At 38.9% G+C, this 114,345-nt stretch carries 122 protein-coding genes, 3 tRNA genes, 2 pseudogenes, 1 riboswitch and 1 other annotated feature (2 of these 129 cut by a window edge); of the genes and pseudogenes, 63 read left to right on the top strand and 64 right to left on the bottom strand.

Translation table 11 applies throughout. From position 1 onward, the window contains the following. On the top strand, positions 1-95 hold the 3' end of the coding sequence (locus HMPREF3279_RS08230; protein ID WP_049371882.1) for a zinc ribbon domain-containing protein YjdM. 232 nt of this gene lie to the left of the window's left edge; the window shows 95 of its 327 coding nt (coding positions 233-327); the start codon falls outside the window, past its left edge; the stop codon is at positions 93-95. Positions 96-163: 68 nt separating this feature from the next. Here HMPREF3279_RS08230 and pheA read toward each other — a convergent pair whose 3' ends face one another. From pheA to HMPREF3279_RS08135, 19 genes and pseudogenes are all read right to left on the bottom strand, one after another. After that, complete coding sequence (gene pheA, locus HMPREF3279_RS08225; RefSeq protein WP_070868835.1) at positions 164-1,321, bottom strand: prephenate dehydratase; 1,158 nt, start codon at positions 1,319-1,321, stop codon at positions 164-166. Between the two features lie 8 nt (positions 1,322-1,329). Then, a pseudogene (ushA, locus tag HMPREF3279_RS08220) lies at positions 1,330-2,970 on the bottom strand (bifunctional UDP-sugar hydrolase/5'-nucleotidase UshA). Between the two features lie 121 nt (positions 2,971-3,091). Then, on the bottom strand, positions 3,092-4,009 hold the full coding sequence (gene lpxC / locus HMPREF3279_RS08215; protein WP_070868834.1) for a UDP-3-O-acyl-N-acetylglucosamine deacetylase: 918 nt from the start codon (positions 4,007-4,009) through the stop codon (positions 3,092-3,094). 41 nt (positions 4,010-4,050) lie between these two features. After that, a complete protein-coding gene (ftsZ, locus tag HMPREF3279_RS08210) occupies positions 4,051-5,358 on the bottom strand; it encodes a cell division protein FtsZ (protein WP_005696524.1) in 1,308 nt (435 codons plus the stop codon). An 86-nt stretch (positions 5,359-5,444) separates the two neighbouring features. After that, entirely contained in the window at positions 5,445-6,719 is a 1,275-nt protein-coding gene (ftsA, locus tag HMPREF3279_RS08205; protein ID WP_005697680.1) for a cell division protein FtsA, read from the bottom strand. 28 nt (positions 6,720-6,747) lie between these two features. Then, a complete protein-coding gene (locus HMPREF3279_RS08200; RefSeq protein ID WP_070868833.1) occupies positions 6,748-7,533 on the bottom strand; it encodes a cell division protein FtsQ/DivIB in 786 nt (261 codons plus the stop codon). Next, positions 7,533-8,453 carry a D-alanine--D-alanine ligase gene (locus HMPREF3279_RS08195; RefSeq protein WP_070868832.1) on the bottom strand — a complete coding sequence of 307 codons (921 nt, stop codon included), beginning with the start codon at positions 8,451-8,453 and terminating at the stop codon, positions 7,533-7,535. The genes HMPREF3279_RS08200 and HMPREF3279_RS08195 overlap by 1 nt, the downstream gene beginning before the upstream one ends. A 60-nt stretch (positions 8,454-8,513) precedes the next feature. Continuing rightward, complete coding sequence (gene murC / locus HMPREF3279_RS08190; protein ID WP_070868831.1) at positions 8,514-9,941, bottom strand: UDP-N-acetylmuramate--L-alanine ligase; 1,428 nt, start codon at positions 9,939-9,941, stop codon at positions 8,514-8,516. A gap of 72 nt (positions 9,942-10,013) precedes the next feature. Further along, positions 10,014-11,066, bottom strand: coding sequence for an undecaprenyldiphospho-muramoylpentapeptide beta-N-acetylglucosaminyltransferase (murG, locus tag HMPREF3279_RS08185; RefSeq protein WP_070868830.1), 1,053 nt, complete (start codon positions 11,064-11,066; stop codon positions 10,014-10,016). Between the two features lie 8 nt (positions 11,067-11,074). After that, positions 11,075-12,259 carry a putative lipid II flippase FtsW gene (ftsW, locus tag HMPREF3279_RS08180; protein WP_049366214.1) on the bottom strand — a complete coding sequence of 395 codons (1,185 nt, stop codon included), beginning with the start codon at positions 12,257-12,259 and terminating at the stop codon, positions 11,075-11,077. A gap of 15 nt (positions 12,260-12,274) precedes the next feature. Next, a complete protein-coding gene (gene murD, locus HMPREF3279_RS08175; RefSeq protein WP_070868829.1) occupies positions 12,275-13,588 on the bottom strand; it encodes a UDP-N-acetylmuramoyl-L-alanine--D-glutamate ligase in 1,314 nt (437 codons plus the stop codon). 62 nt (positions 13,589-13,650) lie between these two features. Then, on the bottom strand, positions 13,651-14,733 hold the full coding sequence (gene mraY, locus HMPREF3279_RS08170) for a phospho-N-acetylmuramoyl-pentapeptide-transferase (protein WP_005696533.1): 1,083 nt from the start codon (positions 14,731-14,733) through the stop codon (positions 13,651-13,653). Then, positions 14,727-16,097: a UDP-N-acetylmuramoyl-tripeptide--D-alanyl-D-alanine ligase gene (gene murF, locus HMPREF3279_RS08165; protein WP_049384417.1), complete on the bottom strand. Its 1,371-nt coding sequence runs from the start codon at positions 16,095-16,097 to the stop codon at positions 14,727-14,729. The genes mraY and murF overlap by 7 nt, the downstream gene beginning before the upstream one ends. A gap of 9 nt (positions 16,098-16,106) precedes the next feature. Further along, positions 16,107-17,576: a UDP-N-acetylmuramoyl-L-alanyl-D-glutamate--2,6-diaminopimelate ligase gene (gene murE, locus HMPREF3279_RS08160; RefSeq protein WP_049384418.1), complete on the bottom strand. Its 1,470-nt coding sequence runs from the start codon at positions 17,574-17,576 to the stop codon at positions 16,107-16,109. A gap of 14 nt (positions 17,577-17,590) precedes the next feature. Next, positions 17,591-19,411, bottom strand: coding sequence for a penicillin-binding transpeptidase domain-containing protein (locus tag HMPREF3279_RS08155; RefSeq protein ID WP_049384419.1), 1,821 nt, complete (start codon positions 19,409-19,411; stop codon positions 17,591-17,593). 14 nt (positions 19,412-19,425) lie between these two features. Continuing rightward, a complete protein-coding gene (ftsL, locus tag HMPREF3279_RS08150; protein ID WP_005696538.1) occupies positions 19,426-19,746 on the bottom strand; it encodes a cell division protein FtsL in 321 nt (106 codons plus the stop codon). Position 19,747: 1 nt separating this feature from the next. Beyond that, positions 19,748-20,716: a 16S rRNA (cytosine(1402)-N(4))-methyltransferase RsmH gene (gene rsmH, locus HMPREF3279_RS08145; protein ID WP_070868828.1), complete on the bottom strand. Its 969-nt coding sequence runs from the start codon at positions 20,714-20,716 to the stop codon at positions 19,748-19,750. Positions 20,717-20,800: 84 nt separating this feature from the next. Then, positions 20,801-21,259 carry a division/cell wall cluster transcriptional repressor MraZ gene (gene mraZ / locus HMPREF3279_RS08140; RefSeq protein WP_005696540.1) on the bottom strand — a complete coding sequence of 153 codons (459 nt, stop codon included), beginning with the start codon at positions 21,257-21,259 and terminating at the stop codon, positions 20,801-20,803. Positions 21,260-21,468: 209 nt separating this feature from the next. Further along, positions 21,469-23,043: a carbon starvation CstA family protein gene (locus tag HMPREF3279_RS08135; RefSeq protein ID WP_070868827.1), complete on the bottom strand. Its 1,575-nt coding sequence runs from the start codon at positions 23,041-23,043 to the stop codon at positions 21,469-21,471. A gap of 202 nt (positions 23,044-23,245) precedes the next feature. Between HMPREF3279_RS08135 and HMPREF3279_RS08130 the strand changes: the two genes are divergently transcribed. Then, the gene (locus HMPREF3279_RS08130) at positions 23,246-23,479 is read left to right on the top strand and encodes a zinc ribbon domain-containing protein (RefSeq protein ID WP_005696542.1); all 234 of its coding nucleotides are present in this window, start codon (positions 23,246-23,248) and stop codon (positions 23,477-23,479) included. A gap of 63 nt (positions 23,480-23,542) precedes the next feature. Here the strand turns inward: HMPREF3279_RS08130 and HMPREF3279_RS08125 are convergent, their stop codons facing one another. The 6 genes from HMPREF3279_RS08125 to lpcA form a co-directional block, all read right to left on the bottom strand. Beyond that, positions 23,543-24,238 (bottom strand): SIR2 family NAD-dependent protein deacylase, encoded by a 696-nt coding sequence (locus HMPREF3279_RS08125; RefSeq protein ID WP_070868826.1) that lies wholly within the window; start codon positions 24,236-24,238, stop codon positions 23,543-23,545. 116 nt (positions 24,239-24,354) lie between these two features. Next, positions 24,355-25,038, bottom strand: coding sequence for an arginine ABC transporter permease ArtM (gene artM, locus HMPREF3279_RS08120; RefSeq protein ID WP_070591419.1), 684 nt, complete (start codon positions 25,036-25,038; stop codon positions 24,355-24,357). Continuing rightward, the gene (gene artQ, locus HMPREF3279_RS08115) at positions 25,038-25,709 is read right to left on the bottom strand and encodes an arginine ABC transporter permease ArtQ (RefSeq protein ID WP_005696554.1); all 672 of its coding nucleotides are present in this window, start codon (positions 25,707-25,709) and stop codon (positions 25,038-25,040) included. The genes artM and artQ overlap by 1 nt, the downstream gene beginning before the upstream one ends. A gap of 3 nt (positions 25,710-25,712) precedes the next feature. Continuing rightward, entirely contained in the window at positions 25,713-26,432 is a 720-nt protein-coding gene (locus HMPREF3279_RS08110) for an arginine ABC transporter substrate-binding protein (protein WP_049370084.1), read from the bottom strand. Between the two features lie 11 nt (positions 26,433-26,443). After that, entirely contained in the window at positions 26,444-27,181 is a 738-nt protein-coding gene (gene artP, locus HMPREF3279_RS08105; RefSeq protein WP_049370083.1) for an arginine ABC transporter ATP-binding protein ArtP, read from the bottom strand. Between the two features lie 149 nt (positions 27,182-27,330). Then, positions 27,331-27,915, bottom strand: a complete 585-nt coding sequence (lpcA, locus tag HMPREF3279_RS08100; RefSeq protein WP_014065007.1) for a D-sedoheptulose 7-phosphate isomerase — start codon at positions 27,913-27,915, stop codon at positions 27,331-27,333. A gap of 184 nt (positions 27,916-28,099) precedes the next feature. Between lpcA and HMPREF3279_RS08095 the strand changes: the two genes are divergently transcribed. Then, a complete protein-coding gene (locus HMPREF3279_RS08095; protein WP_070868825.1) occupies positions 28,100-28,909 on the top strand; it encodes a DNA ligase in 810 nt (269 codons plus the stop codon). 53 nt (positions 28,910-28,962) lie between these two features. Here HMPREF3279_RS08095 and trxA read toward each other — a convergent pair whose 3' ends face one another. Together trxA and HMPREF3279_RS08085 are read right to left on the bottom strand one after the other, a co-directional pair. Then, positions 28,963-29,286: a thioredoxin gene (gene trxA, locus HMPREF3279_RS08090; protein ID WP_005696559.1), complete on the bottom strand. Its 324-nt coding sequence runs from the start codon at positions 29,284-29,286 to the stop codon at positions 28,963-28,965. Between the two features lie 117 nt (positions 29,287-29,403). After that, positions 29,404-30,513, bottom strand: coding sequence for a methionine biosynthesis PLP-dependent protein (locus HMPREF3279_RS08085; protein ID WP_070868824.1), 1,110 nt, complete (start codon positions 30,511-30,513; stop codon positions 29,404-29,406). Positions 30,514-30,768: 255 nt separating this feature from the next. Here HMPREF3279_RS08085 and HMPREF3279_RS08075 point away from each other — a divergent pair. The 12 genes from HMPREF3279_RS08075 to HMPREF3279_RS08020 all read left to right on the top strand — a co-directional run bounded on the left by HMPREF3279_RS08075 (position 30,769) and on the right by HMPREF3279_RS08020 (position 39,606). Beyond that, positions 30,769-30,844: transfer RNA gene (locus HMPREF3279_RS08075), tRNA-Gly, on the top strand. A 7-nt stretch (positions 30,845-30,851) separates the two neighbouring features. Next, positions 30,852-30,925 (top strand) — tRNA-Cys (locus tag HMPREF3279_RS08070). Positions 30,926-30,953: 28 nt separating this feature from the next. Then, positions 30,954-31,040 (top strand) — tRNA-Leu (locus HMPREF3279_RS08065). 75 nt (positions 31,041-31,115) lie between these two features. Next, positions 31,116-31,952 carry a ParA family protein gene (locus tag HMPREF3279_RS08060; RefSeq protein WP_005653598.1) on the top strand — a complete coding sequence of 279 codons (837 nt, stop codon included), beginning with the start codon at positions 31,116-31,118 and terminating at the stop codon, positions 31,950-31,952. Between the two features lies 1 nt (position 31,953). Next, positions 31,954-33,309: a replicative DNA helicase gene (dnaB, locus tag HMPREF3279_RS08055; protein ID WP_070868822.1), complete on the top strand. Its 1,356-nt coding sequence runs from the start codon at positions 31,954-31,956 to the stop codon at positions 33,307-33,309. Further along, on the top strand, positions 33,302-35,002 hold the full coding sequence (locus HMPREF3279_RS08050; protein WP_070868821.1) for a ParB family protein: 1,701 nt from the start codon (positions 33,302-33,304) through the stop codon (positions 35,000-35,002). Before dnaB ends, HMPREF3279_RS08050 begins: the two co-directional genes overlap by 8 nt. After that, the gene (locus HMPREF3279_RS08045) at positions 35,002-35,553 is read left to right on the top strand and encodes a DUF2857 domain-containing protein (protein ID WP_005653590.1); all 552 of its coding nucleotides are present in this window, start codon (positions 35,002-35,004) and stop codon (positions 35,551-35,553) included. Before HMPREF3279_RS08050 ends, HMPREF3279_RS08045 begins: the two co-directional genes overlap by 1 nt. Positions 35,554-35,702: 149 nt before the next feature. Further along, a complete protein-coding gene (locus HMPREF3279_RS08040; protein WP_070868820.1) occupies positions 35,703-36,926 on the top strand; it encodes an STY4528 family pathogenicity island replication protein in 1,224 nt (407 codons plus the stop codon). A gap of 223 nt (positions 36,927-37,149) precedes the next feature. Next, positions 37,150-37,905 carry a PFL_4669 family integrating conjugative element protein gene (locus tag HMPREF3279_RS08035; protein WP_005667775.1) on the top strand — a complete coding sequence of 252 codons (756 nt, stop codon included), beginning with the start codon at positions 37,150-37,152 and terminating at the stop codon, positions 37,903-37,905. A 14-nt stretch (positions 37,906-37,919) separates the two neighbouring features. Next, entirely contained in the window at positions 37,920-38,393 is a 474-nt protein-coding gene (locus HMPREF3279_RS08030) for a DUF3158 family protein (RefSeq protein ID WP_070868819.1), read from the top strand. Positions 38,394-38,638: 245 nt separating this feature from the next. Further along, positions 38,639-39,061, top strand: a complete 423-nt coding sequence (locus HMPREF3279_RS08025) for a single-stranded DNA-binding protein (protein ID WP_005687556.1) — start codon at positions 38,639-38,641, stop codon at positions 39,059-39,061. 26 nt (positions 39,062-39,087) lie between these two features. Continuing rightward, positions 39,088-39,606 carry a membrane lipoprotein lipid attachment site-containing protein gene (locus tag HMPREF3279_RS08020; RefSeq protein WP_005687559.1) on the top strand — a complete coding sequence of 173 codons (519 nt, stop codon included), beginning with the start codon at positions 39,088-39,090 and terminating at the stop codon, positions 39,604-39,606. Positions 39,607-39,821: 215 nt separating this feature from the next. Here the strand turns inward: HMPREF3279_RS08020 and HMPREF3279_RS08015 are convergent, their stop codons facing one another. Beyond that, on the bottom strand, positions 39,822-40,379 hold the full coding sequence (locus HMPREF3279_RS08015; RefSeq protein WP_070868818.1) for a plasmid fertility inhibition factor family protein: 558 nt from the start codon (positions 40,377-40,379) through the stop codon (positions 39,822-39,824). 90 nt (positions 40,380-40,469) lie between these two features. Here HMPREF3279_RS08015 and HMPREF3279_RS08010 point away from each other — a divergent pair, with 90 nt between their 5' ends. The 25 genes from HMPREF3279_RS08010 (at position 40,470) to HMPREF3279_RS07890 (ending at position 62,720) form a co-directional block, all read left to right on the top strand. Continuing rightward, positions 40,470-42,515, top strand: a complete 2,046-nt coding sequence (locus HMPREF3279_RS08010; RefSeq protein WP_070868817.1) for a DNA topoisomerase III — start codon at positions 40,470-40,472, stop codon at positions 42,513-42,515. Positions 42,516-43,399: 884 nt separating this feature from the next. Continuing rightward, positions 43,400-43,828: an STY4534 family ICE replication protein gene (locus HMPREF3279_RS08005; RefSeq protein WP_011271832.1), complete on the top strand. Its 429-nt coding sequence runs from the start codon at positions 43,400-43,402 to the stop codon at positions 43,826-43,828. 114 nt (positions 43,829-43,942) lie between these two features. Beyond that, a complete protein-coding gene (locus HMPREF3279_RS08000; protein ID WP_070868816.1) occupies positions 43,943-44,584 on the top strand; it encodes a DUF3560 domain-containing protein in 642 nt (213 codons plus the stop codon). A 138-nt stretch (positions 44,585-44,722) separates the two neighbouring features. Continuing rightward, complete coding sequence (radC, locus tag HMPREF3279_RS07995) at positions 44,723-45,193, top strand: RadC family protein (RefSeq protein WP_070868815.1); 471 nt, start codon at positions 44,723-44,725, stop codon at positions 45,191-45,193. Positions 45,194-45,285: 92 nt separating this feature from the next. After that, on the top strand, positions 45,286-45,882 hold the full coding sequence (locus HMPREF3279_RS07990; RefSeq protein ID WP_070868814.1) for a hypothetical protein: 597 nt from the start codon (positions 45,286-45,288) through the stop codon (positions 45,880-45,882). A gap of 90 nt (positions 45,883-45,972) precedes the next feature. Continuing rightward, complete coding sequence (locus tag HMPREF3279_RS07985) at positions 45,973-46,704, top strand: TraX family protein (protein WP_041175028.1); 732 nt, start codon at positions 45,973-45,975, stop codon at positions 46,702-46,704. Between the two features lie 98 nt (positions 46,705-46,802). Further along, complete coding sequence (locus HMPREF3279_RS07980) at positions 46,803-47,432, top strand: PFGI-1 class ICE element type IV pilus protein PilL2 (protein ID WP_012564935.1); 630 nt, start codon at positions 46,803-46,805, stop codon at positions 47,430-47,432. A 3-nt stretch (positions 47,433-47,435) separates the two neighbouring features. After that, positions 47,436-48,176, top strand: a complete 741-nt coding sequence (locus HMPREF3279_RS07975) for a TIGR03759 family integrating conjugative element protein (protein WP_005667801.1) — start codon at positions 47,436-47,438, stop codon at positions 48,174-48,176. Then, complete coding sequence (locus tag HMPREF3279_RS07970) at positions 48,155-48,913, top strand: transglycosylase SLT domain-containing protein (protein WP_005667803.1); 759 nt, start codon at positions 48,155-48,157, stop codon at positions 48,911-48,913. The genes HMPREF3279_RS07975 and HMPREF3279_RS07970 overlap by 22 nt, the downstream gene beginning before the upstream one ends. 15 nt (positions 48,914-48,928) lie before the next feature. After that, on the top strand, positions 48,929-49,435 hold the full coding sequence (locus HMPREF3279_RS07965; RefSeq protein WP_070868813.1) for an integrating conjugative element protein: 507 nt from the start codon (positions 48,929-48,931) through the stop codon (positions 49,433-49,435). Beyond that, on the top strand, positions 49,432-51,681 hold the full coding sequence (traD, locus tag HMPREF3279_RS07960; protein WP_065286034.1) for a type IV conjugative transfer system coupling protein TraD: 2,250 nt from the start codon (positions 49,432-49,434) through the stop codon (positions 51,679-51,681). Before HMPREF3279_RS07965 ends, traD begins: the two co-directional genes overlap by 4 nt. Then, positions 51,665-52,000: a hypothetical protein gene (locus HMPREF3279_RS07955; protein WP_005687581.1), complete on the top strand. Its 336-nt coding sequence runs from the start codon at positions 51,665-51,667 to the stop codon at positions 51,998-52,000. The genes traD and HMPREF3279_RS07955 overlap by 17 nt, the downstream gene beginning before the upstream one ends. Next, positions 52,000-52,686 (top strand): TIGR03747 family integrating conjugative element membrane protein, encoded by a 687-nt coding sequence (locus HMPREF3279_RS07950; protein WP_005687582.1) that lies wholly within the window; start codon positions 52,000-52,002, stop codon positions 52,684-52,686. The genes HMPREF3279_RS07955 and HMPREF3279_RS07950 overlap by 1 nt, the downstream gene beginning before the upstream one ends. A gap of 160 nt (positions 52,687-52,846) precedes the next feature. Further along, on the top strand, positions 52,847-53,167 hold the full coding sequence (locus HMPREF3279_RS07945) for an integrative conjugative element protein, RAQPRD family (RefSeq protein ID WP_005687583.1): 321 nt from the start codon (positions 52,847-52,849) through the stop codon (positions 53,165-53,167). Positions 53,168-53,170: 3 nt separating this feature from the next. Next, the gene (locus tag HMPREF3279_RS07940) at positions 53,171-53,416 is read left to right on the top strand and encodes a DUF3262 family protein (protein ID WP_005750915.1); all 246 of its coding nucleotides are present in this window, start codon (positions 53,171-53,173) and stop codon (positions 53,414-53,416) included. 19 nt (positions 53,417-53,435) lie between these two features. Then, positions 53,436-53,837, top strand: coding sequence for a DUF2976 domain-containing protein (locus HMPREF3279_RS07935; protein ID WP_005653541.1), 402 nt, complete (start codon positions 53,436-53,438; stop codon positions 53,835-53,837). A 19-nt stretch (positions 53,838-53,856) separates the two neighbouring features. Further along, positions 53,857-54,228 carry a TIGR03750 family conjugal transfer protein gene (locus tag HMPREF3279_RS07930; protein ID WP_011271844.1) on the top strand — a complete coding sequence of 124 codons (372 nt, stop codon included), beginning with the start codon at positions 53,857-53,859 and terminating at the stop codon, positions 54,226-54,228. A gap of 11 nt (positions 54,229-54,239) precedes the next feature. Continuing rightward, positions 54,240-54,884 (top strand): PFL_4703 family integrating conjugative element protein, encoded by a 645-nt coding sequence (locus HMPREF3279_RS07925; protein WP_047922049.1) that lies wholly within the window; start codon positions 54,240-54,242, stop codon positions 54,882-54,884. After that, positions 54,884-55,753: a TIGR03749 family integrating conjugative element protein gene (locus HMPREF3279_RS07920; protein ID WP_049370064.1), complete on the top strand. Its 870-nt coding sequence runs from the start codon at positions 54,884-54,886 to the stop codon at positions 55,751-55,753. The genes HMPREF3279_RS07925 and HMPREF3279_RS07920 overlap by 1 nt, the downstream gene beginning before the upstream one ends. 10 nt (positions 55,754-55,763) lie before the next feature. Continuing rightward, positions 55,764-57,164, top strand: a complete 1,401-nt coding sequence (locus tag HMPREF3279_RS07915; RefSeq protein WP_014064977.1) for a TIGR03752 family integrating conjugative element protein — start codon at positions 55,764-55,766, stop codon at positions 57,162-57,164. A gap of 9 nt (positions 57,165-57,173) precedes the next feature. Beyond that, positions 57,174-57,581 (top strand): TIGR03751 family conjugal transfer lipoprotein, encoded by a 408-nt coding sequence (locus HMPREF3279_RS07910; protein WP_005653518.1) that lies wholly within the window; start codon positions 57,174-57,176, stop codon positions 57,579-57,581. A 15-nt stretch (positions 57,582-57,596) separates the two neighbouring features. Continuing rightward, positions 57,597-60,467, top strand: coding sequence for a conjugative transfer ATPase (locus tag HMPREF3279_RS07905; protein WP_049370063.1), 2,871 nt, complete (start codon positions 57,597-57,599; stop codon positions 60,465-60,467). Beyond that, a complete protein-coding gene (locus tag HMPREF3279_RS07900) occupies positions 60,439-60,882 on the top strand; it encodes a hypothetical protein (protein WP_005687593.1) in 444 nt (147 codons plus the stop codon). The genes HMPREF3279_RS07905 and HMPREF3279_RS07900 overlap by 29 nt, the downstream gene beginning before the upstream one ends. Positions 60,883-60,891: 9 nt before the next feature. Continuing rightward, on the top strand, positions 60,892-61,215 hold the full coding sequence (locus HMPREF3279_RS07895) for a hypothetical protein (protein ID WP_049370062.1): 324 nt from the start codon (positions 60,892-60,894) through the stop codon (positions 61,213-61,215). Positions 61,216-61,223: 8 nt separating this feature from the next. Continuing rightward, positions 61,224-62,720, top strand: a complete 1,497-nt coding sequence (locus HMPREF3279_RS07890) for a conjugal transfer protein TraG N-terminal domain-containing protein (RefSeq protein ID WP_005653512.1) — start codon at positions 61,224-61,226, stop codon at positions 62,718-62,720. A gap of 25 nt (positions 62,721-62,745) precedes the next feature. Here HMPREF3279_RS07890 and HMPREF3279_RS07885 read toward each other — a convergent pair whose 3' ends face one another. Then, positions 62,746-63,102 (bottom strand): hypothetical protein, encoded by a 357-nt coding sequence (locus HMPREF3279_RS07885; protein WP_049370061.1) that lies wholly within the window; start codon positions 63,100-63,102, stop codon positions 62,746-62,748. A 197-nt stretch (positions 63,103-63,299) separates the two neighbouring features. Here HMPREF3279_RS07885 and HMPREF3279_RS10170 point away from each other — a divergent pair, with 197 nt between their 5' ends. Next, positions 63,300-63,470, top strand: a complete 171-nt coding sequence (locus HMPREF3279_RS10170; RefSeq protein ID WP_176747774.1) for a hypothetical protein — start codon at positions 63,300-63,302, stop codon at positions 63,468-63,470. 53 nt (positions 63,471-63,523) lie between these two features. Here the strand turns inward: HMPREF3279_RS10170 and HMPREF3279_RS07880 are convergent, their stop codons facing one another. The 4 genes from HMPREF3279_RS07880 to HMPREF3279_RS07865 are packed head-to-tail and all read right to left on the bottom strand — an operon-like array spanning position 63,524 to position 67,337. After that, on the bottom strand, positions 63,524-63,931 hold the full coding sequence (locus HMPREF3279_RS07880; RefSeq protein WP_070868812.1) for a hypothetical protein: 408 nt from the start codon (positions 63,929-63,931) through the stop codon (positions 63,524-63,526). 15 nt (positions 63,932-63,946) lie between these two features. Further along, positions 63,947-65,947: an integrating conjugative element protein gene (locus HMPREF3279_RS07875; RefSeq protein WP_005687597.1), complete on the bottom strand. Its 2,001-nt coding sequence runs from the start codon at positions 65,945-65,947 to the stop codon at positions 63,947-63,949. A gap of 14 nt (positions 65,948-65,961) precedes the next feature. Further along, on the bottom strand, positions 65,962-66,903 hold the full coding sequence (locus HMPREF3279_RS07870) for a TIGR03756 family integrating conjugative element protein (RefSeq protein ID WP_005687598.1): 942 nt from the start codon (positions 66,901-66,903) through the stop codon (positions 65,962-65,964). After that, positions 66,900-67,337, bottom strand: a complete 438-nt coding sequence (locus HMPREF3279_RS07865) for a TIGR03757 family integrating conjugative element protein (RefSeq protein ID WP_020910030.1) — start codon at positions 67,335-67,337, stop codon at positions 66,900-66,902. The genes HMPREF3279_RS07870 and HMPREF3279_RS07865 overlap by 4 nt, the downstream gene beginning before the upstream one ends. Before the next feature lie 380 nt (positions 67,338-67,717). Here HMPREF3279_RS07865 and HMPREF3279_RS07860 point away from each other — a divergent pair, with 380 nt between their 5' ends. From HMPREF3279_RS07860 to HMPREF3279_RS07840, 6 genes are all read left to right on the top strand, one after another. After that, positions 67,718-68,074 (top strand): hypothetical protein, encoded by a 357-nt coding sequence (locus HMPREF3279_RS07860; protein ID WP_044509376.1) that lies wholly within the window; start codon positions 67,718-67,720, stop codon positions 68,072-68,074. An 84-nt stretch (positions 68,075-68,158) separates the two neighbouring features. Continuing rightward, complete coding sequence (locus HMPREF3279_RS07855) at positions 68,159-68,392, top strand: hypothetical protein (protein ID WP_005653503.1); 234 nt, start codon at positions 68,159-68,161, stop codon at positions 68,390-68,392. A gap of 2 nt (positions 68,393-68,394) precedes the next feature. Further along, on the top strand, positions 68,395-68,643 hold the full coding sequence (locus HMPREF3279_RS07850; protein WP_005687602.1) for a hypothetical protein: 249 nt from the start codon (positions 68,395-68,397) through the stop codon (positions 68,641-68,643). 3 nt (positions 68,644-68,646) lie between these two features. Then, positions 68,647-68,805, top strand: coding sequence for a hypothetical protein (locus tag HMPREF3279_RS10165; protein WP_005667862.1), 159 nt, complete (start codon positions 68,647-68,649; stop codon positions 68,803-68,805). A gap of 130 nt (positions 68,806-68,935) precedes the next feature. Continuing rightward, complete coding sequence (locus HMPREF3279_RS07845) at positions 68,936-69,889, top strand: ArdC family protein (protein WP_070868811.1); 954 nt, start codon at positions 68,936-68,938, stop codon at positions 69,887-69,889. A 103-nt stretch (positions 69,890-69,992) separates the two neighbouring features. Continuing rightward, positions 69,993-70,754: an N-6 DNA methylase gene (locus tag HMPREF3279_RS07840; RefSeq protein ID WP_070868810.1), complete on the top strand. Its 762-nt coding sequence runs from the start codon at positions 69,993-69,995 to the stop codon at positions 70,752-70,754. Positions 70,755-70,795: 41 nt separating this feature from the next. On the opposite strand, the gene HMPREF3279_RS07835 is transcribed toward HMPREF3279_RS07840, so the two are convergent. The 7 genes from HMPREF3279_RS07835 to HMPREF3279_RS07805 form a co-directional block, all read right to left on the bottom strand. Continuing rightward, positions 70,796-71,293, bottom strand: a complete 498-nt coding sequence (locus HMPREF3279_RS07835; RefSeq protein WP_070868809.1) for a hypothetical protein — start codon at positions 71,291-71,293, stop codon at positions 70,796-70,798. 79 nt (positions 71,294-71,372) lie between these two features. Beyond that, the gene (locus tag HMPREF3279_RS07830) at positions 71,373-71,963 is read right to left on the bottom strand and encodes a recombinase family protein (RefSeq protein WP_070868808.1); all 591 of its coding nucleotides are present in this window, start codon (positions 71,961-71,963) and stop codon (positions 71,373-71,375) included. A 14-nt stretch (positions 71,964-71,977) separates the two neighbouring features. Further along, entirely contained in the window at positions 71,978-72,169 is a 192-nt protein-coding gene (locus tag HMPREF3279_RS07825) for a hypothetical protein (protein WP_005653495.1), read from the bottom strand. Between the two features lie 14 nt (positions 72,170-72,183). Next, complete coding sequence (locus HMPREF3279_RS07820) at positions 72,184-72,471, bottom strand: hypothetical protein (RefSeq protein ID WP_015701375.1); 288 nt, start codon at positions 72,469-72,471, stop codon at positions 72,184-72,186. A 180-nt stretch (positions 72,472-72,651) separates the two neighbouring features. Further along, positions 72,652-72,855 carry a hypothetical protein gene (locus HMPREF3279_RS07815; protein ID WP_070868807.1) on the bottom strand — a complete coding sequence of 68 codons (204 nt, stop codon included), beginning with the start codon at positions 72,853-72,855 and terminating at the stop codon, positions 72,652-72,654. 26 nt (positions 72,856-72,881) lie between these two features. Next, entirely contained in the window at positions 72,882-73,088 is a 207-nt protein-coding gene (locus HMPREF3279_RS07810; protein ID WP_070868806.1) for a hypothetical protein, read from the bottom strand. Positions 73,089-73,109: 21 nt separating this feature from the next. After that, complete coding sequence (locus tag HMPREF3279_RS07805; RefSeq protein WP_015701376.1) at positions 73,110-73,346, bottom strand: hypothetical protein; 237 nt, start codon at positions 73,344-73,346, stop codon at positions 73,110-73,112. 247 nt (positions 73,347-73,593) lie between these two features. Here HMPREF3279_RS07805 and HMPREF3279_RS07800 point away from each other — a divergent pair, with 247 nt between their 5' ends. The 10 genes from HMPREF3279_RS07800 (at position 73,594) to thiE (ending at position 82,986) form a co-directional block, all read left to right on the top strand. Next, positions 73,594-73,893, top strand: coding sequence for a hypothetical protein (locus HMPREF3279_RS07800; RefSeq protein ID WP_040976640.1), 300 nt, complete (start codon positions 73,594-73,596; stop codon positions 73,891-73,893). Between the two features lie 193 nt (positions 73,894-74,086). Beyond that, positions 74,087-75,988, top strand: coding sequence for a MobH family relaxase (gene mobH / locus HMPREF3279_RS07795; RefSeq protein WP_070868805.1), 1,902 nt, complete (start codon positions 74,087-74,089; stop codon positions 75,986-75,988). A gap of 60 nt (positions 75,989-76,048) precedes the next feature. Next, a complete protein-coding gene (locus tag HMPREF3279_RS07790; protein ID WP_070868804.1) occupies positions 76,049-76,891 on the top strand; it encodes a tyrosine-type recombinase/integrase in 843 nt (280 codons plus the stop codon). A gap of 539 nt (positions 76,892-77,430) precedes the next feature. Continuing rightward, positions 77,431-77,522: riboswitch (TPP riboswitch) on the top strand. A gap of 74 nt (positions 77,523-77,596) precedes the next feature. Beyond that, entirely contained in the window at positions 77,597-78,322 is a 726-nt protein-coding gene (locus HMPREF3279_RS07785) for an ABC transporter ATP-binding protein (protein WP_070868803.1), read from the top strand. Continuing rightward, entirely contained in the window at positions 78,319-79,056 is a 738-nt protein-coding gene (locus HMPREF3279_RS07780; RefSeq protein ID WP_070868802.1) for an ABC transporter permease, read from the top strand. Before HMPREF3279_RS07785 ends, HMPREF3279_RS07780 begins: the two co-directional genes overlap by 4 nt. 25 nt (positions 79,057-79,081) lie before the next feature. Next, positions 79,082-80,026, top strand: a complete 945-nt coding sequence (locus HMPREF3279_RS07775; RefSeq protein WP_070868801.1) for an ABC transporter substrate-binding protein — start codon at positions 79,082-79,084, stop codon at positions 80,024-80,026. Positions 80,027-80,035: 9 nt separating this feature from the next. Further along, positions 80,036-80,683, top strand: a complete 648-nt coding sequence (tenA, locus tag HMPREF3279_RS07770; protein WP_070868800.1) for a thiaminase II — start codon at positions 80,036-80,038, stop codon at positions 80,681-80,683. Positions 80,684-80,698: 15 nt separating this feature from the next. After that, on the top strand, positions 80,699-81,493 hold the full coding sequence (gene thiM, locus HMPREF3279_RS07765) for a hydroxyethylthiazole kinase (RefSeq protein WP_070868799.1): 795 nt from the start codon (positions 80,699-80,701) through the stop codon (positions 81,491-81,493). Further along, positions 81,486-82,295, top strand: coding sequence for a bifunctional hydroxymethylpyrimidine kinase/phosphomethylpyrimidine kinase (gene thiD, locus HMPREF3279_RS07760; protein WP_070868798.1), 810 nt, complete (start codon positions 81,486-81,488; stop codon positions 82,293-82,295). The genes thiM and thiD overlap by 8 nt, the downstream gene beginning before the upstream one ends. Before the next feature lie 10 nt (positions 82,296-82,305). Next, positions 82,306-82,986, top strand: coding sequence for a thiamine phosphate synthase (thiE, locus tag HMPREF3279_RS07755; RefSeq protein ID WP_070868797.1), 681 nt, complete (start codon positions 82,306-82,308; stop codon positions 82,984-82,986). 86 nt (positions 82,987-83,072) lie between these two features. Here thiE and HMPREF3279_RS07750 read toward each other — a convergent pair. The 4 genes and pseudogenes from HMPREF3279_RS07750 to HMPREF3279_RS07735 form a co-directional block, all read right to left on the bottom strand. After that, positions 83,073-84,465: pseudogene (locus HMPREF3279_RS07750) on the bottom strand (cytochrome-c peroxidase). Between the two features lie 232 nt (positions 84,466-84,697). Further along, complete coding sequence (gene hflC / locus HMPREF3279_RS07745; protein WP_070868796.1) at positions 84,698-85,585, bottom strand: protease modulator HflC; 888 nt, start codon at positions 85,583-85,585, stop codon at positions 84,698-84,700. Then, the gene (hflK, locus tag HMPREF3279_RS07740) at positions 85,585-86,826 is read right to left on the bottom strand and encodes an FtsH protease activity modulator HflK (protein WP_070868795.1); all 1,242 of its coding nucleotides are present in this window, start codon (positions 86,824-86,826) and stop codon (positions 85,585-85,587) included. Before hflK ends, hflC begins: the two co-directional genes overlap by 1 nt. A gap of 128 nt (positions 86,827-86,954) precedes the next feature. Beyond that, positions 86,955-87,665 carry a 4'-phosphopantetheinyl transferase family protein gene (locus tag HMPREF3279_RS07735; RefSeq protein WP_070868794.1) on the bottom strand — a complete coding sequence of 237 codons (711 nt, stop codon included), beginning with the start codon at positions 87,663-87,665 and terminating at the stop codon, positions 86,955-86,957. A gap of 172 nt (positions 87,666-87,837) precedes the next feature. On the opposite strand from HMPREF3279_RS07735, the gene HMPREF3279_RS07730 reads away from it, so the two are divergent. Continuing rightward, positions 87,838-89,331 (top strand): PTS transporter subunit EIIC, encoded by a 1,494-nt coding sequence (locus HMPREF3279_RS07730; RefSeq protein ID WP_070868793.1) that lies wholly within the window; start codon positions 87,838-87,840, stop codon positions 89,329-89,331. 80 nt (positions 89,332-89,411) lie between these two features. Here HMPREF3279_RS07730 and thrC read toward each other — a convergent pair whose 3' ends face one another. The 3 genes from thrC to thrA all read right to left on the bottom strand — a co-directional run bounded on the left by thrC (position 89,412) and on the right by thrA (position 94,167). Beyond that, positions 89,412-90,686, bottom strand: a complete 1,275-nt coding sequence (gene thrC, locus HMPREF3279_RS07725; RefSeq protein WP_070868792.1) for a threonine synthase — start codon at positions 90,684-90,686, stop codon at positions 89,412-89,414. 76 nt (positions 90,687-90,762) lie between these two features. Beyond that, complete coding sequence (thrB, locus tag HMPREF3279_RS07720; protein ID WP_070868791.1) at positions 90,763-91,707, bottom strand: homoserine kinase; 945 nt, start codon at positions 91,705-91,707, stop codon at positions 90,763-90,765. A gap of 12 nt (positions 91,708-91,719) precedes the next feature. Then, the gene (thrA, locus tag HMPREF3279_RS07715) at positions 91,720-94,167 is read right to left on the bottom strand and encodes a bifunctional aspartate kinase/homoserine dehydrogenase I (protein WP_070868790.1); all 2,448 of its coding nucleotides are present in this window, start codon (positions 94,165-94,167) and stop codon (positions 91,720-91,722) included. Positions 94,168-94,199: 32 nt separating this feature from the next. Beyond that, positions 94,200-94,313, bottom strand: a sequence feature (Thr leader region). 164 nt (positions 94,314-94,477) lie between these two features. Here thrA and HMPREF3279_RS07710 point away from each other — a divergent pair. After that, entirely contained in the window at positions 94,478-95,182 is a 705-nt protein-coding gene (locus HMPREF3279_RS07710) for a YggS family pyridoxal phosphate-dependent enzyme (RefSeq protein ID WP_070868789.1), read from the top strand. A 57-nt stretch (positions 95,183-95,239) separates the two neighbouring features. On the opposite strand, the gene murA is transcribed toward HMPREF3279_RS07710, so the two are convergent. From murA to galT, 12 genes are all read right to left on the bottom strand, one after another. Then, entirely contained in the window at positions 95,240-96,520 is a 1,281-nt protein-coding gene (gene murA, locus HMPREF3279_RS07705) for a UDP-N-acetylglucosamine 1-carboxyvinyltransferase (protein WP_070868788.1), read from the bottom strand. 8 nt (positions 96,521-96,528) lie between these two features. Beyond that, positions 96,529-96,786 (bottom strand): BolA family protein, encoded by a 258-nt coding sequence (locus HMPREF3279_RS07700; protein WP_070868787.1) that lies wholly within the window; start codon positions 96,784-96,786, stop codon positions 96,529-96,531. A gap of 13 nt (positions 96,787-96,799) precedes the next feature. Beyond that, on the bottom strand, positions 96,800-97,135 hold the full coding sequence (locus tag HMPREF3279_RS07695; protein WP_070868786.1) for an STAS domain-containing protein: 336 nt from the start codon (positions 97,133-97,135) through the stop codon (positions 96,800-96,802). 4 nt (positions 97,136-97,139) lie between these two features. After that, positions 97,140-97,787, bottom strand: coding sequence for a phospholipid-binding protein MlaC (gene mlaC / locus HMPREF3279_RS07690; protein WP_070868785.1), 648 nt, complete (start codon positions 97,785-97,787; stop codon positions 97,140-97,142). A 21-nt stretch (positions 97,788-97,808) separates the two neighbouring features. Continuing rightward, positions 97,809-98,315, bottom strand: coding sequence for an outer membrane lipid asymmetry maintenance protein MlaD (gene mlaD / locus HMPREF3279_RS07685; RefSeq protein ID WP_049364516.1), 507 nt, complete (start codon positions 98,313-98,315; stop codon positions 97,809-97,811). Between the two features lie 12 nt (positions 98,316-98,327). After that, positions 98,328-99,113, bottom strand: a complete 786-nt coding sequence (gene mlaE / locus HMPREF3279_RS07680) for a lipid asymmetry maintenance ABC transporter permease subunit MlaE (RefSeq protein ID WP_005696644.1) — start codon at positions 99,111-99,113, stop codon at positions 98,328-98,330. Then, positions 99,110-99,904, bottom strand: a complete 795-nt coding sequence (mlaF, locus tag HMPREF3279_RS07675) for a phospholipid ABC transporter ATP-binding protein MlaF (protein WP_070868784.1) — start codon at positions 99,902-99,904, stop codon at positions 99,110-99,112. The genes mlaE and mlaF overlap by 4 nt, the downstream gene beginning before the upstream one ends. A 72-nt stretch (positions 99,905-99,976) precedes the next feature. Further along, the gene (gene lnt, locus HMPREF3279_RS07670; RefSeq protein ID WP_070868919.1) at positions 99,977-101,509 is read right to left on the bottom strand and encodes an apolipoprotein N-acyltransferase; all 1,533 of its coding nucleotides are present in this window, start codon (positions 101,507-101,509) and stop codon (positions 99,977-99,979) included. A 74-nt stretch (positions 101,510-101,583) separates the two neighbouring features. After that, a complete protein-coding gene (gene corC / locus HMPREF3279_RS07665) occupies positions 101,584-102,480 on the bottom strand; it encodes a CNNM family magnesium/cobalt transport protein CorC (RefSeq protein WP_070868783.1) in 897 nt (298 codons plus the stop codon). A gap of 141 nt (positions 102,481-102,621) precedes the next feature. Next, the gene (gene galM, locus HMPREF3279_RS07660) at positions 102,622-103,647 is read right to left on the bottom strand and encodes a galactose-1-epimerase (protein WP_070868782.1); all 1,026 of its coding nucleotides are present in this window, start codon (positions 103,645-103,647) and stop codon (positions 102,622-102,624) included. Then, a complete protein-coding gene (galK, locus tag HMPREF3279_RS07655) occupies positions 103,641-104,795 on the bottom strand; it encodes a galactokinase (protein ID WP_070868781.1) in 1,155 nt (384 codons plus the stop codon). Before galK ends, galM begins: the two co-directional genes overlap by 7 nt. Before the next feature lie 54 nt (positions 104,796-104,849). After that, positions 104,850-105,896: a galactose-1-phosphate uridylyltransferase gene (galT, locus tag HMPREF3279_RS07650; RefSeq protein ID WP_070868780.1), complete on the bottom strand. Its 1,047-nt coding sequence runs from the start codon at positions 105,894-105,896 to the stop codon at positions 104,850-104,852. A 214-nt stretch (positions 105,897-106,110) separates the two neighbouring features. On the opposite strand from galT, the gene HMPREF3279_RS07645 reads away from it, so the two are divergent. From HMPREF3279_RS07645 to mglC, 4 genes are all read left to right on the top strand, one after another. Continuing rightward, positions 106,111-107,118 carry a substrate-binding domain-containing protein gene (locus HMPREF3279_RS07645; RefSeq protein WP_070868918.1) on the top strand — a complete coding sequence of 336 codons (1,008 nt, stop codon included), beginning with the start codon at positions 106,111-106,113 and terminating at the stop codon, positions 107,116-107,118. Positions 107,119-107,296: 178 nt separating this feature from the next. Next, the gene (gene mglB, locus HMPREF3279_RS07640) at positions 107,297-108,292 is read left to right on the top strand and encodes a galactose/glucose ABC transporter substrate-binding protein MglB (RefSeq protein ID WP_049364509.1); all 996 of its coding nucleotides are present in this window, start codon (positions 107,297-107,299) and stop codon (positions 108,290-108,292) included. 78 nt (positions 108,293-108,370) lie between these two features. Next, positions 108,371-109,885, top strand: a complete 1,515-nt coding sequence (gene mglA, locus HMPREF3279_RS07635; RefSeq protein ID WP_049364508.1) for a galactose/methyl galactoside ABC transporter ATP-binding protein MglA — start codon at positions 108,371-108,373, stop codon at positions 109,883-109,885. Positions 109,886-109,903: 18 nt separating this feature from the next. Beyond that, entirely contained in the window at positions 109,904-110,914 is a 1,011-nt protein-coding gene (mglC, locus tag HMPREF3279_RS07630) for a galactose/methyl galactoside ABC transporter permease MglC (RefSeq protein WP_005696656.1), read from the top strand. Positions 110,915-111,028: 114 nt separating this feature from the next. On the opposite strand, the gene iscX is transcribed toward mglC, so the two are convergent. The 5 genes from iscX to hscB all read right to left on the bottom strand — a co-directional run. Further along, complete coding sequence (iscX, locus tag HMPREF3279_RS07625) at positions 111,029-111,223, bottom strand: Fe-S cluster assembly protein IscX (protein WP_049366368.1); 195 nt, start codon at positions 111,221-111,223, stop codon at positions 111,029-111,031. Beyond that, a complete protein-coding gene (gene fdx / locus HMPREF3279_RS07620) occupies positions 111,223-111,564 on the bottom strand; it encodes an ISC system 2Fe-2S type ferredoxin (protein ID WP_005696659.1) in 342 nt (113 codons plus the stop codon). The genes iscX and fdx overlap by 1 nt, the downstream gene beginning before the upstream one ends. Positions 111,565-111,609: 45 nt before the next feature. After that, on the bottom strand, positions 111,610-113,466 hold the full coding sequence (gene hscA / locus HMPREF3279_RS07615) for a Fe-S protein assembly chaperone HscA (RefSeq protein ID WP_070868779.1): 1,857 nt from the start codon (positions 113,464-113,466) through the stop codon (positions 111,610-111,612). 40 nt (positions 113,467-113,506) lie between these two features. Then, a complete protein-coding gene (locus HMPREF3279_RS07610; RefSeq protein WP_070868778.1) occupies positions 113,507-114,193 on the bottom strand; it encodes a DUF2625 domain-containing protein in 687 nt (228 codons plus the stop codon). A 74-nt stretch (positions 114,194-114,267) separates the two neighbouring features. Continuing rightward, positions 114,268-114,345, bottom strand: partial view of a Fe-S protein assembly co-chaperone HscB gene (gene hscB, locus HMPREF3279_RS07605; RefSeq protein WP_070868777.1) — the end only. It continues 444 nt past the right edge of the window; 78 of the gene's 522 nt are visible here — the last part of the coding sequence; its start codon lies beyond the right edge, outside the window — the gene reads right to left on this strand; its stop codon occupies positions 114,268-114,270.

The raw sequence follows: 114,345 nt of genomic DNA, 5'->3' as shown, positions 1-114,345 counted from the left end.
GCACGAAATTCAAAAATATCCGTTTAGTTAACGGAGATCACAATGTCGATTGTGGCAAAATCATGTTGAAATCAGAGTTCTTGAAAAAAGCTTAAGAATTCTCAATAAAAAGAGCGGTCGATTTTAACGTTGTTTTAAATCGACCGCTCTTTTTTTATTTTCGTTATACCTTCGCAGGCTTCACTATTTCACTTGGATAACAACCAAGCACTTTCAGATAATTACTGAATTGCTTAAGCTCTTCCAAGGCAATTTGGGTATCTGGATGATGAATATTTCCTTCAATCTCCAAATAAAACATTTCCTCCCAAGGCTTGCCATAAATAGGACGAGATTCAAGCTTCGTCATATTAATACCGTGCTTTTTAAACACAAGTAAAGCATCCACCAAAGAACCCGCTTGTTGCGATGTTGTCATCAACAATAAAGTTTTCGTGTGAATTTGCGGTGAAACTTCTCGAGCTTGTTTTGCCACTACAATAAAACGAGTAATATTGTTTTCTTGATTCGCAATATTATGTTTTAACACATGTAAGCCGTAAAGCTTGCCGCCATCTTCATTGCCCAGTGCCGCAATATTCGGTTTATTCAAGCTTGATACAAGCTGCATTGCATGAGAGCTACTTTCGCAAAACTCAATATGAACACGCTCAAGGCTTTGAATAAATTGACTACACTGCTGGATTACCTGTGGATGGCTATAAAGCGTATCAATTTTGCTTAAATCATCTTGCTCATTCACTAAAACACAGTGCTTGATAGGATAAGCCAACTCGCCCACCAAAGATAAAGTGGTATGTTGAAGCAAATCATAAACTTCATTAATTGCACCTGACGTAGTGTTTTCTAAAGGCAGTACACCATAATCAGCTTCTCCACTTTCAACCTTTTCAAAAATTTGAGCAAAGGAGTCACAACTGATTTCAGCAAACTGCTGATTATAACGAGCCGCATAATTACGCGCAGCCAAATTAGAGTAAGAACCACGCTTGCCTAAGAAAGCAATATGTAACGTTTCTTCTCGTTGCTCATTGAGCTTTTTCTGCAAATACACTTGTTGTGTTAACACAGAATCTTCAATGATCTTTTGGAAGACTGACGTAATATACTGTGGTTCAAGCTGATAATTTTGACTTTCAGCAAACTGCACAAGCTCTTGTAAGAGTTGTTGCTCCCGCTCTAAATCACGCAACGCTTTTTGCGTCACTTCTTTACTTCTTACTACATCATATGCCAGGCGGTGACGCTCTGAAAGCAGCTTTAACAAGCTGCGATCAATTTGCGTAATTTGCTGACGAATTTCTGATAAATCTAATGCCATTTCATTCCTTATTTAAAGGTTACTTCATTATGAGGGATGTATTTCTCAGCATTAATAGGTGAATTTTTCTCAAAAAATTCTTTTAAAACATCCGCATCAATAAAACCAGTGTTTACGAAAGTTGGATTTTTTGTCATGACTGGATAACCATCTCCACCCGCCGCATTATAACTTGGTAAAGAAATACGGTAAGTTTTATTTAAATCTAATGGTTTACCTTGAATTTTCACATTTTCAACTTTCTTCTCCGCACGATTTACTGTCATGCTGATACCTGAATATTGTGCATAGGCACCAGAATCCACTTCTTTCAATGCAACTACATTTAAATAATCCAGTAATTCTTTACCGGTTAATTCAAAATAGCTCACAATGTTACCAAATGGATGGATTTTTAAAATGTCTTTATAAGTCACATCACCTTCTTGGATAGAATCACGAATACCACCTGAGTTCATGATACCAATATCTGCTTTCGCTTTTTGACGTTGTGCTTCTGCAATTAAGTGACCAAGGTTAGTTTGTTCAAAACGAATAATGGTACGATCACCCTCTAACTTACCGTTTAATTTACCCACTTTTTGGCTTAATAACGCATCACCTTTATCTTGGTAAGATTTTAAAAGTTTTTCCATTTCTGGATCTTGTGGAATCTCTTCTGCGTAATTTACGTATTCCGTTTTACCGTCTTCTTTTTTCACTTTCTTCTTCAAGTTCACTGGAATTAATTGATAATTCACTAATTTTAATTCACCATTTTTGAACTCAAAGTCAGCTCGACCAACATATTTGCCCCATTCAAAGGCCGGCATAATCCAAGTACCATTTTGGAAATCTGGTTTACATGGCTGAGTAGGTTGATAATCTTTAATCCATACGCCTTTTTCATCCACGCAAATCGGATCATGGCTGTGACCACCGATAATCATATCGAATGCGCCTTTATCTAAATTACGCGTAAGACTTACATCACCTGGTGCATTTGAACCATGTCTCGCATCATAGTAATAGCCCATATGTGTTAAAGCAATTTTTACATCCGGTTTAACTTTTTCATTTAGCTCTTTTAATGTGGCTTTTGCTACCGTTGTTGGATCTTCAAACTTCACATTATGAAGGTATTCTGGGTTGCCTAATTTTGCAGTATCCTCTGTGGTTAAACCGACCACGGCAATTTTAAGATCTTGTTTATTTAAAATCGTATAAGGCTTAACTAAGGTTTTACCTGTTTTCGTATTAATCACGTTTGCAGATAAGAATGGGAAGTTTGCCCATTTTTCTTGCATATCAAGAATTTGTAGTGGATTATCAAACTCGTGGTTACCTAATACAGTTGCCTCATAGCCCATTGCGTTCATTGCTTTAATATCAGGTTCTGCTGTTTGCATATCTGACTCAGGTACACCAGTATTAAAATCACCTGCATTTAATAAAATGAGTGAGCCACCTTTTTGCTCGACTTCAGCTTTTACGCGATTAACAATTGTTTTGTGCGCTGGAAAGCCATATTCACCTTTTGCATTCGGCCAAAAATGTCCGTGCGTATCATTAGTGTGCAATATGGTAAATTGATAGGTTTTGCCCTATTCATATGCCATTGCAGCAGAAGTTGCTAGCACAAGAGGAAGCACGGTAAATAATTTTTTCATAATAAAAATACCTCTATTTTTGACCGCTCTTTACCTTCGCATAAAACAAAAATAACAGAGCAAGATGGGAAATAAAAAAGCTATACTCCCGAAAGAAGTATAGCTTTTCAACAAAACATTGTTAGATGAGTACCTGCGCAGGTGCAACATAACCTTGTGGAACTTGTTTCTTATCTTCAAAGGTAACAAATTCCCACGCTTCCTGATCGGCAAGTACAGCACGGAGTAACTTATTATTTAAACCGTGACCAGATTTATAAGCTTTGAAATCACCGATGATGTTATAGCCACACATATAAAGATCACCAATTGCATCAAGCATCTTGTGACGAACTAATTCATCTCTGAAGCGTAATCCATCTTCATTTAAGATTCGGTAATCATCTAATACGATAGCATTATCTAAGCTGCCACCTAATGCAAGACCTTGAGATTGAAGATACTCAATATCTTTCATGAAACCAAAGGTTCTTGCTCGACTAATTTGATGTACGAATGCTTGTGCAGAGAAATCCATTACATAATTACGTACATTTTTACTAATCGCAGGATGATTAAAGTCGATTGTGAAATCTAAACGGAAACCATTGTAAGGTTTAAATTCTGCCCATTTATCACCGTCTTCTACTCGTACTTTTTTCTTAATACGAATAAATTTCTTCGGTGCATTTTGTTCTTCAATACCTGCATCTAAAAGCAAGTAAATGAATGGGCTTGCACTACCGTCCATGATTGGAATTTCAGGTGCATCAACTTCAATAATAATATTATCAATACCTAAACCTGCTAATGCTGCGTTTAAGTGTTCTACGGTTGAAACACGAACACCTTGTTCATTCACAAGTGCAGTACAAAGCATCGTATCACGCACAGAATCCGCATTCGCAGGGAAAGTCACCGGCGGATTAAGATCAGTACGGCAATAAATCACACCAGTATTCGGCATAGCCGGGCGCAACGTTAAGGTTACTTTTTTACCGCTATGTAAGCCTACACCTGTGACTTTAATGCTTTGTTTTAATGTTCTTTGTTTAATCATCTCTTTTACCTTATTGCTTCACAACAAGATTACTTCTACTCTTATTTCTCATCACGACCAAATGATGCCGGATTAAAGAAATTAGGATTATTTCTTAACTGTTCTAAACGGCTTGGATCAAGCGGTTTATTTAAGTTACCGTATTGCGGATTTTGTTCCTGTGCTGGTTCTGGCTGTGGATTATGTCTTAATGCATCTAAACCATGTAAACCAACTGGCGGTTGTGGCTGAATCGTTTCTTGTGCTACAGGTTGTTGAACTGGCGCTTGTTGTACTGCTGCTTGAGGACGAGCAATAACTACCGGCTCAGCCGCAACAACATCCCCCAAACCTGTTGCAACGATCGTGACACGAATTTCATTGCTCATTTCAGGGACTAAACTGGTACCGACAACGATAGTCGCGTCTTCTGATGCAAAGCTACCTACTGTGTCACCCACCACGTTAAATTCGTCAAAGCCGAGATCCATACCTGAGGTAATATTAACAAGAATACCTTTAGCATTAGAAAGATCGACTTTCTCTAATAAATCATTTTTAATCGCAAGACGCGCCGCTTCTTCTGCACGACCTGCACCTGGTTCACTTTGAGCTGAACCGAAACCAATCATTGCTTGGCCCATTTCCGACATAACGGTTCTTACGTCAGCAAAGTCCACGTTGATTAAACCTGGAGACGTAATCATATCGGAGATGCCCATAACAGAGTTACGTAATACGTCATTTGCAGCAGCAAAAGCATCAATTAACGTTGCATTTTTCGGGAGAACTTTTTGGATTTGTTGGTTAGGAATAATGATCATTGAATCCACGTATTGTGAAAGATCTTTAATCCCTAATTCAGCAAATTGCATACGTTTTTTGCCTTCAAAGCTAAATGGCTTAGTAACAACAGCAACAGTTAGAATACCTAACTCTTTCGCAACTTTAGCGACGATTGGTGCGGCACCAGTACCTGTACCACCGCCCATACCGGCTGCGATAAAGACCATGTCTGCACCTTCAAGCATTTTACGGATTTCTTCTTGGTCATCTTCAGCCGCTTTACGACCTACATTTGGGTTAGCCCCAGCTCCAAGACCTTTCGTTGTTGCACCACCGATTTGTACAGTTTGTTGAACTTGGCTTTTGCGTAATGCTTGCGCATCGGTATTCACCGCATAGAACACGATTTTACCGTGTTCTTCGCTATCAATTGCACTTTCGCCCAAGAAATTACCATTGAATTCTTGTTGCACCATATTAGCAACCATGTGGTTAACTGCGTTACCGCCGCCTCCACCGACACCGACAACCTTAATCAGTGCACCTGTTTGCTCTTCAAAATCACCATACTCTGGGTATAACATTTGCTGTTCTCCGTTACTGCTAATACTCTGCTAGCACATTAATAAAAGTTAAATTTTTTCTATTGTAAATGAAAAAGCCAAAATGATCAAAATTCTGATTTCACTTTATTGAAAATATTTTTAAGGCCTTTCCAGAATTTTTTGCCTAATGCTTCATCACCATAGTTACTATCCACAGGATCATTATCACTATTTTGATGATGGTATTGTAATAATCCCACCACAGTTGAATATTGTGGGCGATTCACATAATCTGTTAACCCCGTAATATTTAATGGACTACCAATACGTACCTGGCAACCAAATACACTTGATGCACAATCTTTTAAGTCTTCAATCTGTGCACCACCACCGGTGATAACCACACCCGCAATTAATTCAAATTTAATATGTTTGGTTTCTAAATCTGCTTTGAGCTTATCTAATTCGTCCTTAACAACGCCTAATAGTTCAATATATCTTGCTGAAGTGATTAAAGATAAATCACTTTTTGTTAACGCACGTGGTGCTCGACCACCAATACTTGCCACTTCAATTTTCTTATCACCATGTAAACGTGCCGGATATAATGCACTCGCATAATTCACTTTAATGCGCTCTGCCTCTGCACGAGAAACGGTACATGCATGAGCAATATCGTTCGTTACAATATTTCCTGCGTAAGGAATAACCTTGCTGAAACGCAATGAGCCATTGGTGTAAACCATCATATTCATGGTGCCTGCACCGAAATCAACTAAGCAAACACCAAGATCTTTTTCATCTTCAGTTAAAACAGAATGTGTTGCAGCAAAGCCGGAGAACACGACTTTATCAACTTGCAATCCACAACGCTCAACTGCTTTTTTCAAGTTATTTTGCCAGTCTTGGTGACACGCAATTAAGTGTACGTTTGCTTTTAAACGAACACCTTGTAAACCTAATGGATTTTTAATATTAACTTGCTTATCTACTGCGTATTCTTGTGGAATGATGTGTAATAAAGAAAGACCTTCAGGTAATTTTACTGAGCTCGCTGTATGTAAAGCATCATCAATTTCATCTTGAGTTACTTCATTTTCAGAAATAGCAACAAAGCCGCTCTCATTCAGGCTTTGAATATGTTCACCTGTAATCGCAAGAGTCACGCTCATAATTTGGCAATCAGCCATTGATTCAGCAGCCTCAATGGCACGTTGGATAGAGTTAACGACGGCATCTAAATCAGTAATACTGCCACGATCAATCCCTTTTGATGGACAACTACCGACGCCAAGTACATTTACTACGCCATCAGGAAGCACTTCCCCAACGACAGCAACAACTTTTGATGTACCAACTTCAAGACCTACAATTACTTTCGGTTCCAACTCTTTTGCCATTTTCTTATTACACCTAATGAATTATTTTTTATTTCTCTGTCAATCCAACCGCTGCTGATGCAGATGCATAGCGCAAATCCACATAATCAATTCGTTTACCTTCAGGCACTTCAATTTGTGGATAAATCGTTACAAATCGATCTAATTTTGGTTTCCAATCTCCGCGCCCAAGTTTCAATACTATATCATTATCTAGCGTAACTTGCCACGCACCACGATCATCAATTGCCACACCTTTAACCACCAAATTTTTCGCCTTAAAATCAGCAAAAATTTGATTCCAAGCCTCTAAGACCTTCAAGCTTTGATAATCCGGACCACCTAAATAAGGTAAAGCTTTTTCTTTTAGCTTATCCATCGGCAATTGGAAAACCGTTCCCTCTTTTGTGACGAACTCTGTTTTATTCCAAATGGCGACTGGCTGATATTCTGATAACCAGATACTTAAACGATTTGGCCAAATTTTACGAACTACCGCACCTTTTACCCAAGGAATCGTTTCAAGCTGCTCTTGAATTTGCTTAACGTCCTGTCCCCAGAAGCCCTTAAGTGAACCCATTTTGAGTAATACATCTTGCACATCCGGATAAGTGGTAAATTCATTTTGGCCCACTAATGCATAGGCAGTGATTTTTCTATCACCGTCTAAGCTTTCCAGCCAATTTTGCCAGTTTGAATAAACAAAATACCCTAGCCCCGCACAAAGTAACACCAAAGCAAGTTTAATCTGCAACATAAAACGGAATTTACCTTCTCCATTAGATGAGCGACCAAATTGCGTTGGCGGTGTATTTTTGCGCTTAATTACATTCATTACGCACTCAACTCCAAAATTTTCACGACGAGTTGTTCAAATGAAATACCGACTGTTGACGCAGATTTAGGGAATAAACTGTGACTTGTCATGCCAGGGTTTGTATTTACTTCGACTAAACGGAAATTACCTTGTGCATCAGTCATCACATCAATGCGGCTCCAGCCACGACAACCCACGACGTCATAAGCTCGTTTAACTAATTTCGCTAATTCTTGCTCACGCTCAGCTGAAAGACCTGCAGGGCAAAAATATTGAGTGTTATCTGAAATATATTTCGCATCGTAATCATAAAACTCACCTTCTGGCACAATGCGAACAGCCGGCAATACTTCGCCACCTAAAACAGGTACCGTTAATTCATCACCTGCTAACCATTCTTCAATCAAAATGGTGTTATCAAATTTGAGTGCGTAATCGACCGCTCTTTTTAATTCTTCGACTGCTTTTACTTTTGTTAAACCCACACTTGAACCTTCAAGAGATGGCTTAACCATCAAAGGTAAACCTAATTTTTCGACCACAGCTTGTGGGTTTAGTTCGTGAGCGTTTTCTTTGGTCACAATCTCCATATCGGCAACAGGTAAACCAAAAGCTTTCCACAACATTTTAGTACGCATTTTATCCATGGTTAATGCTGAAGCCATCACGCCACAACCAGTATAAGGTAAGCCAATTTGTTCTAATAAACCTTGCATGGTGCCATCTTCACCACCGCGGCCATGTAAAATGTTAAAGACGCGATCAAAACCATCTGCTTTTAAATTCGCGACATTATATTCTTTAGGATCGATACCGTGTGCATTATAACCTTGGCTTACTAAGGCGTTTAACACAGCGGCACCAGAATTAAGAGAGACTTCACGTTCAGCTGATGTGCCGCCTAACAACACGGCAATTTTTTCTTGTTTTAAATTCATTGTTTTATCCTGTTTTCCTTTTATTCTTCATTGAAAAGTGCGGTTATTTTTTCGATGTATTTATGCTTTCCAACGCTCTGCTAAACCACGAGAAATTTTGCTTACACTTCCCGCACCTTGGGCAAGAATTAAATCACCATCTTGAATAATTTGATCTAATACATCACCAAGTTGTTCCGTATCAGAAACTAAAATTGGATCGACTTTTCCTAGGTTACGAATAGAACGACAAAGTGCTTTACTATCTGCACCGACAATTGGCGCTTCACCTGCCGCATAGACGTCTAACATAATCAATGCATCCACTTGGGATAATACTTGCACGAATTCATCAAATAAATCGCGAGTACGTGAATAACGGTGAGGTTGGAAAATCATCACAATACGTTTATCTCCCCAGCCTTCACGTGCTGCTTTGATTGTCACGCCAACTTCTGTTGGGTGATGGCCATAATCATCCACTAAGCGTACTTTACCATTTGGACGAATAAACTCGCCTAATTGGTCGAAACGTCTGCCTGCGCCTTGGAAATCTGCAAGCGCTTCTAAAATCGCTTCATTGCCAATGCCTTCTTCTTTTGCGACTGCAAGTGCCGCGGTTGCATTTAACGCATTGTGTTTACCCGGTACATTTAATAATACATTAATACGTTCACCACTTGGACAAACTACGGTGTAATGACCTTGGAAACCGGTTTGTTCATAATCTTCGATACGATAATCAGCATGTTCACTGAAGCCATAGGTTAATACTTGGCGACCAACTTGAGGAACAAGTTCCATTAACACGGCATCATCGGCACACATCACTGCTAAACCATAGAACGGTAAGTTATGCAAGAATTTTACATAGGTGGCTTTCATTTTCTCAAAGTCACCTTCATAAGTATCCATGTGATCTGGCTCTATATTGGTCACCACAGAAACCATCGGTTGTAAATGTAAGAAAGAGGCATCGCTTTCATCCGCTTCTGCGATTAAATAACGACTTGCCCCTAAATGCGCGTTTTTACCAGCTGATTTAACTAAACCACCATTAACGAAAGTTGGATCCAGTTTCGCTTGAGTATAAATCATCGAAATCATGGCTGTTGTTGTGGTTTTACCGTGAGTTCCTGCAACCGCAATGCCATGACGGAAACGCATAATTTCCGCTAACATTTGTGCTCGCTGAATCACGGGAATACGATTTTGTTTTGCGGCGATTAATTCAGGGTTATCTTCATGGATCGCGCTTGATACCACAACCACACTCGCCCCTTGCACATTTTCAGCTTGGTGACCGATGAAAATTTTTGCGCCAGCTTGAGCAAGACGTTGAGTCACGACACCATCTGCAATATCCGAACCAGAGATATCATAACCTTCATTTAATAAAATTTCGGCAATCCCACTCATACCGGCTCCACCGATACCAATGAAATGAATTTGTTGAACCCGACGCATCTCAGGGATAATCTTTCTAATTTCGTCCGAAATATGTTTCATATTATTTCACCTTTATTTTTAACCGCACTTTTAGATTAAGGGTCTATTTACTTCCCCTTAACTTCTCTGTTCTTATTTCGCGTTCTCTACAATGACATCAGCTACACGTTTAGCCGCTAATGGTGCTGACATTTCTTTTGCCTTAATTGCCATCGCTAGCAAGGTTTCACGATCTGTTTTTTCTAAGAAATCAACTAACACATCCGCATTTAATTCATTTTGTTGAACGATTTTTGCTGCACCGACATCGGCAAGATATTTTGCATTTAAATATTGTTGTTGATCTTTATGCTGGAATGGTACGAAAATTGCTGGAGCCCCCACTGCAGCTAATTCACATACTGTTAAGGCACCAGAACGACAAATCACCACATCCGCCCAGGCATAGGCTTCTGCCATATCATCAATAAATTCTGTAATTTTGACCGAACCGGCGTGTTCACCATAAAGTGCGGTCACACTCTCAACTGAACCTTTACCCACTTGATGACGCACTTCTAGTTTATCTGCCAAACGTGCTACTACTTGTGGAATCGTTTGATTAAGTACGCGAGCACCTTGACTCCCCCCCACGACAAGCACTCTCAATTTTCCACTTCTTTCTGAAAAACGCGCTTGTGGTGATGGCATTTCAAATAAATCTTGGCGAACTGGGTTTCCTACCACTTCGGCATCTTTGAATGCAGTTGGAAAAGCTTGTAATACACGTGTCGCAATTTTTGCTAACCATTCATTGGTTAAGCCCGCTACGGCATTCTGTTCATGTAAAATAACCGGCACGCCACAAAGTTTTGCAGCGATGCCACCTGGGCCAGATACATAACCACCCATACCTAATACCGCATTAGGTTGATATTCTTTGATAATTTTACGAGCTTGCAATACCGCTCTTAAAATAGCAAAAGGGGCACCAAGTAATGCTTTAATGCCTTTACCACGTAACCCTGAAATTTGAATAAAACGAATTGGAATACCATGTTTTGGTACAAGCTGTGCTTCCATGCGATCTTTTGTGCCTAACCAGCAAATTTCCCAACCTTCTTTTTGTAAGGTTTGAGCAACCGCGATGGCGGGGAAAACATGTCCACCAGTACCACCCGCCATAACTAATAATTTTTTACTCATCAATATTCCTAATCATCTCTCAAACGCGCTTGACCACCTCGTTGTAATCTATTTTCATGGTCAATACGCAATAAAATCCCTACGGTCGCCGACATAATAATGATACTTGAACCACCGTAACTCACTAATGGGAAAGTTAAACCTTTTGTTGGTAACATCCCTAAGGCCATGCCTAGATTGACAAAACCTTGGAAGAAAATCCAGAAACTAATACCTAAAGCAAAAAAGCCACGGAAACGTTGTTCTAACATGAGTGATTCACGTCCGATTTTCATCGCTCGGAAAATCAGTAACCCTAAGAGAATCACAACCACTAAAATACCAATAAAACCGAACTCTTCACCAATAATCGCCATGATAAAGTCAGTATGTGCTTCAGGAAGATAATCGAGTTTTTGAATGGAGTTACCGAGTCCTTCCCCACTAATTTCACCACGACCAAAGGCCATCAAAGAGTTAGTCAGCTGGAATCCTGTTCCGTATGGATCTTTAAATGGCTCTAAGAAACCGGTAAAACGTTTTAAACGATAAGAGGCGGAGAGAACCAGCCATACAAAGAGAAGTATGCCTGTACCAATTAGCAAAATAAATTGCCAAAAATTCGCACCGACAATAAAAAGCATGCCAAAGGTAATAACGAAAAGTACAACGGTACTCCCTAAGTCAGGCTGAGCTAGTAAGAATATCCCTAATACGCCCATCACAATGAAAGGCTTAGCTGCACTGAATTTTTTACCACGTACTTCATCATAACGACGCGTAAAATAGCTCGCCAGGAAACAAGTTAACGCTAACTTCGCAAATTCCGCAGGCTGGAAATTTAAAATTCCTAAAGAAATCCAACGTTTAGCGCCATTAACAGAAGTCCCGATACCAAGAACCAGTATTAATAAAACAATAGCTAACAAGAAAACTTTTGCGTGCCACTTTTCCCATTGAGAAGAAGAAATTTGGAGCGTTAAATAGCAGGTTGCTAAAGAAAGCAAGACATAAACGGCATCACGTTTAGCAAAATAGAATGTATCATTAAATACACGTGCACTGTAAGGCATAGAGGCAGAAGTTACCGCTACTAAACCAATCAGCAATAGCACGACAAAAAGCCAAAACAATGCGCGATCGTAAAGTAATCCTTGCGGCGTCACTCTCGCCCATTGTTCATAATTTTGTTTAATTTTATTGATAAATTCCATTACTACCCTAATTCTTTAAGCTAATTTTGCTAAACGAGTAAACTCTTCGCCACGTTTTTCAAAAGAGGCAAATTGATCCAAACTTGCACAAGCGGGAGATAATAACACCATATCGCCTGATTTTAAATGTGGACGTAAAAATGAAATCGCTTGTTCCATGGTTTCAAACAAATGGCTTTGACTTGAAAGTGCGGCTAGTTGTTTGCCATCACGACCAAAGCAATATGTTGAAATATGAGGTTGATTGATTAAATCAGTGAGTTCAGAAAAATCAGCACCTTTGCCATCACCACCTAATAAAAGATGTAACGTACCCTCAACATATAAACCTGCTAATGCTGCAACGGTGCTACCTACATTAGTGGCTTTAGAATCATTAATCCAACGAACGCCATTCGCTTGATGTGCTAATTGGAAACGATGGTCTAAGCCTTTAAATTGACGAAGTGCGGTACGAATTGCCTCTAAACTTATGCCTACTGCTTGCGCTAATGCTGTCGCTGCTAAAATATTCATGTAATTATGACGACCAACCAAGGTTACTTCACCACAAGGTAAAATGACTTCCTCTTTTGCCATTAAGTACTGTTTACCATTTTCGGTTTTCAACCAGTAATCCGCTTGATTTTCAGCAAAAGACACTACCTTCTTAGCTTGATTTTCACCTTCGCCAAAAGTGAGTTTGTCTTCTAAATTCACTACCGCTGTTTCCGCATTATGGTAAATACGTAATTTGGCTTGGCGATAATCTTCTAAATCTACATAGCGATCCATGTGATCTTCTGTCACATTAAGCACAGTCGCTGCAGCCGCTTTCAAACTGTAAGTGGTTTCAAGTTGGAAACTGGAAAGCTCTAATACATAAAGATCGCAATCTTCATTTAATAATGACAACGCAGGGATGCCAATGTTTCCACCCATGCCCACTTTTATTCCCGCAGCTTTCGCCATTTCATAGACTAATGTTGTTACAGTGCTTTTACCGTTAGAGCCTGTAATCCCGACAATTGGCTTGGTGGCAGCTCGACAGAATAATTCAATATCCCCTATCACTTCCACACCCGCTGAAAGTGCGGTCTGAATTTCGGGTGTTTTTACTGCGAGTCCTGGGCTAATGACAATAATGTCGCTTTCAAGTAACCATTGTTGATTTAGGCTACCTGTATGTAAGGGAACATTTTTAGGTAATTTATCCGCACCTGCTGGATGTTGACGTGTATCAATCACTCGGATGTTAGCTTGTTGAGATTGAAGATATTCAACGCAAGAAAGGCCTGTTTTCCCAAGGCCTATGATGGTGATAGTTTTATTTTGATATAGAGTTGTCATGTTGTTTTTCTTCTCTCGTATTCTGGGATCACGCAGGGTGCAACAAGTGCACCCTACAAAAATTATCTTAGTTTGAGCGTTACAAGCCCCATCAACACCAACATCAAGGAAATAATCCAAAACCGAATAATCACTCGAGGTTCTGGCCAACCTTTTAATTCAAAGTGGTGATGAATTGGTGCCATTCTAAAAATACGTTGTTTTCTTAATTTGTAAGAACCCACTTGTAAAATTACAGACAAGGCTTCAACAACAAATACACCGCCCATAATCACTAATAAGAATTCTTGACGAACAAGGATGGCAACAACACCAAGTGCACCACCAAGTGCTAGAGAGCCAACATCACCCATAAAGACTTGAGCTGGATAAGTGTTAAACCATAAGAAACCTAAGCCTGCGCCTACGATTGCAGTACAGAATACCACCACTTCAGAACTATATTTGATATAAGGAATATGTAAGTATTCTGCGAAATTAACGTTACCTGTCGCCCATGCGATTAAAGCAAATGCACCTGCGACTAACGCTGTTGGCATGATAGCAAGCCCATCTAAACCGTCGGTTAAGTTTACCGCATTGCCTGTCCCCACAATTACAAAGTAAGACAACACAATATAGAATAGACCCAATTGCGGCATAATATCCTTGAAGAATGGAATCACTAAACGAGTTGCATCTGTATCATGACCCAACCAATACAACCAAATGATCGCTACTAATGCGACTACTGACATCCAGAAATATTTCCAACGCGCAATTAAACCATCGGTATTTTTACGCGTGATTTTACGGAAATCATCCACAAAGCCAATTGCACCATAGCCAAATAACACAAATAAACAAATCCAAACATAAGGATTCGTTAAGTTAGCCCATAATAACGTACTCACACCGATGGAGAATAAAATCATCACTCCGCCCATGGTTGGCGTACCTTTTTTCGCAAAGTGACTTTCAGGACCGTCATTACGCACTTCTTGGCCAAATTTTAAAATTTGAAGGCGCTTGATCACTTTCGGACCAATCCATAAAGAAATGAAAAGTGCGGTTAATAATGCCAAAATCGCACGCACAGTAATATAGGAAATGGCATTAAATGCCGTTTCATAGCGAACTAAGTATTCAGCAAGCCAAACTAACATAAGCTATCCTTTAATGAATAAATCGTCTCTTCCATTTTCATTGAGCGCGAACCTTTCGCTAATACGACGACTTTTTGGTTTTCTTGTAATTTCTGTTTAATAATATCTAACGCATAAGCTGTCAATTCAGCTTTATCTGTAAAATGTTTTCCCAAAACAGCCTCAGAAATGACCGCACTTTCTGTTCCATAAGAAAGCACTAAATCTAATTTAGCTTGTTTTGCGTGCTCGCCCACTTGTTGATGACATTTTAGGCTATCCTCGCCTAATTCTTTCATATCACCCACAAGTAGAATACGGAAAGCATCGTAACCTTTTAAAACATCAACTGCCGCTTGTAAAGAGTCCACATTTGCATTGTAAGTATCATCTAATAGCAACAGATTTTCATTCACTTGAATCGGGAATAAACGCCCTTTTACTTGAGAACGGTGTTCAAGTCCCGCTTTAACATCAGCAAGACTTGCGCCGACATTCATAGCAAGTGCGGTCGCTGCCAAGGCATTTTTTACATTATGTTCGCCTAAATAAGGTAAATTAATCTCAATGCTACCTTTTGGTGAAATTAGCGTAAACGTTGAGCCATTAGGTGAATGTTTGACATTTTCAGCTTTGTAATCGCCAGCATTAAAATATTGAATAGCATGTGAACCAATTTCTTTTTGCCACAATTCAATATAATTATGTTCGCCGTTAATAATGGCCACACCATTTGGGGTTAAACCGCGATAGATTTCACCTTTCGCACGAGCTACACCTTCAATTGAACCAAAACCTTCTAAATGTGCAGCCGCGACATTATTCACTAATGCGGCTTCAGGCTGTGCAAGATGCGTCGTGTAATCAATTTCGCCTTGATGATTTGCACCCAATTCAATAACAGCAAATTTATGTTGTTCTGTTAAGCGTAATAACGTTAATGGTACGCCAATATCATTGTTGAAATTACCATTGGTAAACAGCACTGCCTCTGCATTACCTGCAGTTTGTTGCAAAATGGATGCTGTCATCTCTTTCACCGTAGTTTTACCCGATGAACCTGTCATCGCCACGGTACGAGGATTAATTTTTTCACGTAACCATTTTGCTAATTGACCAAGGGCTAAGCGCGTATCTGCAACAACCAATTGTGGCGTGGCTATTTCGGTGTTGGCTTGTTGCACTACTAAGGCTGTCGCACCTTGCTCAACGGCTTTATCTAAGTATTGATGCGCATCAAAATGCTCTCCTTTTAACGCAAAGAAAAGCGAGTTGGCTACCGCTTTGCGCGTATCTGTATTGATATCTTCAACAACGACCTGCTCATCGCCGATAAGATCAGCATTTAAAATTTGAGCAAGCTGTTGGGTAGTTAGTTTAATCATTCTGTTTTTTTATTTTTTTGTTAAATAGGCTTCAGCCACTTCTTGATCAGAGAAATGAAGTGTTTTATCCCCAATGATCTGATAGTTTTCATGACCTTTACCGGCAATCACAATCACGTCATTTTCAACTGCATTCTCAATGGTAAATTTGATAGCTTCTTCGCGATCCGGAATCACCCCAATGTCTTCCATGCGACTAAAACCAGTAAGGATATCTGCTTCAATTTTATTTGGGTCTTCTGTACGCGGATTATCTTGGGTTACGATCACTAAATCTGCAAACTGCTCAGCCGCTTTTGCCATTAGAGGACGCTTGCCTGCATCACGATCACCGCCACAACCAAAGATACACCAAAGTTTACCTTTACAATGTTCACGCGCAGCATTTAATGCCTTTTCTAATGCGTCCGGAGTATGGGCATAATCAACGATAACTGTTGGCTTTCCTGCTTTTTTAATTAATTCCATTCTTCCATTTACTCCCTTTAACTGTGCAACAGTACGGATAAGATCATCGAAGGAATAACCTAAAGCCAATAAAACAGCCGTGGCTAACAGCAGATTACTCACGTTAAAAGCACCAATTAATGGGCTATGTAATGTTCCATTACCCCAACTTGAAGCAATATCAATTACAGCACCTTCGTGAGTAAAACGAATCTGTGTTGCATAAAGCCATTGTTTAGATATTGGATGAAAATCTGAGCGACAGCTGACAGCTATGCCATTTGGTAATTCATTTAACCAAGCTGCCCCAATTGGATCGTCAGCATTAAGAATTTGTAATTCGGGGGCTAAATCAATGAAAAAGCGTTTTTTAGCTTCTGCATACTTTTCCATTGTCTCGTGATAATCCAAATGATCACGACTTAAATTGGTAAAAATGGCGGCTTTAAATTTAAGGGCTTCAACACGGTGTTGAACTAAACCATGTGAAGATACTTCGATAGAAGCAAAATCAGCCCCTTTCTCTACAAAATCAGCGAGGTTTTCTTGGACTTCAACGGCTGAACCCGTAGTGTTTTTGGCTTCTTTGACTTGACCCAATAAACCATTGCCAATGGTGCCCATGACAGCGGCTTTATGGCCTAATAGCGTAGCCCATTGAGCTAATAATTGAGAAACCGTAGTTTTACCGTTTGTTCCAGTGACACCAACTAAAGTTAATTTTTTGGAAGGATTGTCATAAAATTGACCTGCCAATGCTGAAAGATGAGCAGATAAATGATAGTAGTGAATCACTGGTACATTATTTTGCCATTGGATGTTTAAATGCTCGTTTTCTAAATCTGTCTCTAAAACGACCGCACTTGCACCAGAAGAAATAGCTTGAGGAACAAATTGACTCGCATCAAAACGATGCCCTTTTACTGCCACAAATAGCTCTCCTTGAGTCACTTTGCGGCTATCTAACACCATCGCCTTCACATTAATGTCTGAAAGCACCGGAAGATCAAAAAGTGCGGTCAATTTTTTCATTGTTTTGCCTTTTCTTAATTCATTTTTTCAAGTTTTTGATCGCTTAAGCGAACAGTGCGTCTTGCTGTTTTTTCTGTTGGTTCTGCATCTGGCGCAATACCATTCGCACGTAATGCATAGCCCATAATGCTTGAGAAGACTGGTGCTGAAACCGCACCACCATAGTACTGCCCAGCTTTCGGATCGTTAATCAAAATAACTAATGCATAACGTGGATCGCTAATTGGTGCGATACCCGCTGTAAATGCCACATATTTATTAACATAGTGACCATTTTCAATTTTACGTGCCGTACCGGTTTTCACACCTACACGATAACCTTCAACCATCGCACGTTTATTTTTGATTGCCACTTTCTCTAACATACCCACGACGTCTTTCGTGATTTTTTCAGAGAAAACACGTTGACCAATAACTGGCGGATCAACTTTAGTGATAGAAAGTGGACGATAAATCCCGAAGCTACCTAAAGTAGCATAGGCACGCGCAATTTGTAATGGTGTTGAAGTAATACCATAACCATAAGCCACTGTTGCACGTTCGATATCTGCCCAACGTTTACGGTTTGCATTTAATACGCCACGTTGCTCACCAATTAAACCTAACTCAGTATCTTTACCTAAACCTGCATTTTGATAAGTTTCCATTAATGCTGAAGGTGGCATACGTAACGCAAGACGGCTCACACCACGGTTACTGGAGTTAATCAAAATTTCATCTAAGGTTTGTTGTGGGCGAGGTGCCACGTCGACAATTTCTTTACCACTTACGGTAAATGAACCTGTATTAATTACCTCATCACGTCTCACTGCGCCACGTTGAAGTGCGGTCAACACAACGAAAGGTTTTACGGTTGAACCAGGTTCAAATGTATCGGTAATCGCACGGTTACGTTTTAACTCGTCTTTTACATTAGCTAAGTTATTCGGATTGTAGGAAGGCGCAGTTGCCATGGCTAATACTTCACCCGTACGTACATCCACCAATACGGCTGTGCCTGATTCAGCTTTATTCTCTGTTACTGCTTTTTTGATTTCACGATACACCATAGATTGTAACTTTTCATCAATACTTAAGGTGACATCTTGTGCATCGTATTTTTTCTCATCGGCAATATGTTCAACCACATTACCACGTTTATCTTTACGAACAACACGCGCACCGTCTTTACCCACTAACATTGAGTTGAAGCTTGCCTCAACCCCCTCAATCCCTTTACCATCAATGTTGGTAAAGCCGATTAATTGGGCCGCCTCTTCTACACGAGGATAAAAACGACGTGGTTCAGTTTCTAATGAAATACCTTTAATTTTGAGATCACGGATATAATTTGCTTTGCTCGCTTCTACTTGACGCGCTAAATACAAGAAGCCTGATTTTGCATTTTTCTCAATTTTTTTCACCAACTCAGCTGGCGTCATATTTAATTCATTAGCAAGGGCTTTAATGCGTTCTTTATCATCTAATGCATTTTCTTTTAACATTAAACGTGGTTCAGCCACAATTGCACTCATCGGTACACTCACCGATAACAATTGGCCGTTACGATCTAAAATTGAACCGCGAACAGAAAGGACGTCATCTTTACGTAATGAACGTTTGTCCGCTTCACCAGAAAGGGTTTCAGAATTAACAGATTGCACATAAGCAGCACGAGCCACTAATGCGCCTAAGCCTAAGAAAATAAAACTTGTCGCAATAAGATAACGACCACGAAGAAAGCATTTCTCAAATACCATCTTCGGTTTGTTTGGTTTTACTGACGCAGGTTGAGCCAATTTTCTAATTGTTTTCTTTGGCTTTCCTGGTTTCTTAGAGGAATTAAATCTAACCATTTTATTCAAAATCCCTATTCAAAAATAACCACTTCTTGTTCACTTTGAACACGTTGCATTTTTAATGTACCGATTGCAATGGATTCAACTCTTGTATTATCACTTTCGGTTGCTTCTTGTAATTGCAAATTGCGATATTCGTTTTCAAGGGCTTGGTGTTGTAATACCAACTGTCCGTTTTCAGAAATCAAGCCTCTTGTTTGGTGGGTCATCCAAATTGTGCCCATTGCAGAAGCTAAAATTAATAAAAGTAAGACGACAATTAATTTATTAGAAGAAAAAATATCTTCAACGAGAATATGTTGTAAAGGATAACGTTCGCTATTTTCTAACATCTTATTTCACCCTTTCCGCAATACGTAATACCGCACTTCTTGAACGTGGATTCGCTGAAATTTCTGCCTCACTTGGCTGAATTGCCTTACCAATGATTTTTAATTTTTGATTACGTTGGATTTGATCTTCACGTAATGGTAAGCCTCTCGGAATATCCTCACCTTTACTTTGTTTACGCATGAAATGTTTTACCATTCTGTCTTCAAGTGAATGGAAACTAATAATCGATAAGCGCCCTTCTGGTGCCAACATATCTAATGCAGAATTCAATACACTTTCTAACTCATCTAATTCCGCATTAATATAAATTCGAATGGCTTGGAAACTACGCGTCGCTGGATGCTTATGTTTATCTTTAAACGGTACGGCTTGAGCAATTAATTCAGCGAGTTGAGAAGTACGACTTAAACATTCTGTGCCATTTTTAACCGCACTTTTGTTGAACTCTACGATGGCAGTCGCAATTCGTTTTGCAAAACGCTCTTCACCGAAGGTTTTTAACACCCAAGTTAAATCATCAACAGATACCTGTTTTAGCCACTCTGCCGCTGATAAACCTTGTGTGGTATCCATGCGCATATCTAACGGGCCATCTTTCATAAAACTGAAACCACGTTCTGCTTCATCAAGCTGTGGAGATGATACGCCTAAATCCAGCAAAATACCGTCAATTTTACCAACTAAATCGAGTTTTTGACAGATATCTGGAATGTGTGAAAAGCTATTATGTTCAATATGAAAACGAGGGTCTTGAATTTTTTCAGATTCAGCAATCGCACGAGGATCGCGATCGATAGCAATTAAACGACCATGTTCAGAAAGTTGGGAAAGAATAAGACGAGAATGACCACCACGACCAAAGGTACCATCGATATAAATTCCGTTTTCTTTCAACGCCAAACCATTCACCGCTTCGTGAAGCAAAACCGTGATATGTTCAGGTGCAGAAAAGGAATTTTGCGTAGTCATAAGTAAAAAGTAAACGTTAAATCAAAATCGATAAAGAGAAGATAGAGCGGCGCAAGCACCGCTTATCCTGCTAGTGCTGCTGTTCTATAATGACAGCATTTTTAGTTCTTCAGAAGCACCGAATTCAGCACTTGAGCCAATTTCGATATCCTCATCAATTTGTGCGTACCATTCAGTATCGCTCCAAATTTCAAATTTGTTCAACTGCCCTACCAACATTAAGCCTTTTTCTAATTTTGCGTGTTGACGTAATGGACCACTTAATAAGATACGACCTTGCGCATCCATTTCACATTCTGTGGCATAGCCGAGCATCACACGTTGTAAGCGGCGTTGATTAGGGTCAAAGTTGGAAAGTGAAAGTAGTTTTTGTTCGATTTTTTCCCATTCATCTAAAGGATAAAGTAATAAACAAGGTTGACGAATATCAACGGTACAAACCATTTGACCTTGGTTCTTTTCCATGATTTCAGCACGATAACGCGTAGGAATCGCTACACGACCCTTCGCATCTAAATTTACCGCTGCTGCACCACGAAACATTTCTCTACCTTTAAACGTCTATTTTTGTAAAAATTTGGCAGAATTTTCCACAAAATTCCACTTTTCACCACTTTGCGTAAGTTTATCGGTTGTAGCCTTAACTTGCAAGCAATTAAAACGTAAAGATTGGTAAATTTTGGCAATAAATAAACAAAAAAAACCGTTTAAGGTTTCCCTCAAACGGTTTTTCAATTTTTAACTCGATTTAATTAGTTATTGACATACGCTTCTTCGTCACGAGCACCTAATGGTTTAAGCTGGGTGAAGAATAAAACTAAGCAAAGTACTGTTAAGCCTAAGCCGATATAAACAGATAATTGATAGTCTAAACCGAAACCGATTTTGTTGTATGCAAGATAAGTAAAACATACAGTACTGATAAATGCCGCAGGGATTGTACATACCCAGTGGAATTTATTATAGCGATATAAGTACGCCGCTGCAGTCCATAACATAACCATCGCAGTGGTTTGGTTCGCCCAAGTGAAGTAACGCCATAAGATAGAGAAATCCACTTTTGATACGATATAACCAACCACAAATAATGGCACAGCAATAATTAAACGTTTAGCTAAAGTCTTTTGTTCTAAATGGAAAAATTCTGCAATAACAAGACGTGCTGCACGGAACGCTGTATCGCCTGATGTAATTGGAAGAACAACCACACCTAATACTGCAAAAATACCACCAACAAGACCTAAGAAGTGGATTGAAGAATCATAAACCACTTTAGAAGGCGAACCCGCTTTAATCGCAGCTAACAAATCTGGTAAAGAATCATAGAAACTTAAACCAACTGCACACCATACTAATGCAATCACACCTTCACCGATCATCGCACCGTAGAAAATGAAACGCCCTTCTTTTTCGTTTTCAGTACAACGTGCCATTAACGGGCTTTGTGTTGCGTGGAAGCCAGATAATGCACCACAAGAGATAGTTAAGAACAAGAGTGGCCATAATGGTAAATCTGCACGGGTTTCAAAGTTTTGGAAGAATTTCTCAAAAGACATACCGTCCACAGAACGATAGAAAGAAATTGGATCTGCTGAGCTAAGATCTGCACTTACTAAACCATATACCATACCTACAGACATAAAGAGTAATAATGCACCGAAGAATGGGTAGATACGACCGATGATTTTATCAACTGGAAGTAATGTCGCAAGAATATAGTAAATGAAGATGATACCAGTCCAAACACTGATAACTGTCGCTTTATCCATACCCCAAACGGTAATACCACCTGCTTCAGCTACTTGATGGATTTCTTCCGCATTGCTAATAGAAATGCTACCTGATGCGGCACCGAACACATCCATTGTAATCGTACCCATTAATTGAGCTGGACTTGCCACGAATACCACACCCACTAATAATAAAAGCACTACTGCTAATACGTTAATGAATGCTTTAACTGGACGACCTAAGTATTTACCTGCGAGGTTAGGCATAGATGCACCGCCATTACGCACACTTAACATTCCACAGAAATAATCGTGTACCGCACCCGCAAAGATACAACCCACCACAATCCAAAGCATTGCAACTGGTCCGTATAACGCACCAAGAATCGGACCAAAGATTGGGCCTGTACCTGCAATATTTAATAATTGAATTAACCAAATCTTAGTTTTAGACATTGGCATATAGTCAACGCCATCATTCATGGTATACGCTGGCGTTTGACGATTTGGATTGATCACAAAAATGCGCTCAATCACTCGACTATAAAAGAAATAACCTGCAAGCAATAACGCCACGCAGAAGAAAAACCACAACATAAAAAATACTCCTCAGGAATAAATGAATACCGAAATTTAGTCATATACTAGACTTCGTCGGCGATATTCTAAGTGAAAATCATCAAAATCAAAATTTTAATTTTTACATTGTTTCAATTTTGTGATCCATGTCACGTTTATCATTACGTTTTTTTCACTTACAATAGGGATATAAATTAAAATAACTAATAAAGGATCATCAATGGCTCTCACCCGCTGCCCTGAATGTCGTAAAAAAATCAGCGAATCTGCTCAATTTTGTCCAAATTGTGGTTTTTCTTTTAAAGAAGAAGATCTTGAAATTTACAAACAAAAACTCGAAGAACGACGCCAGCATAATGCCGAAATTAATCGAAAAAGCACTAAACTTCACCTTATTTGGTTGGCTATTTTTACTATCGTTATCTTATTGGCAAGTTGGCTAACTGGAGAATAAAAAGTGCGGTCAAAAAACAATGAGAATTTTGACCGCACTTTATCTTTATTGCTTAGCTACAGATTAATCTTTTATTTGATCTAACAATACGCTCACTACTTCCGGTACGCCCTTCCCCGCTTTCTCTTTTATTGCGATGACGTGCTTACGAACAAATCCTGTATTGGGATTTGGATCGATCAAGTAAACTGGCGCTTTGCTTGGCGCTTCATTAACCAAACCATTAGCTGGATACACTTGCAAAGAAGTACCAATCACTAACACAACATCCGCTTGAACTACAATATCAATTGCTTGCTCTAACATCGGCACCATTTCACCGAAAAAAACAATATATGGACGCATTGGATGCCCATTTGGATCTTTATCTTCCAATTTCTGATCGCCAAAACAATCTACAATATAGCTTTCATCAAAACTACTGCGTGCTTTGTTTAGTTCACCATGTAAGTGTAAAACATTTGAACTTCCTGCTCGTTCATGTAAATCATCCACATTTTGCGTGATAATTCTCACATCATAGGCTTTTTCTAATTCAACTAAGGCGATATGTGCAGCATTTGGCTTAGCTGCAGCCGCATTTTTTCGTCGTTGGTTATAGAAATCTAATACTTTTGCACGATTCTTTTGCAAGGCTTCAGGCGTGCAAACTTCTTCGACTTTATGACCTGCCCACAAACCATCTTCCGCTCTAAATGTGGGAATACCACTTTCGGCACTAATTCCTGCGCCTGTTAATACGACACAAATAGGTTTCATAATATCCTCCTCAGTACTTTATATTATAAGTCTGAAAAACGGATTCACTTCGAATTTATAATAAAAAATCGGGCAATTTTTAAACTGCCCGATTTGTTTCTATTTTTGACCGCACTTTATGCTTTGGCGGTATCAATACGTTCGAATGACAACACTTTATTTTCTAACTGACGAAGTAATAAAGTGGCAATGCCGGTAATGATGAGATAAATTCCACCTGCAATACCGTAGATAGTGAGTGCATCATATTCTGTGCCGTAAAGTTGGCGTGCATATCCCATGATATCCATGATCGTGATGGTAGAAGCTAATGCTGTACCCTTAAATACCAAGATAATTTCATTGGTATAAGAAGGAAGCGCACGTTTTAATGCATAAGGAATTAGGATTTTTAACGTCTGCATACGACTTAACCCTAATGCCGCACAGCTTTCCCATTGACCTTTAGAGATCGCTTTGACTGCGCCATGGAATAATTGGGTTGAATAAGCGGCACTATTCAAGGCTAAAGCTAATGCTGCACAGAACCATGCGTTGGAGAATAATCCCCATAATGGACTTTCCACCAACCATTGGAATTGACCAGGGCCAGCATAAATTAAGAAAAATTGCACTAAAAGCGGGGTCCCTGTAAATAAAACAAGGAATAAATTGACCGCACTTTTCACCAATTTATTGCCAATAGAAAGCAAGAAGGTTAGTCCCAATGCTAAGAAAAAGGCAATAAACAAAGATACGACTGTAAGCAACAGGCTAGTCGGAATGCCTTGAGCAATCACTGCTAAATACTCTTGAAACATTATTCGACTCCCCGTTCAAATCGAGTGAAACGTAATTCTAATTTGCGAATACCCGCTTGGCTGATCAACGTAATCACTAAATAAATCAACGCAGCAATACCATACCAAGTAAAAGGTTCATGAGTATTTGTATTGATGTACCCAGCCTGACGCATTAAATCATCAACACCAATTAATGACACCAATGCCGTATCTTTTAATAACACGAGCCATTGATTGCTTAAGCCCGGTAAAGCGTGTCGCCATACTTGCGGCATAATCAAATGAATGAAAGTATAAGGTCGGCTTAATCCTAACGCTGCACCTGATTCCCACTGCCCTTTTGGAATAGCTTGGATCGCACCACGTAAGGTTTGTGAAGCATAAGAGGCAAAAATCAAAGACAATGCAAATACTCCACAACCAAAGGCGCTGAATTCAATATACTCCCCCGTCAGCATTTCTACTACTTGGGTTGAACCAAAATAAATCAGTAGAACCACTAAAATTTCCGGTAAACCACGCAATAAAGCGATCACAACAGAAGCGGGTTTCGCAATAAAGACATATTTATTCGCTTCTAAAGCCGTAAAAATAATACTGAGCAATAAACCGACAATTAACGAGCAAATAGCAAGCCCTAAGGTCATTAGGGCTGCATGTCCAATTAATGTAAGATAATCATAAAACATAGATTATTTTGTCATCCATTTGTCATAGATTTTTTGGTATTCACCATTTGCTTTCACGGTTTCTAAACCTTTATTTAAGCTTTCTAGCAATTCTTTGCTTGATTTATTCACCGCAATACCTAAACCATTACCGAAATATTTTTTGTTAGTCACTTTCTCACCAACAAATTGAATTTCAGGCTCTTTAGAAATCATATCAGACAATACGGCAGTATCACCGAAGATGATATCAATACGACCATTTTTTAAGTCTAAGATCGCATCTTGTAAGCTTGCATAAGATTTTGCATTATATTGCTTGGTTTCTGCTGCGGTATATTGTTGGAATGTTGTTCCGTTTTGAACACCAATTGTTTTTGCTGAAGCTAAATCTGCTTTGCCTTTTAAAGCGACATAACTTGCTGTGCTGTCATAATACGCATTAGAAAATGAAACTTGTTTTGCACGCGCTTCAGTAATATCCATTGCAGAAATCGCTGCATCAAAACGTTTTGCTTTCAAGCTTGGAATTAATGCATCAAAAGATTGGCTTTTGAAATGACAAGTCGCTTGAATTTCTTTACAAATTGCATTCGCTACATCCACATCAAAACCGATAATTTCACCTTTTTCATTTGTTGTTTCAAATGGCGGGTAGCTCGGCTCCATCGCGAAAGTGATTTCTTGTGCATTTGCAGCAAAAGCTGAGCCCATTAACATTGCGCTTAAAAGTAATTTTTTCATGTCGTGTTTCCTTATTCTGAGTGTGAAAGATATTGTTTAAATTGTTCGGTTTTTGGATTATCAAAGCAATCTGCACTGCCCATTTCAATAATCTTACCTTGTTCCATATAGACGACCTTGGTCGCCACTTTTTGTGCCACGTTCACTTCGTGGGTCACAATCACCTGAGTAATACCTGTTTGTTGAAGTTCTTTAATAATATCAACGACTTGAGCTGTAATTTCAGGGTCCAGTGCTGCCGTTGGTTCATCAAACAACAACACTTGTGGTTTCATCATTAATGCTCGAGCAATTGCAACACGTTGTTGCTGACCGCCTGATAAGTGAAGAGGAAAACGATCGGCATGCTCTTCCAAACGTAAACGTTTTAAAAGTTCTAATGCATCTTTTTTCGCTTCTTCTTCGCTAATGCCTAATACTTTTTGGGGCGCTTCAATTAGGTTTTCAATCACCGTTAAATGCGGCCAAAGATTGTATTGTTGAAATACCATGCCCACATCTTGACGAAGTTGACGAATGGCTTTCGGATTATTATTCGCTTGAGACAAATCAAAATGATTATTCGCAATATGCAATTCGCCAGAGGTCGGCACTTCTAATAAATTTAATGTACGGATTAACGTACTTTTTCCTGCGCCACTTGGTCCAAGTAACACCACGGTATCGCCTTCTTGTGCATCAAGATTGATATCAAACAATGCCTGTGATGAACCATAAAAGAAATTCAAATTTTTAACACTAATCGCCATACTAAGTTTACTGCTATCCTCTCTTGATTTCTAAGAATGAATAAATATTACTTTTTAGTGATTAATTATGCAAGTATTTTTGTAAAAAAATCCCAAAAAACTTTTTGGGATCTTTAAATCATTGAATTTTAAACCGCACTTATCGCGAATTAGGCCTCTTTCGCCATCTCAAATTCAACTAACATCATCAAAATATGAATCACTTTGATGTGGATTTCTTGAATACGATCTGCATAACCGAAGTGTGGCACACGAATTTCAACATCCGCTAAGCCTGCCATTTTACCGCCATCTTTACCAGTCATCGCAATCACTTTCATGCCTTTTGCTTTCGCGGCTTCAATCGCATTTAAGATATTTTTAGAATTCCCAGAGGTCGATAATCCAAATAAAACATCACCTTCTTTACCCACTGCTTCAACAAAGCGAGAGAATACATATTCATAACCAAAGTCATTACTTACACAGCTTAAATGACTCACATCTGAAATTGCAATCGCAGGATAACCTGGACGATTTTCACGATAACGACCAGTGAGTTCTTCTGCAAAGTGCATGGCATCACAGTGGGAACCACCATTACCGCAAGATAATACTTTACCGCCATTTTTAAAGCTTTCGGCTAACAATTTAGCTGCTTTTTCAATGAGTTTGATGTTGTTATCATCTGAAACAAACTTATTTAATACATCTTGAGCTTCCACAAGCTCAGCTTTAATTTGATCAAAATACATTTTATTCTCCTTAAAAATTAAATTCGAAATAGCGTTGGCATTGTATAGCGTTCATTTCAAATAATCTAGCGCCCTTTTTCAGCTTACGTCTCATTATTTTGCGATATCTATCGCAAATCCAGCTAAAAACACTTCAAAAAATGACCGCACTTTTTAAACTCAATAAATTTAAAAAGGAGAGATTATGCGAGCGATTTACTTTTTACTTTACCTTCTATTCAGCCAAATAACCTGGGCGAACGAGCGTGATTTAATGCTATTAAGCACTTATGAAAACCAAGATGTTCAAGGTTGGGTGATGTCTGAAAAATTGGATGGGGTACGAGGTTATTGGGACGGCAAAACATTATTAAGTCGTCAAGGGCTACCCTTGCCTGCGCCGACCTATTTTACCGCTCAATTTCCACCTTTTGCCATTGATGGCGAACTTTTTAGTGAACGTAATCAATTTGAAGAAATTGCTTCTATCACGAAATCCTTTAAAGGTGATAATTGGGCAAAATTAACACTTTATGTTTTTGATGTGCCTAATGCATCAGGCAACCTTTTTGAACGTCTCAAAACTTTAGAAGATTATTTGAAAGATCACCCTACGCCTTATATTAAGGTTATTCCGCAAATTCCGATACGAAATAAAACACATTTATTCGAGTATTTGCATGAAATTGAAGGGAAAAAAGGTGAAGGGATTGTATTACGTAATCCTCATGCGCCTTACGAAAGAAAACGCAGTACACAAATTTTAAAGTTAAAAAGCACTTATGATGAAGAATGTACCGTGATAGCACATCACAAAGGGAAAGGACAATTTGAGAATATACTCGGATCGCTTACCTGTGAAAATCATCGTGGAAAATTCAAAATCGGTTCAGGATTTAATCTGAGTGAGCGCGAAAATCCACCGTCTATTGGTAGCACGATTACCTACAAACATCGTGGATTAACTAATTCTGGAAAACCTCGTTTTGCCACTTATTGGCGAGAGAAAAAATAAGAGCGGTCAAAAACATCACTATTTTTGACCGCTCCTTATATTTAATAACTCAATTATAGGTGTTGATTAATAAACGCCGCTAATTGATTTTTTGGTAACGCACCGACTTGTGTTGCAACAAGTTGGCCATTTTTGAAAAGTAGTAAAGTTGGGATACTACGTACACCAAATTGACCTGCAACTAATTGGTTGTCATCTACGTTGATTTTAACGATTTTTGCTTTACCTGCAAATTCAGGTGCGATTTCATCTAAAATTGGCGCAATCATTTTGCAAGGGCCACACCATGGCGCCCAGAAATCCACTAATACTGGGATATCAGATTGCACAACAGTAGTCTCAAAATCTGCATCATTAATATGTAATACTTCGCTCATTTTTGTTTCCTTATTTAATAAGGTGCTAACGAATTAACACCTAACGTTAATTAATGTTGTGCATAATAACACAAGGTATATTGGATTGCACAGATTAGTCCAATTGATAAAAACTAATTATTTTAGTTGTGCAAACGCCTGTAATAAATCGGCTTTGATGTCTTCTACATCTTCTAAGCCAACAGAAAAACGCAATAATGTGTTTGTAATACCACGAGCAACACGTTCCGCTTCTGGAATATCCATGTGGGTTTGAGTTGCAGGATAGGTAATAAAACTTTCTGTACCGCCTAAGCTTTCCGCAAAGGTAATCAATTTTATTGATTTTAAGAACGTATTTACCCAATTTTCATCTTTCAAACGGAAAGATAGCATTCCACCTTTGTTTGGATATAACACACTATCAATTTGTGGCTGTTCGCGTAAGAATTCCGCAATCGCCTTCGCATTATCTTGATGGCGTTTCATACGTAATGAAAGGGTTTTCATTCCACGCACGGTTAACCAAGAATCGAATGGCGAAAGTACTGCACCTGCACCATTTTGAATATAGGCAATACGATCACAAAGTTCTTGTCCTTTTGCAATAATCAAGCCCACCAAACTATCATTATGACCCGCAATATATTTTGTACCGCTATGAATGACAATATCCGCGCCTAAATCTAATGGACGAGATAGCACAGGAGTTAAGAAAGTATTGTCTACAATCATTAACAAGTTGTGTTTTTTCGCTAATTTTGAAATTTCTACCACATCACACTCTTCCATTAATGGATTAGATGGAGTTTCAATAAAAATTGCTTTTGTATTCGGTGTAATCGCAGCTTCAATTTCAGCTAAAGAAGCGGTATTCACATAAACGGGTTTCACGCTGTTGTTATTTTTATAGGCAAAATCCAATAAACGGTAAGTCCCACCATATACATCACTTGACACAATCCATTCATCAGGGCCTTTAAATAGGTTCATCAGCACTTGAATTGCCGCCATGCCGGAGGAAAAGGCAAAACCACGATCACCATTTTCTAATTTTGCTACGGTATCTTCCAAAACACTACGCGTTGGGTTTTTCGTACGCGTATAATCAAACCCGGTGCTTTCACCAATCCCGTGGTGGCCATAAGCCGTTGAAAGATAAATTGGCGTAGAAACCGCACCAGTGCGCTCATCACTGCGATTTCCCGCTTGGGCTAATAATGTATCGATAGAATATTGTTGTGTCATAATTTACCTCTAAAACATGCAAAAATTTGACCGCGCTTTTCTTGATTTAATGGCGAACAAAACGCTCCAATTTTGTCACAAACCCAATCACGATAAAAGTCGAAATTGAAAACTAAGCTAAAATTATATTCTTGTGTCAAATTTTGCTGTAATTTCAACCGAAACGAAGATTTTTTCAACATTTGAATTTTTTTTTCATATCTTCGATTGACAGAGTTTAAAATTTCCGTAAAATTCACCGCACTAACAGCGTATGCGGGAATAGCTCAGTTGGTAGAGCACGACCTTGCCAAGGTCGGGGTCGCGAGTTCGAGCCTCGTTTCCCGCTCCAAACTAACGGCGTGTTAGCAAAGCGGTTATGCACTGGATTGCAAATCCATGTAGCTCGGTTCGACTCCGGGACACGCCTCCATAACCACGCAGTTAGTTAATCACTCAATGCCCGAGTGGTGGAATCGGTAGACACAAGGGATTTAAAATCCCTCGCCTTTCGAGGCGTGCCAGTTCAAGTCTGGCTTCGGGCACCATCTAATTCCAAACCAATAATCAGTACCTAGTCCAATACTTAACTTTAATTTTTAATTATCGTTAGGTGAGGAATTATGGACTTCTCTTCTATTTCTAAAAAACCTTATATTATTACTGTCGCTTGTACTAAAGGCGGTTCTGCAAAAAGTACAAATGCTGCCAATATTGGGGCGTTCTGCGCTGACCACGGTTTAAGAACTCTTCTTATTGATACTGATACTCAACCAACCTTAAGCTCTTATTATGCTTTAACTGAAGAAGCTCCCGGTGGTATTTATGAGTTTTTAACCCGTCGTGATATTGAACCTTCCCATATCATTTCAAAAACATCCATTCCTAATTTGGATTTAATTCAATCAAATGACCCATCAAACAATGTAAGTCAAACTCTACGTAATGCCCCTGATGGTGCAATTCGATTTAGTCACTTAATTAAAAACATTGATAATTATGATGTTATTGTGGTTGATACTCGAGGTACTAGAGACATTACTGTCGATATGTCTGTCTTAGCAGCTGACATCCTATTCTGCCCTATTCTTCCACACATTCTTTCTGCGAAAGAATTTATCCGTGGAACTATCGGAATGTATCAAGATTTAGAAACCTTTGAATCATTTGGTTTCAAATTACCACCTCTCAAAGCTATCGCAAATTGCGTTGATAATACTAATGACGTGAAATTTGTACTCAATCAATTGCATGTCCTATTTGAAACCAATTTTGATGAAAGCAAAACCTTCCTTGATTTTTCAATCCCTGCGCATGTGGCATATAGAGAAGCTGCAACTTATTCATTGCCAGTTTATCGCCATAGCCAAGCTGAATATCCTGTTATCAAAGAACTGTGTTGCTTGTTACTCCCTCAATTCAAAACACTTTTTGATAAACCAATGAAAAAGGAAGGCTAATATGACTGATAAACTTATTGCTTCTATTGAAGCGGAAAGTGCGGTCATTGGTGCTCTCATTATTGATAATGACAAATTTGATGAGATCGCAACTTTACTGCGCTCTGATGATTTTTATGTCTCAGCTCATAAAGCATTGTTTGAAGGTGTTAGCCATCTATTAACACAAGGAAAACCCGCTGATATTTTAACTTTGGAGCAGTATTTCAAAGATAAAAAACTGATTGATCAGATAGGGGGATTAGCATACTTAGCTGACATTATTCACAATACCCCTTCTGCATCTAATATCACTGCGTATGCTGAGATTATTTCTCGTTATAGCAAACAACGTCGTTTTTTGACTCTGGGCCAGTTTATTGTAACTGAAATGCAATCTTCAAAAGATGAGATTGAATTAACTTCTTTTGAGGAAAGTGTTGATAAGCAATATACCAATATTGTCATCGAACAAGAGACGGATGGTGTTGCTGATCTTAATGCAAGTTTCGAGCGAATCCTTTCTCGCATGGAAACGTCCTCTATTAATGCCGATCCAGTTAGTGGAACACCAACAGGCATTATTGAATTAGATAGAGCAACAACAGGCGGTCAACCAGGAGAACTTATCATTATTGCAGCTCGTCCAGCAATGGGTAAAACAACCTTTGCACAAACGATTGCCGCAAGTACGTTAGATAAATTTCCTGACAACCCTATCCAATTTTACAGCCAAGAAATGCCAGCTGATCAACTGTTAGAGCGTTTTATGGCAATGCGCTCTCGCGTCAGCTTGCAATCTATTCGTCAAGCGACTGAGCTTGAAGAGGAAGAATGGACTAGCCTTGCTAATGCAATGGGGACAATTAAAAAAGACTGGAAAGGTCGTTTGTTAATTGATGATGAAGCTTCTTTAACACCTCATCGTTTACGCGCCAAAGTACGTAAAAATACTCGTCTATACGGCAAACCTAAAGCGATTTTCATTGATTATATCCAACTAATGAGAACCGGAAGTAAAACTGAAAATCGCAATTTAGAACTTGCCGAAATATCCAATGATTTAAAGAAATTAGCCAAAGAAACTGGATGCCCAATTTATGCATTATCTCAACTAAACCGAGGTTTAGAAAATCGAGCTAATAAGCGTCCAATCAATGCCGACTTACGTGACTCCGGTTCTCTTGAACAAGATGCTGATGTCATCATTCATCTTTATAGAGATGAAATCTATAACCCTGACACAGAAGATAAAGGCATTGCGGAAATCATCATTGGTAAACAGCGTAATGGCCCGTTAGCCACAGTAAAAACACTGTTTCAAGGTCAATACAGCATTTTTGAGAATTTAACGACACAGGATAGATATTATGAATAATCCATTTATTGCTAAAAATAAAAAACAACAAAGTCAATTAGACGCGATTGCGAAAGGATTAAATGTTCAACCTATTAATAATCAGTCTGCTGCTTATCAAACAACAACAGCAACACATTATCCTGCGCAATCTAAATACATTACCGTTACGTTAGATAAATTACGCCCTTATGAACACAACCCTCGTAAGACACGCAATCCTAACTTTGAAATGATTAAAGAGTCAATTCGTCGTCGTGGTCTTGATCACAAACCCAATATCACTCAACGACCTGGTGAACCTTTCTATATCATTGCTGACGGTGGGAATACTCGTATTCAAGCATTAAAAGAACTATTTACAGAGACTCAAGATCAACGTTTTTGGTCTATTGAATGCTTATATAAACCTTGGAAAGGTGAAAGTGCTGATAGCGTAGAAGCGGAATTAGATTTGCTTATTGGTCATTTAATTGAAAATGATACCCGTGCAGACTTAACCTTTATTGAGAAAGCCTTAGGTATTCAGCAAGCCAAAGAATACTACGAGAAAAAGTTAGGAAAATCCCTTTCTGCTCGTGAGCTTTCAAGTGAGTTAGAAAAAGACGGGTATATCATTCAATTTTCAATGATTGCGAAGATGGGACGTTGCATTGAGTATCTTTATCCTTATATCCCGGATGTACTTTTTAACGGTTTAGGTAATGCGCCAATTGATAAATTGCTTGCGATTCGTAATAACGCCTTAGCCATTTGGCAAAATTATCAATTTGAATTAGATGTATCCTTTGATGAAATTTGGGGAAATAGCTTATCTCGTTGTAACGATGATCAGCCATTCCACATTAAAACCTTCCAAGATCACCTTATTGATGAAATGTCATCTATGTTAGGTGACCGTGTGAGTTATGAAGTGCTTTATCTTGAAATTGATCTCGATGAGCAAAAATTCAAGAAAATGGCGCAAAAACAACACGAAATACAACAAAGCGTACAAGAAAGCATTCAAGATGTTCAAACGTTTAATACGCCACAGCCACAAGAAACCGTATTAGATACATTATCTCAACCTAGCGTAGTCACTACTCCCAAAATGACTACTACTGAAAAAAAATCAATACCTGCGCCAGGATTAAAGCAAGCAAGTGTTGAAATTTCTCCTTCATTTGAGGATGAAGCAGATAATAAAACAGAGGATGAAGAGTTTGATGAAACTAATGCTAATTCAGAAGGGCTTTCTTTTGATTTTGCTAAAAATTTAACTCAACAATTTGGCATTACTCCTGGCATGAGCATTCAGGAGCAACGCCAACAACGTGCAGAAGAAAATGGATTAGGCTTTGCTTGCGTAGGCCGTCAACCAGTTGATGATATTTGGAAAATTTATCCTGGTCGTCAGCATAAAGTAGAAGCTTATTCACTAGCACTCGACATTGCGGAAAGTGTTGGATTAACTGACTACATTGAACATGTAGTAAAAGAGCCTGTTGATTACACTTACCGCGTAAAACCATTAGATAAAGATGTGAGCGGTGTAGCACAGATGTGTTATGACTTCTTAAATTTATTACAAACAGATGTGCACCCACAGACATCTTTCACCTTATTACCGGAATATTTACTCAATACTCAAGAAATTGATGATACCACGCTAGTTAAATTATTCCGTTTAATTCGCCTCGTTCGCTATATTCGTTCAGAAGGAGATGCATAATGAGCATGTTCAGCAATTTAAACCAAGTGGTATTGAATGAGATTTTGGTTAATTTACAAGAAGGCAATATCAATGTTTGCCGGAACTATGGTTTCTCAAAACAAGAATTGCAAGAAATTGAAAAACTCAGCACAGAGGAAGTTTATGAACTGGCTAACACCAAAGCTCCCTTTGCCAAAGTTGAAATTAATCACGATGCATTTTGGCGATTAGTGGCTCGAGTACGCATGTCGTCACAAGAACGTCGCCTTATTGATCGCGCATTAATGTTAGGTGCATCCATCCAAATGCTCAATTCCTACTTCGGCTTAACCACTTCAAAAGTATCTGCTCGTCGTAGCCTACTTGGAAAACAAGAACCAATGGGACGTAAGCCAGCTGCAACCGAAGAGGAAGAAAAATTAATTTGGGACTTATGGCAAGAGCATAAAGGTGATGTTCAAACAATTGAATCAACAGAAGGACTAGAGCTGTTAATTTTAATTGCGGAAGAAACCGGTATTAATTTAACTGAAATTTGGAAACTTGTTAGCCGCTGGAATGCAGCTTAAAAAACATAACGCCCAACCTAGTGCGTTACGTTAAGTTGGGCGTTATTCATATCGTTAGTAAGGAACTTGGGAAAGTTCATTGGCTATTGTAAAGATGTTTAAGCACATTGCAACAATAAAAATGAAATATTCTCAGAGAGAATTAAATTATGGAAACAAAATTACAAGAGCATGGGTTGCTCTTTTTTGGCAACCAGCATGAAACAGTTCCAACCCGTTTGCTATTTGATCCTTATTTAACATCAAGAGCAAAATTGGCATGGCAACTTATAAAATACAAAGCAAGAGAATTTCAATCAGGCATGTTCCCATCATACGAAGTGCTTGCAAAATTACTTTCAGATAAACCTTATGATGAAGCAGAACTCTCGCGTAAGCTAGTTAGCCAAACGTTGTTATTACTTAGATTAACTCGTTGGCTAACACTTTGTGAAACTGTACGTAATGAGCAAGGTCAAGTATTGGGTAATTTTTACATCCTTCATGATGAACCTATGCCAATCATTGATACGATTCAATTAAACCATGATTACATCGCACTCCTTGAAAAATCCATTCAGCATCGAGATAACTTTGTGCGAGGTGTAGCAAACCATATTGTAGAAAACCTGCTCTCGGATAATACTCAGTGGCATTATATTTCTCACATTGACTGGATGCGAGCTCGCCTTCAAGACTATCAAAAACGTCCAAAAATGGATATTTCAGAGCAAGAAGAATCAACATTTATTCAAGAAAACTTACTAAGTTCCAATAAGGAACTCAGTGAAAAAACAGGGGAACTCAGTAAAAATCACCTTAGTTCCAAAATGGAACTCACTAAAATCAAGCAGAGTTCCAAAAGGGAACTCAGTACCCAAAATGATGATAAGTCATTGATTTCAGGCTTAGTTCCAAAAGGGAACTCAGGTTTTTCACAGTACAGTACAAGTACTAGTATTTATATAAATACGTACTGTACTGGTAATGCGGATGAAATTGACTGGCCGACTAATATTCAGTTTTCATCATTGGAAAAAACAGCAATTATGCAAGCAATGCGTGGACTTGATTTAGGAATCTGTAAAGCGATTTTATTTGAGCTTGAACAGCGTGTGATAAAAGGTGAAGTGAAAAAACCACAAGGCTATGTAGTGACATTAATCCAACGTGCACACCGTGGTGAATTTAAACCATATTTGTATGAACAATTTTTGGCTACACAAGCGCAATCATTATCATCAAAAAATCGGTTATCACAACATGATGAAACTAGCTTAGTTAATAATGTGAAAGCCGATAGCGCAATAAAACCAATGCGAGTGCAATCTGAAGAAGAGCGAAAAGCGAGAGCTGATCGCATTCGACAATTTAAGGCTTCAATTTGCAATTAAATTAGCTATACAAAAAGTGGACAGTGTAGAAGGGTTCTACAAAGTACAAAATTCAACCACTGTGCTAGGGTTGCACAGTGAACAAAATTTAACCAGTGTGCGGGGACTGCACAGTGAACAAAATTTAACCACTGTGCTAGGGTTGCACAGTGAACAAAATTTAACCAGTGTAAAGGGACTTTACAAAGTACAAATTTTAACCAAATAATAAAGGTGACATAACATGACAACAACATACAATCAACAGCTTGGGCCGTTACGTAGTGAAATTACATTTACGCTTCATACTCAGTATGCAACACGTCTTTGGAATGGTCGTGACTTAGTTAAAAATGAAGCAGGTGAAGTCGTTACATCATCAATTCTCAGTATTCCTAATGCTCTATCTCTATTGAGCCAAATTCAGCAAGCAGCCGAACAAGATGATCCTTATGCTGATGATTATCTACTTCGTTTTGAACAAAAAGTCTTAGGGTTTAGAAAAGAGATGCAAGATATGACCTGGAGAATGGTTAATCTCTACAGTGAGAAAATCCCTGAAAACTTTCAAATTGAGCGTTGCGCCAATATTGCTCCGATTCAATACCCTATTTTTGTGAATACTCAGCTGGGTTATCAATTATTGTATCTTTTGGCTGATTTTGATTCGTTAGCTCGTACAGTGATGACCGCTTCACATATTGCATTACTTACAAAAGATGATGCGTATGATTGGTTAGAATCCGGTGCTAAATTAATTCGTCGTGCATTTGGTGTGCTTGAGAATTACCGAAATTCCGGTATTACACGCCAAGATGCGCTTGAAAATAACGCTCGCTATCAAGCTGCTGTAAAACGTATGAAATATACCTTAACGCCTGACGTGCTTTCCGGTACAACACGTGCAACATTTGCTCCAACAATTAAAAAATCATCACTTGCTGAATCAGATGATAATGGCTCTGTTGAAGTCCAAATTACAGCAAATAAAACTGAATAATGGAGATTGGGATTATGGATAACGTGCTCATTCCTTCTGATATGTATAAACAATTAGGACGCACAACCCCACTTAATGACTCGCTGAAACAGTTATTCAGTGAGTTAGACTCAGTGCAACAGTATGAATTACTAGCTGAATCCCTTACTACAGTCCGTGAAGCTTTAATGTTGCAGCAGAATGAAATGTTGCAGAACGTTCGTAAAAGTGAACTTAGTGTATTACCTATTCACATGATCCGAGATAAAGCTTCATCATCCGGTGGGACGTTTTTACGCTGGCGCAGTTTTCAAGCCTCTAAGACTGGTGATGCTGTGTTAAATCCGGTATTTAATAATCCTCAGTTATCTTCAGACTTACGACAAAAACTTGTCTCAGCTGAGAAAGAACGCATTTTGATTAATCTGCAGGTCTCCGTACTAAATTTTATGATGAGACAGGTATCAAGTGCGGTAGATAAAATTAAAGAGATAGAAGATCATTTATAACATTCACATTTGTGAACGTTGGATCTTCTAGTTTGTAATCGGCTAATTTATATAGTTTGTGATCGGCTCACTAAAAGGCCTTTTAAAGGTAAGGGGACAAGCCCCTTACCTTAACGAAAAAAAGCCTTTGCCTTTCGTGGTTGTGTTAAAAAATCTCTGTGTTTTTTACTGAATTTACCCTTAAGGATTAGATGTAAAAAATGCACAATCTTGACAGTTAATTTTGTGATTTAGGAGAAATCAATATGGCTGGAATTAATAAAGTAATTATCGTGGGACATTTAGGTAATGATCCTGAAATGCGAAGCATGCCGAATGGTGAAGCAGTTGCAAATATCAGTGTAGCAACTAGCGAAGCTTGGACGGATAAAAACACCGGTGAACGTCGTGAAGTGACTGAATGGCATCGAATCGTTTTTTATCGCAAATTAGCTGAAATTTGCGGCCAATATCTCAAGAAAGGAGCGCAAGTTTATATTGAAGGACGCTTGCGTACTCGTAAATGGCAAGATCAAAACGGGCAAGATCGTTATACCACGGAAATCCAAGGTGATGTAATGCAAATGTTAGGTACTCGCCCTCAAAGTGCAGATGGTGCAAATAATTCTCAGCCAATGCCACAACAAGATGCATCGGCAAATGCTTTTGATGATTCAATACCATTCTGAACTCAATATAATTAAGGTTAATCGTGATGAAAAAAATAATTTTTGTTTTATCTGCCGTCGCTGCTTTAAGTGGTTGTGCTGAATTAAACTCATTGAATGATGCGGTTGGTAATGTTGCAGGTCAGCTCAGCAGTGTTCTTGGCGGGGGGAATAGTTCCTCTAGTTCTTCCGGTGTGGCTTACACTCAAAGTTCTCGTTCTCATCGCTATAACGTAGAGGATTCAATTACATCATCTAAAAATATTGACTCTCTTTACGTAAAAATTAAACGTAATTTAAAATTCAAAACACGGGAGGAAGCATTAAGTGGATTATCCGGGTATGAGCGTCAACGTTACGAATCGCTTTTAGATGAAGAAGGACATGCTCATGAAGCGACTCCTGGGGTCTATTATCACATGGCAAATAGCTATGTTGGCGGTCGAAAAATTGACATAACGCTTGCAAAAGAGGATGGCAAGGTTAGAATTTCCTGGATTGCATCCTCAAATGAATCTGATTTTGCTCAATTTGTTAAATCAGAAGTGATAAAAGCAATTAAATAATACGACAACATAAACATAGTGTAGGTAATCAATACCTCATTCTCCTTTGCCCCAACCTTAGTGGGGCTTTTTTTATTTCAGTTATTTTTAAATTTCGATACCGATAATAATGATTATTTTGTATGATAGATAACGAAACAAATTTGTTTTTTGAGATCCATCCAAACTTTTCCTTTTCCTCATATTGTTTAATATCTCAAACGTTTACCCCTTGGCTACAAGGGGTATTTTTCTCCTGTAATTGCAAAAAATAAATTAAGTGGCTCAAAATGAAGTGAAGATAATGGGCTTGCATACTTTGACAGAATTTTAGCTTTCTCTTTATGGTTTCTAACCAAAATAGGAAACTCCTTTACACCATTTGCAAGCAACCAAAGCGTTCTTGTCATACCATCATTAAGACTACAGCTTATTTCTCCATCTTTAATATGAACATTTACATCTGCAAGTGGAACTGGAAAATCCATACTTTTAGCAAATCCGTTTTCAGCATGATGAAACTTATAATCTTTTCTCCATGTTGACTCATCGCCCGCACATGTATTTTTATCTACCTCATACGGTGATCGCTGCCATAAAGAAAGAAACTTTTGAGCATCTACGATGACAATCATGTTCTCTTGATTAGCCATATTTTCAATATGCTGTGGATAACGCATATACACGACTTTCTGCTCTCTCGTTTTCATTCTAAAAATAATATATCTATCTCGACCTGAATATCTAAGCGTATCAACCATCACTCCAATTGATGAAGGGGTCAGTTTTATCATGATTTACTCCTCAGTTTAAAAAGAATTCCTAATTGTGGTTTATCTTATTACATCGAAAATATCTCTCAAATATCAATGAGAGAAAACATCATGAAATTATTTTTATGTGAAAAACCATCACAAGGCAATGATATTGCAAAAGTATTAGGTGCGACAAAGCGTGGTGAGGGTTGTTTATCAACACCTGACGGTCAGCTTACAGTTACCTGGGGAATTGGTCATCTAGTAGAGCAATTTAATCCTGAAGAATATGATCCTGCCTTTAAAAAGTGGGCATTTGAGACCTTGCCAATTATCCCGGGTAAATGGGGGCTTTCACCTAAAAAAGAAACAAAAAAACAGTTCAATGTCGTCATGAAACTTATCAAACAAGCTAAACTTGTTGTCATTGCAACCGATATTGATAGAGAGGGCGAAACTATAGCAAGAGAATTGCTGGATTTGGCAGGATTTCGAGGGCAAATAAAACGCCTTTGGTTGTCTGCACTAGATGATACCAGTATTCGCAAAGCCTTGGGCGCACTTAAAAATAATGAGGAGACACTACCTCTTTACTATGCGGGACTTGCACGTAGTCGAGCTGATTGGCTTATTGGTATGAATTTCTCTCGTCTCTATACCTTATTAGCGCAACAACAAGGGTATCAAGGGAAACCTTTAAGTGTTGGTCGGGTACAAACTCCAACATTAAGCTTGGTTGTTAATCGTGACCGTGAGATAAAAAACTTCATTCCTAAGCAACATTTTGCTTTGCAAGTAATGCTTTCTGATGGAAATCAGCATTTTGCTACGCAATACGTTATTCCGGAGCAATATTGCGATCCTGATGGACTTTGTTTGTCTGCCCAAGTTATACAAGCAGCAAATCAGCAAATTCGTCAATTGGGCCAAGCGAAAGTGGAATCAGTTGAAACTAAACGTGAAAGACAAAATGCCCCACTTTGCTTTGCATTAAGTGACTTACAATCAGAAGCTAACCGCCTTTATGGACTGGGTGCGCAAAGAGTATTGGATATAGCTCAATCACTTTATGAGACTCACAAAGCGACAACCTATCCTAGAACAGATTGTGGTTATTTACCGGAGTCTCAGTTTGCAGAAGTGCCTCAAATTATCCAATGTTTGTTGCAATCCGATAATCGATTACAACCCCTTGCAGGTATGTTAAACCTTAATCAAAAATCACGAGTTTGGAATGATAAAAAAATTACTGCTCACCATGGCATTATTCCGACTATGATTAAAGCAGATATTAGCAAAATGTCTGATGAAGAATTAAAGCTCTATGATCTCATACGTCGTCGTTATTTAGCTCAATTCTTACCTGTTTCTGAAACAGATAAGACACAAATTATTTTGAAGTGCGGTCAACATATATTAAGTGCACGTGGGAATGTGCTTATTGCTCCAGGTTGGAAAATTCTATTTGGCAAATCACTTGATGAAGATGATGACGCACCTCAAGCTTTGCCGACGTTAAAGCAAGGACAAATCTGTCAGATTTCTGATTCAGAAATAAAAACCTTACAAACATCACCACCTAATCACTTCACGGAAGGCACATTGCTCACCGCAATGAAAAATGCAGCTCGCTTTGTAACTGATGAGCGTTTAAAACAACGCTTACGAGAAACTGAAGGACTTGGTACAGAAGCCACTCGGGCGGGAACGATTCAAGGTTTGATTGATAAAGGTTTCTTGAAAAAGAAAGGTAAATCACTATTAGCGACAGATGAAGCAATGACACTAATTGATAATTTACCTCAGATGTTAAAAGATCCTGGTTTAACCGCACTTTGGGAGCAAGCGCTCAATCAAATTGCTGAAAGAACGCTTTCGCTAGAAGTGTTTATGCAAAAACAAGAAGTCTTTGTGCGGCATTTGATGGCTGATTGCCTTAAAAAGGGAATAAGTTTGGGGAATATTGAAATTCGTAAATGCCCTAAGTGCGGTGCACCAATGATTAAAAGAAATGGTAAAAATGGGGCTTTTTTTGGGTGTTCTGCTTATCCAAATTGCCAACATATTGAAAATATTGATAGCAAGAAGAATACTAAAAGTACAAAAAATTTAAAGAAAAAGTCGAGTAAAAGTGTGAGTGAGCAAATTTCATCTTTACGAAGCTTATTGAACTAGGATTTAAGCGCCTGTGAATGGCGAGTCCTCAAAAATAGTGCTATACTAAAGCCTTCGTAAGACCGTTCGTGAATTGTCGGTTATCAATTCACACTAGCCAAAAATGATTCCAGCACGCTGAAAGGAATTTCTCACATTGATTAACGCTCCTTGTGAGGTGTGCCACCTAGTTAATCAGAGTAATGATGGAGTAACGCCCCAATTTACTCTCGACTTTTCAAATCGCTGGCCATTGCGGATTTTTAAAGTGTATTGCAAAGTGCATTTTGAAAATTCGCAATGGCTTGCTACTTTCTCCTTACCGGAGCCCACCGGTGAAACAATGGGTGCCCTTTGTGTCAATTTGATGCCACAGATATAACCGATTGATGGCCACAAAGTAATCGGATAAGGCGAGCCGTAAAAATCCGTATATGGTAACGAACGTATCAGTATTTTTATGAATCAAATTAGTTTGGCCTACTTAATTTTTATTTAATCAATCTATAGTCAAAACTATAAGGTCATTCAGGAAACTGGGTGACCTTTTCTTTTGGCTAAAATATCTCCAAATAGAATTTTTAATTTTTTATACATTTAAAGTTTGCTTTAGATTTTAATAACAACAGTTTTTAAGGTGCTGTGAAAACAGCCTTTAAGAAGTTGCACGATTCTTGAGAAGCAACGCCTTGCCTTAGCGCAAGTAGAATCATAGCCAAAATTTTTTCCAGCACACTGAAAGGAGAATCTACGAATAATTCGTAGGTGTGCCACCTTAAACTACCCTTAACCTAAAATAAGATTACTTATTCTAGTTTAATCACAATTTAACCCTTGGCGGGAAACATTTTTCCCGTGTTGGGTAAGGATGTTTCTCCGCTTTTTTACTACTTAGGAGAAACATTATGTCTACTCAAAACGCACAACCAAAATATTTCAATCTTCATACTTCTGGCATTGGTTATTTAAGCGATATTCGCGAAATCAAGCCGAAAAAAGGAGATGCATTTTGGGCTTGTCGAATTGCTGCTCTTACAGGTTCTTCCGATTCTCCGGAATATCGTTTTTTTGATATGAACGTATCCGGTGAAGAAACTGTAAATTTAATCAAACGCTGTCAAGAAGCTGTTGAAGCTAAGAAAAAAGTCTTAGTTTCCTTTGTAATGAGTGATTTGTGGTATGACACATTCACTTATTCAAAAGACAGTGAATATCACAAAAAAGGTGATACTGGCGTGTCGATTAAAGGACGACTCTACCGTATTAACTTTATTAAAGTTGATGGTGAGTTGAAATATCAAGCAAAACGCCAAGATGAGCAAGGGAATGACTAACCTATAAACTGATGAAAGCCAACAACAAGATTTGTTGGCTTTTTCTTTACCCTGAAGGGGAAACTCCCCTTATGGGTGGTTTCTCCTTTTTTATTTCTATTTGAGGAGAAACCTATGAATACTTACGCTAAATTGTGCCCTAATGTTTTTGTTGCTAAATGTCCTGATACTCACCAAAAAGGTGACGTTATCATCTTAACCAGTAAATACGGTAAAGAGACTGAAGTGGAGATTCATAATCTCGTAAAAACCTCTGAGGATGCGTATTTTTATTCCTTCACCCGTTGTGATGGAGTGAATAGTCAAGTTCGTGCAGAACAAAAAGCTGAGCGTTATCAAAACGCGGCGAGTAATGCATTAAAACGCAGTGAGCAATATTGTGAAGCTGCTAATGAAGGTCGTGAATTTCTTCGCTTGGGTGAACCGATTAAAATCGGTCATCATAGCGAAAAACGTCATAGAGCCTTGATTGAACGTAATGCAAGACGCATGGATAAGTCTGTTGAAGAAATGCGTAAAGCAGAAAGTTATGACGGTAAAATCGCTTATTGGGAACAGATGGCAGGGAAAATTGATTTATCCATGCCGGAAAGTCTTGAGTTCTTTAAGTTTGAATTGGAAAAAGCCAAAGAAAAACACCAAGAGCTTAAAGATAAACCTGAATTGCGAACACATGCTTTTTCTCTCACTTATGCTAAAAAAGCAGTCAATGAGCTTGAGAAAAAAGTAAAATTAGCCGAATTACTTTGGGCGTAATGCAAGTCAGACTTTTTAAATAAAGTGGACTCTATTAAAACTATGTACCATTAAAGTGTGTGTTAATTTGACCGCACTTTCACCCATAGGGGATATATCCCTTATGGGCGATATTCCCTATTTAAGAAGGAATATCGAATGTTTGAATTAAACGAGCAACAACAAGCTATTTTAGAACAGGCACAGGTTATTTTAACTAAAGTGATGGAAAAAAAGCCCTTTTACCAAGGTGCACAGGAATTTACTGAGCCATCCATAGCTAAACTCTATTTTCAAACCATTATAGGTAATGAAGAAAGAGAAAATTTCGTGGTACTTTTCTTGGATAGAATCCACAGATTGATTAAATCTGAGGTGATGTTTCAAGGATCTGTTTCAGAAACTTCTGTGTCGATTCGGGAGATTATTCGACAAGCATTAAAGCTAAATGCATCAGCAATTATCATTGGGCACAATCATCCAACTGGAAATGTTGAGCCTAGTGATGCTGATAAATATATAACCAAGAGATTAAAGGAAGCTTGTGAATTAATGGACATTAAATTACTTGATCACTTTATCGTTTCTGGTTCTGCGTCTTTTTGCTTTACTGATAATCATCTTATTTAGCTAACAACCTTTCACCCATTGGGGGATAACACCCTCAATGGCAGTGTTATCCCCTTTACTTTTTACATTTTAAAAATTTAGGAGAAACACTTATGTGTAAGGAAAATCGTATTTTAGAACTTGGAAAAATCTTCGTCTCTCGTCGTATCTTAGCGGAATTAACTACCGAAAAGATCAATGAGGTCATCTCGTGGCATCAAAATGGCTGCATTATCATGCTGGGGAATAAAGATTGGATTGAAAAACCGCCACATCCGCTTTCAGAAATTGTTATGAATTTCTATCAAGCAGATAATGGTAAAGACACCATTCAACTCTCTACTTCAGTAGATGATGACGGGAATCGAACAACTAAGATTTCTTTTTCTGATGAAAGTGAAGATGAGCAAAGAGGACACTTTGATTGGGATATATATCAATCAAAAAGAACACCACTTAAGTTAGGGGATGTTTCGTGTACTATCTGCGCTAAACAGTTATTGGGAATGCCAACCATTCATCGCTTAATTGAAAAACAATTAGGTTATGATTGGGGTGCTACCAGCGTTGAAGATTGGATTGAAAACGATCATGCCGTAGAGAAGGATAAACGCATTGTAAGCCAGCATTTTGTTGATGGAGAAAGTGTTTTTATCATCACTGAAGCAGATCGTAGTTCTACAACGATTATGCTCGGATATGAATATTAATCTATTTACCTTGAAAGCCTATCTACTTTATGTAGATAGGCTTTTCCTTTTTAGGATATGATAAATAAAACTCTTTTTAATAGTATAACGATGCCTTATTTAACCTCTTCTCAAACTGAATGCCTAAAATGGTTAGCTCTTATCACGATGATTATCGATCACATTGGTGTGGCTTTTTCAAATGCTTACCCTGCTCTATCCTGGTGCCGGGTGATTGGTCGATTTTCCTACGTGGCGTTTGGATTTATCATCGCGCTTAATTTATCTCGAGATAACGTGAACTTTAAAAGCTATTTCACTTGGATGATAGCAACCGCATTTTTATCTGAAATCAGTTTTACGCTTTTCGAGCCTAATTATGACCGTTTAAATGTCCTATTTCAGTTTTTGTCTGTAATCGGGGTAATATGGGTATATAAAAACCGTCAAGACTTAAATAGCTGGGTCATGTTTTTTGGATTGGGCTTTTTTATTATTCTTTCCGCACTCTCTGATTATGGTTTACCTGGGCTTTTATATTGCATTGGTTGTTACCTATTTTTGCAAACAAAAGATACTCAATTTCGTCTTATTACGATGCTAACCTGTGTATTGCTCGCACTTTTCGTCAATCACAGTTTTATTGATAATTTCGGGGAAACTATTGTTGAAACAATCAGTGTTGTAACTGTTGTGGTCGGTACAATGATATTTATTCTTCACCCTAAAGGCCTTCGTCAATGTAATATCTCAATCTCTCGAATGCCTAAGCTTTTCTTTTATCTTTTTTACCCAGTGCACTTAACAATTATTGTTGGCGTTAAATATATTTTTCTCAGCTAATTTTTCTATCTTTACTTCAAGAAGAATAAATTATTCAAATTCAGGTGAGAGTTATCCATATTAAGGCATTATTTAAATACCTTAATTGGAGCCTCATCATGAAAAAAATTCTATTAACCACTTTTGCATTGGTTGTGCTTTCAGGTTGTGCACATAAACAACAAACAGCCGATGAGCAACAAGCACTAGAAAATCCAAATATTCAACAAGGTCAGCATCAAGTTTTACAACCGGAAGATCGAATTGTTCGTCCGGATATTTACACAGACTATCAGCCTGAGCGTACAGAAGTGTTACGTGAAGGTCGATACACTTTAATTAATTTCTCTCCGGAAGAAGGTCAAAAATACCTTCTTGACCAAAGTGTCACTGTCAACATGTTAGGTAAAAAGAAACGAGCCTTAACGGCAACCGTTGAGCAGGGATTACGCACGACGTTAAAAGATACAGGCCTTTCACTTTGTCATGGCTTTGGTCAGAATGAACCAACACTTTCTACGCTTTATTCCCGTCCATTACCAAAAGTACATTATCAATTTGGCCCGATGGCTTTACGTGATGCCCTTCAAATGTTAGCAGGGCCAGCTTATGAAATTACTATCAATGACGTTTCTCGTACCGTTTGTTTTAAATTACGCCCAGCTGTACCGGAACGTGCTACAGGGGAAAAGCCGAAAGTAGAAACCACAACAACGACAACAACTACAACAGAAATCATCGAGGAATAAGCAATGAATCATGTCAAAAAAATATCCTATGTGGCGATGATATTAGGGATGTTTTCTACTGCTGTATTTGCTGATGTCACAGCAGCGAATACGCTGGCTACTCAATCGTTAAATCAGCAAAACTTGGTGACAAATAAATTAAATCAACAAGAGTTATTAGCTAAGTCTCAGGAGTGGGGTTTAACTGAGCAAGAATGGCAGCGCTATCAAGAGCTTAATCAAGGTGCTCGTGGTATATGGTCGCCAGGTCTTGACCCTTTAACCTCGCTTGGTGTGGAGTCTCGAAATGAGCAGGATAGAGAGCGTTATGCTCGACTACTAGCAAAAAAAATGCACGACCGCATGGAGCGAGAGCTGCAGTTCCAACGCACTTATGATCGCGTATTTGCTGAAATGTATCCAAATGAGCAACCATTTAAGGTTGAACCTCATATTTCAGAGCGGTTTGGACGGGTGATTTATTTTACTCGCCTAGAAAATTGTGACAAATGTGAAGCGAATGCTGATCGTGTATTGCAATATGTGAATGATAAAACGCCTATAGATATTTATTTTGTTGGCGTGAAGAATAATGAGCAAATCTATAATTGGGCGAAAAAACATAACATCGACCCAAATAAAGTGAATAGAAAATTAATTACCCTTAATCATGATAATGGAGCCTGGTTACAGTATGCAGATGGCAAAATGCCTGCTGCATTCCAAATTCAGCAGGATGGGCAATGGCAACAAATCGTCTATTAAAAATCGTATTTAGCTTAATCGGTCTTGGCGTTGCGACTCACTCCGTTGCATTTAATGGCTTTGGAACTGATATTGATGGCTATATTAAAAATGCATCTAATCGCTACCAGGTCGATGAAGCTATGCTACGTGGGTTAGTAAAAATTGAAGATGGGTGGTATGGCAATATTTCCCCGACTGGTGCAACTGGTGTGGGGCAATTTACCCAGGGCACCTGGAATTGGCTTGCAACAACTGATGAGGGGCGAGCCTTAGGTATGACTCAAATCACTCGTTACAATCGTGATACACCTTTCGACCCTCGAAAAAACAATCGACTTAACACTCTAGCAACCGCACTTTTAGCCAGATGGCATATTAATCAGTTTTTTGAGCGAGGGATAAAACCGTCACATGAAAATTTATATCTTGCTCACAATATTGGTATAGATGGGTTACATCGAGCGCTACAAGGTAGATCAACTCGTGAGGATATTCTTAACATGAAACGCAATGGAATGAAAAAAGGAATGTCTGTGCAAGGCTTTCTTGTCTATCAAAGTGAGCGTTTTAATATCAGTAAACAAATAGCTAACTTCCAGCGCCCTTCAGCATCAGCACGTTATCAAATTGAGAATAAACCATTACCAACTCATTTACATTGGGTTTCTCCAACAGAAACCGCTATGCGTTGGGTTGAACCAGCGTCAAATCAAACAAATCAACAAGCTATTCGTTGGCAAAATCCAACCAATTAATACGAGAACAGAATTATGCAGTATAAATCCTTTTTCCTCTCTTTGGTCTGCTTAGGAGCAGTAGTTCAGGCGCAAGCTGAATTAAAAGTTATTGGTGATTTTGGCGGGGAAAGTGCAGTCCGTTTTTATGAAGCATTACAACCGGACGAATCAATGGTTCAAGCTTACCCTAACAGTGTTCCTTCAACATTAACCGAAGCGGATATTTTGCCTGTAGCCTCACATAGAATGACACCGGGCCAAATACAACCAGTCAGAATGAATCTTCCTGGAATGTTGCCTATTTTTCTTATTGGAACAGATAACTTATCTAAAAATTGGCTACACGCTAATTATAATTACCTTAAAAAAATTGGTGCAATGGGACTTGTGGTAAGTGTTAAAACAACAAACGAATTAAGCGAGTTACGCCAATTAGCACCTGATTTAACCTTAATGCCAACGCCAGGGGATGACTTAGCTTCAAGATTGAATCTTGCTCACTACCCTGCTTTATTGACTTCAGAAGGATTGTCGCAATGAGTCAAAAACATGTATTAGAAGGTTTACTTAGACCGCCTGTTGAATTTTTTCCAGCTGCCGTCCATGGTACTTGTGCTTTTGTTTGTTGCGGTGCGCCTTGGTCGCTCGCATTAAATCCTCTTATTGGATATGGATTAGGGGCCGCTTTCGCAGGTATGGGGGTTATGCGTTTTCGTCAAGGCATGGAAATTGTACGCTATCACCGAAATTTACGCAGACTCCCTCACTATGCTTTGACCAGTCGTCAAATTCCAGTAAGTAAAAAAGCCTTGTTCTTAGGACGAGGCTTTGAATGGGAGCCAAAGCATACGCAACGTCTTTATGACTGTTTCTCTGCAAATGGGCAAATTTATTGGAAAAATGGGAAGTGGTTTAAAGCCGCTCGTGATTATGAAAAAGTGCATGATAATTGGTTATCTAGACTCACTTCAATGGACTCTCCATTAAATCCAGTCAGACCGCTACCGCCAGTTGGCGGCATTCCGGTGATGCATGGTGTGGAGCCGAATGAACGCGATATTATGCTTCCGTTAGGCGACCGTGGCGGTCATACCTTAGTATTTGGTACAACTGGCGTAGGGAAAACGCGTTTTGCTGAAGTGCTTGTTACACAAGATATACATCGAGGTAAAACACCTGAAGAGCGTGAAGTGGTTGTCTTTTTCGATCCGAAAGGCGACCCGGACATGTTAAAACGAATGTATGCCGAAGCGAAACGTGCGGGGCGTGAAAATGAATTTTATGTATTCCATTTAGGACATCCTGAAATATCTGCTCGTTATAACCCCGTTGGTCGCTTTGGTCGAATTTCTGAAGTGGCAGGACGTATTTCCGGGCAATTAAGTGGAGCTGGAAATAGTGCAGCATTTAAAGAGTTTGCGTGGCGTTTTGTGAATATTGTCTCCCGTGCATTGGTTGAAATGGGAAAACGCCCGGACTATGTGCAAATCTCGCGTTTTGTACAAAATATTGATGCACTTTTCTTAGACTACGCAAAACTTCATTTCGATGCCGTCGATAAGAAAATATGGCCAACTTTGGCTTCGGTTGCGGCTAACTTAGATGTAAAAAATTTACCGTTCTCGATGAAAGATAGACCGCTTATTGCTGTTATTAACCAATATATTTTAGAGAATAAGATTTTTGACCCGGTACTTGAGGGATTATCAAGTGCGGTACGTTACGATAAAACCTATTTTGATAAAATTGTGGCATCGCTTTTACCGTTACTTGAAAAACTCACAACAGGTAAAACTGCAGAGCTTCTCTCGCCTGATTACACTGATATTCATGATGAGCGCCCTATCTTTGATTGGGAATCTATTATTCGGAAAAGAGGGATTGTTTACGTTGGATTAGATGCATTATCCGATGCGACCGTAGCTGCAGCTGTGGGTAATAGTATGTTTGCTGATTTGGTATCAATGGCTGGTCATATTTATAAATTTGGCGTAGATGAGGGGTTGCCAGATGCATTTAAAACTAAAAGCAAACCGCCTAAAATCAACCTTCATTGCGATGAGTTCAATGAATTGATGGGGGATGAATTTATCCCGCTGATCAATAAAGGTCGTGGTGCGGGAATGCAGGTAACAGCCTATACTCAAACACTTTCAGATATTGAAGCTCGTATTGGAAGTAAGGCAAAAACGGGACAAACAACAGGTAACTTCAATACACTTTTAATGTTCCGGGTAAAAGAGCCGGCCACTGCAGAGTTTTTAACGCGTCAGCTCAACGATGTCACAATTTATCAAAGCATGGTGACATCAAGTACGACGGATAACAGCAATCCGGATGATGGCAAGGCGTTTACGTCTAATACTGGTGAACGTATTTCTGAAAAAATGGTGCCAATGTTATCGCCAGCACATATTACAAATCTACCAAAAGGTCAGGCATTTGCCCTTCTTGAGGGAAGTACGCTTTATAAATTAAGAATGCCTTTACCTGCGGTTGATAAAGATGATGTGATGCCGGAATCGCTTCAAGAATTGACGGCTTATATGCGCAAAAACTACCATATTTCTCCAAATTGGTGGCAATCTGCATTTTCTGATTATGCGCCAAGTCAAGATATAGCAACCGCTTTTCAGTCAATGTCATTAAATCGAGCGCCTTCACACGCAGGAGAAGAAATGCTTTTCGGGGATGTTGAAACTCCAGTTGCTGAAGATATGGAAGATGAAGATATTGATCAGAATGATGATACAGATGAGGATGATTTTGATGACACAGATAATTAATCAGCCGGATATGAACTTGCTTGATATTCCGGATATGAGCGTAGATTTCAATTCAGTCACTAGCTGTTCTTGTGGGCTGGAAAACGCTGATGAATTACTTAATTACTTTTTACCTTATTTGGAAGATTGGAATAATCAGCGTTATACCACACATGAATTTGCGAAAAAGTATGCAAATAAAGGCATCTCACTTTGGACGGCTAATGATGTAAAAAAATCTGAAAATGGCATCCAGGCAATTCAAATTTTTTTAGACGGTGAAGTAAAAGGTTATCTTTTCTTTCACTGTAAATTATCTCCAGCGGGAACATTACAGTAATGGCAGAACAACAAGTCAAAAAAAAGAAAAAGGGTCTTTTTTACTACATTAATGCGGTATTAGCCGCCTTATTGGGTTCCCTGATTTTGAGTATTATTCTTGAATGGTTAGGTATTGCATTTTTATGGCCTGAAGAAGGTCATTTACACAGTCAAAAAATGATGCTAACTGAGCTTGGATGGCTTTCTGATAGTCTAACGAGAGGTCTTTTCTATCATTCTCCAAAAGAGCTGGCTGAAGGTCTTATTTTGTCATTACATGAATGGCTTTTTGTGAAAACAGGTGTAAAAGATTGGTTAGCCAACCCTCGTGAGCATAGTGGCGTAGGTTTGTGGGTGTATCATTATGGGCGAGCTTATATTGAGTCAGTGATTTATGTTTTTATCACCTTTGTTATTCGACTTGTAGTGATTGTTTTTACTTCCCCACTCTTTTTGTTAGCCGCATTTGCGGGCTTTACTGAAGGGTTAATGATGCGTGACCGTCGCAAATTTGGTGCGGGCAGAGAATCTAGTTTTCTTTATCATCATGCACGTCGATTAATTGGCCCGATTATGTTGTCGGCATGGGTATTGTATCTTTCTATCCCAATTTCTATTTACCCGAATATAATTTTGGTGCCAGCTGCATTTCTATTTGGACTATCCATCTGTGTAACGGCAGCGAGCTTTAAAAAATACCTTTAATATTCCTCTATGTTGTCATTATGGGTGCTTATTTTTCCAAGAATAAGCGCCCTTTTTTATCACTAAAAACTGTTTTGAATTTAAAAAGAGTTTCTCATTAAATTTCCCTCTCTTCTTTGGCACTCTTTGCTTGGAATCTGTTTCAAGTAAGGAGTTCTCCGTGACTAAAAATATTTTCAGTTTATCTCTAGCAATAGGGTTATTGTTTGGCGCTATAAGTGCTCAAGCAACAGAGCAAGAGCATTTAGCGCAAGCAATTAAACAGTTGGATGCAGCAAAACTCTCATTACAGAGAGCAGCTGCAAGTGCAAAGGTTTCTGCGAAAAGTCGAGAATATTTTGATTACGCTTCAGCACATCAAGATATTGCTACGGTACAGGCAGGGATTAAACAATATATTAACCCTTCCCGGGCTATTCCTAGAAATCCTAAAGCTATTCGTAACTTAAAAGAAGATTATCTCAATCTTCGGAGTCAATAGCAGATGAGTAACGCTAATTTCCCTTCTGTTTCACCGTTAGACAGCTTTTATGCTGTAAGTGGTTTAGATCCGCTAAAACTGAAAATCATGTTGGCCATTATTTTGATTGCCGTATTACTACTTGCGTATATGTGGTCAACTAATCATGGCTACAAAGGCATGGTGAATGATGGTGACATTTGGTCATTCTTTAAACTGATTCTATGGGGCGCAGCATTAATTATATGTGTTGTCAGCTTTTTTATTTAATAAACCATAAGGACATCTCATGAAGTTGATTAAATCCTTCTTTCAGAATGTTTCAAGTCGTTTTCTTGCGGTAGTAACTTTACTTTGGTTATCCGTTGAAAATGCATTTGCTACAGGCGGTGGTAATGGTATCAATGCCTCTAAAATCCCTGATTTTAAAATCCCAGGCGTAGATAGCAATACCAAAGACCCGATGGAAATTATCTATCTTGTTGCTAAATCATTGGCAACCCTGTTTGCAATTTTATTTGCAGCATGGTCAATCATGACAGTGGTTAAAGCATTAATTAAAACCTATAACGCAGCGACTGACGAAAATGACAAAAAAGGATGGGGCCCATTTATTATCGCTCTTATTCTTGGTTTCATTTTAATTTTCTTCAGCCTCTGGTTGGTGAAATTGGCTATCGGTCTGTTTTAATTATCTCTGTGAGGTCAAGATGTCAAGTGATAAAGAGCAAACGATCCCCTTTCTTCCTACTCGATTAAATCGTGAATCGAGTGTGTATGGCGGGTTATCTGTAAGTGAATTTATGTTGGCTGCAGCAATGGGATTTATCTTAGGTGCAGTGCTTGGCCTCCTTTGTTGTTTTGCCTTAGGCTTTGATTTTTGGTTGTTAATTCCGTCTCTCGCCATGTTGTTTTGCATTCTTTCTGTGGTGATTGGCAAAGTGATTATTGCGCGCCTTAAACGAGGTAAGCCGGAAGCCTACTTGAATCGAATGATTGAGGTTAAATTAGATGGAATATTAGGGGGGAATCGCTTTATCTCCCGTCAAGGCACTTGGTCTATTCGCCGAGTTAAAAAATAAGAGAGTTTATTATGAAAGACTTAAAAGGGATTGTTCATCAAAAAAATCGCGAAATCATGACCGGGCGAATTGCTATCGGTGCATTGCTTGTGATTTGTTTGGTGCTATGTGCCATTATTTTTACCGCGCCAAGTCGGTTAATGATTTATAACCCACCGGATTTACGTGCGGGAAGTCAACGCCCTTGGTGGGAAGTGCCAAAATCAACCGTTTATGCCTTTGCTTATCAAACCTTCCAGCAGTTAAACCGCTGGATGGAGAATGGCGAGGAAGAATACAAATTAAATATTGAAAGAAATAAAGCCTTTATTACGCCAAGTTGCCAAGAATTTTTGAAGAAAGACTACTATGACCGTTTATCTAACGGTGAATTACGGGAACGTGCACGTGGTGTTTATGAAATTGTGGGACGTGGATTTAAAGATAATAGTGTGATTGTTCATAGCCCCGATAGCTGGACGGTTAATCTTGATTTAAGTGTAGATGAGTATTTCAAAGATGAACCAGTAAAACGTGTTTTAACCCGCTTCCCGGTCAATATCGTGCGCATGGAAACAGATTTACAGAACAATCCTTGGGGATTGGGATTTAACTGCTACAGCTCAATTCCATTACGTTTAGAAGCAAAAGAATTTAGAGAAGGGGATAACCAATAATGAAAAAACTCACTTTGTTACTGAGCGCGGCTTTTATCTTTTCACCAATGACGGCATCTGCCGATGTGTTAATGAAATGGGCGCGCAAACCGTTACCTATTGACTTACAAATCGAAAAAGAACGTATTCTATTCGTAGATAAAAATGTAAAAGTAGGTTATCCACCTGAATTAGATAGCAAGCTTCGCATTCAATCAACTGGCGGTGCGGTTTATTTAAAAGCAACTGCAGATTTCCCCAAAACACGCTTACAGCTTATGGATGTTGCAACCGGAGAAATAATCTTACTTGATGTGCAAGCGAAGCATTCTGTTGCCAATGCAAGTGAGCCAATTCGTTTTGTTTATGAAAATAAAGTTGAAAAACAAACAACTGCTTATGGCCAAGATGCAAATGCATATAACGAACCAATACCAAATGCGCGTCCGGCACTCCCCGCTCCAGCTGCATTAACACGTTATGCCGCACAAATGTTTTATGCGCCTTTACGTTCAGTTGAGCCTTTGGAAGGTGTGCGCCAAGTTTCACATCGCCTTCCTACACCGCTTAAAACGCTCTTACCTGCATTGCCTGTGCGAGCTACTCCATTACTCAGCTGGCAACTTGATGGATATGTTGTCACTGCGATTCGCTTGCAAAACCAGGGGCAATCTCGCATTGATTTAGATCCTCGAGAATTGCAAGGACGATTTTATGCAGCAACATTTCAGCATAATTGGCTTGGGGGGCATGGTACACCTGAAGATACCACAACGTTATATCTTGTGACAGAAGGTTCACCTAATCATTCTGTTATCCCTCAGTCAAATTCATATAAACCGAAAAAATTGAAAAAAGTCACCACAACAGTGACAACTCAAACGAAATAAGGAGAGAACAATGCAAATGAAAGCAAATAAAGCGTTCTATGTTATTGGTGGGATTACCGCGCTTGTCGTGACGCTGATGGCTGGATTTCTTTTCTCCGGTAGTAGCTCAACAACTACAGCAGAAACCAAAAAAGAAGATGCTTTAGATCTCTCTCTCAAAGATTTATCACCGGAAGAGCTACGCTCAATGGGGCTTGAGGGTGATACATCTAAAGATACGGTGAGAACACTTATTGGTAAAGTGAAGGAAAATAACAAACGCTTTGATGAAGTGATTTTACAAAATGACCGCTTGGTAAAAGAGAATGAGCAGTTAAAAAATCAAGCAAATAATACGGATTATCAAATTCAACAGGCGGTACAAGCAGAAACAGGGGCGTTAATTAATGAGATTAATGCGTTAAAAGATCAGGTTGTACAAGCTGGTAATCAAGTTGTAGGGAATGGAAATGCCCAGGCAAATCCCAATGCTCCTCTACCAATAAACGGAGCAACAACTGGCCCTCAGGTTGAAACTCGAGGGGGAATTAATTGGGTGAACCCTAGTGATATGCCAACTACAGACAGCCAAGGGAATGCTCTACAAGGTATTGGTGTAAATGGTGCAGGAATCGGTTTTCCCAAAACCTTCGATAACAATGTGAATGACATCCGAAAATCTAATGATGGATTGCAATCTAGTACAGGTAATAATGCAATATTTAATACCGCTACACCATTTTTCACAATTGCAGCTAACTCTACTTTAACTAATTCTGTTGCTATGACTGCGCTTGTTGGGCGTGTGCCGATTGATAATAATGTGACCGAGCCTTATCCGTTTAAATTGCTTATTGGTCGAGATAACTTAATTGCAAATGGTATTGAACTGCCGGATATTGAAGGCGCAATTGTCTCTGGAACAGCAAGCGGTGACTGGACGCTATCTTGTGTTCGTGGTGATGTGAAAAGCTTAACTTTTGTGTTTAGCGATGGGCGCATTGTTTCAACGGATGATTCTAACAATAAAATTGGCTGGTTATCTGATCCGCACGGTGTGCCTTGCATTCCTGGAGAACGCAGAACGAATGCTCCGGAATATCTAACAACCAACTTTTTCTTAACGGGGGCTTCCGCAGCTGCACAAGGCTTATCATCATCTCAATCAACAACAGTGGTTGATGGCGGTGCAGTAATTGGTGCGGTAACGGGTAATAACGGTAAGTATATTCTTGGTCAAGCGTTAGGTGGCGGTTTGAGAGAAACTGCAGACTGGTTCCGCCAGCGTTATGGCCAAATGTTTGATGCGGTATATGTTCCACCGGGTAAAGAAGTGGCTGTACACATCGAAAAACAAATTGATATTGATTATGACCGCATGTCTAGAAAAGTGAAATACGGACAAGCCTCAAGACAATCTAACTTGGATTAAGGAGCAATAATGAAAGTTTTAATGATGATGGGCGTGATTTTAGCCGCAAGTAGTGTTTTGACTGGCTGCTCAACTTCTCAAGGTGATTTATTGCCAACAGGCGATGCAACGATGAAAGATATTTGGAATAAAGGTGGTAATGATAGCAATATTACATCTTATCGGACACCGAATGGCCGTCTTATTGATGCACCAAATTACGTTTCATCTCGTGAACAACAAACTTATACCCGTACAGCAGAAAACGAGGTGAAAAACCTTTTCCCTCGTTTACCAAACCCTGATTTAGTGATGTATGTTTATCCGCACTTAACTGATTCCTCAGAGCAAATGCCTGTACCAGGTTATTCTTCAGTAATTCCATTTTATGGACGTGTGCAATATGCCCAACCGGGTGAGCGTACAAGAATGTACTAGATGAGGTAAGAAACGATGGCATTATTCCAAGACGTGTTAGAGGCTTTCTTCCCTGCTAAAAAGGGTGATAAGCCTCAACCTAAAAAGGAACCTATCCTAACATCCATTGCACCGGAAGAAGCACAGCAGGATGATACCAATAACGTAGAAGAGACGATTGAAATCACTCCTGTTATGCGTAATAGAAAAATGACCAGAGAGCAACATGTTAAAATGCTTTATGGGCGCGATCCCTCTTTTATCTCCAATCTTCCTTATGCGGAATATTTGGAAGAAGAAGGCGTAATGCTTTTTGATGATGCTAAAAGTGCAGGTGCGGTATTTGATATTAAGCCTATAGGAACTGAGGGAAGAAGCAGCGACTATCTTAATCGCGTTCGCACATTGGTTAAAGATGCCTTACAGGATAGTTTCGATGAACTTGATACCAATCCTTACGTTGTACAATTCTATTGCCAGGATGACAAGGATTTAAGCGGTTATGTTGAGAATCTGAGACAGTACATTAAAACCACTTCACCTGAAGCGAGCGGTAGTGAGTTTACAGAACAGTGGCTTGGTGAAATGGAGCGTCACTTAAAAGCAGTAGGTAAACCAGGTGGGCTTTTTGTTGATGACCGGGTAACAAATACGGCATGGGCTGGAAAAGTGCGTAAAACACGCATGGTTATTTATCGTTATGCTGGAAATAATGAGACAGATACAATCGAGAAATTAAATACAGCTTGTGATCGTGTTCAAAGTGCTTTTATCACAGCAGGATTAACCATGGAACGCCAAAATGAAACTCAAATTCATCGTTGGTTATTAGAATGGTTTAATCCAAATCCATCACGCTATTTTAACGGACTCGATGATAAAGCTTGCTATGATCTTTTATCACTCTCTAAGGATGACTCTGCTCTACCATTACAAGACCAAGATTTTAGTGAAAATCTCTTTTTTACGCCACCGGAAAGTAAAAATGGCTATTGGTATTTTAATGAGCAACCTCACGAAGTCATTGTAGTTGATAATATTCGTAAGCAGCCAGATGTTGGCCACATGACAGGCGAAGTCACTCGAGGTCGTAATATTAATGCACTATTTGATTTATTGCCGGAATCAACCATTATGGCTATCACTGTAGTCATTCATCCTCAAGATAAATTACAGGCGCATTTAGACAAATTAAGTAGTCGAGCTGTCGGTAATAACTATGAGTCTATCTATTTAAAACAAGATGCCCTCACAGTAACTGAATATTTAAAAGACGGACACAAGCTTTATCAAGCTGGCATGGTTTTCTATGTAAGAGGGAAAGACGATCAAGAGCTACGCATTCGCTCAAGAGAATTAAGAACGGTTTTACTCAGTAATAATTTAGTGCCGGTAAAAGAAGGCAACGAAGTTGCGCCTCTTAATAGCTATTTACGCTGGCTACCGATGAATTTTAATCCTCAATTAGATGCAAAATCTCGTTTTTATACCAAATATTATTGGGTGCAACACATTGCGAATATGTTACCTGTATTTGGCCGTGAGACAGGAACGGGACACCCAGGAATCACCTATTTTAACCGCGGTGGAAGCCCATTAGATTTTGACCCACTAAACCCTAAAGACCGGACTAAAAATGCGCATAAGCTCATTTTAGGCCCTACAGGTTCAGGTAAATCGGCAACATTAACCGCACAAATGGCGCAACTGATGGCTGTGCACCGTCCTCGCTTGTTTATTGTAGAAGCAGGTAACTCTTTTGGATTGTTTTCAGATTATGCGGAGCGTTACGGTTTAACGGTTAACCGGGTATCTCTTGAGCCAAGTAGTAACATCGCTTTACCGCTCTTCTCTGAAGCGCATCGTTTATTGGAAATGGATATCGATCTTGAAGTTCAAGATGATGACGATAATGAAGATGAAGGCGAGGAACAACGAGACTTACTTGCGGAAATGGAATTAACCGCTCGCTTAATGATCACCGGGGGAGAAGCGAAGGAAGATGAGAAAATGAGCCGTGCTGACCGCTCGGCTATTCGCCAGGCTATTTTATTAGCTGCAGAGAAAACTTCACAAGAGACCCCACCTCGTCAAGTTTTAACCGGGGATGTAAAAGCCGCACTTGAGGAATTAAGCCGTCGCCCGGATATTCGTCCTGAGCGCGCATCTCGCCTTGCTGATATGGCCGAAGCAATGGATATTTTCTGTACCGGGGTAAATGGTCGATTCTTTAACCGTGAAGGGGAAATTTGGCCAGAGGCTGATATTACACTTGTCGATTTGGCGATGTTTGCACGTGATGGTTATGAAGCAGAATTAGCGATTTCGTATATTTCCCTAATTAACCATATCAACTCCTTAGGTGAAAAATATCAACACAGTTTCCGCCCTATCGTGAACATTACGGATGAGTCGCATATCATTACCGTAAATCCACTTCTAGCGAAGTTCCTGGTTAAAGGTTCTAAAATGTGGCGTAAATTGGGTATTTGGTTATGGTTGGCTACACAAAATATGGCTGACTTCCCTGATGAGTCTGATAAATTACTCAGTATGGTTGAATGGTGGGAATTGCTTAACCTTTCTAATGATGAAGTTGAACAGGTGAACCGTTTCCGTCGTTTATCCGAAGCTCAGAAAATGATGTTGTTATCTGCGAAAAAAGCAGATAAGAAATATACTGAAGGTGTGGTGCTCGCAACCAATATGGAAGCCTTATTCCGTGTTGTCCCACCTAGTCTTTACTTAGCGCTAGGGATGACTGAAAAACACGAGAAAGCACAACGTAAACAATTAATGATGGAACATAACTGTACTGAGTTAGATGCGGCATTGATGGTTGCTAAAGACTTAGACAAAAAACGGGGGATTGCAGTCAATGACGAACTTAACTCAATCGCAGCCTAATCCTAATATGACTTTTCATCGTATTTTTGACATTGGGCCTCGCATCCAATCACTTGCTTTTACCTCTGATGAGGTGAAAGCCTACGTGCTGCATTTCATTGCAAAAATTAAGACAAAAATTGGTTCAAACTGCCAATTAAGCGCATTTCCTCAGCGTGTATTTACTCAATCAAGTTGGAAAGTACACGCTAAAGGAGATAAAGGTGAAGTGCATTTATTATTTAATATCTCCGGGCGTTTCCAATTACCTGTGTTTTCTTCCGAAAACTGGCCAGCTAGACTTAATGTGGAATTAACCGATCACGTTGATGCATATTGGTTAATTCAATATTTGCTTTGGAAATTAGCTGCAATTTGGGAATCCCCTGCTGACTTATCCCCAGTTTTTGGGGATAAGACTGTGGGTAATGAGTAAGGAGTGCTGATGTCTCAAGGTGAAAAGCCACAATCAAGAGGATGGCTTAAAAATGTACTCCGTTTTATTGCTATCCTTTTATTTTTATTTTTAGCCCTTACTGCAATTGGCATCTTTGCAACTCAATATCTTCAGAATGTTGATATTCGTGCTTGGTTTATTAAAACGCAGTGGATATGGTTTGCAATACGATTATTACTATATGGTGCGATTATGTTGATGGTCTATTCCATTTCTCGTCGCCAACCATCTTCTATGCCAGCAAAAGCAAAATGGTTAATTGTGATGATTTTAATTTTTGCTGAAGCGATTACACAGATTACTTTAGCTTAGGGGGAAATATGACATTCTCAGTTGACAGTTATCTTGAATATTTCCTGACTCTACTTGGTTGGTTGCTTAATAACGGAGTTTTTGCGTTATTTGTTGGAACAGGGTTATGGCTTCTTCCGCTTATCGGAATGATCTTTAAAATTTGGCGTGACGTAGCTAAACAAGGGGATGATGAAGGTGAGAAAGGGGATTTATTAATCCGCTGGCTCACAATCGAACTCCTTCCAGCAATGCTTATCGTTGTTTTGACATTAGCCCCTCTTATCCCGGTATCATTGAATAACCTTGAATACAATGAACGTTCATCTATTCAATGTGGCTATAAAGTTCCTGCTTCCCCGGATAAATCAGGCTATGCGCCATTTACGACAACATTTGGAGACAGACAAGCCCGAATTCCTATTTGGTGGATGTTGATGCACAAAGTGGATAAAGGTCTAACTTATGGTATGACTGCAGTATTGCCTTGCCAGCGTGATTTACGTCAAGTTAGATTTGAAGTGCAACATCAAAAAATCACTAACCCAGCATTATTAACTGAAGTACAGCAATTTGTGCAACAATGCTATATCCCGGCTCGTCAAAAATTACAAACAAGCCAAATTGCCTTGAGTCCGGCACAAATCCGAGAAACATCCTGGTTAGGTGGTAAATTGCTTATTAATAACAGCGAACTCTACCCTCGTTTTAGAGCTCAACAACCTATTAGCACGTTCCCTTATGATGCAAATCGAGATGCGGCATTGCCTAATTCGGGGAAAGGCGGTTTCCCAAGCTGTGATCAATGGTGGGATGAAGGTGGAGCTGGATTAAAATCTCGCCTACTTACAGATATGCGTCAAAACTTATCTGCCCAGGTGAGTGATTTCTTTAATTCTATCGACAACCAAGATGAAGCTTTATTGAGAACACTTTTACGTTCTGAAAACATAGATGTTTCAAAAGGAAAAATGTATCAAGGTTACGGTGGTAGTGTTGAATTTGGATTTTGGAATGCCATCACTCGACTCACCTCAACTGTAGGAACTGCAGTAGGAAGTTTAGCGATATTTCCTGGTCTCGATGCAATGCGACAAGCCTTACCAATGGTTCAATCCTTTATGATTATGGCTCTGATAGTTTTAATTCCAGTCATTACGATTTTAAGTGGTTTTTCAATTAAAGCTGTAGTGACACTAAGCTTTGTATATTTTGCACTTATTACAACCACATTTTGGTGGGAATTGGCACGATGGTTAGACTCATATATGATTGAGATTATGTACAGCTCACCGTCTCATAACTCATTTAATATTAATTTTTTAGAGAATGCGCAAGACGATATTATCTCTAATTTTGTGATGGGAAGTATGTTTATATTCTTACCAACATTATGGTTTGGCGCTATGTCTTGGGCTGGTATTAATATGGGCGGGGCGATGTCTCAAGCGTTAAAACAAGGTTCAAATCATGCTAGTTCAGCAGGGGGAAAAGGCGGAGAGTTAATTCAAAGCAAGTTAAAATAATAAAAGGGGAATTTATATTCCCCCTTTATTTTATCTCATAAAACTCATTCATGTGTTCAAATGTATCTACGTCATCCTCAACATCAATTCTTGTTCCAAAAGAATAAAAACCAACCCCCTCAGGGCCATCTCGATAGCCATCCTCATGTTCTTCAAATTCTAACAGCGTATTCATTATGGATTTATTCTCAGCACCACTGTCATAATCAGTCTCTTTAAAGGATTTAGCTTTAGAAATTACAACTCCAGCCAAAATTGGACTCGCAGCAAGAGCAGCAGCTGTCACAACAGCTTTACGAGGCTTTCCTGGGAGAAATGACAAAGTGCGGTCAATTTTCTTAAAAAATTGTCCGACAGAATGGCCAAATTTTTGAGCATCCATATTCTCTCTCCTATCAAAAATACTCTGACTTACTCTCATTGTACTCTTATTATTCTTTTATTAAAACCTCGTTTTAAGCAGGAAAAATGTAATTTTTGCGATCCACGTCGCAAATTTTACTCATTTTACTGATTTATCTATCTCCTCAATGTATCTTGATAACACAACGCAAATAAATAGCTCAAATAGGGGGGGATATGAAAGCTCGTTTTAAAGAATGGCTTATTAGTTTAAATGAAATAGCAATTAATGAATTAGGAATTGATGAAATGCTTAGTCATCTGGACGATGAACTAAATATCATTAATGGAAATACGTGTGAACAGGAGATCTTAAAGGATTTAATACAAGTTTTTAAAAGTAGTTAATATAACTAAAAAAATAAGCGGGAAAATCCCGCTTATTTTATCTCTATTTACGCTTATGAAGCTTTCATACTGCGACGTTCAAAGTTTTGAGTTGCACTACCCGCTTTACAGCTCACCGTATCCATTTTACTGCCATTGGTGATATAAAGCATTGGCTCTTCAATACTGCTACTATTGTGTGGTTGCACAAATTGAATCGTGTAACTTGTGCCATTATTTCTCATTTCTAATGAGCTAGTAATAAATCCTGAACCAGTAGCTACATAAGAATCCTGATTAGCAAAAACTTGTTTTACCGGATTTTTAAAAGAAACCTGACCATAAGTGAATTCATAATCTGAACCATTTTTTGTTACAGATACCGGGCTTCCGTTCTCTGCTGTACAAGAAAAAATATTATTAGCTGCAAAAGCTGGCGTTGCAAACATAGCTACCGCTCCAATAGTGAGTAATTTTTTCATAAAAATATCCTTTATTTATTTTCCTAAAATGTAATCAGCTTCTTGATTACGACGTTTAGCATTTACACCATTATTGTTGTTTTGACGATTTCTTACTGCATTTGCTAGTGCGTTCATATCGCCTGATTGCGCAGAAGCTTGGGCTGCGGCAATCACATCTTTTGTTAATGACCCGTAGTTATAGGCATAAGATGTTAATGCAGCTTGAGCATTTGGTGGTAACTTATCCCATGTTGAAGATGATACGTTATTTCTTGCTCTATTTGCAAACTCTTGTGTGCGACGTGCTAAATCACGCTCTGCGTCAGCACGACTAACTACAGTATCTTTCGTTACTTTGACAATTGTACCATCCGCTTTTGTGATAGTATCTGAACCATATCCGGTGCGATAAGCATTGACATCCCAATATGCTTTATCACTAAACCCTTCAAATTTTTTCAACAACCCTGTAGCTTGATCAAGTGCAGTCCCTTTAATTGCTGGAACTGATGAATAAGAAGTGTTACCTCTACTATTTCCGGATGTACCGCCAGTCCCGGTGTAAGACAGGGAGTTTGACATCTGAGGCACTTCTAAAGTGACATTGTTACGAGGAATATTGATATTGTCAGCATCTGCCAATTCAGCCGCATTGCTATTCGTACCATTAGCTAAATCGCTAATCCGTTTATCTACACTGTCACGTGTAACATTTCCGGTTCCAGTGTTATATTCACGTAGCTCTTTATTTTGTAGGATTGCAACTGCGGAATTCCCGGTAAGTGATTTTTGTAGATCAATCTCCATTCTAATTTGACCTATTTCTCGGTCAATTAAAGTGAGGATCTTTTCTAACTCTTCTTGAGCATCTTTATTGTTGGCCACATTTGGCTCACGCATACCCGTTAAAACAGCTCGACGTGCAAGAAGCATTTTCTCCATTGTTTTAGCTACAGCAATTTCACTGGCTAAACGCTGCCCTAATACTTGAGCATCGGGATCTTCTCGTAAAGACTCAATTAAGCCACGAGTTACAGGAACTGTTGTAGAACTTAATTCTGCAAGTACTTCAACGGAAGGAGTGCTCATGTTAAGCGCTTTTTGTAATTGAGTTACCGTCTTAATATTTTCTTTTTCAATTTCAGGTGTTAAACCAACACCAGCTCGAGAGCTACTAGCAGTACCACAATCTGTTTTACAAGTAGTTAATTGCTTCTCACCGATCACATTCGTTAACCAATCTGTCATATCTTTAGGATTATCCCAAGTTTGACAAAGTAATCCGCTACAACTACTACCGGAGATTCGACCTGATTCTAATACATTACGCTTGTTTTGCATGTTGTAGCCAGCTTTTGCAACATCCTCAACAATTTTGATTGGTTCTTGTCCTTGGCCACCGCGTTTTTTACCCCCGACCCACTCTTTACCTTCCTTACCTTGAGATTCCTCAAGTCTCTTTTTAGCTCGAGTAGCATCTGGTTCAGTTGAAGTAATGTCTTTAAAGGATTCCATATCCGAACTTTGAGACCAACGACCATTTAAAGTTGCGTCTGCAAGCTTCTTAGACATTTCTTCACAGCTGGTTTTTAAGCTATTAAAATCAATTTTACCTTGATATAAACCATTCGTAAGAATATCGTATAACTGAGGATTTGCTCGTTGAATAACCATTGCAGGTAAACTCGCCACAGCTCCTGTGGCTGATTCGATAACGTTACTATAAAGATCTTTAAATCCTTCAGTTAAACCATTTAACTGATTTTTAATACTCGTCTTAATGTCAAAATTACCGCACATCAAGTTAGCTTTCCAACCAATCCCAAATTCAGCTGCAGGAATCGTACCTCGACTCGGGGGAGCCATATAACCTACACCGCCCCCAATTTGATAAAACACCATATCAGACAAAATAGAATCGGCTTTATTAAATCCAAACGGATTACTATTAGAAGCTGATACTGGCATAGTTGAGGATAAGATTGCGCACGATATAGCAATATAAGATGCTTTCAGTGCATGATTTAATTTCATACTCAATTCCTTTATTAATTAGACCAATCAATACTATACAAAAATGTTTGTCCGCGTTTTTTACAGCACTTGTAAGGACGCCATAATGCCCAGGCATAACTACCATTTTCAGATAGCATGCTTGGCGGGTTATCAGGGAAAATAGCACAAGACTGTGAAGTAACCGGGTGAAGCTGTTGCCATTTATGTGTCTTAGCATCCCCTTCCTTCACCGGTGGAGGAAACCACTCACCATTTGATTGATTATCTTTTTTCGCAATCGGTATATATACATGTGGTTGAAAGGTATTTGTCACAACATCTGCTACTCGATGCGCTGTTACAGCTGAGGCTTTATAATCATGCACCTGCGTTACCGTACCCGCTCTTGGATAAATATTCCCCCAAGTATCGCCATTCGCTCTAATTTCTCTCATACCTGGAATAAGCGCTTCAGGATAAACCATTTCCGGAACACCAAATCGCCATGCTAAAAAGTCCAAACCACTCAAGTAATAAGGCACAAAAGGCGTTGTCTGACTTTTGCAGTAATACCCTGTACTATTAAGCATTTGACTAATCGCCCCCTGCGGATGACCGATTACATCAACATTTTTAAATGTTGCTTGCGTGTAGTCTTTGTGTGGTGATTGATAATCTCCACCTTTTACCCCATTGCTAAGGAAATTCATTTCCACCCAAGGATTTTGAGCCTGATGGTTATAACTTGAAACCACTACCTCGGGAATATAGTGTTTTATTTTCGTAGATGTCCGGATCTTACAGCCGAATTTTGTACAAAATAGCCAAAAACAAGTGCCCACGACCTTATAATCTAAACAACTTGTCGAAGCACTTGATGCCATAATTGATGCAGTATTTAAAGAAGATTGACCGGACTCCGAAGCTTGCCCTGAAATACTGGTCAACGCAATTGCAATACAAAGCCCGGATAATGTCATTTTTTTCAATTTCATCTTGTCCCCTCTTTTGTAATCTCTCGTTGCCATAAACTTAATGCCTGAGCAATATTGGTTTCGCCATATATGACGCTATCCTCTTTTCCCGGATATTGAAATAAAATTGCAGGCACCTTCTTGATTCCATTTTGCCAACCACTTATAAGGCCCTGATAAGAACGCTTTAATTGCTCTTCAGACTGTTTCCATTCAGCAGACTGAAAAATCTGAGATGCTTGCTGAGCTGCTACACTAGGATTCGCACTCAATCGCTGACTAATCAAATTTTCCCATTGCTCAACTTGATCAAGTAAATACACCTGGCTTGCAAGCTCCGCGTGAAGAATTGGATAATCTTGTGTTGAATAAACAGTAATTATGGGATTAGGCCCCTGGGCGAACACTGATAGTGGTAACAAACCGAAAAGAAACAGTGATTTTTTTATAGACATAACCATCCTTTACGATGAAATTGGATAGTTGAAACATTAACGAAATGACAGGGGGGAATATATAAAAAATTCTTTTTGATTTTGAGATAAATTCTCCATTTCCAAAAAACAATTTTTGATAGAGATTCGACAGCCTTATTAAGTATGATTGGACTTGATAAGTCGCTGTGCAAACAGCTCTTATAAGTTGCACGATTCTTGAGAAGCAACGCCTTGCCTTAGTGCAAGTAGAATCATAGCCAAAATGTTATCCAGCATTCTGAAAGGATACTCTACGCAATCGTAGGAATGCCACCTTAAAGACCTTCCGAGGGAAAATGATTCCCTTCGGGCATGTCATTTTTCCAAGGAATTTTTTATTTCACATTAGGAGAATGACTATGTCCTCATCCACTCAATTGGAACACTATGATGTTCCATCAAGTAACCCTCTTGAAACTCCAACATTATCATTCCGTGTGGGAAAACACTTGGGCCGTTTTTTCGTTGCAGCTAAAAACAAAGCAACCGATAAATACAAACAAGTAACATCTGGTATCAATCAAAGCATTGAAGACGAAGAAGCTCGTCGGCTTTGCGAATTACAAATGATGCTAGATAGCCAAGCGGAAGAATATGAGGCAATTATTGATGATGTGCAAAGAACGTGGTTAAAACGAACAACGTTATTTAGCATTTTATTTTTGATTGTCGGTATTGTTGGTACAGTGGGTACTCTTTACTACCTTATGCATTAACATTGTATAAGCTATTCATTTTCAACCCTAAGGGGAATTTTTACCCTTAGAGGTAAAGGTTTCCCTTGCTGTAGGAGAAAACTTATGAAAGTGACATTACATAACAGTTGTTTAGCTTATCTAGCCAAACATAATGACTCAGAATCTCTAATAGAGGAAGTTCGCACTCAAGCATTAAATGCCTGGGAAAATCGAGGAAAAGATGTATCTTCTACTCGTATTATGGTGAATATCCCTAGTCAATACGGACAGAAATATCACTTCTTTACAGTTTCGCCATACGCAAACCGTAAAGATTTGTTAAGTGTAAGGGGGTAAACATGATTAAGCGTTTACTCAAGCTTGTTAGTTCCAATTGGGACAAAAAAACAATGCTGCTGGTTTCTGAAGATTTTCGTAAAATCGGCACTTACATCTTAGGTATTGCGTTTGTCGCAATGTTTGTTCAGAATGACAATATTCCGCTACTTCTTGCCATTATCATTATGATATTTGGCGGAATAGCTTGGTTCTGTGGTGTGTTGTTAGCTAAATATTGCAACAACTTAATGGAGACAGACGGAGCGTAACGTATGAATATTACGTTAAACTGGAATGGGTTCCTCTTTGCAATTGTCTTTGTACTGTTTTTTATGGGAACAGTTGCTTTTATTGGCGTGCGATCATTAAAACGCCAACAAGAGCAAAAAGCACAAAGTAAGAAAACACATTCCCTTGGTGTTAATTCATAACTGAATTAATACCTGCAACCTTTACAACAAACCTTGATCATGCCATTGGCGTGTTCAAGGTTTTCTTTTACCCGGCTGGGAGCAATTTCCCATTCGGGGGGTTGTTCCCTTTTTTTATTGGAGAACAACCATGAAAAAAAGAACTCAACCTGCTAAAGATTTATACCAACAAATTACAGACCAAATTCTCGAAGCATTAGAACAAGGTGTGATGCCATGGCAAAAACCTTGGGATAGTGGATGGCCACAAATGGCTATTCCATGCAACGGTGAAAGTGGTCGTCAATACTCCGGGATCAACGTACTTCTACTTTGGATGAGTGCCATTAGAAAAAACTTTACTCAACGCAAGTGGGTAACTTTTCAAGGGGCAAATCATCTAGGCGGTCAAGTTCGCACAGGTGAAAAAAGTACGGTTATTATTTTCTATAAACAAAATATGTTTGAAGAAAAAGACGATAGCGGAAATGTTGTACTTGATGAAAACGGTGATCCGAAAATGAAGTCATCTGTATTTATTCGTGGCCATCACGTGTTTAATATTGAACAGTGTGAAGGTTTAGAAAAATACTATGAGGAATTTCCTGAACTGGAAAAATCTTCAGAAATGCAAGTTCGTCCGGATTTAGATGTATTACCTAATAAAATGGGTATGCAGCTGTATAACAAAGCACAAGATCGTGCTTGTTATATGCCGAGAAAAGATTGCATTGTGATGCCGGATTTCAAAAAATTCAATACAGCTGACGACTACTATGCAACTCTACTGCATGAATGCGGTCACGCCACCGGGCATAAAGACCGGTTAAATCGTGACGGTGTAGCTAAATTTGATAAATTTGGTTCTGAACAATATGCATTTGAAGAATTAATAGCTGAACTCACAAGCGCCTTTACCTGTGCGCACGTGAATGTTTGCAATAATATTTCACAAAATGCAGCGTATATTGAACATTGGATTAACGCATTAAAAGCCGATAAAAAAGCTATCTTCCGAGCATCTTCTCAAGCACGTGAAGCAACACAATTCTTGTTAAATGCTCTCGAATTAACATCGAATGAAGAAGCAAAATTAGCGGCTTAGCCTCTATTAAACCATTCTAACGTTTTTTGTTAGAGCTCTCATAAACCACCCTTTGGGGAGTAATCCTCAAAGGGGATTGCTCCCGTTATTTTAGGAGTAATCTATGGATTTTGAGAAAAAATTCACCGCACTTTTTAAGTCGATTGCCCCACAATATCGACGTTCTGAAGTGTTTTACGACTTTATTACAATCTTTGCCCTAGAGTTCTATCTTATCCTATATGGTGCACAAGCAGACGAATCGTTGAGACAACGTTATCTGACAGCTGCCGGGCATTATAATGAAGATGAAAAACAAGCTCTCAGTCGCCTTTTCAACATTATTGTTGAAGCTTTGGAGCATAAAACCTATGATTTCCTAGGCTCTGTGTTCATGGCGTTAGATTTAGGTGATCAATATAAAGCTCAATATTTCACACCTAGTCACATTGCACACTTAATGGCAGCAGTAACTCTATCAGATTGTCATAGTTTAATTAAAAAACGTGGCTTTTTGACATTGCAAGAGCCAACTTGTGGATCGGGCGTAATGATTATTGAGGCTTATAATTATTTGCGCGAAGAGGACTTTAACCCTCAGCAACAAATGTGGGCTCAAGCAAGAGATTTGGATTTTACTGCAGCATTAATGTGTTATATACAAATGACACTCTTGCATATACCGGGAGAAGTCATTATTGGTAACACCCTTAAAGATGAGGTGAACTACCATTTATACACACCTGCTCACATAATGGGAAATTGGAACAAAAAATTGGAGAGTGTAGATTCCTATACTGAAACAGAATATCAAGTTATTAAACCTGAACCAGTAGAAGATCCCCCGCTTGACATTGATTGGGAAAATGAACCTATGTTTTATTAGAAAAAATGCACTTACTTTTAAAGTAAGTGCATTTTTTTTATTTATACAGATTTAAGCCCTTCTTTGCTCTGCTCTTCTTTGCTTCGGGCTACTTTGGGAACTAATATCTCAAGCTCTGTTAAACCACAACATGAAATAACAGGCTTTTCATACGAACTACCTAATGGATGAACCCCTGCTTTAAAGTAAACCTCAATAGCCTCATTATATAAAAACTCAATATCCCCAGCAAAAATACAATTAATCTGAGATCCTTGACACTCTTTAATAAAGGCACTAAATCCATCTTCTATAAATGCATCTTGTTTCTTTGATTGTGATAGATACTTTTCTAAATAGCTAGAATCAATATCCTTCTTATATTTCGGATCAGCAAAAAGTATGTTTTTTACATTTTTTGGGCGTAACCTATTTTTGACCTTTTTGAAATGGGATATATTATCTGCATTGACATAAACCTCTTCCCACTTAAAGCCTTGAAGTTCACCTTCATTATTTTTGATTTCTTCTTCAATATTTAGTTTAATGAAATTCGTCATGAATTTACTCCTTATTTAAATTCTAGCTGATTAGACATTATATTTTACATTAAGTTCTTTATAAAAAAGAAATTATTAATTAATTCTTATTCTCTCTGTTATAAATACCTTTTAGTCTCGCCACCGTTGATTTAGATAAATCATATCGTTTCATTACTGTTGAAATAGAATCACCAGCTTTAAAATCCGCATAAATCTTTTTACGTATTTTATCTGTTACTTTAGGTGGACGGCCGCCTAATGCATTTTTATGACCTGAAGCAAGTTTTGTTCGCTTCCCTTCCTGAGTACGCTCAACAATAAAACTTCTTTCCAATTCAGCAAAAATACCTAATAACTGAATTAAAGCCATCCCCATAGGATTGTTTTGGGTTCGGGTATCTATTCCTTGTTGAATTGCAACAAAGCCAATATTTTTATTCTTAAATAGTTCAAGTGTATTCAAACACTGAGCAAGGCTCCTTCCTAAGCGATCAAGTTTAGTTACTGCAACAACATCACCCTCTCGGACATAATCCAGTAGTTCATCCAATTGTGCTTTATTTTTCTCAGCTTTACCGGAATGTTTCCCTGAAAAAATTTTCTTACAGCCGTATTCTTTTAATACTTGAATCTGTTCACTTAGATCCTGCTGTTGAGTTGATACTCGAGCAAATCCTATTAATGCCATCTTCTCTCTTAAAATTATTTAAAAATGTTATTAAATGACTGTTGGTTATTTCTTTTAGCTAAATTTATACCGGCTTTTAATCCCTCTCTAAATGGAGTACTTCCAAGCGGTGTCAATGGTTGAATAGGTGCTAAAGGTAGCAATGCGGATGCCCCCATAATCATTCTATAACCTTCTTCAAAGCCTTTTTGATAATCATAGTCCATAATTAACTCCTTTATTAAAAATTCAAAACATTAAATTTATATCCTAAATATGCAAAAATTATCGCTAGCAATATAAATTCCACTAAAAAATACTTTGCGATACCGATCTTCTTTGTAAGAAAACAAACAGCAGAGATAACAGCGGTCATTCCCATATAAATACTTAAAAGTTCAACTATTTCAGCTCCATTAAATTCAAGCTGTTTAAGTAAAATTGCAGGAGCAAGAAAAAAAGCAAATAACCCCAGCATAAGCATGTTGGCAGACACAAAAACCTTGAAAGAAACACTTTTAAACTGCATTTTTACTCCTTTGTTCAAAATTCAAAGTTTTCTTAATTTATCTTTTAAATCATCTAGATTCATTCTATTAGGGTTCTTTTCGGTATCTAGTAAATAGAGTCCAAAACCGCACCATAAGATTAAAAACGTTATTACATAAAACATTTGTATCCTCACTTATCAAAACTTAAAACTAAAAATTTACTTATCATCGTTTACTTTAAAAGTCCCATAAAAACCAAAAGTGAATAGTCTCAATAAAAGAGGCAGGAATGCAAAAAATAGGATCAGTAATACTGGAATTATTGCATATCCTAATTTCTCTGGCGTTAAAGAATACGCCAAAGAGCAAGAAGTAATTATCGCTCCTAAATTTATGATTGCATTTTTTAGTTGTTCTATCATTTTTATTCTATCCTTATAATCAAAACTTAAAGCTTTCTTAATTTATCTTTTACATCGTCTAGATTCATTCTTTTTTGGATTTGTTCATATCTTCCTATATTTTTCTTGTTTTTTAGTTTTTTTCCAATAAAACGAAATAAAATAAAACAAAACATAATACAAAAAACAAGAGCGATATTGACAAATGAAAACTCCATAAGGGCATTTTTTGCCTCTTCAAAAGCCGCATCCATTTTTTACTCCTTGCTCAAAATTCAATAGTTAATCTCTTTAATGGCTAACACTTTGTATTTCAGATAACCATATTCAATATGCGGTAAGTGATGAATCATACATAAATCACCTATTTTTTGTTGAGAAATAGGTATTAAAGCCCCTTTCCATACGTCTGTTTGATATGGTTCGGCTGCTATCACTATGCCTTGTTCATCCGTTCTTAACTTTGTGAAATCCTGTCCTTTATCCTCAAGTTCAATTTCATAGCCTTTCATAAATGCTCCTTTGTTCAAAATTCAACACTTTTTAGACTACCCATGCAGTATAGTCCCAAAACTTTAACAAAGCAAGTTTTTAGACAGTCCAAAAACATAAATCAAAGTTTCTGCACTAAATTATAGTATTTTACCTCTCGTATTCACTGACAATCTGTTTTTATTTTTAAAAGACTTTCTAAATAAAACTACTTACTAGAAAATCGGATGTTTAGAATTGGTTAAATTTTCAAATACTGCCCCAAATATGAAACGCTATCTACTCTATATAACATGCATTATTACAATTCAAAGCACTGAATCTATAGCTAATATAAGAGACCCCCACGAAGGGGGAATTTGTCACGTTGAAGCAGAATATTTTTATCCAGGAGTATGGGAAAAATATGGCGAAAAGGAGTTGATTTGTAACTACTGGAAATTTTTAGGTGATGAAGAACGAAGAATACTTGAATCAGAATTAAATGAGGGAGAAACTGAATCAGAGAATGAATATGGTGATGAATACAGCGATTATGATAGCCAGGATGAAATGTATAGCAACTAAATCAAAAAGGTTAAAGGAGTCTCAAAAGGATTAAGGGTAATGTAATAAAGGTAACCTTTCCAAAGGAAAGGTCTTACCTGAAAAGGCCAAAAGGCTTTCAAAATGGCTTTAATATCTATCTTCGATTTAGAATTATTTATTTATTGAGTTCAATGTATAAATAAATATTCTTTCACAAAAAAGGTTATAAGTTATGCTTTCATCTATATTCCATAAAATCAGAGGAAAAAAACACTCCCAACCTGATATAACAAACCTACAAAATCTCAGTTTTTCAGCATCAAAAATAGATAATGATGGCTGGATTACTCCCTTCCCCGCATCCGAATTACTCGAAACTGAATTACGCCAAAAATACTTAAATTTACTTTGGCAACAAGTATCAATGACGCAAGATATGTTTAATGAGCTCTATAAAAAACCTATCGAGCGCTACGCTGAAATGGTTCAATTATTACCTGCCTCAGAATCACATCATCACTCACATTTAGGTGGTATGCTTGATCATGGCCTAGAAGTTCTTTCATTTTCAGCTAAATTACGACAAAGTTATGTATTGCCACAAAATGCTGCTCCGGAAGAACAATCTAAGCAACGTGATGCTTGGACTGCTGCTGTTATTTATGCTGCATTGGTTCATGACATTGGCAAAGTTATTGTTGATATAGATATACAATTAAAAGATGGTTCTCGTTGGTTTCCTTGGTTAGGAGTACCAACTCAACCTTATAAATTCAAATATATTAAAGGGCGAGATTATGATCTTCACCCGGTTATGGGTAGTTTTCTTGCAAACTATTTAATTCCTAAAGAAGCATTTGCATGGTTAGCAGAATACCCGGAAGCTTTTTCAGCTTTAATGTATGCCATGGCTGATCATAAAGATAAAGCTGGTTTATTATCTGAAATAGTACAAAAAGCAGACCAAAATAGTGTAACTCTTGCACTAGGTGGAGATGTATCAAAACTGACTCAGAAACCTATAACGTCATTTGCAAAACAACTACTCATGGCTTTACGTCATTTACTGCAACATAAATTTAAAATTAATACACCTAAAGGCCCATCTGATGGTTGGCTTACAGAGGATGCACTATGGTTAATGAGCAAACCCACTGCAGACCAAATTAGAGCTTATTTATTGGAGCAAGGCATATCAGCTCCAGCTGACAATCCTAAATTATTTAGTGAAATGCAATCGCTGGGGATTATTGAAAGTACAAATGATGGTACAGCAATTTGGCATTGTCGAATTAAAGCTGATTCAGGCTGGTGCCCACCTAAAGCATTTTCTTTACTCAGAATTAAACCGGAAGTAGCTTGGGAAAATCTTAATGACAGACCAGGTATATTTTTAGGTCGAGTCGATATTGAAAATGAAGAACAATTAAATTCAGCTGAAGATACTAAAGAAGAAAATTCAGTGATTATGGAATCTGAAATGCAGCTTCCTGCAATAACAGGCGCACTGAATAAACCGGATTTGTCTGAAAATACATCCTCTCAAAACACTCAAATCAATACCCAAAACTCAGAAACCGAGACGGATATGACTGATTTGGTAATGAATTTATTTTCACCTGTAGAAGAATCTCAAGACTCTACTGATAAAAAAACATCTCAAGAAAGCGAAATAAATAAAATCGCCTCTACCCCATCTATAACAGTGGGTGATGATACAAAGGAAACTGAGGCTGTCTCAGGAGAGATTTTTGTTGAATGGCTAAAATCCGGAATTATCGGGAATACCCTAACTATTAATAATTCAAATGCTAAATTACATATAGTCAAAGGCAAACTTTTCCTTGTAACACCTGGAATCTTTCAGCTCTTTTTCAATAGTAAGGGCATTACCAACTTTACTAAAAAAGATATCGAAAATTTGCAATATAGTTTCCAAGACCTTAAATTACACAAGAAATACCGTCAATCAAACAATGATAGTATTAATTTTTGGCGCTGTAAGGTTATTGGCCCAAGAAGAACCTCTCAATTGATTGGGTATTTGATTGATAAAACCGATTATTTTTTCGGTAATAGAATTCCAATTGATAATTTGCATTTATCACTTATTGAGGAAAATGAAAGTGAATAGAACCACATTTGATATGTTACTTAGTAATTTTTTTTATACCGTCATTTACGTATAGATACTATTAAAAGCTATGAAAAAGCAATTAGACAATTACAGAAAAATTGTAGTATTCAATATCCTGATGAAATATCAGACTCATTAATACTCCAATGGAGAAAGAGAGTTGTTGGACAATCTATCATTGAAGTGACTTGGAACAGCTATATTCGTCAGCTAAAGACTATTTTCAAATTTGGAATTGAAAAACAACTCCTCCCATTTACAAAGAACCCTTTCGATGGTTTGTTCATTAGAGAAGGAAAGAAGAAAAGGAAAGTATATACTTCTTCAGATTTAAAAAAACTTAGTTTTGGAATCACTGAATCAAAGCATCTTCCTTCTATTCTTCGCCCATTATGGTTTACTAAAACCATAATTATGACTTTCCGCTATACGGCAATTCGACGCTCTCAGTTAAATAAATTAAGGATTAAAGATGTAGATTTGCTGAATCAAGTTATTCATATTCCATCTGAGATAAATAAAAATCACGAGTATCATATACTTCCTATATCAACTACACTTTATCCTTATCTAAAGAAATTATTAACTGAACTAAGTAAATTGAATCAGCCTGCAGAATCTCAACTATTTAACATTAATTTATTTTCAAATGCTGTTAAACGAAAGGGAGAGAAAATGACCAATGACCAGGTGAGCTATATCTTCAAAGTTATTTCAAAATATACAGGAATTATTAGCTCCCCTCACAGATTTAGGCATACAGCAGCAACAAATCTAATGAAAAAACCTGAAAACCTATATATAGCCAAACAATTACTAGGACATAAAGATGTCAAAGTTACATTGAGTTATATTGAAGATAATATTGATTCAATAAGAGAATATACAGAATTACTTTAGATAGGTATGCAAGGAGCATCTAAGGGTGTTCCTTGCAAAATAAATTTAAATCGCTCATTCTCAGCTTATTCATCCTTATAAAAATATTTTTAAAATTAGTACATTCAGGCTTTACAAACTAGTATTTTTGTGTAAGATCTAACCTATCCACAGAGCGTTAGTGGGTAGATCATGGTGTATTGGCTAGGTACACGGAATTGGTCTAAACAAATAGTTTTCAAACTTAACAAATAGTTTTCAAACTTAAATGATGTACACAAGGGATTTAAAATCCCTCGCCTTTCGAGGCGTGCCAGTTCAAGTCTGGCTTCGGGCACCATCTAATTCCAAACCAATAATCAGTACCTAGTCCAATACTTAGTTTTAATTTTTAATTATTATTAGGTTAGAAATTATAGTTTTCTCTCATTCTTCTAATCTGTTTTATCTTCTTTTACTCTCAACAGTTAAGTAACTTTTACAAAACTAAAAAGAAATTTAAATCGTAGTTAATACAATTTTGTTCTTGTTTTATTCTGAATTGAAATATAGAATCTATCCAAATTTAGTCGGGGTGCCACAAGATGGCTGAGATGATACCCGTGAACCTGAAACAGTTAGCACTGACGTAGGAAACTAATATGCCAAAATACTTTCTCATTCTTCATACCTATTTTCATTCTTTTTCTATCGTTACCTTTAGTCGTTAATCCTTAGGTTAATGCTATGGTGCATATTCAGGATCTTAGTCTTGCTTTTGGTCGGCAAGTACTATTTGAACGCCTTGATTTAACGCTTTTACCTAATGAATGGGTCTGTTTGCTTGGCTGCTCTGGTGTAGGGAAATCAACGCTTTTGAGATTAATTGCAGGTCTTGAAGCACAAGGGAAAGTTCAAGGCAATATCATCTTTCATCCTAATATTCGAGTGGCATGGCTACCACAAAAAGATACCCTTTATCCCTGGCTTTCAATTATTGATAACGTCCAATTAGAAAACGTACTATTCGGGAACAAATCTGCAAAAACAACTCTTCAAGCAAAAGCACTACTTGAACAAGTAGGCATGTCAGAACATCTTCATAAAAGCTGTGCTCAATTGTCTGGAGGACAGAAACAAAGAGTTGCTCTCGCTCGAGTATTAATGCAAAACGCTAATTTAGTTTTACTTGATGAACCTTTCTCTGCCCTTGACGCAATTAGTCGTTACCAATTACAAAACTTGGCCTATGAACTATTAAAAGATAAATCAGTGTTATTGGTTACCCATGATCCTCAAGAAGCATTACGCTTAAGCCATCGTATTTTTGTATTACGTTCACCGCTGCCTAATCAACCCGCATTATCTGATGTTATAAAACCTGAAGGTAAAGCACCACGAGAACTTAACCAAGAAAATTTGTGGGTTCTCCAACAGCAATTATTAAATGAGTTATTAGAGGGAAAAAGATGAAACTTAGCCTTCTTAAACCGCTCTTTATTGGAATTATATTGCTGTGTCTCTGGCAACTTATTGGCGTATTAGGTGATTTTCCCCATTACATATTTCCTTCTCCTCAATCCGTATGGTATCAATTAGTTTCTCATTCAGAACTACTTTGGCAGCATACGCAAACCACCTTAATTGAAATTTGCTTAGGATTACTACTTGGTTTTCTTTTTGGATTGTCATCAGCCCTCTTACTCTCTTTTTCACCTAAAATATCATCATTACTGTTACCGATTTTAGTCATTTCTCAAGCAATTCCTGTTTTTGCTATCGCCCCGATACTCGTACTTTGGCTAGGTTATGGTATGCCATCAAAAATTGTTATGGCCATTCTCATTATCTATTTCCCTGTAACCGCAGCCTGTTACGATGGCTTACGCAATACACCTCAAGCTTGGCTCGATTTCGCCAAAACATTCAAACCTTCCCCTTTACGTTTATTACTCAAAGTACGCTTGCCTGCCGCATTACCCGCATTTGCATCAGGCTTTCGCATTGCTGTTTCAATCGCACCAATTGGCGCTGTAATCGGAGAATGGGTGGGTTCATCAAAAGGGCTTGGCTATTTAATGATCCACGCCAACGCTCGTATGCAGGTGGATTTAATGTTTGCCGCGTTGCTGATCTTAGTCGCGATTTCACTTTGCTTATATTTCAGCATCGATTGGCTACTACGCCGTTTTATTTGGCTCGTTTAATACTTCATGACACAAGGAGACAAAAATGAAGAAAATCATCCGTTATTTCAGTATTTTAATTGGACTCACCGCCAGTTTTACCAGCTTAGCAAAAGAGAAAATCAGCTTAATGCTTGATTGGTATGTGAATCCTGACCACGCAGCAATCATCGTGGCACAACAAAAAGGTTTTTTTGAAAAAAATAACTTAGACGTCGATATTATCGAACCTGCTGATCCATCATTACCGCCTAAATTGGTTGCAGCTGGAAAAGTGGACTTAGCTATTAATTATCAACCTCAACTTTATCAACAAGTCGCAGAGGGACTGCCTTTAGTGCGTGTAGCCTCTCTGATTTCCAACCCATTAAATAGCGTAGTAGTGCTCAAAAATAGCAATATCAAAACACTTGCCGATCTGAAAGGGAAAAAAGTAGGCTATTCAGTCAGTGGCTTTGAAGATGTATTACTCGATACCATGCTCCACGCCATCGGGCTCAGCAATCAAGACGTAAAATTAGTAAACGTGAATTGGTCACTTTCCCCTTCTCTTTTAACCGGACAAGTTGATGCAGTCATCGGGGCTTTCCGCAATTTTGAACTGAATCAGATCCATTTAGAAAAACAAGAAGGTGTGGCATTTTTCCCTGAAGAATATGGTGTGCCGGCTTATGATGAATTGATTGTAGTTGCTAACAAAAACAGTCTTGCTTCTAAAAAAATTTCCGATTTTTTGACCGCACTTGAACAAGCTACAACCTACCTACAAAACAACCCAAATGACGCATGGCAAGCATTTGTGAGCTATAAGTCAAAAGAACTCAATACAGAATTAAATCAATTAGCGTGGAAAGATACCCTACCTTTATTAGCAACGAAACCCCGTCAATTGGATGCCAAACGTTATCAACAAATGGCGGAATTTATGCATCAAAAAGGCTTGATTCCAAAAGCACTTGAATTGAAAGACTATGCTGTCGAATTACAGTAAGGGAAAATGATGATTGAACAACTCATTCAGCAAGCGCAACCTTATTGGAAGCAATATGTTGAGCATGAATTTGTGCAACAACTTGCAAAAGGCACCTTGCCAAAAGCTTGTTTTCAACACTATTTAAAACAAGATTACATCTATCTTTTCCATTACAGCCGTGCTTTTGCCTTGGGCGTCTTCAAGGCAAAAAATTTCACTGATATGGAAATGCCACGTAAAACGCTCGACATTCTTTGCCAAGAAATACAATTACATTTGGATTACTGCCGACAATGGGAAATCAGTGAACAGGAAATATTCCAAACCCCAGAAAGTGCGGCATGTATTTCCTATACACGTTACCTGCTTGATTGTGGAATGACGGGCGGCTTACCAGAGTTATATGCAGCCGTTACGCCTTGTGCTTTGGGTTACGCACAAGTCGCCCGCTACATCACTGAAAATTATCCCAAACGACCAAGCAATCCTTATCAAGCATGGATTGACGCATACTCTGCGCCAGAATATCAACAAGCTGCACAAGAAACTGTTGATTTCCTGACCGCACTTTGTGAGCCAATTAATGATTCTCAGTTAACTAATATTCAACAGATTTTTACCACTGCCACTCGAATGGAAATCGGGTTTTGGCAAATGGGATTAGATTTAGCATAAAAATGAAGGTGTAAAATGAAATCAGTTTATTTATCAAAAATTCGTGAACAGAATCCATTGATTCATAATATTACCAATATTGTTGCGGCAAATTTTAGTGCCAACGGTTTACTCGCTTTGGGTGCTTCACCATTGATGTCAGCTAATATTGAAGAAATGGTTGAACTACCAAAAATCAGCCAAGCATTAGTCATCAATATCGGTACAGTCATTGGTCAAGAGCGAGATGCCATGTTACTAGCGGGTAAAACGGCTAATTCAATAGGCATTCCTGTGGTGCTTGATCCTGTTGGAGTGGGCGCTACGAACTACCGACGCGAAACCATCCGTCAATTATTAGCGGAAGTGAAATTTGCCTTAATTCGAGGTAACGCCGGTGAACTTGCAGCGATTGCAGGTGAAGACTGGCAAGCAAAAGGCGTGGATGCAGGACAGGGTGAAACAAATCTACAAGAAGTTGCTCAACGTGTTGCACAACGCTATGACTGTATAGTGTTGATTAGTGGAGAGGTCGATATTATCAGTGATGGACAACAAACGGCCACAGTCCATAATGGAACTCCGCTATTTCCAAAAGTCACCGCATCGGGTTGTTTATTAAGTGCAGTATGCGCAGCATTTTTAGCCGTTGATGGAGGTAAACATTTTTCAGCAACCATCGAAGCCTGTGCAGCTTACACCATTGCAGGGGAGATTGCGGCTAAAAACTTAACCATCCAAGTTGGTCAGTTCCAAATTCGCTTACTTGATGAATTGTTTGCTTTAACACCTAATGTAATAGAAAAAAATGCGGAGGTGAAATATGTCTAACATCGCACAAGTATTGACTATTGCTGGTTCTGACAGTGGCGGTGGTGCCGGAATTCAAGCAGATCTTAAAACCTTTCAAATGCAGGGCGTATTTGGCACTTCAGTGATTACTGCTGTCACCGCACAAAACACACTTGGTGTATTTGATATTCACCCTATTCCACTGAAAACAATTCAAACACAACTAGAAGCAGTAAAAAATGACTTTCATATTGCTAGTGCCAAAATTGGTATGCTTGGTACTGCAGATATTATCGAATGTGTGGCTGATTTCTTAAGTCATCGCCCATTCGGCACATTAGTTCTTGATCCTGTCATGATTGCTAAAGGGGGAGCCCCTTTATTGCAACAACAAGCGGTTTCCGCATTAAGCAAATATTTATTGCCACTTGCCGATGTGATTACCCCAAATATTCCTGAGGTAGAAGCTTTAACTGGTTTTAAAATTTCTGATACAGCCAGCATTCAACAAGCCGCGTTAGACTTGCAAAAACAAGGCGCAAAGAATGTGATTATTAAAGGCGGACATTCGCTGAATTCACAAAGTCAGCAATGCCAAGATTGGATCCTTTTACAAAATGGTGAGCATTTTGTTTTAGAAAGCGTGCGTTTCGATACACCACATACTCACGGCACAGGCTGTACTTTTTCAGCTTGCTTAACAGCTGAATTAGCCAAAGGCGTACTATTAAAAAATGCAGTGAAAACAGCTAAAGATTTTATCACTGCAGCCATCTCTCACCCATTGAATATTGGTCATGGACATGGACCAACAAATCATTGGGCTTACAGTCGCCTTTAAGGATTGAAAGATGAAAAATATTCAAGAAATTTTACCGCTCTATTTTGTAGCAGGCACACAAGATTGCCGACATTTAGGTGATAATCCAACAGATAACTTACTTTCTGTTCTTAAACAAGCCTTAGAAGGAGGCATTACCTGTTTTCAATTTCGCGATAAAGGCAAATTCTCATTAGAAAATTCTCCAACAGAACAACGAGCCTTAGCCATTAACTGTCGAGATTTATGCCGCCAATATCATGTGCCATTTATTGTTGATGACAACGTTGATTTAGCATTGGAAATTGAAGCGGATGGAATTCATGTTGGACAAAGCGATACGCCTGTAAAAACGATTCGAGCAAGAAGTAATAAGCCACTGATTATTGGTTGGTCCATTAACCGCTTCGATGAAGCAAAAATTGGTGAGGAAATATCTGAAATCGATTATTTTGGTGTTGGTCCAATTTTTCCCACTCTATCAAAAGAGAATCCTTCCCCGACTTTAGGAATGGAATTTATTCAAACCTTGAGAAATGGAGGTATCACAAAACCGCTTGTGGCGATTGGCGGGATAAAACTGGAACATGTGAAAACCTTACGAAAATATGGCGCTGATGGTGTTGCTGTGATCACAGCCATAACTCAAGCAAATAACATAAAAGCAGCAACGCAAGCTTTAAAAGAAGACAGTAATACCAGAAAGTCATAATTGAATGAATCTAAACCGATTAATTCGATTAAAACTCACAAAAAAACGACCGCACTTGCGGTCGTTTCTATTTATAGTTCAAAGGATTATTTCAATTTTTCACCTTTAAATTCACCTGTTAAGCTTTCTAAGAAAGAGGTAATGTCTTCAACATCTTTTTGAGCAGGCTGTTGCACGTTACTTTGGTATTTCAACATTGCACTAACCGCATCTTTTAGCTCTTTTGCTGATGCATCATGGAAATACGGTGCAGTAAGTGCGACATTACGCAAGGTTGGCACTTTGAAACGATGCATATCAAATGGATCTTTCGTTTGAGCAAAGCGACCTTCATCGGCATCAGTTAATGGCGTACCACGATCTTTAAAGTAATCGCCGTAGAGTCCCATGTATTCATAAGATTGTCCGCCCATTGCTACGCCAGTATGACAAGTATCGCATTTATGTTGTTTGAATAACTCATAACCACGAACTTGTTGCTCAGTCAAGGCTGTTTTATCCCCTTTCAAATAACGGTCGAAATCACTATTTGGCGTAATTAATGTTTTTTCATATTCACCAATAGCGTGAGTTAAGGTTTCTTTTGTCACTTGTGGATATTCTTTTAAGAATGCTTTTTTGAATTCTTCATCCATTTCAAAACGTGCCACGATGTCATCCCAAGAATGAGAGCCCATTTCTACTGGATTTGTTGGAGGACCTTTTGCTTGATCCGCTAAATCTGCCGCACGTCCATCCCAGAATTGTACAAAGTTGAATGCGGCATTGAATACAGTTGGTGCGTTAATCGGACCTTTTTTACCTTCAATCCCTGTTGAAGTATCAAGTCTATCCACCCCACCTTTATCAAATTGGTGACAAGTATGACATTGAATAGAACCATCGCCTGATAAACGACCATCAAAGAAAAGATCATGGCCTAACGCAACCTTTGCTTCATCAGTCGAAATACTGTCTGGAATCGGTTGAACTAAACGATCAGCGTCAACATTGGGGGTTTCTTTTGGTAAAGACATTTTACGTGCTTCACGAATCCAGTTAAGCAATGCCACTTTTTCTTGCTCATCTGGTTTACTTCCCCAGTGAAGATGTCTGAATTTAGCAATTGGCATTTCGTTATTTTCAAGTACGCGCTGTAATTTTGCTAAATCAGCTTGGGATAATTTGCTCGGATCTTTTAAGCCCTCAAGTAAATGATCTAGACGGAAAGCACGAAGCCCACTTTGAATATCCGATTGCATTTCATCACCCACAATCGGGAATTTTGAATAAAATGGAAGCGGTGTGTTTGGACTATGGCAATATTGGCAACTGTTATCAAATAAGGCTTTTGCCACTTTTTCTTGTTCGTCAGTATAGCGATTTTCCATTAAGAAAAAGTTGGCTCGCGTTCTCTTTATCAAATTGATGTAGATACCCCACTACGCCCAAATAACCTAAGATAGCAATGGCTGCACCGCCAATAATCAGTTTTTTCATCTAATAATCCTCCAAACGATCAATAAACATAAAAAAGAAACGTAAAACTTAAAGTGAGGTGATTATGCCAAAAAATTGGCTTATATTTTGTATGGATTTAATTAACTTTGGCTATGGATTCAATTGATTGCATTAAAGACTGTTTTACTTTATAGGTGAGAACTACCCTAAAAATTAACCAATAAAAAATGCGGTTATTTCTAACCGCACTTTACTTTTTATTATCTCTCGTTTATTTCTTTGGCGCTTGCATAAAGCGGAAGAAATCACTGTCTGGTTTCAAGATCATCATATTACCAGAACCTTCGAAGCTACTTTCATAGGCTTTTAAGCTACGAATAAAGCTATAAAACTGTGGTTCTTGGGCAAAAGCTTGAGAATACAATTTTGCTGCCGCCGCATCACCATTACCACGCAATTCTTGTGCAGTTTTGTTTGCATTCGCTAAGATCAAGGTCACTTTACGATCCACATCCGCTTGAATGAAGGCAGCTTTTTCTTTACCTTGAGAACGGTGTTCACGCGCAACCGCATCACGTTCTGCACGCATACGTTGGTAAATCGAAGAAGAAACTTCATCCGGTAAATTGATTTGTTTTACGCGAACATCGACGACTTCAATCCCTAATTCAGAGGTACTATCCTGCCCTGAATTTAACGCTTTTTTCGCCCCCGCCATTAATTCACCACGGGTACCTGAAACGATATCTTTAATCGTACGAGTACCAATTTCTGAACGCAGACGGTCATTCACTTTACGGCTTAATAAGCTTGCAGCTTGGTTATAATCGCCACCACCCGTTGCAGTATAGAAACGACCGAAATCGCTGATTTTCCATTTTACATAGGAATCCACCAACAAGTCTTTTTTCTCGACTGTCACAAAACGAGTAGCAGAACCATCAAGGGTACGAATACGCGCATCAAGCACTTTAATGCTATCAATGAAAGGCAATTTGAAATGCAAACCTGGCTCATACACCACAACTTTGTTTTCTGCATCACGTTGTACTTTGTTAAAACGCAACATGATGCCACGCGTGCCTTCAGTTACAACCACGATGCTGGAATATAGCACCGCAGCAATCACCACAATAATCGGAAGTAAAAATTTACGCATTAGTTAAATCTCCCTTGGCGAATGCCTTCATTTGATTGAACTGGTTGAGCCGTTTGCGTTTCTACACGACGTTCCTGTGTTGAAACAGGTGCAGAACTGACCGCACTTTCTGAAGTAGTGGTCACTGGCTTAGCCGTCTTTTTACCCATTAATTGCTCCAATGGCAACACAGTTAAATTGTTACCATTATTGCTGTCTAACATCACTTTAGGTGTGTTTGCCATCACTTTTTCCATGGTTTGAATATAAAGACGCTCTTTTAACAAATCAGGTGCCGCTTTAAATTCAGGTAGAAGACGTTGTAAACGTTCCACTTCCCCTTGCGCATCAAGCACAACACGATCTTTATAAGCCGTTGCTTCTTCAACGATACGCTGAGCATCACCACGAGCGATTGGCTCTTTCTCGCGAGCATAAGCTTCTGCTTCACGAATGTAACGTTGTTCGTCTTCCTGTGCTTTAATCGCATCATCGAAAGCATCTTTCACTTCTTCTGGTGGACGTGCGGATTGGAAGTTCACGTCAATCACTTCAAGTCCCATGTCATAAGGTTTAATAATATCGTTCAACGCTTTCCAAGTATTTTCACGCACCACTGCACGACCTGTTGTCAGCACATCATTCATGGTCATATGGCCGATCACATAACGAAGCGCACTGTCTGTCGCTTGTCCGAGACTATTATCTGCATTACTCACGCTAAACAAGTATTTTTCTGGATTTTGCACGCGATATTGTACTGTCATTTCCACTTTAACCATGTTTTCATCTTTGGTTAACATTGCACCTTGCGTTTTAAGCTCGCGAACTTGTTCTACATTCACTGGAACCACTTTATCAATGAAAGTCGGTTTCCAGTTCAAACCTGGTTGAACGGTAGAATGAAACTCACCAAAACGTAACGTCACACCACGTTCCGCTTCTTTAATGGTGTAAAAACCGCTTGCGCCCCAAATAATTCCCCCGATCACCACAGCAATCGGTAAAATTTTACCTAAATTGAATGAAGGGATATTCGGCGAAGTATTATTTGAACCGCCTTTTTTATTACCCCCACCTAATTTTTTCAACAGATTATTGAATACTTCTTCAATATCTGGTGGTGATTGCTCCTGATTTTTATTGTCTCGCGAGCCCCAGCCATTTTCATTTTGCTTATCTGATGAATTATCTGACTGTTTTGGACCGCTGCTCTGTCCCGGTTTACCCCAAGGATCTTGATCTGGACCGTTTTGCGACATTACGTTCTCCATTTGTCTAAAAATTTTAATGAGTTTATCGAAATAAATGGGGTTAGTCTATGAAAATACAAGTGGCGAATCAAGTTTTATAAAATAAAAAATCCTTGAATATTTTCAAGGATTTTCTTTTATTCATTTACTTGGTAAATCAAGGATTTTTTTATATTTTTTTCGAGTAATTTTTTTCCATCCCAGTGATAAAAATGCGGTTGGATTTTTGACTGATTTATAAATGCCGCAAAGTAAAAAGGCAATTCATCCGTAAAGATCAACTTACCTCTCGGGCAATAATCTGAAAAGATCTGCAGTTGTTCTGGCAAATGCGTCACACTTGATAACTTCACTATTCCTACGCCTTGTGATTTCAATACAGCTTCACGTAAACACCAACAGCGATAAAAGGCCAGGTCTGCATCAGGCTGTTTAGCAAACCAATCTTGTTCTGCTTGTGGCGCAAAATGAGCCATGAGCGCAGAAAAATTCCGTTTTTTGGGAAATTCAATATCAATACCGACCGCACTTTTTTCTGATTCATTAATATGCAGCAATACAGCAACCCAATCACCAGAGTGACTAATATTAAAATCAATATTCTCGACGGGAAATTGTGGTCTGTCACTTTGTGTACGATAAATTCGCCCTAAAAGTGCGGTTGATTTCTCTGCTGTTTTTAGCAACTGCCAAAGTAAAAAATGCGCCAATCGACGGCATTGATGTCGTTGCGTTATCCGAGAATTCCCCTTCGGTTCCGTATGCAAATTCTCAGGGACTAGTTCCCTTGGGATTTCATCAAAAGGAAAAGGTTCTTGAATATTGGCGTAGGCAATAAAAGTTGTCATAAAAATAATGAATAAACATGCAAATTTGATTGCATTATAAAAGGAAATCTACTGCACGCCAACACAAGCTAAAACTCATCAAAGCAAGGTGTTAGATTGAAACTGTGAGCAGTTTCACAGATTTTTCTCTTTAAATACGTTACATTTCAAAAAAGTAATCACAGGAGGTTCTATGTTTAAACAACTTCAACAAGTCGGTAAAGCATTCATGTTGCCGATTGCTATTTTGCCTGCTGCGGGTCTTTTACTTGGGATCGGTGGGGCACTTTCCAATAAAGCAACGGTGCAAGCCTATCCAATTTTAAATAATGAGGCGCTGCAAGGCCTGTTTCAGATCATGTCAGCAGCCGGTAGCGTGGTGTTTGCCAATTTGGCCTTATTATTGTGTATTGGTTTAGGTATCGGCTTAGCTAAACGTGACAAAGGCGTTGCTGCTCTTGCTGCGGTTGTCGGTTATCTCATTATGACGGGTACCATTGCCGCATTAATTCCGATTTTCTCTCCTGATGTAAAAAGCATTGATACAGGTGTGATTGGTGCATTAGTGATGGGCTTGATTACCGTTAAATTACACAATCGCTATCACAACATCCAATTACCACAAGTATTAGGTTTCTTTGGCGGCTCTCGCTTTGTGCCAATCGTTACCGCTTTTTCAGCCATTTTTGTTGGATTAGTTTTCTTCCTCATTTGGCCAACTTTTCAACAATGGCTCGTATCCGCAGGTAAAAGTATCGCTTCCATGGGAACCTTTGGAACATTCTTATATGGTTTCTTAATGCGATTATCTGGTGCGGTTGGCTTACATCACATGATTTATCCGCTGTTTTGGTATTCTGAATTAGGTGGTGTGGAAATGGTCAATGGTGAGATGATTGTTGGTGCACAAAAAATCTTTTTTGCTCAATTAGCGGATCCAAATCACCATGGTTTATTTACTGAAGGGACGCGTTTCTTTGCCGGCCGTTTTGATACCATGATGTTTGGCTTACCCGCTGCCTGTTTAGCTATGTATCACTGTGTACCGAAAAAACGTCGTGCACAAATTGGCGGTTTGTTCCTTGGTGCAGCTCTAACTTCTTTCATTACTGGGATTACCGAACCAATCGAATTCATGTTCTTGTTTGTTGCACCATGGCTTTATGTGTTCCACGCATTCTTAGATGGTGTCTCTTTCTTTATTGCCGATTATTTAAATATCTCTATCGGGAATACTTTCTCTGGTGGTTTTATTGATTTCTTGCTCTTCGGTATCTTACAAGGTGATGAAAACACTCATTGGTTACGTGTGATTTTCGTCGGTATTCCTTGGGCTCTGCTCTATTATTTCTCTTTCGTTTTCTTGATTCGCATCTTTAATGTGATGACTCCAGGGCGTGGTGAAGAAACCGAAGAAAATGTAGAACAAGAAACCAGCTCTCTTACTGAAAATGCACATAAAATTATTGCAGCATTAGGTAGCGCTGAAAATATTGAAAACGTGGATGCGTGTATTACTCGCTTACGTGTTTCTGTTAAGGACGTGAAAGCCGTTGATAAAGCCACATTGAAAAAATTAGGCGCGATTGATGTGCTTGAAGTCGGCGGTGGCGTACAGGCTATTTTCGGTGCTAAAGCCGTTCTCTATAAGAGTGAAGTGAATCAAATCTTAGGAAAAGAAGATTAATTCCTAAAAATAAAGGGCGTTTACCCCGCCCTTTTGAGTAACAAAACAAAAGTGCGGTCAAAATCAACCGCACTTTTTTATTATTTCAACAAATATGCACGTAATTGTGCAAAATCGTCATCCATTTCATCAGAAAGTAATGGTAATTTATTGTGTTTATCCAACGCTTCTGGCAATGGAAGATCGAGCGAAAGAATACGCTCCACAGACTCTTTAAATTTCGCAGGATGTGCCGTACATAAGAAAATACCGGTTTCATCCGCTTTAAGTTGGTCTTTCAATACTTGATAGGCGATAGCGCCGTGTGGTTCACATAAATAACCTTTTGCGTACATGGCTTTTAAGGTTTCTTCTGTTTCGCCATCACTTAACATACCTGAACCTAAATCACTTAAATTCCAGCCATTGCGTTTGAATAGTTCTTCTACACGTGGCCAGTTGTTCGGACGACTGACATCCATCGCATTAGAAAGCGTGGCTACAGTCGCTTTAGGTGCCCAATTACCTGATTCTAAATAACGCGGCACGGTATCGTTCGCATTGGTTGATGCAATAAAGCGTTTAATTGGTAAACCTAATGTTTTCGCAATTAAACCTGCGGTTAAGTTACCAAAGTTACCACTTGGTACAGAAACCACGACGTTATCACGTTTTTCTTTTGGTAACTGCGCGACCGCTTCAAAGTAATAACAAACCTGCGCCAATAAACGGCTAATATTAATGGAGTTTGCTGAGTTTAAACCAATTGCTTGACGTAGTTCGGCATCATCAAACGCTTGTTTGACTAACGCTTGGCACGCATCGAAATCGCCATTAATCGCAACAGTACGGATATTCCCACCTAAAGTACAGAATAGCTTTTCTTGTAATGGGCTGATTTTGCCTTTCGGATATAAAATCACGACATTGATGTTTTCCAATCCGTAAAATGCATGGGCGACTGCCGCGCCGGTATCACCAGATGTCGCTGTTAAAATGGTGATTTTACCATCACTACGCACTGCAGCGAGCGCCTGCGCCATAAAACGGCCACCAAAGTCTTTAAATGCTAACGTTGGACCATGAAATAATTCAAGGGCATAAATATTGTCTTCCACTTTTTCTAATGGTGCCGTAAAGGTGAATGCATTTTTCACCATCGCATCCAAAGTGGCTTTCGGCAATTCTTCACCGATTAAGGCGCCAAGAATTTTTTGGCTACGTTCAACCAATGGTAAAGCTAATAATTCATCAATATTGGTTAAAGCAGGGATCGTTTCAGGAAAGAACAAACCTTGATCTTTGCCAAGTCCTTGACGTACGGCTTGCGCAAAATTCACTTGTTCTTCAGGGTGTTTGATATTGTACAAATTCATTGTATATCCGTTAATTATAGAGTTTTAATAAAATGTTATTCCCCTCTTATAAGAAGAGGGGAAGATGATTGACTGCTTAACCTAGCTCTCTCGCGCCGTCATTATCGACCTTACAAACATGAACAAAACCTTCATTGTTTTGTAAATAATGATTTTCTAAATAAGTCGCCAGTTTTGTTGCGGTTTGTAAATCAGGTGCGATGGAGAAAATCGTTGGGCCAGAGCCTGAAATACCCGTCGCTAACGCGCCTAAATCACGAGTGGCTTGTTTCACTTCCGCGAAATTTGGTAATAAAGATTCACGATAAGGTTCCGCAATCACATCTTTCATCATCATCGCTGCAAGGTTTTCTTGATGCGTGTGACATGCGTGCACAAAGCCACCTAAATGACGACCATGAGAAATCACATCTTGACGTGTGTAGCTTTTCGGTAAAATTGCGCGTGCTTCAGCGGTTGAAACCTCAATGCCTGGATAAGCTAAGACCCAATACCAATTATCAAAAAATGGCAGTTTTTGGCAAATGTTACCGAGGGATTGTACCATAAATTGCACACCGCCTAAGTAACAAGGAGCCACATTATCATAATGGATCGAACCTGAAATACGACCTTCTAGCTCCCCCATCATTTCTAACAATTCCATTTTTGAAAATGGCTCATCGTGGAATTTATTCAATGCCACTAATGCAGCCACGATAGAGCACGCACTTGACCCCAATCCCGAACCAATCGGCATATTTTTCTCAAGAGTCAAACGCAATGGTTTGACTCTCACATTGCGTAATTTTAATTGCTCACTAAACAGAACATAGGCCTGATACACGATATTTTTTTGCGGCTCTTTTGGCAATTTACGCACAAAATAGCCTGCACTTTCGAGTTCAAAACCACTTGGAATAGACTCAATCTGTACGACATCACCTAATAATGAGCCATCAATCGGTGAAATGGCTGCGCCTAATGTGTCAAACCCTACACTAATATTTGCACTCGATGCGGGAGCATAAATTCTTAACATGTTAAGTCCTTTTTAGTGGTGTAATGTTCTTAAAATATCCGCAAAGATACCCGCTGCAGTCACTGCATTACCCGCACCATAACCGCGTAATAACAACGGGATTGGTTGATAATAACGCGTATAGAATGCTAGCGCATTTTCACCGTCCTTCACCTTATACAATGGGTTATTTTGATCCACGGCAATGATTGACACTTTGCAGTGGCCATCTTTAATTTGGCCTACGTAGCGCAATACTTTTCCTTCTGCTTTCGCAGCTTCAACACGTGCTTTAAATTCCGCATCTAATTGTGGCAACATCGCCATAAATTCATCTGCTGATTTGCCTTCAGAGAAGCCTTTCGGTAACACGCCTTCCACTTCCACATCGGAAAGCTCAAGTTCTAGACCTGCTTCACGCGCTAAAATAAGCAATTTACGCGCCACATCTTGCCCCGATAAATCATCACGAGGATCAGGTTCTGTAAAGCCTTTTTCACGCGCAAGTGCGGTCACTTCTGAAAGAGAAAGTCCTTCTTCTAATTTACCGAAGATAAATGAAAGTGAGCCAGATAAAATGCCTTCAAAATACTCAAGTTCATCACCTGCAGCCAATAAATTCTGTAAATTTTCAATAACCGGTAAACCTGCCCCTACGTTAGTTTCGTATAGGAATTTATGTTGGCTCGCTTGTGCATTGCGACGTAATTCGTGGTAATAGGCTAATTCACGGGTATTCGCTTTTTTGTTTGGAGTTACCACGTGGAAGCCTTCTTTTAACGCACGCGCATAAAGTCCTGCGACCGATTCAGCTGTTGTACAATCAACAAAGACTGGGTTCACCACGTGATGTAATTTAATGAAAGATAACAACACATCAAAATCAGAAGGTTGGGTTGCATTTTCAAGGTCTGCTTTCCAATTATCTAAATTCAACCCGTTTTCATCCAAAAGCATTTTGGTTGAATTCGCTAAAGCACAAACACGGATCTCAATGTCCTTTTTTGCAAGATACTCCTTTTGATGCTTGATTTGTTCAATTAACTCACCACCAACGCCACCAACGCCGACTAGAAACATATCGACAACTTTCTTATTATTAAAAAGGGCTTGGTGAGTCGCTTTCACAGCTTCAATCGCTTTATTTTGCGCCACTACCGCTGAAATTGAACGCTCAGAAGAACCTTGTGCAATTGCTACTAAGCTAATATTCGCTTGAGCCAATGCAGTGAAGAAACGAGCAGCGATACCCTTAGCTTGTTTCATGCCATCGCCCACAACAGAGATAATAGAAAGATCTTTTGCCACTTCAATCGGTTCTAAGTCATGCGCTTTTAATTCTGTCGCAAACTCTTGTTCTAAAATCGCTTTCGCTGCATCCGCTGATTTCACTGGCACGCAGAAACTAATACTATATTCAGAAGAAGATTGAGTGATTAAAATAACTGAAATGCCGGCTTTTGACATAGCAGAGAAGACGCGAGCAGCCATCCCAACCATACCTTGCATACCCGGGCCAGAAACGTTAAACATCGCCACGTTATCAAGGTTAGTAATCCCTTTAACCTGTAACTCTTCAGATTTTACATGGCCATCAATTACAGAACCTGGCGCAGATGAATTGCACGTATTTTTAATTACACATGGAATTTGTTTTGGTAATAAGGGACCAATTGTACGAGGATGGATCACTTTCGCTCCAAAATAGGAAAGCTCCATTGCTTCACGATAAGACAGGCTTGGTAATAAACGTGCATCTGGCACTAAACGTGGGTCACAAGTATAAACACCGTCCACATCTGTCCAAATTTCACAAACAGATGCATCTAAACAAGCGGCTAAACAAGCGGCTGAATAATCAGAACCATTACGGCCTAATAACACTAATTCGCCTTTGTCATTGCAAGCAGTAAAACCTGCCATTAAGACAACTTTATCTTTTCCGATACTTTTCGCATCAACGCGTTTTGTAGATTCTTCAATATCAACTGACGATTCTAAATAACCGCCTTGTGCTAATAATTGCTTAACAGGATCAACAATATGAACATTGTATCCACGTGCTTCAAACCACGCTTTCATCATGGCAATTGATAATTTTTCACCACGGCAGTCGATGGTTGCTTTAACCTTATCTTCTACTTTGCCAGCTTGACGGATTTCTTCTAATAAACCTTTAATTTGGGCAAATTCTGCATCAATAAGGGCTTTCGTGCCAGCTAGATCAAATTTATTATTTTCAGCGTGTAAACCATTAATGATGTTATAGAAAATTTCAATGGCTTCGTTAAAGTGGGTATCAGTAGGTTGGTTTAATGCGGCTTTTTCAGAGAGGGCAACAAGATGGTTAGTAATTTTTGCAGGAGCGGATAACACACCGGCAGCTTGCTCTTCCAAATGAGCCTTTTCAATTAATTGAGCCGCTTGTGAAAAACGCTCAGGGTTGGCTAATGAAGTGCCACCAAATTTTAATACGCGCATGATAATATCCTCAGATGTTGTGATTTTTAAATATTAAAAAACCCGCACTAGATTGATGCGGGTTTTCCTGATCCTGTTTGCTACGCACTAACCCGCCCCATTAATTGTCGTAATGGTCATAATAATGGTGGTAATAGTGAAAGTGCGGTTATTTTTCATTGTATTTTTACCTTGAAAAAAAGATGTGTCTAGAAATACCGAAAAAGCGCGAGCTTGTCAAACATAAAATCGAAAAAATGAAGATTTTTTTCTAAAAATCATTACTTTGGTATAGAATAAAACGAGTTTTACATTGGTCAGGAAGGAAATGATGACAATTCAACAAGCACTCGAAACCATTCATCAACAAATCCAAACATCCACTCAACTCGCTCATCGTCCTGAAAGTGCGATCACTTTATTAGCAGTTTCTAAAACCAAACCCAATGAAGCGATTTTAGAAGCCTATCAAGCCGGACAAAAAGCATTTGGGGAGAACTACGTTCAAGAAGGCGTAGATAAAATTCAGTATTTTGAAGCACAGAATATTCAACTTGAATGGCATTTTATTGGCCCACTACAATCTAATAAAACCCGTCTTGTAGCAGAACATTTCGATTGGATGCAAACGTTAGAACGTGCAAAAATTGCCGATCGTTTAAATGAACAACGTCCTGCCAATAAAGCGCCTTTGAATGTTTTAATTCAAATTAATATCAGTGATGAAGCCAGTAAATCAGGTATTCAACCGAGTGAAATGATTGAGCTTGCAAAACACATCGAAAATCTACCGCACTTACGTTTACGTGGATTAATGGCAATCCCTGCACCAACAGATAATATTGCTGAACAAGAAGCGGCTTTTAGCCAAATGGAACAATTATTTGAACAACTTAAAGCCGCCTTCCCGCATCAACAAATTGATACCCTTTCTATGGGAATGACCGATGATATGCAAAGTGCCATAAAATGTGGCTCAACGATGGTACGCATTGGTACAGCCATTTTTGGGGCGAGAGATTATTCGAAAAAATAATGAATAGAAAATAAAAAAGCGGTCAAAATTGACCGCTCTTTTTTTATCTGGATTGAATTAAACTTCTTCGCTCTTTTCAGAGAAACGTTCAATCTTCGCACCTAAGCAACGAAGTTTATCTTCAACGTGCTCATAACCACGATCGATATGATAAATACGATCTACGATAGTTTCACCACTTGCGATACATCCTGCTAACACAAGACTGATTGATGCGCGTAAATCTGTCGCCATCACTTCTGCACCAGAAAGATGCTCAACACCGTGACAAACTGCTGTATTACCTTCAATCTCAGCTTTACCGCCCATACGAATTAATTCTGGAATGTGCATAAAGCGGTTTTCAAAGATGGTTTCAGTAATGATACTGGTGCCTTCTGCCACCATATTTAATAAGGTGAACTGTGCTTGCATATCTGTTGGGAAACCTGGGTGTGGTGCAGTACGAATATTGACAGCTTTCGGACGATTGCCATGCATATCCAATGTAATGCTATCTTCTGTGACTTCAACTTCTGCACCCGCTTCACGAAGTTTATCAATCACCGCATCCATGGTATCCGCTTTAGTATTTTTACATACCACGCGACCACCTGAAATTGCACCTGCGATTAGGAATGTACCAGTTTCAATACGATCTGGCACAATGCTGTGCTCGCAGCCTGTTAAGCACTCAACACCTTCAATCACAACGTGATCAGTACCTGCACCTGTAATTTTCGCGCCCATTTTGTTGAGAAAATCAGCTGTATCGACAATTTCAGGCTCACGTGCGGCATTTTCAATGGTTGTTGTACCTTCCGCAAGTGTTGCCGCCATCATGATAGATAAAGTCGCACCAACGCTCACTTTTTCCATCACAATACGCGTACCTACAAGACGATCAGCAACAACCGCTTTTACGTAACCTTCATCCAGCTCAATCGTTGCACCGAGTTTTTCTAAGCCACTAATGTGAAGATCAACCGGACGTGCACCGATAGAACAACCACCTGGTAAAGAAACTTGGCCTTGATTAAAACGAGCCACCAACGGTGCTAATGCCCAAATAGAAGCACGCATGGTTTTTACTAATTCATATGGCGCAACGAAGTGATCAATTTTAGAACAATCTAATAATACTGCACCTTCAGCATCACGCTCAGCTACAACGCCAAGTTTACGTAAGATTTTTAAGGTTGTATCAATATCTTTTAGTTCTGGTACGTTTGTTAATTTAACCGGCTCAGTTGCCAAAATTGCAGCAAAAAGAATAGGCAGTGCAGCATTTTTTGCACCAGAGATGGTTACAGTACCACTTAAGCGAGATTGCCCGCCATAAACACGAAATTTTTCCATAGAAAATCCTAGCTAGCTTGATGTAATAAACGATCCATTTTCCACTTTGCAGTGGTATAGGTTTTAATAGTTAAAGCGTGAATTTCGCCAGTTTGAAAGTAAGGCATTAATGGCGCGTAAATAGTTTGTTGCTGTTTTAATTTGGGCAGTGCTGAGATTTCATCACTCACTACAATCACACCAAAGTGAGCATTTTCACCTTGAGCATAAACCTCATCTACATTCAGGCTTTCTTTTAAAATACGTTCAATTTCTTGCAGTTCCATTCGGATTTCCGTTTTAATTATGGTCGATAAAAGTGCTAATCCAATGAGATAAATTCACTAAATCAGCAAGGGTTAATAACTGTTCTGGAGGGTTTATCAACCGCACTTTTTTATTTGGTAACTGCTCACAATCGTGTAGAAAATCACACAATAATGCAAAACCAGCAGAATCAATTCGTTTAATATTCGTTAAATCAAATTCAATGATACTTTGATTCGTTAGTTTTTCTGATAAAAAAGAAGCACGTTGCTGCCATAATGGTAACAACGTGTTGCGGGATAGCTCCCCCGATAATTGGAGAGCTATCTTATCATTATTTTGGATTAAATCCCACTTTAACGCAGTCATTCGCTTATTTGCTCAATGTCACGGGTGCTGCGGCAGATTTTTGAATTTGAGCTGTTAAAGCATCAATACCTTGTTGACGTAAAATACCGCTCCATTCGTTTTGTTTGGTGACAACCATGCTCACGCCTTCTGCAACCATGTCATAAGCTTGCCATTCGCCAGTTTTACTGTTTTTACGCCATTTGAAATCTAACTTGATTGGCGCTTGTCCACCATTTTGCACGATGTTTACACGAATGCTTACAAGGTTTTTGTCGCCTACTTCTTTAGCCGGTTCAATTTGAATATTTTGATCGGTGTAAGCGGTTAACACTTGCGCGTAAGCTTGTTCGATAAAATCACTGAATGCTTTAAAGAATTTTTCACGTTGTTCTGGTGTGGTTGATTTAAAGTGTGAACCCAACACCAAAGAACCTGCATAGTTTACTTGCACATAAGGTAATAAATCATTACGCACGATAGTACGTAAATAGTTTGGATCCTTTTTAATTGTTGCCTGATTGTTTTTGATATCGGCAAATAACTTATCTGATGCTTGTTGCATCAACACATAAGGGCTCGTTTCTGCACGTACAGTTTGAGTCACAAAAAGTGCAGTCACTGCAAATGCCATTACGCTAAACCATTTTTTAAACTGAGTAAATTTCATCATAAATCTCCTAAATAAAGATTATTATTTGGCTTCAGGTTCTGCTTTGTCAGCATTACCGTCGGCTTTTTTATCACCGTAAAGGAACTGGCCGATTAAATCTTCCAATACCATTGCGGATTTCGTGTCTTGAATTTGGCTACCGTTTTTTAACATCGCGGTTTCACCATCATCAAAACCCATAGTTAAGGCGATATATTGCTCGCCCAATAATCCCGATGTTTTGATCGATAACGAACTGTTTTCCGGAATTTCTTTATATTCTTCATTAATCGCAATACTGACTTTTGGCAAGTAAGATTTTTCGTCTAATGTAATGTCAGACACACGACCAATCACTACCCCTCCTAGTTTAAGTGGTGCACGGACTTTTAGTCCACCAATATTGTCAAAAGTTGCAGTCACTGTGTAAGATTTTGTTTCACCAAAACCTTGCACATTCGCTACACGTAAGCCTAAAAACACTAACGCGGCGATACCAAGTAGTAAAAATAACCCTACCCAAAATTCATATTTAATTGTTTGTCGCATAAAAATACCCTTTTAGCCTGCCCCAAACATAATGGCAGTTAAGATGAAATCGAGCCCAAGAACCACAAGTGATGCGTGGACAACTGTTCTGGTTGTGGCTTGACTGATACCTTCTGATGTCGGAATACAATCATAACCATTGAATAACGCAATCCACACCACGGCAATGGCGAAAAATACGCTTTTAATAAATCCATTTAGAATGTCATAGCTCCAGCTGACGGCATTTTGCATCACTGACCAGAAGCTACCTGCATCAACACCTTTCCAATCTACGCCGACAAGCGCACCGCCCCAAATACCAATCGCGGTAAAGAGAAGCGCAAGAATTGGCATCGCAATCAACCCAGCCCAAAAGCGTGGTGCAATCACTCGACGTAATGGATCGACCGCCATCATTTCAAGGCTGGAAAGTTGTTCTGTGGCTTTCATTAAGCCAATTTCAGCCGTTAACGCTGAACCTGCACGACCTGCAAATAAAAGTGCGGTCACTACTGGGCCTAATTCACGTAATAAAGACAGCGCTACAAGTTGTCCAAGGCTGGTTTCTGCTGAAAAATCAACTAAGACCACATAACCTTGTAAGCCCAACACCATTCCAATAAATAAACCTGAAAGCAGGATAATTAATAAAGACTGTACACCTAATACGTGTAACTGTTTCACTAATAAAGGAAAATGTTTACGAACTTGCGGTTTACCTACGAGCGCACCGAACAACATAAAGCCTGAGCGGCCTAATGCGCGGAAAAATTTGATTACGCTTCGTCCAAGTGAAGAAATCATATCAACAATCATTTAAATAATTCCTCCACATAATCACCTGCCGGATAATGGAATTTTACCGGACCATCTGCTTCACCTTTCAAGAACTGCACAACTTGAGGATCTTGGCTCGCAAGCAGTTGTTCTGATGTTCCTTCGGCAATCACATGTTTATCCGCAATGATATAGGCATAATCTGCAATGCTTAATATTTCATTCACATCATGGGAAACCACAATAGAGGTTAAATTCAGTGCTTCATTCAAACGTTTAATTAAGCTCACGATCACGCCCATGCTGATTGGATCTTGCCCCGTAAACGGCTCATCAAACATAATTAAATCCGGATCAAGTGCAATCGCTCGCGCCAATGCGGCACGACGCGCCATCCCACCAGAAAGCTCAGAAGGCATTAAATCTGCCGCACCGCGTAAGCCCACCGCTTCTAATTTCATCAACACAATTTGACGAATTAGACTATCCGGCAAGCGCGTATGCTCGCGAATCGGAAATGCCACGTTATCAAACGTGGAAATATCCGTAAATAATGCACCTGATTGGAATAACATTCCCATGCGTTTACGTACTTCGTAAAGCTCGCGATTTGAAAGACGGCAAATATCTTGTCCATCAAACAAAATCTCGCCTTGTTCAGGATATAACTGACCACCGATTAATTTCAGTAGCGTAGTTTTCCCGATCCCTGATGGCCCCATAATGGCCGTAATTTTGCCCTGTTGGACTTTCAAATTCAGGTTATCGTAAATCACACGCTCACCTCGTTTAAAGGTCAGGTTTTTGACTTCGATTAGATTTTTATTCATTAAAATCTCATTGGTTTTACAAGAAGAAATTTATTTTCCTCTCACGTTAAAAAAGTGTGGTCGTTTTGACTGCTATTTTTGTGAAAGGTTCAAGCGACGTTTTAATAGCGTCGTGAAGCCACGTAATAACACAAAAATCAATGACAACACATAAATAGGTAAATTACCCAGTGCAGCATAAGGCGTTTTGCCTTCTGTTGGCACCATTTTATGGGTCAACGTTGTTTCCTCAAATTGAGGCGCTTGCGCTTCAATGTTGCCTTTTGCATCAATAAACACTGAAATACCTGTATTAGTTGCCCGAATTAATGGTTTGCCTAATTCAAGCGCGCGCATTTTAGCCATTTGTAAATGCTGCCAAGGGCCAATGCTATCACCAAACCATGCATCATTAGAAATCGTCAGCAAATAATCTGTTTCTTTTTTCAGATTTTCACGAAGTTGCTCACCAAAAATAATTTCATAACAAATAGCCGGTGCAAAAGCATGTTGTTTTGCCATAAAAGATGGCTGTACCGCATCGCCACTTTGGAACGCAGACATTGGCAAATTAAATACGGAATTAAGTGGACGCAACAAACTTTCTAACGGCACGTACTCACCAAATGGCACGAGATGATGTTTGCTGTAACGATTTTTTGTTGTTAATTCATAAGGGAAATCAGGATTCCCTGCCGTCACAATCGAATTTAATAATTTACCACTTTGCTCATCGCGATATACAGTACCAATCATTACTTCCGTATTTTTCTCTTTCGCGACTTTATCTAAAGCTTCAAAAAATGGCGTGATCGCATTTTCCAAAGTTGGCAATGCCGACTCAGGTAAAATAATCAAATCAGACGTGCCTAAATGCGCCAAAATTTGTTTTTGATAGATGTCTACCGTGGCATAAAGATATTCAGGATCCCATTTTAAATTTTGCTCAATATTACCTTGTGCAAGCGTGACAGTTAGTCCTTTACCTTCTTTGGGTTGAACAAAATTCACCTTACCTGCATAAGCACTTAATCCACCCACAACCAATAATAGCAATGCATTCACGCCGACTAAATTCCATTGTTTTTTCGAGAGTGAAAAAACAAAATTAAAAATGACCGCACTTGCCCAAACGGTAAAGAATGTCATCCCAGTGACACCAAAGATCGGTGCGATCCCGTAGAACGGACTGTCGATTTGGGTATAACCAAATTGTAGCCATGGAAAACCGGTAAACACCCAACCACGCAAGAATTCAGTCAATGTCCAAATCGCGGCAAAAATGACCGCACTTTGCACCTGAAAACGTTGCACTAAATAAGTGAAAAGCATTGGATAAAGTGCAAGGTAAGCCGAAAGTAGGCCGACTAAGAGATAACTCACGCCAAGGGAAGCGCCACCAAATTGATGAATGCTGACATTTAACCAACTTACACCAAAACAGAAAAAGCCCATCGACCACAAAAAAGTAGCAAAAAGTGCGGTTGATTTTTTGGCATTTTTTGCCACAAAAAGCAATCCACCCAACGATACGTAGGCTAATCCCCAATAATCAAACGGCGAAAAGGCAAACACGCCAATTACACCAGAAATCAGAGCAATAAGATAAATCACTAACTTATTCATTTTATCCATACTATAAAAAAATATTCCCCCTCTTTAGCAAAGAGGGGGCTAAGAATATGATTAGACTGAACAACTTATTCAGCTTGTTCTTCCACGCCTTCCATATCCGATAAATGCTCATCCGGAACAGTTACACGCACCTGAATTAAACGGCGGCTATCAGCAGAAGTCACTTTAAATTGAATATTTTCTAAGGTGATTTCTTCACCTCGTTTAGGCAGATAACCAAAGGCTTGCATAATTAAACCACCAATAGTATCCACTTCTTCATCATCGAAATGCGTATTAAATTGCGCATTAAAATCATCAATATCCGTTAGCGCACGCACGGCATAAGCGTGGCGAGAAAGCTGACGAATATCTGCGACATCTTCCTCATCAAATTCGTCTTCAATATCACCAACAATTTGTTCGAGAATATCTTCGATGGTCACCAAACCTGATACCGCACCAAACTCATCCACCACAATCGCCATGTGGAAACGCTCAGAACGAAAATCTTTTAGCATACGATCGACACGTTTACTTTCCGGCACAATCACGACTGGACGTAACAACTTGGAGAGTTCAAACTCTTCCGCATCTTCACGTAAAAACTTAAGCAAATCTTTTGCGTGCAAAATACCTTCAATATTATCACGGTCATCCGTATCTGCAATCACAGGAAAACGAGAGTGGGCGGATTCAATAATGGTATTCAAGCAGGCATCCAGATCTTGATTCGATTCAATAAATACGATTTGAGAGCGTGGAATCATAATATCGCGAACTCGAAGCTCCGCGATTTCCATTACCCCTTCAATCATTTCGCGAGTGTTTTGATCGATTAAATCGTTTTGTTCTGAATCGCGAATGACTTCCACGAGTTCTTCACGATTTTTCAGCTCACCTTGGAAAAAGCGCCCAATAAGTGATTGGAAAAAAGATTTTTTAGTTGTTTCAGTTTGATTACTCGAATGTTCTTCGTTCATAAAATTAAATGTGTTACTGTCGGATTGACTGCGTAAAAAGTAGCATATTTTGACAAAAATCGCAAAAAACTTAAGCTAAATAGCTGAAAATAAAGTGCGGTTAAAAACATAAAAATTTTTAACCGCACTTTCAAGGATTACCTATTTAAACCTAAACTCTGTCCACTGGTAATAGCGTTCACCTGCTTTTTGAATACCGCCATAATTTTGCCACTCGAGATGGTTTGGGGTATCGGGAAGACATTGGGTTTCAAGGGCAATACTGCTGAAATCTTGATAAGTGCCACCTTCACGAGTTGGAGTGCCTGCAAGATAGTTTCCCGTATAAACCTGTAACGCGGCTTGGGATGTGAGCACTTCAAGGCTTAAATCTTCATTAGGAGAAGTCAATAATACGCAAGGTTTTTGCCATGCTTTATTGACGATAAAGGAATGATCGTAACCTTTCGTTACCACTTGATCGCCTTGTTGGAAATCTTGTACGATTGATTTTGCCACACGAAAATCAAAGCTGGTATTCACCACATGTTTAAGTGGTGAATTTGGGATGCCTTCGCCATCAACTGGCAGATAGAAATCCGCATTAAGGCGTAATGTGTGATTCCGCACATCACTGCCCTGCTCCGCATTTTCTAAATTGAAATAAGCGTGGTTTGTTAAATTAAGCGCGGTATCTTTATCACTTTCGGCTTCGTATTCAATTTTTACGCTATTTTCATCGGTCAGTGTGTAAAGCACATTAACTTGTACATTACCTTCAAAACCTTGATCACCATCAGGAGACACAAGGGAAAAACGCACAAAATTCTGACCGCACTCTTCCACTTTCCAACGGCGTTTATCAAAACCTTCTTTACCACCATGTAATTGATGTTTGCCTTGATTCGCAACCAGCTGGATTGTTCGCTCACCTAATTCAAATTGGGCATTAGCAATACGGTTCGCATAGCGTCCTACGCTTGCGCCCAAATAAGCAGTTTGATGAGGATAATCTTCCACTTTGCAGCCGAGTAAAACTTCTCTCAACTCACCATTCACAGGGACTTTACAAGAAAGCCAAGTGGCTCCCCAATCCATAAATTGCACAGTCATGCCATTTGAATTGGTGAGTTGAACAAGTTGATAAGGCTGTCCATCTGGTGCATTGAACGCCGTTTTTTCTAGCATAGACTCACTCCTTGTGAGGCTGTGCAAACGTAGAAATCTTCTTTTAAACCCGTTTGTTTTTCATAATTATCGGCAATGATTTTGCGCACAGCTTCGACTTTATCATGAGGAGCAAGGGCAACAATGCAACCACCGAAACCACCACCAGTCATTCTCGCGCCACCGGTTTTACCAATCACTAATTGAGCAAGTTCAACAAGATAATCGATTTGTGGTACAGTAATCTCGAAATCATCACGCATGGACTCGTGAGATTGCCCCATTAATTCGCCTAATTTTGTTAAATCATTATGTTTTAAGGCTTCAACAGCATCAAGCACACGTTGGTTTTCAGTCACCACATGGCGTGCACGTTTGGCTACTAAAGCATTAAGTGCGGTCAATTCTGCTTCTCTTTTTTGGAATTCTTCTACTGACACATCACGTAACGCTTTTACACCAAAGAATTCTGCGGCTTTCTCACATTGCCAACGGCGTGTGTTGTATTCACCTGTCACCAAATCATGCGGTACATTTGAGTTCACAATAATAACAGCAACATCTTTCGGCACAGGCGTTGGCTGTGTTTCTAAGCTACGGCAATCAATCATTAAGAGATGATCTTTTTGCCCTAAAGCAGAAATCAATTGATCCATATTCCCGCAATTCGCACCTACAAATTTGTTTTCAGCTTTTTGACCAATTAAAGCAATTTCTGTATGTGTTAAAGGTAAATCACTCAATTGTTGGCAAAACTTACCTATCGCCACTTCAAGGGCGGCGGAAGAACTTAAACCAGAAGAATGAGGCACATTTCCTGAAATGACTAAATCAGCACCTTGTTTAAATTGCGGGCAACGTTCTTGAATAAATTTCACGACACCACGCACGTAATTCGCCCATTTTTGCTCACTTTGAGGGAAATCTTCATCAAGAGAAAAGGTATCCTCAAGATCAAGATCTGCGGCATAGACATTCCAAATATGATCAGCACGTTTTGATCCCGCAATGGCTGTACCATAATTGATCGCACAAGGCATCACAAAGCCATCATTGTAGTCGGTATGTTCGCCGATAATGTTCACTCGACCAGGCGCATACACTATCAGTTCAGGTTGCTTGTTATATTTTTGCGTAAAAATGTGTTGGGATTTTTGGACTGGAGTCATATTATTTTCCTTTATCTTTCACACTCCCTCTTAATTCAAGAGGGAAATTATTGCTTAACGTTCTTTATAATGTACTTCGCTTAACGCACGTAATCTTTCTGCGGCTTGTTCTGCGGTGAGGTCACGTTGGCTTTCACCTAGCATCTCATAACCCACCATAAATTTACGTACTGTAGCTGAACGCAATAATGGTGGGTAAAAATGCGCATGAAGCTGCCAATGTTCGTTATCTTCGCCATTAAATGGCGCTGCATGGAAACCCATTGAATACGGGAAAGAGGTTTCAAATAAGTTATCGTATTTCGTTGCCAGTTTTTTCAATATCACGGCAAGATCTTTAGCTTGAGCCTCGGTTAATTCTGTTAAGCGTTTTACATGCACTTTAGGCAACAACAAGGTCTCAAATGGCCACACTGCCCAATAAGGCACCACCGCAACCCAATGCTCGGTTTCCACCACAATACGTTCTTTTTTCTCTAATTCTTTTTGAACGTAGTCTACTAAAAGTACAGAACCGTGCTTTTCATAGTAATTTCGTTGAGCAACATCTTCACGCGAGACTTCATTCGGTAAAAAGCTGTTTGCCCAAATTTGTCCGTGCGGATGTGGATTGGAGCATCCCATTGCTGCACCTTTGTTTTCAAAAATCTGAACCCACTGATATTTTTGGCCCAGTTCACGCAATTGCGCTTGCCACACTTTAATCACTTCTTCAATTTCAAGTGCGGTCAATAATGGCAATGTTTTACTATGATCTGGCGAAAAACAAATAACACGGCTTTCACCACGAGCTTGTCCCATTTGGAAAAGCGGATCGTCTGATTGCTCTGGCGCTGGTGTATTTTCTAATAAAGCCGAGAAATCATTTTTGAATACATAAGGTTTATGGTAATCCGGATTAGGTTCACCGGTAATACGCTTATTACGTGGGCAAAGATAACAGTTTGGATCGTGGCTTGGCTTTTGTTCCTCACTCACTTTTTCTTGCTGCCCCTGCCATGGACGTTTAGCACGATGTGGCGAGACTAAAACCCATTGATCAATTAACGGATTATAACGACGATGCGGATGATCTGTCGGTTCAAATATGGTTTCGCTCATATTTTTGCTCCAAAATGTAAACGATTACAAAATTTTCTTCATAAGATAACAAATTAAAAAAAATAAACCGTGATCATTATCACAAAATCAGGAAATAAGGCGCTAGTCCAATCTCTTTTTTGTGACGAATGTAGCATTTTTGAAAGTAACCGCTTTCAATTTTATTCAAATTTACTATGATAATTGTTATGAAAAAATGAATGAGAGCCCTGTTATGCCTACAATTCGAGATGTTGCTGAATTAGCTTGCGTGTCGGTTGCCACTGTTTCCCGGGTAATTAATCACTCTCCCTCCGTAAGTGAAAAAACCCGTTATTCAGTTCAACGCGCAATGGAGGTTTTAAATTATCAACCCAATGCAAATGCACAAGCTCTGGCGGTACAAAATACTGATACCATTGGCGTGGTGGTTACTGATGTAACGGATCCGTTCTTTGCTATCTTGGTCAAATCAGTCGATAAAGTGGCTGAAGAACATCAAAAAACGATTTTGATCGGTATTGGATACCACCATGCAGAAAAAGAGCGTGAAGCCATTGATACCTTGCTACGTAAGCGTTGTAGTTGCTTGGTTGTTCATTCCAAAGCCCTTTCTGATGAAGAATTACGTCATTATCTTGAAAATGTACCGGGTATGGTTGTGATTAACCGTGTGATTGCGGGCTATGAAAATCGTTGCGTCAGCCTTGATAACCGCCAAGGTACCTATCTTGCCACAGAAATGCTGATTCGTTATGGCCATAAGCACATTGCCTACATTGGATCTAATCACGGTATTTTAGATGAAACCGAACGTAAAGAAGGTTATTTGGCCGCTTTAAGAGATCATCACTTTCCTATTGTCGAACAAGCCATTGTGCATAATTCGCCTGATTTTGAAGGCGGTGAAAAGGCGATGATTGATTTATTGAGCTACAACTCTAACTTAACAGCGGTTGTAGCCTATAATGACACGATGGCTGCGGGAGCAATTTCCGTTTTAAATGAAAACAATATCAAAGTGCCGAAACAGTTTTCCATTGTGGGCTTTGACGATATGCCAATTGCTCGATATTTGATTCCGAAGCTCACCACCATTCGCTATCCAATTGATTTAATGGCAAATTATGCGGCAAAACTGGCTTTGAGCTTAGTTGATTCGTCAATTGTTACACCGACTGTTGTCCAATTTAATCCAACCTTGGTGAGACGTTTTTCTGTAGAAAATGCAATGAAACCGTGATGGAGATCACAAATTTAAACATTGCCATGTAATCGTTTTCATTTATGTGAGTTTGATCACAGATTAACAATTTTGATTTCGTTATGATGGATTCAGTTGCAATAGATGTACGCAACATTCCTCTATTTGGTATATAAAAATCAACAATAAAATCTCTTTCTCTAATAGGAGCGTTTTTATGAAAAAAACAGCAGTATTAAGTGCGGTCGCTTTAGCAATCGGTTTAGGTTCAGCAACTTCAGGTTTCGCAGCCGATAACCGTATTGGTGTTACCATTTATAAATATGATGACAACTTCATGTCATTAATGCGTAAAGAAATCGATAAAGAAGCGAAAGCCCTTGGCGGCATTGAGTTATTGATGAATGACTCTCAAAATGCACAATCTATTCAAAACGACCAAGTAGATGGTTTGCTTTCTAAAGGTGTAAAAGCCTTAGCCATTAACTTAGTGGATCCAGCTGCAGCGTCAACAGTTATCAACAAAGCGAAACAAGATGACATTCCTGTTGTTTTCTTCAATAAAGACCCAGGTGCAAAAGCAATCGGTAGCTATGATCACGCTTACTATGTGGGTACCGATCCGAAAGAATCAGGCTTAATCCAAGGTGATTTAATTGCAAAACAATGGAAAGCAATGCCAGCCTTAGACTTAAATAAAGACGGTAAAATCCAATATGTATTATTAAAAGGTGAACCAGGCCACCCAGATGCTGAAGCGCGTACTAAATATGTGATTGAGCAATTAAATGCTAAAGGTATTCCAACCGAGCAATTATTTATTGATACCGGTATGTGGGATGCAGCAATGGCTAAAGATAAAGTGGATGCATGGTTATCTAGCTCTAAAGCTAACGAAATTGAAATGATCATTTCAAACAATGACGGTATGGCGTTAGGTGCGTTAGAAGCAACCAAAGCACACGGTAAAAAATTACCAATCTTTGGTGTGGATGCATTACCAGAAGTACTTCAATTAATTAAGAAAGGCGAAATTGCTGGTACTGTGTTAAACGATGGTGTTAACCAAGGTAAAGCAGTTGTTCAACTTTCTGCAAACCTTGCTAACGGTAAAGCAGCAACAGAAGGTACAAAATGGAAATTAGAAAACCGTGTTGTACGTATTCCTTATGTTGGTGTAGATAAAGATAACCTAAGTGAATTCTTAAAATAAGAAAATCTATTGCTTTTCTTTAATTTTAGGGGGAAAGGAAACCCAAATTCCCTTTCCCCCTTTTTGATGAGGTTGGATATGACAACTCAAACCCAAGACAGTGATGTACTACTGACGATGACGGATGTCAGTAAGTCTTTCCCCGGTGTAAAAGCCCTTGATCACGCCAATCTAACAGTTCGTTCTCACTCTGTTCATGCCTTAATGGGCGAAAACGGGGCGGGTAAATCGACATTATTAAAATGCCTCTTCGGAATTTATGCCAAAGACGAAGGTGAAATTTTATTCTTAGGCAAACCTGTTGATTTTAAAACATCAAAAGAAGCCCTTGAAAATGGGATTTCAATGGTTCACCAAGAACTTAACTTGGTGCGTCAAACCAGTGTAATGGATAACTTATGGTTGGGTCGCTACCCACTTAAAGGTCCTTTTGTGGATCACGCCAAAATGTATCGTGATACCAAAGCCATTTTTGATGAATTGGACATTGATGTTGATCCAAGAGAAAAAGTGGCCAAACTTTCCGTTTCACAAATGCAGATGATCGAAATTGCGAAAGCGTTCTCTTATAACGCTAAAATCGTCATTATGGATGAGCCTACATCCTCACTTTCAGAAAAAGAAGTGGAACATCTTTTCAAAATTATTCAAAAATTAAAAGATCGCGGCTGTGGCATTATTTATATTTCACACAAAATGGATGAAATCTTCAAAATTTGTGATGAAATCACCATTCTTCGCGATGGTAAATGGATCAATACCGTTCAAGTTAAAGGCACCACCATGGAAGAAATCGTTTCAATGATGGTTGGCCGTGAATTAACACAACGTTTCCCAGAAAAAACAAACGTACCAAAAGAAATCACGCTTGAAGTGGAACATTTAACAGCGGTAAACCAACCGTCTATTCAAGATGTTTCCTTTAATTTACGCAAAGGTGAAATTTTAGGTATTGCGGGTCTTGTTGGTGCAAAACGAACCGATATTGTGGAAGCCATTTTTGGTGTCCGCGAATTAAAAGAAGGGACGATCAAGCTCAACGGAAAAATCGTGAAAAATCATACCGCACTTGAAGCGATTAACCACGGTTTTGCTTTAGTAACTGAAGAGCGTCGTTCAACTGGGATTTATTCAAACCTAAGTATTGAATTTAACTCTTTGATTTCAAATATGAAATCTTACCTCACCCCTTGGAAATTGCTCAGCAATAAAAAAATGGCAAGCGATACACAGTGGGTGATTGATGCGATGAACGTTAAAACCCCTTCTCACAAAACAACGATTGGTTCGCTTTCTGGTGGTAACCAACAAAAAGTGATTATCGGCCGTTGGCTTTTAACCCAACCAGATATCTTAATGCTCGACGAACCAACTCGTGGTATTGATATTGGGGCAAAATTTGAAATTTATCAGCTCATTCAAGAACTCGCTAAAAAAGATAAAGGCATCATCATGATTTCATCAGAAATGCCGGAATTATTAGGCGTAACAGACCGAATTTTGGTCATGAGTAATGGTCGTGTTGCAGGCATCGTTGAAACGGCAAAAACGTCTCAAGAAGAAATTTTGCAACTTGCCGCAAAATATTTATAAATCATAAAGGAACAAATTATGAGTGCCTTACAAAAAAATAAATCATTCGATTTCTTAAAACAAAATGCGATTTATTTTGTGTTGTTGATTTTACTTGGCATCATCATCGCACAAGATCCAACATTCTTGAATGTTCGCAACTTTAGTAACATTTTAACTCAATCATCTGTCCGTCTCATTATCGCTCTAGGTGTTGCAGGCTTGCTTATCACTCAAGGTACCGACTTGTCAGCCGGTCGCCAAGTCGGTTTAGCGGCGGTTATTTCTGCTACCCTCTTACAATCTATGGAAAACATGAACCGCGTGTTCCCAGATTTAGGTGAAATTCCTATTCCAGTAGTTATCCTGACTGTTTGTGCGGTAGGTGCTGTAATCGGCTTAGTGAATGGTTTAGTTATCGCTTATCTCAATGTAACCCCGTTCATTGCAACTATGGGTACCATGATCATCGTTTACGGTTTCAACTCACTTTATTATGATGGCGTAGGTGGTTCACCAATTGCTGGTTTCAGTGAATCTTTCTCTAACTTCGCACAAGGCTTCTTCAGACTTGGTTCGTTCAAATTATCCTACATCACTATTTATGCTGCAATTTGTGCATTCTTAGTTTGGGTAATGTGGAATAAAACACGCTTCGGTAAAAATATCTTTGCTATCGGTGGTAACCCTGAAGCAGCAAAAGTATCTGGCGTAAACGTAGCACGTAACCTTGTTGTGATTTACATGATTGCAGGTATGTTCTATGCATTCGGTGGTATGTTAGAAGCTGGTCGTATCGGTAGTGCTACCAACAACCTCGGTTTCATGTATGAATTAGATGCGATTGCTGCCTGCGTAGTAGGTGGTGTATCTTTTGCTGGTGGTGTGGGTACTGTTATCGGCGTAATCACAGGTGTTATCATCTTCACCGTTATTAACTACGGTTTAACTTACATCGGTGTAAACCCTTACTGGCAATATATCATTAAAGGTAGCATTATCATCCTCGCGGTTGCTATCGACTCCTTAAAATACGCGAAGAAAAAATAATTAAAAACAACAATAAAAATAACCGCACTTTAGCAATAAAGTGCGGTTTTATTTTGAGGTAAATTCTCAAAACAAAAAAGCGAGCCTCTCAGCTCGCTTGATTAATCTCATCAATTACTCGTATTCATCTAACCATTTCAACAAAATCGCTTCCAAAATACTCTCGTTAGATTTCATTGGATCATCATCAAAACCGTCTAGTTCACAAATCCACTTATGCAAATCTGTGAAACGTACCGTTTTAGGATCTAAATCTGGATTACGATCATACAGCTCTTCTGCAATAAGTTGTGCATCAGTCCATTTCATTAGTGAGCTGCCTCATTCGCATGGTTAATATTATATTTAGGGATCTCCACCACTAAATCTTCATCACCTACGACACATTGGCAAGAAAGGCGGCTATCCATTTCTAAGCCCCATGCTTTATCCAACATATCTTCTTCTTGATCGCTAGCTTCATTTAATGAATCAAACCCTTCACGAATCACAACATGGCATGTTGTACAAGCACAAGAACCATCGCAAGCGTGGTGAATTTCCACACCCGCATTATGTGCCACTTCTAATAAGTTATCGCCTGCTGCAGCATCAACCACCATACCCTCTGGGCAAAATTCTTCATTCGGTAAAAAAATCACTTTTGGCATATTACTTTCCTCAATATAAAAAACTCGTTAATTTATAACCGCACTTTATTGCTCAATATCTGACACCAATTTACCTGTTAGCGCTTGGTTAATGGATTTATTCATTCGTCTTGCCGCAAATTCTTGAGTTGCCACATCAAGAGCTTTAATGCCCTGTGCAATAGCATGACGATCTGTACCTTCTTTTACATCCATTAATTGTTTCAATGCATTTTCAATTTGACGGAATTCAGTTTCGGTTAATAAGTCTGCCCCATCTTGCTGTAATGCCACAATCACGCTTTCAATCACACGATCAGCCTCAACACGTTGCTCGGCTAATTCACGGGCTTGCATATCATCTTGTGCATTATCAAAAGAAGCTTTAATCATTGCCGTTACTTCTTCATCCGTTAAACCATAAGAAGGCTTAATTTGAATCGATGCTTGGACTTTTGTGGATTTTTCCATGGCGGTTACACTTAATAAGCCATCTGCATCTACTTGATAAGTCACTCGAATATGAGCCGCGCCTGCCACCATTGGCGGAATACCACGCAACGTAAAACGACCTAAAGAACGGCAATCATCCACCAACTCACGCTCTCCTTGTACCACATGTACCGTCATCGCAGTTTGACCATCTTTAAAGGTGGTAAATTCTTGCGCGCGAGCCACTGGAATCGTGGTGTTACGTGGAATGATTTTCTCAACTAAACCGCCCATGGTTTCAATACCTAAAGAAAGCGGCACCACATCGAGTAACAACATATCGCTGTCATTCTTGTTGCCCACTAAAATATCTGCTTGAATTGCCGCACCTAAGGCTACTACTTTATCTGGGTCAATCGAGGTTAATGGTGTTCTACCAAAAAATTCGCCCACTTGTTCACGTACGTAAGGCACACGAGTTGAGCCTCCAACCATAACCACTTCTTGCACGTCTTCAGCTTCAACATGCGCATCTTTCAATGCTCGACGGCAGGTTAATAAAGAACGTTTTACCAATGAGTGGATTAATTCATTGAATTGGTCACGACTTAACTCACCTTCAAATCCGCGCCAAGAAATGACCGCACTTTGCTCACTTGTTAAAGCAATTTTAGTTTGTGTGGCTAAACTTAAAAGTTCACGTTGTTCATTCACATTTTGTGGTTGAATACCCGCTTGTTCAACAATCCAATCTGCAATTAAATGGTCAAAATCATCACCACCTAAAGCGGTATCTCCACCTGTTGCTAACACTTCAAATACGCCTTTAGATAAGCGTAAAATTGAGATATCAAAGGTACCGCCACCTAAGTCATAAACAGCGATGACGCCCTCTTTTCCGCTATCTAAGCCATACGCCACTGCTGCAGCAGTAGGTTCATTTAATAAACGTAATACATTTAACCCTGCAAGGCGTGCTGCATCTTTTGTACTTTGGCGTTGAGCATCATCAAAATAAGCGGGTACGGTAATCACCACACCAGAAAGCTCACCTGCAAGGCGTTGTTCTGCAATATGATTTAAACGAGATAAAATATCCGCAGAGACTTCAATTGGGCTTTTTTTGCCTTGATGCGTGACCAATAATGGTAACCCATTTTCACTTGCCACAAACTCATAGGGCAAGTTTGTATAACGAGCTTGCACATCGGCAAGACTACGTCCAATCAAACGTTTTACGGAAATAATCGTATTTTTAGGATCAATTGCAGCTTTTGCAAATGCTTCAGTACCCACAAGTTTTTCATTTTCACCATAATAAACGACTGAAGGGACAAGGCTTCTGTCTTGTTCATCATTTAAAATGGTGGCTTGACCGCTACGTACAGCCGCAACTAAAGAGTTTGTTGTACCTAAATCAATCCCTACCGCAAGACGATGTTGATGGGGTGCTGCCGTTTGTCCTGGCTCTGCAATTTGGAGTAATGCCATATCTCTTTTTATCTCTAATAATTAATTCGTTAAGGGCTCGCTATGCCACTGAATAAGCTTGTGCAAATTTATCTTGTTCGGTGAAACTTGCATTGTAATGCGTTTCAATGTTGACTTCGCGTCGTTCACGCTGATTAATATCAGTCGTCTTATCTTCTGAAAGCTCTGGTGTAAAAACAATCATGTGGTTACCATCGAGTTGTTTTACATCTTCTTGCCAATTTTGCCAAAACAGATTTTGGTAAAATGCTTCAATGTCACCATTTAATGCCCAAGCCAAGAAATCCGTATAGGTAAAATTTAAATCATGCCAAGTTAAATCTTTTGGCGAAAAATAATAAATCTTACCGAGATTAGAACCTAAAGAACCACCATTTAAGGCAAAATAACCACCAATGACATCATCTGCAACGAGCAAATATTTTGGTTTATCACCTGATTGATTAAAGGATTTGCTGAAATTCCAGTCCATTAATCCACGTGGTAATTTAAAACTACCTGACCCCAATATACGTAACCAACCATGATGGATTAAAATGCCGCCAGTTTCATAAATGACCGAGCCCATTGGAGAAGAAGTGGGCATTTGCATGGTGAAAAGTTCACGTTCTGCACTGGATTGATCTTTTTTAATCACTTCACAATGATTACGAGCACGCTCAATCCATTGAGAAATGGTTCCCCACGCAGATTTTGAGGCATCAGTCAGTTGTTCTAAAGTTTGCATAATCGGATTTCATTAGTATGAGGGCTGCTACCCATTTATCAATAGCGAAAAGGGCGTATTAAACGCCCTCAAGATTATAATTCAAATAGACGTTCTTCTACTTGGCTAATTTCATCTGCCAATTTTTTTAGAAAACGTAATTTATCGCAGAA

Source organism: Haemophilus sp. HMSC71H05, from assembly GCF_001838635.1.
GTDB classification, from domain to species: Bacteria; Pseudomonadota; Gammaproteobacteria; order Enterobacterales; family Pasteurellaceae; genus Haemophilus_D; species Haemophilus_D parainfluenzae_R.
The sequence above is the reverse complement of the archived record's forward strand: the minus strand, read 5'-3'. Positions and strand labels throughout refer to the sequence as shown.

Excerpts from the sequence above, each read along its gene's own strand:
- murG (WP_070868830.1), bottom strand. The coding sequence starts at position 11,066 with ATGAGTAAAAAATTATTAGTTATGGCGGGTGGTACTGGTGGACATGTT.
- mglA (WP_049364508.1), top strand. The coding sequence starts at position 108,371 with ATGACAACTCAAACCCAAGACAGTGATGTACTACTGACGATGACGGAT.
- HMPREF3279_RS07980 (WP_012564935.1), top strand. The coding sequence starts at position 46,803 with ATGAAAAAAATTCTATTAACCACTTTTGCATTGGTTGTGCTTTCAGGT.
- HMPREF3279_RS07985 (WP_041175028.1), top strand. The coding sequence starts at position 45,973 with ATGCCTTATTTAACCTCTTCTCAAACTGAATGCCTAAAATGGTTAGCT.
- mobH (WP_070868805.1), top strand. The coding sequence starts at position 74,087 with ATGCTTTCATCTATATTCCATAAAATCAGAGGAAAAAAACACTCCCAA.
- mraY (WP_005696533.1), bottom strand. The coding sequence starts at position 14,733 with ATGTTAGTTTGGCTTGCTGAATACTTAGTTCGCTATGAAACGGCATTT.
- HMPREF3279_RS08000 (WP_070868816.1), top strand. The coding sequence starts at position 43,943 with ATGAATACTTACGCTAAATTGTGCCCTAATGTTTTTGTTGCTAAATGT.
- HMPREF3279_RS07735 (WP_070868794.1), bottom strand. The coding sequence starts at position 87,665 with ATGACAACTTTTATTGCCTACGCCAATATTCAAGAACCTTTTCCTTTT.
- HMPREF3279_RS07840 (WP_070868810.1), top strand. The coding sequence starts at position 69,993 with ATGGATTTTGAGAAAAAATTCACCGCACTTTTTAAGTCGATTGCCCCA.
- HMPREF3279_RS07955 (WP_005687581.1), top strand. The coding sequence starts at position 51,665 with ATGACACAGATAATTAATCAGCCGGATATGAACTTGCTTGATATTCCG.
- HMPREF3279_RS07880 (WP_070868812.1), bottom strand. The coding sequence starts at position 63,931 with ATGAAAAAATTACTCACTATTGGAGCGGTAGCTATGTTTGCAACGCCA.
- HMPREF3279_RS08060 (WP_005653598.1), top strand. The coding sequence starts at position 31,116 with ATGGACTTCTCTTCTATTTCTAAAAAACCTTATATTATTACTGTCGCT.
- HMPREF3279_RS07855 (WP_005653503.1), top strand. The coding sequence starts at position 68,159 with ATGAAAGTGACATTACATAACAGTTGTTTAGCTTATCTAGCCAAACAT.
- HMPREF3279_RS08125 (WP_070868826.1), bottom strand. The coding sequence starts at position 24,238 with ATGAAACCTATTTGTGTCGTATTAACAGGCGCAGGAATTAGTGCCGAA.
- HMPREF3279_RS07830 (WP_070868808.1), bottom strand. The coding sequence starts at position 71,963 with ATGGCATTAATAGGATTTGCTCGAGTATCAACTCAACAGCAGGATCTA.
- HMPREF3279_RS08030 (WP_070868819.1), top strand. The coding sequence starts at position 37,920 with ATGGATAACGTGCTCATTCCTTCTGATATGTATAAACAATTAGGACGC.
- mglB (WP_049364509.1), top strand. The coding sequence starts at position 107,297 with ATGAAAAAAACAGCAGTATTAAGTGCGGTCGCTTTAGCAATCGGTTTA.
- HMPREF3279_RS07780 (WP_070868802.1), top strand. The coding sequence starts at position 78,319 with ATGAAACTTAGCCTTCTTAAACCGCTCTTTATTGGAATTATATTGCTG.
- galM (WP_070868782.1), bottom strand. The coding sequence starts at position 103,647 with ATGCTAGAAAAAACGGCGTTCAATGCACCAGATGGACAGCCTTATCAA.
- radC (WP_070868815.1), top strand. The coding sequence starts at position 44,723 with ATGTTTGAATTAAACGAGCAACAACAAGCTATTTTAGAACAGGCACAG.
- murC (WP_070868831.1), bottom strand. The coding sequence starts at position 9,941 with ATGAAACATATTTCGGACGAAATTAGAAAGATTATCCCTGAGATGCGT.
- HMPREF3279_RS07895 (WP_049370062.1), top strand. The coding sequence starts at position 60,892 with ATGTCTCAAGGTGAAAAGCCACAATCAAGAGGATGGCTTAAAAATGTA.
- HMPREF3279_RS07970 (WP_005667803.1), top strand. The coding sequence starts at position 48,155 with ATGGCAACAAATCGTCTATTAAAAATCGTATTTAGCTTAATCGGTCTT.
- HMPREF3279_RS07925 (WP_047922049.1), top strand. The coding sequence starts at position 54,240 with ATGAAAGACTTAAAAGGGATTGTTCATCAAAAAAATCGCGAAATCATG.
- dnaB (WP_070868822.1), top strand. The coding sequence starts at position 31,954 with ATGACTGATAAACTTATTGCTTCTATTGAAGCGGAAAGTGCGGTCATT.
- HMPREF3279_RS08135 (WP_070868827.1), bottom strand. The coding sequence starts at position 23,043 with ATGTTGTGGTTTTTCTTCTGCGTGGCGTTATTGCTTGCAGGTTATTTC.
- HMPREF3279_RS08045 (WP_005653590.1), top strand. The coding sequence starts at position 35,002 with ATGAGCATGTTCAGCAATTTAAACCAAGTGGTATTGAATGAGATTTTG.
- ftsW (WP_049366214.1), bottom strand. The coding sequence starts at position 12,259 with ATGGAATTTATCAATAAAATTAAACAAAATTATGAACAATGGGCGAGA.
- HMPREF3279_RS07920 (WP_049370064.1), top strand. The coding sequence starts at position 54,884 with ATGAAAAAACTCACTTTGTTACTGAGCGCGGCTTTTATCTTTTCACCA.
- mlaD (WP_049364516.1), bottom strand. The coding sequence starts at position 98,315 with ATGCGACAAACAATTAAATATGAATTTTGGGTAGGGTTATTTTTACTA.
- HMPREF3279_RS08085 (WP_070868824.1), bottom strand. The coding sequence starts at position 30,513 with ATGACACAACAATATTCTATCGATACATTATTAGCCCAAGCGGGAAAT.
- HMPREF3279_RS07710 (WP_070868789.1), top strand. The coding sequence starts at position 94,478 with ATGACAATTCAACAAGCACTCGAAACCATTCATCAACAAATCCAAACA.
- hflC (WP_070868796.1), bottom strand. The coding sequence starts at position 85,585 with ATGCGTAAATTTTTACTTCCGATTATTGTGGTGATTGCTGCGGTGCTA.
- murF (WP_049384417.1), bottom strand. The coding sequence starts at position 16,097 with ATGATTAAACTAACTACCCAACAGCTTGCTCAAATTTTAAATGCTGAT.
- murE (WP_049384418.1), bottom strand. The coding sequence starts at position 17,576 with ATGAAAAAATTGACCGCACTTTTTGATCTTCCGGTGCTTTCAGACATT.
- mlaE (WP_005696644.1), bottom strand. The coding sequence starts at position 99,113 with ATGATTGTTGATATGATTTCTTCACTTGGACGAAGCGTAATCAAATTT.
- HMPREF3279_RS07915 (WP_014064977.1), top strand. The coding sequence starts at position 55,764 with ATGCAAATGAAAGCAAATAAAGCGTTCTATGTTATTGGTGGGATTACC.
- HMPREF3279_RS07910 (WP_005653518.1), top strand. The coding sequence starts at position 57,174 with ATGAAAGTTTTAATGATGATGGGCGTGATTTTAGCCGCAAGTAGTGTT.
- HMPREF3279_RS08200 (WP_070868833.1), bottom strand. The coding sequence starts at position 7,533 with ATGAATGTAATTAAGCGCAAAAATACACCGCCAACGCAATTTGGTCGC.
- ftsZ (WP_005696524.1), bottom strand. The coding sequence starts at position 5,358 with ATGTTATACCCAGAGTATGGTGATTTTGAAGAGCAAACAGGTGCACTG.
- tenA (WP_070868800.1), top strand. The coding sequence starts at position 80,036 with ATGATTGAACAACTCATTCAGCAAGCGCAACCTTATTGGAAGCAATAT.
- HMPREF3279_RS08020 (WP_005687559.1), top strand. The coding sequence starts at position 39,088 with ATGAAAAAAATAATTTTTGTTTTATCTGCCGTCGCTGCTTTAAGTGGT.
- thiE (WP_070868797.1), top strand. The coding sequence starts at position 82,306 with ATGAAAAATATTCAAGAAATTTTACCGCTCTATTTTGTAGCAGGCACA.
- HMPREF3279_RS07825 (WP_005653495.1), bottom strand. The coding sequence starts at position 72,169 with ATGGACTATGATTATCAAAAAGGCTTTGAAGAAGGTTATAGAATGATT.
- corC (WP_070868783.1), bottom strand. The coding sequence starts at position 102,480 with ATGAACGAAGAACATTCGAGTAATCAAACTGAAACAACTAAAAAATCT.
- HMPREF3279_RS07700 (WP_070868787.1), bottom strand. The coding sequence starts at position 96,786 with ATGGAACTGCAAGAAATTGAACGTATTTTAAAAGAAAGCCTGAATGTA.
- HMPREF3279_RS07950 (WP_005687582.1), top strand. The coding sequence starts at position 52,000 with ATGGCAGAACAACAAGTCAAAAAAAAGAAAAAGGGTCTTTTTTACTAC.
- HMPREF3279_RS07900 (WP_005687593.1), top strand. The coding sequence starts at position 60,439 with ATGACGAACTTAACTCAATCGCAGCCTAATCCTAATATGACTTTTCAT.
- HMPREF3279_RS07890 (WP_005653512.1), top strand. The coding sequence starts at position 61,224 with ATGACATTCTCAGTTGACAGTTATCTTGAATATTTCCTGACTCTACTT.
- HMPREF3279_RS08110 (WP_049370084.1), bottom strand. The coding sequence starts at position 26,432 with ATGAAAAAATTACTTTTAAGCGCAATGTTAATGGGCTCAGCTTTTGCT.
- HMPREF3279_RS08195 (WP_070868832.1), bottom strand. The coding sequence starts at position 8,453 with ATGAATTTAAAACAAGAAAAAATTGCCGTGTTGTTAGGCGGCACATCA.
- murA (WP_070868788.1), bottom strand. The coding sequence starts at position 96,520 with ATGGAAAAATTTCGTGTTTATGGCGGGCAATCTCGCTTAAGTGGTACT.
- ftsL (WP_005696538.1), bottom strand. The coding sequence starts at position 19,746 with ATGTTAGAAAATAGCGAACGTTATCCTTTACAACATATTCTCGTTGAA.
- HMPREF3279_RS07730 (WP_070868793.1), top strand. The coding sequence starts at position 87,838 with ATGTTTAAACAACTTCAACAAGTCGGTAAAGCATTCATGTTGCCGATT.
- HMPREF3279_RS07850 (WP_005687602.1), top strand. The coding sequence starts at position 68,395 with ATGATTAAGCGTTTACTCAAGCTTGTTAGTTCCAATTGGGACAAAAAA.
- HMPREF3279_RS08130 (WP_005696542.1), top strand. The coding sequence starts at position 23,246 with ATGGCTCTCACCCGCTGCCCTGAATGTCGTAAAAAAATCAGCGAATCT.
- thrA (WP_070868790.1), bottom strand. The coding sequence starts at position 94,167 with ATGCGCGTATTAAAATTTGGTGGCACTTCATTAGCCAACCCTGAGCGT.
- HMPREF3279_RS07930 (WP_011271844.1), top strand. The coding sequence starts at position 53,857 with ATGTCAAGTGATAAAGAGCAAACGATCCCCTTTCTTCCTACTCGATTA.
- galK (WP_070868781.1), bottom strand. The coding sequence starts at position 104,795 with ATGACTCCAGTCCAAAAATCCCAACACATTTTTACGCAAAAATATAAC.
- hflK (WP_070868795.1), bottom strand. The coding sequence starts at position 86,826 with ATGTCGCAAAACGGTCCAGATCAAGATCCTTGGGGTAAACCGGGACAG.
- thiD (WP_070868798.1), top strand. The coding sequence starts at position 81,486 with ATGTCTAACATCGCACAAGTATTGACTATTGCTGGTTCTGACAGTGGC.
- pheA (WP_070868835.1), bottom strand. The coding sequence starts at position 1,321 with ATGGCATTAGATTTATCAGAAATTCGTCAGCAAATTACGCAAATTGAT.
- mraZ (WP_005696540.1), bottom strand. The coding sequence starts at position 21,259 with ATGTTTCGTGGTGCAGCAGCGGTAAATTTAGATGCGAAGGGTCGTGTA.
- HMPREF3279_RS07860 (WP_044509376.1), top strand. The coding sequence starts at position 67,718 with ATGTCCTCATCCACTCAATTGGAACACTATGATGTTCCATCAAGTAAC.
- lnt (WP_070868919.1), bottom strand. The coding sequence starts at position 101,509 with ATGAATAAGTTAGTGATTTATCTTATTGCTCTGATTTCTGGTGTAATT.
- HMPREF3279_RS08040 (WP_070868820.1), top strand. The coding sequence starts at position 35,703 with ATGGAAACAAAATTACAAGAGCATGGGTTGCTCTTTTTTGGCAACCAG.
- artP (WP_049370083.1), bottom strand. The coding sequence starts at position 27,181 with ATGGCGATTAGTGTTAAAAATTTGAATTTCTTTTATGGTTCATCACAG.
- artM (WP_070591419.1), bottom strand. The coding sequence starts at position 25,038 with ATGTTTCAAGAGTATTTAGCAGTGATTGCTCAAGGCATTCCGACTAGC.
- mlaC (WP_070868785.1), bottom strand. The coding sequence starts at position 97,787 with ATGATGAAATTTACTCAGTTTAAAAAATGGTTTAGCGTAATGGCATTT.
- HMPREF3279_RS07990 (WP_070868814.1), top strand. The coding sequence starts at position 45,286 with ATGTGTAAGGAAAATCGTATTTTAGAACTTGGAAAAATCTTCGTCTCT.
- HMPREF3279_RS07815 (WP_070868807.1), bottom strand. The coding sequence starts at position 72,855 with ATGATAGAACAACTAAAAAATGCAATCATAAATTTAGGAGCGATAATT.
- HMPREF3279_RS07965 (WP_070868813.1), top strand. The coding sequence starts at position 48,929 with ATGCAGTATAAATCCTTTTTCCTCTCTTTGGTCTGCTTAGGAGCAGTA.
- HMPREF3279_RS07835 (WP_070868809.1), bottom strand. The coding sequence starts at position 71,293 with ATGACGAATTTCATTAAACTAAATATTGAAGAAGAAATCAAAAATAAT.
- HMPREF3279_RS07800 (WP_040976640.1), top strand. The coding sequence starts at position 73,594 with ATGAAACGCTATCTACTCTATATAACATGCATTATTACAATTCAAAGC.
- HMPREF3279_RS07775 (WP_070868801.1), top strand. The coding sequence starts at position 79,082 with ATGAAGAAAATCATCCGTTATTTCAGTATTTTAATTGGACTCACCGCC.
- murD (WP_070868829.1), bottom strand. The coding sequence starts at position 13,588 with ATGACAACTCTATATCAAAATAAAACTATCACCATCATAGGCCTTGGG.
- rsmH (WP_070868828.1), bottom strand. The coding sequence starts at position 20,716 with ATGACTACGCAAAATTCCTTTTCTGCACCTGAACATATCACGGTTTTG.
- HMPREF3279_RS07785 (WP_070868803.1), top strand. The coding sequence starts at position 77,597 with ATGGTGCATATTCAGGATCTTAGTCTTGCTTTTGGTCGGCAAGTACTA.
- HMPREF3279_RS07610 (WP_070868778.1), bottom strand. The coding sequence starts at position 114,193 with ATGCAAACTTTAGAACAACTGACTGATGCCTCAAAATCTGCGTGGGGA.
- lpcA (WP_014065007.1), bottom strand. The coding sequence starts at position 27,915 with ATGTATTTTGATCAAATTAAAGCTGAGCTTGTGGAAGCTCAAGATGTA.
- fdx (WP_005696659.1), bottom strand. The coding sequence starts at position 111,564 with ATGCCAAAAGTGATTTTTTTACCGAATGAAGAATTTTGCCCAGAGGGT.
- HMPREF3279_RS07875 (WP_005687597.1), bottom strand. The coding sequence starts at position 65,947 with ATGAAATTAAATCATGCACTGAAAGCATCTTATATTGCTATATCGTGC.
- HMPREF3279_RS07820 (WP_015701375.1), bottom strand. The coding sequence starts at position 72,471 with ATGCAGTTTAAAAGTGTTTCTTTCAAGGTTTTTGTGTCTGCCAACATG.
- lpxC (WP_070868834.1), bottom strand. The coding sequence starts at position 4,009 with ATGATTAAACAAAGAACATTAAAACAAAGCATTAAAGTCACAGGTGTA.
- HMPREF3279_RS10170 (WP_176747774.1), top strand. The coding sequence starts at position 63,300 with ATGAAAGCTCGTTTTAAAGAATGGCTTATTAGTTTAAATGAAATAGCA.
- HMPREF3279_RS07810 (WP_070868806.1), bottom strand. The coding sequence starts at position 73,088 with ATGGATGCGGCTTTTGAAGAGGCAAAAAATGCCCTTATGGAGTTTTCA.
- HMPREF3279_RS08010 (WP_070868817.1), top strand. The coding sequence starts at position 40,470 with ATGAAATTATTTTTATGTGAAAAACCATCACAAGGCAATGATATTGCA.
- thrB (WP_070868791.1), bottom strand. The coding sequence starts at position 91,707 with ATGTTAAGAATTTATGCTCCCGCATCGAGTGCAAATATTAGTGTAGGG.
- thiM (WP_070868799.1), top strand. The coding sequence starts at position 80,699 with ATGAAATCAGTTTATTTATCAAAAATTCGTGAACAGAATCCATTGATT.
- HMPREF3279_RS07645 (WP_070868918.1), top strand. The coding sequence starts at position 106,111 with ATGCCTACAATTCGAGATGTTGCTGAATTAGCTTGCGTGTCGGTTGCC.
- HMPREF3279_RS07695 (WP_070868786.1), bottom strand. The coding sequence starts at position 97,135 with ATGACTGCGTTAAAGTGGGATTTAATCCAAAATAATGATAAGATAGCT.
- HMPREF3279_RS07805 (WP_015701376.1), bottom strand. The coding sequence starts at position 73,346 with ATGAAAGGCTATGAAATTGAACTTGAGGATAAAGGACAGGATTTCACA.
- iscX (WP_049366368.1), bottom strand. The coding sequence starts at position 111,223 with ATGAAATGGACTGATGCACAACTTATTGCAGAAGAGCTGTATGATCGT.
- HMPREF3279_RS07975 (WP_005667801.1), top strand. The coding sequence starts at position 47,436 with ATGAATCATGTCAAAAAAATATCCTATGTGGCGATGATATTAGGGATG.
- ftsA (WP_005697680.1), bottom strand. The coding sequence starts at position 6,719 with ATGGCAAAAGAGTTGGAACCGAAAGTAATTGTAGGTCTTGAAGTTGGT.
- galT (WP_070868780.1), bottom strand. The coding sequence starts at position 105,896 with ATGAGCGAAACCATATTTGAACCGACAGATCATCCGCATCGTCGTTAT.
- HMPREF3279_RS08005 (WP_011271832.1), top strand. The coding sequence starts at position 43,400 with ATGTCTACTCAAAACGCACAACCAAAATATTTCAATCTTCATACTTCT.
- HMPREF3279_RS08015 (WP_070868818.1), bottom strand. The coding sequence starts at position 40,379 with ATGATAAAACTGACCCCTTCATCAATTGGAGTGATGGTTGATACGCTT.
- HMPREF3279_RS07940 (WP_005750915.1), top strand. The coding sequence starts at position 53,171 with ATGAGTAACGCTAATTTCCCTTCTGTTTCACCGTTAGACAGCTTTTAT.
- HMPREF3279_RS08050 (WP_070868821.1), top strand. The coding sequence starts at position 33,302 with ATGAATAATCCATTTATTGCTAAAAATAAAAAACAACAAAGTCAATTA.
- hscA (WP_070868779.1), bottom strand. The coding sequence starts at position 113,466 with ATGGCATTACTCCAAATTGCAGAGCCAGGACAAACGGCAGCACCCCAT.
- traD (WP_065286034.1), top strand. The coding sequence starts at position 49,432 with ATGAGTCAAAAACATGTATTAGAAGGTTTACTTAGACCGCCTGTTGAA.
- mlaF (WP_070868784.1), bottom strand. The coding sequence starts at position 99,904 with ATGAATAAAAATCTAATCGAAGTCAAAAACCTGACCTTTAAACGAGGT.
- mglC (WP_005696656.1), top strand. The coding sequence starts at position 109,904 with ATGAGTGCCTTACAAAAAAATAAATCATTCGATTTCTTAAAACAAAAT.
- artQ (WP_005696554.1), bottom strand. The coding sequence starts at position 25,709 with ATGTTTTATGATTATCTTACATTAATTGGACATGCAGCCCTAATGACC.
- thrC (WP_070868792.1), bottom strand. The coding sequence starts at position 90,686 with ATGAATTTGTACAATATCAAACACCCTGAAGAACAAGTGAATTTTGCG.
- HMPREF3279_RS07845 (WP_070868811.1), top strand. The coding sequence starts at position 68,936 with ATGAAAAAAAGAACTCAACCTGCTAAAGATTTATACCAACAAATTACA.
- HMPREF3279_RS07905 (WP_049370063.1), top strand. The coding sequence starts at position 57,597 with ATGGCATTATTCCAAGACGTGTTAGAGGCTTTCTTCCCTGCTAAAAAG.
- HMPREF3279_RS07935 (WP_005653541.1), top strand. The coding sequence starts at position 53,436 with ATGAAGTTGATTAAATCCTTCTTTCAGAATGTTTCAAGTCGTTTTCTT.
- HMPREF3279_RS08025 (WP_005687556.1), top strand. The coding sequence starts at position 38,639 with ATGGCTGGAATTAATAAAGTAATTATCGTGGGACATTTAGGTAATGAT.
- HMPREF3279_RS08155 (WP_049384419.1), bottom strand. The coding sequence starts at position 19,411 with ATGGTTAGATTTAATTCCTCTAAGAAACCAGGAAAGCCAAAGAAAACA.
- HMPREF3279_RS07885 (WP_049370061.1), bottom strand. The coding sequence starts at position 63,102 with ATGGATGCTCAAAAATTTGGCCATTCTGTCGGACAATTTTTTAAGAAA.
- HMPREF3279_RS07870 (WP_005687598.1), bottom strand. The coding sequence starts at position 66,903 with ATGAAATTGAAAAAAATGACATTATCCGGGCTTTGTATTGCAATTGCG.
- trxA (WP_005696559.1), bottom strand. The coding sequence starts at position 29,286 with ATGAGCGAAGTATTACATATTAATGATGCAGATTTTGAGACTACTGTT.
- HMPREF3279_RS08095 (WP_070868825.1), top strand. The coding sequence starts at position 28,100 with ATGCGAGCGATTTACTTTTTACTTTACCTTCTATTCAGCCAAATAACC.
- HMPREF3279_RS08035 (WP_005667775.1), top strand. The coding sequence starts at position 37,150 with ATGACAACAACATACAATCAACAGCTTGGGCCGTTACGTAGTGAAATT.
- HMPREF3279_RS10165 (WP_005667862.1), top strand. The coding sequence starts at position 68,647 with ATGAATATTACGTTAAACTGGAATGGGTTCCTCTTTGCAATTGTCTTT.
- HMPREF3279_RS07865 (WP_020910030.1), bottom strand. The coding sequence starts at position 67,337 with ATGTCTATAAAAAAATCACTGTTTCTTTTCGGTTTGTTACCACTATCA.